Here is a 113,760-nt window from a genome sequence, read left to right on the forward strand (position 1 = left end):
GCCGGGCGCGCCGCAGGCCCCGGCCAAGCCGAGCGTCGGCGCGGTCACCACCACCTCCGTCGCGCTGTCCTGGCCCGCCGTCACGGGCGCGACGGGCTACAAGGTCTACGACGGCAGCGCGCTCAAGGCGACGGTCACCGGCACCTCGACCACGGTCTCGGGCCTGGCGGCCTGCTCGTCGCACACCTTCACGGTGACCGCGACCAACGCCGCGGGCGAGTCCCCGCGCAGCGCCGAGTCCCCGGCGACGACGACCGGCTGCGTGGACACCGGCCTGCCCAAGCACGCGCTGATCGGCTACCTGCACTCCAGCTTCGCCAACGGCTCCGGCTACGTCCGCATGGCCGATGTCCCCGACGCCTGGGACATCGTCAACCTGGCCTTCGGCGAGCCGACCACGGTGACCTCGGGCGACATCCGCTTCGCGCTGTGCCCGGCCGCCGAGTGCCCGAACGTGGAGAGCGAGGCCGACTTCACCGCCGCGATCCGCGCGAAGCAGGCCAAGGGCAAGAAGGTGCTGATCTCGATCGGCGGCCAGAACGGCCAGGTCCAGCTGACCACGACCGCCGCGCGGGACAGGTTCGTCAGCTCGGTGTCGGCGATCATCGACAAGTACGGCCTGGACGGCCTCGACATCGACTTCGAGGGCCACTCGCTCTACCTCAACCCCGGCGACACCGACTTCCGCAACCCGACCACCCCGGTGATCGTCAACCTGATCTCGGCGCTGAAGAGCCTGAAAGCCCGCTACGGGGCCAAGTTCGTCCTCACGATGGCCCCGGAGACCTTCTTCGTCCAGGTCGGCTACCAGTTCTACGGCGGCGCGGGCGGCGGCGACAACCGCACCGGCTCCTACATCCCCGTCATCCACGCCATGCGGGACGCGCTCACCGTCCTGCACGTGCAGGACTACAACTCCGGCCCGGTGATGGGCCTGGACAACCAGTACCACAACATGGGCGGCGCGGACTTCCACATCGCGATGACCGACATGATCAAGGCCGGGTTCACGGTGGCCAACACCGGCCACCGCTTCCCGGGCCTGCGCGAGGACCAGATCGCCTTCGGCCTGCCCGCCGCGGTGAGCGCGGGCAACGGCTACACCCAGCCCGCCGCCGTCCACCAGGCCCTGAACTGCCTGGCCCGCAACCAGAACTGCGGCGGCTACACCCTGCGCGGCGGCCCGTCCCCGGCCATCCGCGGCCTGATGACCTGGTCCATCAACTGGGACCGCTACTACGGCTGGGAGTTCCAGAACAGCCACGAGCCATTCCTCAACGCCCTGCCCTGACCGCCCGCGCCCGCCCGACCAGAACGGCGCCGAGCACCCCGACCACGACCCCGCCGATCCCCCACTCCCAGCGGACGTCGCCCTCCAGCGGCGTCCGCTGGGCAGCGGGCACCACCCCGTCCCCCGCCGACCCGTCCCCCGCCGACCCGTCCCCGGCCGCCCTGTCCGGAGATCCCGCGTTCTCCGCTCCCGTCGCGCCGCCCTGCCCGGCTCCCGCACCCTCCTGAGCCCCGATGGCCCCCACCAGCGCGGTGAGCTGCGCGGGCTTGGCCAGCTTCCGCCGGACCACCGACTCCACGCCCGACTCGGTCATCAGCGTCGTCGTCTCCACCACCGGCCCGCCCGCCGCGTCGAGCAGCACCCGGTCGGTCCGCCAGATGTGGACGTCGTGCACCAGCCAGGTCACAGTGAGGTGGTCCCCCTCCCATGCCACCTCCCCGGCGATCTCCTCCCCGGCGTCCAGAAGCGCCTGGAGCTGCGTGTACTCGGTGTCGTCGTAGTACAGCCCCACCGCCCACCCCTCCCCCGGCGAGGTGACCAGCGCGCTGGTGGGCCCACCCGCCGCCGCCACCCCCGCCCCGAACCCCATCCCGCCGACCACCAGAACCGCCCCGACAACCCACCGCACGACTGACCGCATGACGACCTCCCGGCTGTCCCCACCCCCCGAAACCGCCCTGGATTCCCCACTCCCGCCCCGGATAACCTGGCGGCGGGGGGCCGGACGTTTCGGCTGTCAGCGGGGATACACCGCCCAGCCGCCTGAGGTTCCCGCGGTCGGGGGAGCGCCAGCTCAGGCCCTCCCGTGGCCGACGTCCGTCCCGTGTTCGGCGAATGCCTTGAAGTCCAGCATGTGCTGCCGCGACTGCTTGCGGAAGGAGCCGGGCATCAGGAGCCCCACCAGCCGCATCAGCGGCCCGTCGAACCGGAACTCGCTCTCGCTCTCCCACAGCGTCGTGCCCGGACCGGCTTCGGACAGCCGGTCGCGCTGGGCCTGCCACATGCCCTTGGCGGCGATCTCGCGTTCGTAGTGCACGACCACCGAGCTGGGCACCGCGCGCGGGTCCGCGGGCTCCAGGCGGGTGATGGTCTCGGTGGCCTCCATCCGACGCCCGCCCGTCTGGAACACGACGCGCGAGGTGGTGCCGACCTGGCCGTGCACGCCGTCCACCGGCTCGTGCAGCACCAGGCCCCGCAGCCACTTCGGCGTCTGCGCGGGGTCGGCGATCAGCCGGACCACCTCGGCGCGGGGCCGTGCGATCTCGATCGAGACCGTGTACTTCACCGCGCGTCCCCGGCGGACAGGTAGAACGCGGTGGTGGCCTCGACGGCGGCCGCGACGTGGTCCGGGTCGCCGCCGCCCGCCAGGTGCGCCTCGCCCCAGGCGGCGGCGCTGCGCCCGCTGAACTCGCGTCCGGCGGGCGATGCCGCGAACTCCTCGTGGTCGAGGACCTCGCCGTCGCCGAGGAACCGGGCGAGGGTGAGCAGGTGCAGGTCCCAGCCGACGCCGCCCGCGCCGGGGCCGTAGGTGGGGAACATGGGCTCGCCGACGGCCGCGGCGTGGACCAGCTCGAACTCGGTGTCCCCGGCCGGGCCGGGAGACAGGCGCACCTCGACCTCGCTCGTGCCCGGCCACTCGTCGGCCCCGGGGCCGAACATCCAGGACACCCGCAGCAGGCGCGGCGGCTCGCAGCGGAGGATCTCGCCGTGCTCGCCGCCGTCCAGCTGGAACGCCCCGCCGAGGCGCAGCTCGCCGGTGACCGGCTTCATCCAGCGGCTCAGCCGCTCGGGGCTGGTGATGGCGTCCCACACGTCATCGGGGTGCGCGTTGTAGCGACGCCGCAGCTCCATGGTGTAGGCCTCCCCGGCGGGCAGGGTCGCCGTGCCCATCGTGCGGCGGGCGGCGGCCAGTTCGTCGAGTACGTCCTTCATCCCCATGCTCCGTCCGGTAGGCACACGGCCAGACCATACCAGCTCTCACTTATATAAGTTCCGACTGGAATAACAGTCGCGGAGGTTCGGAGTGCGCTCAGCCCGGGGTAGCCGACTCCGCGATCGCCACCGCTTCCTCCCGCGTGGGCACGCCCTCCAGGCGGAACGTCACCCCCTCCGCCACCCAGATCAGCGTCGACCCCGCCAGCCGGGGCGGCTCCACCCGTTCCCGTCCCCCCGCCCCCACCACTTCCAGCCGATGCGGCCCGGCCAGCCACAGCGCCTCGCCCCCGCGCACGCTCGTGAACACCACCCGGTCGTACACCGTCTTCGCGAAGTACGGCGCCAGCGTCCCCGCCACCTGGTCCAGCCGCACCGACCCGTCCCGCCAGGACATCGACACCCGCTGCCGGTCCCCCGACACCTCCACCGACCGGGGCTCCCCCAGCGCCCCGGGAACCGCCACCGGGAACGACACCGACGACCGGGCCTCGGCCAGCGCCACCCCGCCCGCGACAGGCGGAGCGGGCACACCCCCAGGCGGCGCCCCCGCCACCTCCCACACCGCGACCGCCCCCAGCCACTGCACGACCGCGGCCCGCACCGGCGGCGTCAGCGCCCCGACCAGCACGACCGCCGCGATCCCGCCGACGACCGCCCGCCACCGCCGCGACCACCACGACAGCCGCGGCTCGGCGGCCACCCTGGCCATGACCGCCTCGACCAGCTCCGGTGGCGCGGACGCCTCCAGCGAGCGGCCCAGGGCACGCAGTTCGGTGGCCAGCGGGTCAGCAGACATGGGCGTCCTCCGCCAGTTCGGCCCGCAGGGTCTTCAGTGCCCGGGACAGCCGGGACTTGACGGTGCCGCGGGGCCAGCCGAGGACGGTGGCGGTCTCGCGCTCGTCCAGGTCGAGCAGGTAGCGGCAGGTGACGACCTGCCGGTGGCGCTCGGGCAGGGCCGCGATGGCGCTCAGCAGCTCGGCGCGGCGGGCGCGGTCGGCGGCCGAGGCGGCCGGGTCGATGACGGACTCCGGACGGGCCGCGGCGGCCTCGGTGGCCCCGCGGCGGCCCCGGGAGCGCACGAGGTTGCGGGTCTCGTTGGCGACGATGCGCAGCAGCCAGGGGCGGAACGGGGCGCCCTGGCGGAAGCGGCCGAGCGCCCGGTAGGCCTTGACCAACGATTCCTGGACGACGTCCTCGGCGTCCGCGCCCGCCCCGAAGAGGCGGGCGGCGCGCAGGGCGGGACCGGCGTGGGCGCGCACGAGCTCGGCGTACGCCGCCGCGTCGCCCGTGCGCACCCGCGCCACTATCTCGTCGTCCGGGGTGTCGATCCGTCCTGCTCCTGTCTGGGGTGTCCGCTGCTACTACACCGCCGACAGGGGATCGGTTCCAGTCAGATCAGAACTGCAAGCCCAGGTGCAGCGCCTTGATCAGCTCGCCGCGGGTGGTGTCGCCGTCGAGGGACCAGATCATCGCCCCGCCGAGGCGCCGGTCATCGATGTAGCGGGCCTTGCGGAACATCTCGATCGGGTCGTCGTAGGTCCAGAAGGTGGTGCCGTCGAAGATCCACGCGTGGCCCGCCTTGTGGTCGCGGTAGACGCGGAACTGGTCGCGCTTGGCGGCGAGCACCTTGTAGTCCTCGACACCGTTGGCCCAGAGGCCGGGCGCGGGGCCCGCGGCGGGCTTGAACAGGCCGTTGCCGCCGCCGGTGACGCCGGTCCAGCCCTGGCTGTAGAACGGGACGCCCAGGACGATCTTGTCCTTGGGGGCGCCGCGGGTCAGGTAGGCGTCGACGGCGACCTGCGAGCTGAAGTCCGGGGTCGTCGGGGCGCCCCGGGGCACGCGCAGGGACGACTGCTGGTTGGTGGTGCTCTCCCAGGTGCCGTGGAAGTCGTAGCCCTGCACCGTGGCGAAGGTCAGCTCCTTGAACACCTTCTTGACCTCGAAACCGGCCTCGACCTTGGCCGGGCTGGCGGGCAGGAAGGCGGTCAGGTCGTGGCGCCTGTCCAGCTGCTTGCGGTACTCCTGCACCAGCAGCGTGAAGTTGCGCTTGTCCTCGGGCCGGATGATGTTGCCGACCTCGCCCTCGCTGCCGGGCCACTCCCAGTCGAGGTCGATGCCGTCGAAGACGCCCGCGCCCGCGCCGGGGGCGGCGCCGGGCAGGTTGCCCTTGATCCACAGGTCGATGCAGGAGCGGACGTGCTCGCGGCGGGACTCGGCGGTCAGCGCGGCGTTGGAGAAGTACTTGGAGCCGGTCCAGCCGCCCAGCGAGATGAGCACGCGCAGCGTGGGGTGGCGCTGCTTGAGCAGGCGCAGCTGGTTGAGGTTGCCCGACAGCGGCTGCCCGGCGACGTCGTCCTTGCCGTTGACGCTCTCGGCGGCGGTGAAGGGCTTCTGGTAGTCGGCCCAGGCGTCGGCGCTGACGCACTTGCCCTGCTCGTCCAGGAAGCCGAAGGCGTAGTTGATGTGGGTCAGGCGGGCCGAGGAGCCGTTCTTGACCAGGTCGTTGACGAGGAAGTTCCGCCCGTAGATGCCCCACTGCGTAAAGTATCCGACTACCCTTTTGCTCGCGTGGGAGCCGTGGTCGTGGTGCTTGCCGTGCGCCTGGGCGGGCGCGGCGGCGAAAGCGCTGGCGAGCAGCGCGGCGGCGACCGCCCCGGCCGCCCATCTCCGTCGGGACATGCCACTCCTCTCGTATGGTCTGGACCACAGTAGGAGTTGGTCTAAACCACCGATACCGCCCGAATGGCCTATCTCACACGTTGCGCAGTCACTGCAAATTTGCACAGCGTGCACCTTTTGGCGCTACGCTGATCCGGTGAGCCTCCGCGACCGCAAGAAGCGCCAAACGCGCACGCGCCTCATGCGCGCCGCGCTGGAGCTGGTCACCGCCCGGGGGCTGGAGAACGTCACCGTCGAGGACATCGCCCGCGCCGCCGACGTGGCGCCGCGGACCTTCTTCAACTACTTCCCCACCAAGGAAGACGCCCTGGTCGGCCCGGACCCCGAGTCCGCGGCGCGGCTGCACGTCGCCATCACCGAGGCCGCCGCCGAGCTGGGCCCGCTCGCCGCGGTCGGCGCGGCGCTGCGCGCGGAGATGGCCGAGCTGGCCAGCGACCACAAGCTCTGGAGCCTGCAGGTCGCGGTCATGGAGCGCCACCCCGAGCTGCTGCACAAGGCGTTCGCGGGCGGCGCACAGGCCGAGCGGGCGATCGGCGCCGGGGTCGCCGCGCGCACCGGCGGACTCCCCACCGACCACTACCCCATGCTCGTGGCCGCCGCCGCGGGCGCGGCCGTGCGGGTGGCGCTCACCCGCTGGTCGGCCCTCGACAACGCGCCCGCCCTGCCCGACCTGCTCGACGAGTCGTTCCACCTGCTCGCGGCCGGCCTGCCCGGCCCACGCTGATCCACCCGCACGATCCGCTCGACCCTACGCACCGACCGGGGGAAACCGTGTCCGTCACGCAAGACCCGCCCTTGCCGGAGGAGACGTCCGGAGCGCACTCGCGCAAGGACGTCCGCCAGGCCATGACCGGCCTCATGATCGGCATGTTCATGGCGATCCTGGCCTCCACCATCGTCGCCAACGCCCTGCCGCGCATCGTCGCCGACCTGGAGGGCTCCCAGTCGATCTACACCTGGATCGTCACCTCCGAGCTGCTGGCGATGACGGCGACCGTGCCGCTGTGGGGCAAGCTCGCCGACATCTACAGCCGCAAGCTGCTCATCCAGCTCTCCCTCGGGCTCTTCGTCGTCGGCTCGCTCATCGCCGGGCTCACCCCGAACGTCGAGGTCCTCATCGTCAGCCGCATCGTCCAGGGCCTGGGCGCGGGCGGTCTGACCGCGCTGGCGACCATCGTCATGGCGGCGATGATCCCGCCGCGCGAGCTCGGCCGGTACGCGGGCCTCTTCGGCGCGGTGTTCGGCGTCGGCACCATCGCGGGTCCGCTGATCGGCGGCATCATGGTCGACACGTCGTGGCTGGGCTGGCGCTGGTGCTTCCTCATCGGCGTGCCGTTCACCCTCGCCTCGATCGTGCTGCTCCAGCGCACGCTGCACCTGAAGGTGGTGCGCAAGGAGGTCACGATCGACTACCTGGGCGCGGCGCTGATCGTCAGCGGCGTCTCGACCCTGCTGGTGTGGTCGACCCTGGCGGGCAACACCTTCCCGTGGGCGTCGGGCTGGACGGCCCTGCTGGTCTCGGTGGGCGTGGTCCTGCTGGCGCTCGCGGTCTGGGTGGAGTCGCGCGCCGCGGACCCGATCATCCCGCTGACGATCTTCCGCAACCGCACCGTCACCCTGACCACGCTCGCCAGCGCGCTCGTCGGCCTGGCGATGTTCGGCGGCACGGTGTTCCTGTCGCAGTACTTCCAGATCTCGCTGGGCAAGACGCCGACGCAGGCGGGCCTGATGAGCCTGCCGATGATCCTCGGCCTGCTCGTCTCCTCCACCATCGCCGGGCAGATGATCACCAAGTTCGGCAGGTGGAAGGTCTACCTCGTCTCCGGCGGCGCGGTGATGGTCGCGGGCATGGTGCTGCTGTCGACCATCGACGCGCGGACCAGCGTTGCCCTGGTGTCGGTGTACATGCTGGTGCTGGGCACCGGCGTCGGCCTGCTGATGCAGAACCTCGTCGTCGCCGCGCAGAACGACGTGCCCGCCAAGGACCTCGGCGCCACGACCTCGACGCTCACCTTCTTCCGCAGCCTCGGCGGCGCGATCGGCGTGAGCGCGCTGGGCGCGGTGCTGGCGAACTCGGTCACCAGCCAGATGACCGACCGCTTCGGGCCCATGCCCGGCGGTGGCGGCGGCACCAGCGAGGTCCCGGACATCTCGACACTGCCGGAGCCTGTGCGCGCGGTCGTCGCCGACATCTACGGCACGGCCACCGCCGAGCTGTTCCTCATCGGCGCGCCCATCGCGCTGCTCGCGTTCATCGCGGTGCTGTTCATCAAGGAGAAGCCGCTCAAGACCGAGAGCGGCGACGAGCGCCTCGCCCAGGAGATGTCCGGGCACTGACCCGATCGCGGCGACCTCCACATCGGACGCAACGCCGGTTCCGCGCTTCGCCGGAACCGGCGTTGCTCTCATCGTCCCAGCGGCAATACTGGCAATGGCCATTCACCGAATACCCGGTCCAGCGTGCGAATCACTGCCAGGCCGACCAGACACCAAGGAACCCCGGCCGACAACCAGAAGACACCGACGAACCAGACCGACAGCAGATCGACCTACACCGGCACCCCACCCACCAGATCCCGAACCACATCAGCCTGCGCCCCCCGCAACACCGGCAACAGACTCCGCACCTCAGCCACCTGCCGCCGGGCAACCTCCCGCTCCCCCACCTCCCAACTCACCCACGCCCACCGCGCCAACGCCCGAGCCACCCCAGCCGTGTCCCGCACCTTCCGGTACCCGGCAACCGCCCCAGCCAACTCATCCCCAGCCTCCACATACCTCCCAAGCGCCACCTGCAACACCCCAGCCAACTCCCGCAACTCGGCCACCTCAACGTCACGGCGCCCAGCACGGGCATCCGCCCCCGCCTCAGCCACCAGCCGAACCATGTCCGCCAACGGTCCACGATCCGCCCCCGCGGTCCGGACCACCCCGCGCACCGCCTCAACCATCGCCTCGGTATCACCAGCCGCGCGCGCAGCGAGCACAGTGGACTGCCACACGGCAACAGCCTGGCCGTCTCCCCGCTGCTCCAGCAACCCCGCCAGATGCTGCCCCGCGACAACCCGCGCACCCGGCGAGCCCGAAGCCTCGAACACCGTCACCAGCAGCTCCCGCGCCGCGCTGACCCTGCCGTGCCGCTGCTGCAACACCGCGAGGTCCACGGCGACCTCGGCCCACACGTCACCGCCGGTCGGCACCAGGTCGAACACCGCGCGCAGGTGGCGTTCGGCGGCGTCATAGTCGCCGAGTTCGGCGTGCACGGCGGCCAGTTCGCGGTGCAGCTCCTCGGCCGCGCCCCCCGACGAGCGCTCCAGCGCCCCGCTCAGCGCCAGCACGCCCGAGGCGACGTCGCCGAGGGCCAGGTGCGCGCGGCCCAGCAGCCGCAGTTCCTGTCCGTCGAGTCCGCCGCCGTGGCCCAGGACGGTGATCACCTCGGCCAGGTCGCCCTCGTCGGAGGCGATGCGCGCCCGCAGCGCGCGGATGCCCCTGGTGCCGGGGGCCAGCGCGGTGAGCTGGCCGAGCACCTGGCGCGCGTCGTCGGTCCGGCGCTCGGCGAGGTACCACTCGCCGACGCGGACCACGGCGGCGGCGAGGGTGCCGCCGGTCTGCCCGTTGATCTCCCTGACCATGTCGGCGGCCTCGGCCTTCGGGTCCTCCTGCCGTGGCCGCCAGGTGACCGCCGGCACGCGCGCGGCCTTGAGCTGGTCGAGCAGCGCGGCGTCGCGGCCGTGGGAGTCGGGGACGACCACCGCGCAGCGCACCCGCCCGGCCAGCAGCGACGGCGGCTGCTCCGGCGCGACCCGGACGCCGAAGGAGGCCAGCGCCTCGCGCAGCTCGGCGGCCTGCGCGGCCCGGCCGTAGACGGCGATGTCGGCCTGCCCGTCGACCACCGACCTCGGCGCGCGGGACCTGGCGGCGCTGACGTAGGCGTCGCGGCTGGCCACGAGGACGTCGGCCTCGGTGAGGCCGTTGCACAGCAGGGCGGCGACGTTCTCCAGGTAGTAGGTCACCATCTCCGGGTTGCTGCTGTTCTCGGTGATCGCGGGCAGCTCCTCGCCGAAGCTCCAGTACGGCAGGTACGGGATCGTGGTGCGCTCCACCACGTGCACGCGGCTGACCTGGTCGGGGACCCAGTTGGAGTACAGGTGCGCGCAGCCCGCGGTGATGCGCTCGCGCCAGCTCCTGGCCCGCTCGTACTCCTCGCGGCCGTCGAAGCGCGACACGATCGGCAGCACCAGCAGCCCGGCCTTGTCGTAGGGCAGGTCGACGCGGGCGCGCCGCGCGCGCCGGGCGACGTCGATGGCGCCGGTGAGGTTCTGCTGGTTCGGGGTCAGGCACAGCACCAGCACGTCGGGCAGCTGCGCGGTGCAGATGCCGCCGATGTCGGTGATCCCGGTTCGGCTGTCGATGAGCACGAAGTCGTACTCGGCGCGCAGTTCGGCGGCGAGGGTCTCGAAGCGCCACCCGAGGTCGTGCTCGGAGTACATCCGCGGCCACGAGATGGACTGCACCCGGTCGACGTAGCCCTCGTCCATCCGCCCGGCGGCGAGCAGGTGCAGGCAGCCGTCGCCCAGGCCGTCGATGGCGGCGGGCAGCACCGCGTCGCGCCACTCGACCTCGCCGTCGGCGGCGGCCGTCACCAGCTCCACCACCCCGATTCCCGGTTCGTCGATCCACGGTCGGAAGTACTCGTGCAGGCCGGGGGCTTCCAGGTCCCAGTCCACGCACAGCACGCGGTTGCCCCACCTGGCGAGCTGGATGGCGACGTTGGCCAAGGCGAACGAGCGCCCGACCCCGCCCTTGTAGGAGTAGAAGGTGACGATCACGGCGTGCTCACAGCCTCGGGAGGGGGCCGACGGGCCGGGCGGGGGCGGTGGGGCGCAGGCGCGGCCATCCCGCGTCCCACGGCGGGACGTGGTCGACGCGGGCGGCGATGTCGCGGGCGAGATTGCGCACCTCCGCGTAGAAGTGCGGGTAGTCGGGGGTGCGGGTGTAGGCGTCGTACGGCATCGGGACCGTCCAGTCGCTGAAGTCGCGCATCTGCAGGTTCGCCGCCTCGTCGGGGAAGTGCTCGCCGTCGGCGTAGCGCACGCCGTGGACGAGGTGGCGCGGGCTGTCCGGTGAGCCGAAGCCGAGCAGCCGGTTGCGGGCGCACATGCTCTCCCACTCGGCCGCGCACCAGTTCGAGCGGAAGTACGGCGGGGACAGCACGGCCACCATCAGCCGCGAGTGCATCAGGGCGTGTTCGATGTACTGCGGCCACGCCACGCCGGTCTCGTGCTCCCAGTCCACGTAGAAAACCGGCTCGCGGGCCATCTCGTTGTCCAGCGCCTCGCGCAGCGCGGGGAAGAAGTTGTCCTTCACCCAGCGCCCGGCGCCCGCGCGCCGGGTGTAGCTGACGAACACGTCGTACTGGTAGTCCACCCGTGCCCCTCGCGTCCCGTGCGGTGATCGACAAGCTTGGCACACCTGCCCCGGTTCCCGGCCCAAGCAACCGCATCGGGGGTTTCCTCCGTCCTCGGTGCATGAAGACACTTGTCGGCGCCGGGGTTCTCCTGGTGGTGCTCACGGCCTGCGGGCAACCCGTGGGCGCCGGTGGGTCCGCCGGTGCGGCACCCTCGGGCGTGTACACCAGCGAGTCCGGCCGCGACCTGGTCACCGGGACGACGGTTCGCCTCGACTTCACCGACGACGGCAGGCTCGTGGCGAACGCGGGCTGCAACACCATCAGCGGCGCCGTGGACACCGCCGACGGCGCGCTGGCGGTCGCGGACCTGACGACCACGGAGATGGGCTGCGCCGGGCCGCTGCACTCGCAGGACGAGTGGCTGGCGGCGTTCCTGGGCGGCTCGCCCGCCTGGCGGGTCGACGGGGAGCGGCTGGTGCTCAGCGGCGAGGGCGCCGAGCTGGTGTTCGGCCGGGAGAAGACCCCGCCGCTGCAAGGCACCGTATGGGTGGTTGACAGCATCCGCGAGGGGGACATGGTCAGTTCGGTGACCGAGCGGGCGACGGTGGAGTTCGGCGCGGACACCGTCACCGTCGACACCGGGTGCAACTCCGGCTCGGCGGGGTACCAGGTGAGCGGCGGCACGATCGTGTTCGAGCAGCTCGTGCTGACGAAGATGGCCTGCCCACCGGGCCCGGCCGCGCAGGAGCAGGACCTCGTCGCCGTGCTCGACGGCGAGGCCGAGCTGGCCGTGGACGGCACCACCATCACGATCAACAAGAACGGGAAGGGTGTCTGGCTGAAGGCAGGCTGACAGAGAGCACGCCAGGAGACGCCAAACGGCCCAAGCGGCGCGATTCGCACGTTTGGGCCGTTTCGGCGCGGGTACATTTGCCGGGATGATGTAACTCCGCGAGAGACAGGAGCGTCCCGGGTGGCTGGTGGTGTGGGCGTCATCGACATCGGTTCGGTCTCAGCCTGCCTGCAGCTGGCAGACCACGGCCCGAGGACGTCGGCGTGCAAGTACCCCACCCGCCTGGGCCGGGAGATCCGCCCCGACGGCGCGCTGAGCAGGCGCGGGGTGCGGCGCGTGGTCAGGGCCGCGGGCGCCACCCTGGAGGCGGCGCGCGAACTGGGCGTGCGCGAGCTGTTCTGCTTCGCCACGGCCTCGGTGCGCGACGCGTCGAACCGCGACGAGATCGTCCGCGCGGTGGAGAGATCCGTGGGACTCAGACCCCAGTTCATGACCGGTCGGCAGGAAGGCAAGCTGACCTACCACGCCGCGCGGCACTGGTCGGGGGAGACCGGCAGGCTGCTGCTCCTCGACATCGGCGGCGGCACCAGCGAAGTCGTCCTCGGCGCCAGCGACACCCCTGAGCTGGCCCTCTCACTTCCCCTCGGCGCGGGCACCCTGACCAGGGAGTTCCTCCGCAAGGACCCGCCGTCCGGCAAGGACGTGCGCAGGCTGGAGCGGCACGTGCGCCGCGCCATCGACCGCCTGCCCGACAACCCCTCGGCCGACCGCGTCGTCGCGGCCTCCCGCATCCTCACCCAGCTGGCCAGGCTGGCCGACCGCGGCGACTCGCTGCGGGTGAGCGACCTCGACCGCTGGATTCCCCGGCTGTCCGAGCTGTCCGCCGCCCGTCGGGCCCGGCTGCGCGGCGTCTCCGCCGCCCGTGCCCCCTACGTCCTCGCGGGCGCGATCGTCGCCCGGGCCATGATGACCCGGCTTGAGGTGTCCGAAGTGGATATCTGCCCGTGGACGCTGCGCGAGGGCATCCTGCTGCGCCACCTGCGCGGCGGCCGGGGCGAGCTGCCGCTGCGCCCGCTCAGGCTGCGCTGAGCACCCGCGGCGGCCACCTCCTCCCCCACGGTCTCACCGCTCATACCGGGGAGTAGCCGGCCTCCACCGCCGTCAGCCCCGCCGTGCGGGCCGCGAGCGCGCGTGCGACCGCGGCGGGCCCCTCGGCGGCGGTCCTGCGCTGCAGGTCCGCGCCGGTGCCACGGCGGAAGAGGTCGGCGAGGCCGGTGGTGACCGCCGCCAGCTCGCCGAACTCGGCCAGGGCGGGCCGGACCCGCCGCAGCAGGGCCGCCAGCTGCCCGCGGACCGTCGTGCGGGTCTGGGTGAGCGGGTCGATGGCGGGTCCGCGCAGGCCGTGCCGGGCGGCCGTCCACAGCGCCGAGGAGATCGCCTTGGGGTCCACCCGCGGGGCCGGGACCCCCGCGGCGACGTCGGCGGCGGCGGCGACCGCGATGCCCCGGCACAGCGCGGTGATGACCTGGGCGTCGGCCGCGGTCGCGACGCTGTCGGCCACCCGGATCTCCACCGTCGGCAGGTGCGGGGAGAGCCGCGCCTGCCAGAAGGTGATCCGCTCGTCGAGGAACGCGCCGCTCTCGACCACCCTGGCCAGGTGGCGGTCGTAGTCGGCCGCCGACTCCACCCACGGCGGCGGACCCGCCGCGGGGAACGCCGCCTGGGTGAGGGCGCGCAGGCTGGCGTACCCCTCGTCGCGCCCCTGCCGCAGGGGCGAGTTGGCCGACAGCGCCAGCAGCACGGGCAGCCACGGCGTGAAGTGGTTGAGCACGACCGCGGCGACGTCGCGGTCGGGCACGCCCACGTGGACGTGCAGGCCGCAGCACAGGTAGTCGGAGAACATGGCGCCGTAGTGGTCGGCAATGCGGGCGTAGCGCTCGCCTCGGGCCAGCGTGAGCGGCTTGGAGGCGACCACCGGCGCCCCGGTCGCGACCAGCAGCGCGCCGCGCTCGTCGGCCGCGGCCGAGAGCCGGGCCCTGGCCTCGGCGAGCTGGCCGCCCACCTGCTCGGCGCTCACGCAGACCCCGGTCGCGGTCTCGACCTGGCTCTCGGCGTACTCGGGCTGCACGGTCCACCCGGCATCGGCCTTGCACCCGGCGATGACCTGGGCGGCCCGGTCGACCGGCTCGGCCGTGTAGGGGTCGAGCAGGAGGAACTCCTCTTCGACCCCGAGGGTGGCGCCCGCCTCTTCCCGGATCTCGATGCTCCGCATGCGCTGCTCCGATCGCTGCTCGCCACCCATGGTGCGGCCACGGGGCCGGACCGGCACGCCTGGGGACGAGATTCCCGGGCCGGGCGGGGTCGCGCAGCCACCGAACGGGTCAGGTTTGGGCACTGAGTGACGAAACGTGACCCTTCGTGGTGAGCAGGGCACGCGGGCGCGGACCGCGGGTGTCGCGGTCCGCGCCCCGGGGGGTGGCGGCTAGACGGTCAGGGTCCAGCTGGAGATGTGCCCGGTGTCGGCGCGGTAGCGGTCCTGGACCCGCAGGCTCCAAGTGCCGTCGCGGTCCTCGGCGGCGGCGTTGACGGTGTAGGTGGTGACCACGTTGTCGGAGGAGTCATTGCTGGTGCTCTTCAGGCGGTAGGCGCTGCCGTCGGGGGCGACGAGGTCGATCTGGAGGTCACCGGCGTAGGTGTGGCGGATGTCCACGGCGACCTTGGTGGCGGCCGACGCCTTGCCCGAGCAGCCCGAGACCGTGACCCGGCTGGTGACCGCGGCGCCCGCGTCCGGGATGGACACATCCGCGCCGTTGGTGACCGCGGCGCAGGCCGGGGTGGGCGTGGTGCCGCCACCCGATCCGGTGTAGAGCATGCGGTTGGGGCTGCCCGCGCCCAGGTTCGTGAGGGTGTCCTTGGTCGAGTTGGCCACCAGCGCGTCCCGGACGGTCAGCTGGCCCGCGTTCGGGCTGCCTTGCAGGTACTGGGCCGCCGCGCCCGCGACGTGCGGTGTGGCCATGGAGGTTCCGCTCTTGGTGGCGGTGCCCGTGTTGCTGTTGTACGCGGCGGAGACGATGTTGTCGCCGGGGGCCCAGATGTCCACGCAGGCGCCGTAGTTCGACGTCCAGATGTTGTTGTCCACGCGGCCGTCGTTGGCGTCGGTCGCGCCGACGGTGATGGCGTCGGGCGTGCTGGACGGGGAGTCGTCGCAGGCGTCGTCGCCGTAGTTGCCCGCGGCGACCGCGGTCACCACGCCGGAGTCCATCATCTTCTGGACCGCGTCGTTGGTGGCGGTGGACTTGCCGGTGCGCAGGCTCAGGTTGGCGACCGCGGGCTTGACCGCGTTGCGGGTGACCCAGTCGATGCCTTCCAGGATGTCGGCCGCGGTTCCGCTGGACGAGCAGCCGAACACGCGCACCCCGACCAGGGTCGCCTTCTTCGCCACGCCGTAGGCGGTCCCGCCCGCGGTGCCCGCGACGTGCGTGCCGTGGCCCTGGCAGTCGCTGGTGTCGTTGTCGTTGTCTACGGTGTCGCGCCCGTGCTTGGCGCGTCCGCCGAAGTCCTGGTGGTTGATGTTGATGCCGGTGTCGATGACATAGACGTTCACGCCCTCGCCGGTGGCGCTGTAGCCGTACTTCTTGTCCAGCGGCAGATCACGCTGGTCAACCCGGTCCAGGCCCCAGGTGGGATTGTTCTGGACCTCGGCCAGTTCGACGCGGTGGTTCTGCTCGACGTAGGCGACCCTCGGGTCGGCGGCGAGCCTGCGGGCGTGCTTGTCGGTCATCGCGGCGCTGAACCCGCTCAGCGCGCTGGTGTAGAGCGCGTCGACCCGGCCGCCGTGCTCGCCGGTCAGGTCCGCCGCGGTCTGGGCGGACACGCCGTCCTTCAGCACGACGATGTAGCTGCCGCCGATGGCGTCGGCGGCGGTGAGCACCTCGCCCGCCGCGGCGGCGGGCAGCGCGGCCATGACCGCGCCCGCCACGGCTGTGGCCGTGCAGGCGCCGACGAGCGCGAGTTTCTTCCGAACACGGGTCATCGCAGGTCTCCCTCGCGTGGTCCGTGCCGGGCCGGTTGCAGGGACGGCCCGGCACGGAGTGGGTTCACCCGCCGGTGCAGGGGTGGCGGGCACCGCGAACGCTAGGGGCGGCGGCCTGCCGCGGCCAACCGACGATCGTCGGTGCGCGGCGGACCACCGCCCCGTGACCTGCTGCTTCCCCGCCGTACCGGCAAACGGTGATCGCGCGATGGGGGAATTCCTCCCGCCCGGCGTGTCATCCGGGCCCGCACGCCCTCCACCCGGGCACGGGGGTGTCGGTCAGGCGGCCGCGGCCAACCCGATCCCGTGTCCACATCGGACGATACCGGTCCTGGCGCCCGGGGCGAAGGTGCCCCGGTCGTCGGAAAAGGTCCCCGGCGGGCGGGTGTTGCTCAGGATGTGGAACTCCCAGCCCGCCGCCCGCGCCTGGTCGAGGACCCGCCTCGGCAGGGTGGAGAGCAGGAAGTCGAACCCGATGTGCTCGGCCAGGCGCGGCAGGTTGCGCAGCAGGAACAGCTCGCACTCGGGCTTGTCGGCCACGAGCGGGCCCAGCTCGGCGACCTGGCCGCGCTGGGTGCCCGGCCAGCCGAGCGCCGCGCAGGCGCGCTCGACCGGCACGTCGAGGAACTGCTCCGAGCGCAGCCGCCCGCCGCTGGGCGCGGTCAGCCCGGCGACGCCGAGGGTCCGCCCGTAGGTGGGGGATTCCCGCGTGTTGTCCCAGGCGATCGCGAACACGTCCGGCCGCGGCTCGACCACGACCTGGTGCCGCTCCAGATACCACCGCCGTACCAGGTCGGCGCAGTACTGGAAGTGCAGCGTGCCCGGTCGCGCCAGCCCGATGCGGAACCGGAGCGCGGTTGGCCTTGCGCTGTCAATGGGCATCGTGGCGCTCACCCCACTTCCTCGTTGGACCAGTTCACGGTCGCATTCGGCCCGGGGACCGCTCACCTTCACCGTTGCTCACCCATGACGGCGTCACATGCGGACCGGGGACCGCGTCCCCTCCCCGCGGTGACGCGTCCATCCAGGTGACATCCGGGACGCGGTGACAACGGGGCAGGGATGCCGAAGCGTCTTGAACGGGGTGAGGCTCATCTGACTTCTGGGGAGAACACATGGGTATCCGCAGGCGAACACGCCTGGGCATCGGCGCTGGGGTCATCGCGGTCGTCGCCGCGACGGTCGCCCCCGCCGGGGCATCGGGGGAACACACCGCGGCGGACCGGCCGCGCGGCACCGCCGTCACCCTGCTGACCGGCGACGTCGTCACGGTCGCGGGCGCTCGGGCGCACGTGCGGCCGGGACCGGGGCGCGAGGGCGTCCGGTTCCTGCAGCGGCTGGACGAGGAGGGCGACGTGCACGTCGTGCCCTCCGACGTGGCCGTCGACGTGGCCGCGGGCCGCGTCGACGGCAGGCTGTTCGACATCGGAGGGCTGGTCAGGGCCGGGCTGGACGACGCGCGCAGCCCGTCGACGCCGCTGATCGTCACCCACGACGGCCCGAGCATCGCGGGCGCCGCCGACGAGCTGGCCCTGCCCAGCATCGGCGGCGTCGCGCTCAAGGCGGACAAGGGGACGCCGTTGCTGGCCAACGCGCGCACGGCCGGGGTCGGCAGGATCTGGCTCGACGGGCCGGTGCGCGCCACCCTCGACAAGAGCGTGCCGCAGGTCGGCGCGCCCGCGGCGTGGGCGGCCGGGCACACCGGGGCGGGCGCGACGGTGGCGGTGCTCGACACCGGCATCGATGAGACCCATCCCGACCTGGCGGGCGCGGTGGTCGGCGCGCGCGACTTCAGCGACAGCGACTCCACCGACGACCGCTTCGGCCACGGCACCCACGTGGCCGCCACGGTGACCGGCGACGGCCAGTACAAGGGTGTGGCCCCGGACGCGAAGCTGCTCAACGGCAAGGTGCTCGACGACTTCGGCGGCGGCAGCGAGTCGGGGATCATCGCGGGCATGGAGTGGGCGGCCGCCGAGGGCGCCGACGTCATCAACATGAGCCTGGGCTCGCCGTTCCCGTCCGACGGCACGGACCCGATGTCGCTGGCGGTCAACCGGATCACCGCCGACACCGGCGCGCTGTTCGTCATCTCGGCGGGCAACTCGGGCCCGTCGGAGGGCAGCATCGGCAGCCCGGCGGCGGCCGACGCGGCACTCACCGTCGGCGCGGTCGACCGCGCCGACGCCATCGCCGACTTCTCCTCGCGCGGTCCGCGCACCGGCGATAACGGCATCAAGCCCGAGATCACCGCGCCGGGCGTGGACATCGTCGCGGCGAAGGCGGCCCAGGGCGTCATCGGCGACCCGGTGGGCGACAAGCACGTCGCGCTGTCGGGCACCTCGATGTCGGCCCCGCACGTCGCGGGCGCGGCGGCGATCCTGGCCGCCCAGCACCCCGACTGGACACCGGAGCAGGTCAAGTCCGCGCTGGTGGGCACCGCCAAGCCCACCGCGGGCCTGTCGGTCTACGAGCAGGGCGCCGGCCGCGTCGACGTCGCCAAGGCCTCCGCGCAGACCCTCACCTCGTCGCCGGCGACGCTGGGCCTGGGCGTGGCGCGCTGGCCGCACCACGACGACGAGCCCATCACCAGCAAGCTGACCTACCGCAACAGCGGAGCCGAGCCGCTGACCCTGCGGGTGGCCGCCGACCTGCGCGGCCCCGGCGGCGCGCCCGCCCCGGCGGGCATGCTCGCGGTCTCCCCGGCCGAGGTCACCGTGCCCGCGGGAGGCCAGGCCGAGGTCACCGTCACGGCCGTGACCTCGCTGAACACTCCCGACGGCCGCTACGGCGGCACCGTCACCGCGACCGGCGGGGCCACTGTGCTGCGCACGCCGCTCGGCGTCACCAAGGAGGTCGAGAGCTACGACGTCACCTTGGACTTCATCAACCACGACGGCGAGCCGACCGCCGACTACGGGTTCCGCTTCGTCGACACCGCCAACCCGAAGGCGTACTGGGGCTACGACGAGTCCGGCTCGCTGACCACGCGGCTGCCCAAGGGCGTGTTCTACCTCGACGCGTACGTGCAGAAGATCGTCTCCGAGGACTCCTTCCTGATGGCGATGTTCTACGAGCCCGCGTTCCGCGTCGACGGCGACACGCGGGTGGTGATCGACGCCCGCGAGACCAACCCGGTGGCCATCACCGTCGACCAGCCGGGGGCCAGGCCCAACTACGCCTACTCGCTCTTCAGCCTGGACACCGAATGGGGCGACACCGGCAACGGCGTCTTCGCCAACGACTTCGAGGGCATGTCGTTCGCGGAGTCGGCGACCTCGGCGCCGGGCAAGGCCACCTTCGAGCTGCAGACGCGCATGGCCGAGCCGAGCGGCGAGCGGGAGTTCATCGGCAGCCCGTACCAGTACAGCGTCGGCTGGAAGGTCCACGGCGGCGTGCCGGCCTCGCTGGCCAAGCGGTTCCGCGACCGCGATCTGGTGAAGGTGACCACGGGCGCCAACGGCCCCGGCACCGGCTTCTTCGACGGGATGACCGGGGGTCCGCTGCCGCGCACCTTCGCGGCCTATTACTCCAAGGACATCGAGTGGGCGAGTTCGTTCGACCAGATGGACTCGCCGAGCGCCTTCCCGCCGGAGGCGATCCAGTACACCGCGATGGCGGGTGAGGTGACCAAGCCGGGCGCCAAGCGCTGGAACGTCGCCGTCTTCGGCCCGGCGTTCCCCACCTCCTACCGGGTGGACGACTTCGCGGGCCGCACCGGCGACGACCTGTACGTCAACGTCCCGATGTTCACCGACCAGGGCCCGGGCCACGTGGGCTTCTCGCGGATCGACACAGCGAGGACGACGCTGCACCGGGGTGAGCGGCTGATCGGGGAGACCGAGTACGACGGCTACGTCAACGGCGTGGACCCGGGCGGCTCCGGGGTCTACCGCCTGCACACCGAGGCGACGCGCTCGTCGTCGCCGCTGTCCACGAGGATCACCGCCGACTGGACGTTCCGCTCGGCCTCCGACGAGGACACCAAGGCGCTGCCGATGATGGCCGTGCGCTTCGCGCCGAAGCTGGACGAGAGCAACAAGGCCGCCGCGGGCAGGCTGTTCACCGTGCCGGTCTACGTCCAGCACAACTCCGGCGGCAAGGTCCGCACGCCGTCGGTGCGGGTCTCCTACGACGACGGCGCGACCTGGAAGCCGACCGCGCTGGTCAAGGTGGGCGAGCGCTGGCACGCCGTGCTGGCCCACCCGAAGAAGGCGAAGTTCGTCTCCTTCAAGGCCTCCGCCAAGGACGCGCAGGGCAACGCGGTCGAGCAGACGATCATCCGCGCGTACGCGTTGAAGTAGTCCGCGCCTGAGCAGGGCCGGGGGGGCGTCGTCCGGGTCTCGGACGGCGCCCCTCGTGTCATGACCGTCGATTGGGGGTAGTAACCGGGCATGGCGGTCTACGGCTTCCACGCCTCCCACGAGCAGATCCACCCGGCCCGGCTGCTGGACGCGGTCCGCAGGGCCGAGGGCGCGGGCTTCGGCGCGGCCATGTCCTCCGACCACTTCGCGCCGTGGACGTCGGCCCAGGGCCAGTCCGGCTACGCGTGGTCCTGGCTGGGCGCGGCGCTGCAGGCGACCTCGCTGGGGTTCGGGGTGGTGACGGCGCCGGGCCAGCGCTACCACCCGGCCATCCTCGCCCAGGCCATGTCCACGCTCAGCGCCATGTACCCCGGCAGGCTGTGGGCGGCGCTGGGCACCGGTGAGGCGTCCAACGAGCACATCACCGGCGACGTGTGGCCGCGCAAGGACGTGCGCACCGCGCGGCTGCGCGAGTGCGTCGACATCATCAGGGCGCTGCTGGCGGGCGAGGAGGTCTCCCACGACGGCCTCGTCACCGTCGACCGGGCGCGCCTGTGGACGCGGCCGGAGACACCGCCCGCGCTGTTCGGCGCGGCGGTGAGCGTGCGGACGGCGCGCTGGTGCGCCGAGTGGGCCGACGGGCTGATCACCGTCAACGCCCCCGACGAGCACCTGCGGTCCATGGTGGAGGCCTACCGCGACGCGGGCGGTCGCGGACCGCTGGCGCTGCAGGTGCACCTGAGCTGGGCGCCCACCGAGGACGAGGCGCTGGCCACCGCGCACGAGCAGTGGCGGGGCAACGTGTTCCCGCCGCCGGTGTGCTGGGACCTGCGGCCGCCGCACTTCGACGAGATCGCCAAGTCCGTCACCCCCGACCAGGTGCGCGGGGTCGTCAACGTCTCCGCCGACCTCGGCTGGCACGCCCAGCGGCTGCGGGAGTACGCCGACCTCGGCTTCGAGCTGATCCAGCTGCACCACGTCGGCCAGGAGCAGGACGCCTTCATCGACGCGTTCGGTGACAAGGTGCTGGGGGAACTGTGCGGCTGACCAAGACTTCGGACCTGTGGTGGAAGAACGCGGTCGTCTACTGCCTGGACGTGGAGACCTTCCAGGACGGCAACGGCGACGGCTGCGGCGACTTCCGCGGGCTGACGCAGCGGATCGGCCACTTCGAGCGGCTGGGCGTCACGTGCCTGTGGCTGATGCCGTTCCTGCCGACACCGGACCGCGATGACGGCTACGACATCACCGACTACTACTCCGTCGACCCGAGGCTGGGCACGCTCGGCGACTTCGTGGAGTTCGTGCGCACGGCGCGCGACCGCGGCATGCGCGTGATCGCCGATCTGGTCGTCAACCACACCTCCGACAAGCACCCCTGGTTCAGATCGGCGCGCGAGAGCAGGGACTCGCCTTATCGGGACTGGTATGTCTGGCGCGACGAGCCCCCGGCCGACGGGCCCGAGGGTGTGGTGTTCCCCGACCAGGAAACCAGCCTCTGGGAGTACGACGAGAGGACCGAGCAGTACTACCTGCACCGCTTCTACAAGCACCAGCCGGACCTCAACGTCGCCAATCCCGCCGTGCGCGAGGAGATGGCGAAGGTGATGGGCTTCTGGCTGGAGCTGGGCCTGTCCGGCTTCCGGGTGGACGCGGTCCCGTTCTTCCTGGAGACCGCGGGCAGCCTCGACGCCCCCGACCTGCCCGACCCGCACGAGTACCTGGCCGACCTGCGCGCGTTCATGGCCCGCCGCTGCGGCGACGCCGTGTTGCTCGGCGAGGTCAACCTGCCCTATGAGGACACCCTGCGCTACTTCGGCGACGGGGTGGGCGACGAGCTGACGATGTGCTTCGACTTCGTCGGCATGCAGGCGATGTACCTCGGCCTCGCCCGTGGCTCGGCCGCCCCGCTGGTCGACGCCCTCGCCAAGCGCCCGGAGCCCCCGCGCGACGCGCACTGGGCGACATTCGTGCGCAACCACGATGAGCTGACCCTGGACAAGCTGTCCGAGGACGAGCGCGCGGAGGTCTTCGCGGCCTTCGGCCCGTCGCCGGACATGCAGCTCTACGGCCGAGGCCTGCGCCGGCGCCTGCCCCCGATGCTCGACGGCGACCCGCGGTGGATCAGGATGGTCTACAGCCTGCTGTTCTCCCTGCCCGGCACCCCGGTGCTGTACTACGGCGAAGAGATCGGCATGGGCGAGAACCTGGCCGTCGAAGGCCGCTTCTCCGTCCGCACCCCCATGCAGTGGCAGCCCGACCCCGTCGGCGCGGGCTTCTCCCCCGCCGACCCCAAGACCTTTCCAGCACCCCCGCCCTCCGGCCCCTACGCCCCCACCGCGGTCAACGTCCAGTCCCAACGCCACGACCCCGACTCACTGCTGTCCTGGATCACACTGCTGATCTCCCGCTACCGCGAGCACCCGGAACTCCCCTGGGGCGACCTCACCCTCCTCCCCTCCCCCGACGCCGCCGTCCTCATCCACCGCTGCTCGACCGACGACACCTCCATCACCGCCATCCACAACTTCAGCGACCGCGAAACCACCACCACCCCCGGCCTCCCCGACGGCCCCCACACCGATCTGCTGACCCGCGAGACAGTCGAGGTGACCACCGGCCACCTCACCGTCCCGCCCTACGGCTGCCTCTGGTTCCACCAGTCCACCTAGCTAACTGGGAGCGCTCCCAGTACGCTACCCCCGCGCCCCGGGCACCCCGCGCCGTTCACCGCCCGGGGCGCTTCGACCAGGTGGGCCACTGCGACGCGGGTGCGGCTCCAGCGGAACTCGCCGACCGTCAGCTCAGCTCGCCAGGTCCATGGGCAGCCTGAACTCGTGCACCTTCTCGAACCGCTTGCCCGTAGTCAGAGTGACCTCGCCCGAGCGCTGCCCGTACACGATCGACCACTGCGTATGCCCCTGCTGAACATCAGCCAGCAGCCGCATGGCAGCCGTCGTGTCGAGCTTGCCGCCCGTGCCATTCAAGGTCTCCGACAGCGCGCGGTAGCGGTAGTCGGCCTGCTGTTGTTCGGGTGTCGAGCCGAACCAGCGGTAGTTCACCATCGCCTGCCACGGGCTGGAGTCGCGGGAGACCTGGAGTTCGCCGTCCACGAACTCCAGGATCGCGGAGTCGCCCGAGGCGTCGGCGATCATGTAGTGCAGCGGTGGGCTGTCGGAGAAGTCGACGGCGTACTCGCCGAAGACCTTGATCGCCTCGTCGACCGTGGCGGCGCGGTCGAGCATCATGCGCTGGATGCGGACGCTGCCGACGACCGGCCTGCCCGCGACCGGGGTCGCCTCGGCGTTGGGGACGGTGGCCATGCCGACGACGAGGCCCTTGTCGTTCATGCCGTCGAAGGGCAGCAGCGGCGCGTCGAGGAGCAGGCGTCTGCCTTCCTCGGTCTCGAAGTCCTCGCCCGAGGTCAGGCCCAGGTAGGACACGTCGACCATCGACACCGAGGCGTGGCTGTCGGGGGCGTCGGTGAACAGCAGGAGCGCGGGCTGGTGGTCGAAGTCGAAGTTGCGGCCGAACAGCGGGTCGGCGGGGTTGCCGCGCGCGGCGAAGAGGGAGCAGCCGAAGGTGGTGGGCGTCAGGGTGGGGCCCGCGACGTCCATCGGGTCGTAGTCGCCGTGGAAGGTCATGGTCCACAGCGGGTGGTCGTCCACCTTGCGCAGCGACTCCACCGTGCGGGTCTCGTCGCTGGACAGCGCGGGCGCGGCGGGTGGCCGCGCCGTCTCCTGCGCGGCGCAGCCGACGACACCGCTGGTGAGCAGCGCGAGGGCGGCGATGGCGATCCGGGTGCGGTTCACCCGGCCATTCTGCAATCCGCGCACCCCGCGACGCCACGGATCGGCCGAACTCAGAGCCCGCTCACCGTCGGCGTCTCCCCGAGCCTGACCCGGTACACCGCGGGCATCGGCATGTCCCGCGAGAACGGCCGGTCGACCGCCACCCCGAGCCCGGCCAAGCTGGCGGCGCAGTCCAGGGTCGGCGCAACACCGGAGTCCCGTTCGCGCAGGCCCCAGCGGGTCTGGGCGGGCACGCCCGCGGCCGCCGCGATCGGCTCCACGGTCCGGACCGCGCGGCGGTACGGGCTGGAGAAGACCGCATCGGGTGCCGCGATCTGCCCCACTGGCGCGGCGGCGACCAGAACCCCCACCGCCGAGAGCGGACGCGGCAGGTCGCCGGGCCCGCCCGGAACGGGCGGCACCGAATCGGCGTGGCGGACGAGCACGATCTCCCCAGAAGTGCGGGCGGCCGTCGCACGCCGGTGCGGGAGCGGCCCCCGATGCCGCTCCCGCACCCGCCCCCTACTTGGTGGTCGTCGGTGCTGCCGTGGTGGTCGGCGCTGTGGTCGCCGACGGTGACGTGGTCGGCGCCGTGGTCGTCGGGGCCGGGGTGGCGGGCGGGTCGATCAGGCCGGGGGGCAGCGGGACGAACGTCGGGGCGGGGCGTTCGACGCAGCCGTTGGGTCCGTGCTCGGCGACCGGCGCCGGGTAGCGGTTGGAGACCTCGCGGTCGCCGTAGCCGTCGAGGCAGCCGTACCTGGGGGTGCTCAGCGGGTTCCCGTGCTGGTCGTAGAGGTAGAAGTCCGAGATCGGCTTGCCGTCCTTGTCGACGGCGTACACGTTCTCCACGGTGTTGCCGTAGTAGGCGAACCCTTCCGGGTTCGACACCGGGTAGTAGTAGCCGCCGCTGTCGTGCTCCGGCTGGACCGCCGAGGCGGCCAGGGCGATGCCCAGGCCCACCACGAGCGCGTTGGCGGGCACGACGAGCAGCAGCAGCCGCCGGTCGGTGTCGACCCGCGGTCCCAGCCACACCAGGACGACGGCGGCGGCGAGGATGGCGACCATCCAGAACCCGCCGTCGGCCCCGAGCGCGCCGAGGAAGGCCAGCGCGAGCACGACCAGCCGCACCAGCCGCCACGCGCCCCGCATGCCGCGCACGCGCTCGGCCCACGGCGTGGCCGCGACCAGGCGCAGGCCCTTCTCGCGGCCCCACCGGTACTCCGGCACCGCTTCGACGTCCGAGCGGCGCACGGTCCCGGCGAACACCAGCCACGCGGCCGGAAGGGCGATCAGTCCGCCCACCAGCGCCAGGCCGAGGTACTCCTCCTGGTAGCGGTCCATCGCCAGCACTCCGGCGAGTCCGGCCAGCGCGGTCGCGGCCACCGCCGCCCACACGACGAGCCTGCCGAGCCACACCCTGGCCCGCTCCCCCGACGGCGTGTTCCCCGTCGGGTAGCCGCCCGCGGCGCGCAGCTCGGCCGCGTACTCCTCCGGGGTGCCGAGCCTGCGCTCGACCTCCTCGGCCGAGCCCGCCTCGGCGAAGACCTCGGCGACGTGTGCCTCCAGGTCCTCCATGACCTCGGCGACCTCGTCGGCGGGCAAGTCGGCCAGCGCGGCCTTGACCCGCCGCAGGTAGTCATCGGCGCGGGTGTCGATGCCGTTCACGCCGCGGCCCCCTTCCGCAAGATCCCGTCCAACGTCTCGGCGAACTCCCGCCAGGCGAGTTCAGACTCCGCGAGCTTCACCCGGCCCGCTTCGTTCACCCCGTAGTACTTCCGGTGCGGCCCCTCGTCACTGGGCACCACATAGGACGTCAGGTACCCGGCCCGGTACAGCCGCCGCAGCGTCCCGTACACCGACGCGTCCCCGACCTCGCCCATCCCGCCCGACCGCAGCCGCCGCAGCACGTCGTAGCCGTAGCCGTCGTCGTCCTTGAGCACGGCCAGGACCGCCAGATCCAGCACTCCCTTGAGCAACTGGCTCGTGTCCACAGCACCCCTCCCACTATCGCGCTACGGACACTATTACGCATTGCGCGGTAGTGCGCAAGGTGGAGGTCCTCGGTGCGTAAGCTCGGTCGGGTGCGGACGCGACCCACTCTGACCTGGACGCCGACCGGGCCGCCGCTGCCGACCACCGCGCGGGTTGACGAGGTGGTCGAGCTGGTGGCCGGTGGGGGTGTCGTCGTGCTCAGCGGGGCGGGGCTGTCCACGGAGTCGGGCATCCCGGACTACCGCGGTGCGTCGGGCAGTCTGCGCAAGCACACGCCGATGACCTACCAGGAGTTCACCGGGGCGGCGGAGTCGCGGCGGCGGTACTGGGCGCGCAGCCACGTCGGATGGCGGCTGATGGCCCGGGCGGAGCCGAACGCGGGGCACCGGGCGGTGGCCGCGCTGCGGGCGCTCGGCAGGGTGGACGCGGTCATCACGCAGAACGTGGACGGGCTGCACCAGGCGGCGGGGGTGACCGACACCGTCGACCTGCACGGGTGTCTCGACCGGGTCGTGTGCCTGGACTGCGGGGACATCTCCGACCGACTGGCGCTCGACGCGCGGCTGAGAGAGGCCAACCCGGGTTTCGCCGTCCGCGCCGATGGGGTCAACCCCGATGGTGACGTGGCCATCCCGGAATCGGCGGTGGCGGGGTTCCGGGTCCTCGGGTGCGCGGTGTGCGGCGGCGTGCTGAAGCCCGACGTGGTGTTCTTCGGCGAGAACGTGCCGCGCGAGCGGGTCGAGCGCTGCGCCGAGCTGGTCGACGGCGCCCGCGCGCTGCTGGTCCTGGGGTCGTCCCTGACGGTGATGTCCGGGCTGCGCTTCGTGCGCAGGGCCGCAGCGGCGGGCGTCCCGGTGGCCATCGTCAACAGGGGCCGCACCCGCGGCGACGAGTACGCCGCCGTCCGCGTCGACCTGCCGCTCGGGCGGGCGCTGGGCGAGCTGCTGGCGCGGGTGTCGAGGCACTAGCGAGGCACCAGCGCACCTCGGCGGGCCGGAGCGGCCCGCCGAGGTGCACCGGGTCAGCCTGCCGCGGAGGCCCAGCGCGGCGACCAGATGTCGCCGGTGCTCTTGGCCGTGCGCGCCACGACGGTGAACACGCCCGACGCCTCCTCCGAGGTGTTGCCCGCCGCGTCGGTGGCCCGCCAGCGCAGGGTGTAGCGCCCCGGCTCGGTCACCATGACCGGCTCGCCGTAGGCGAGCCACTCCGCGCCGAGGGCGTACTCGACCGACTCGACCTCGGACTCCTCGTCCTCCGCCGTCAGCGTGACCTTGGCGCCGCCGACGAACTCCCAGCGCGCGTTCTGGTCACCGGTCACCAGCGCCGCCACCGTCGGCGGCGTGCGGTCCGCCGCCTCCACGACCGTGAACGCCACCGATCCCTCCTCCGAGACATTGCCCGCCTCGTCGGTCGCGCGGAAGCGGACGGTGTGCTCCCCGGGCGCGGACACCACGACGGGCTCGTCGTAGGCGGACCACTCCCCGCCGTCCACCGCGGTCTCGACGGTGTCCACACCGGACCCCGCGTCCTCGGCGGTCACGGTCACCGTCGCGGTTCCCTCATAAGCGCCGTCCTCATCGCGCTGTCCGGTCACCTCGGCGGTGACCGTCGGCGGCGTGGTGTCCGGCGGAGCGGCGACGACGGTCAGCGACACCATGCCCATGTCCGAGGTGTTGCCCGCCCCATCGGTGGCCCGGTGGTGCAGCATGTGCTCGCCGGGCGTCGTGAACGCCACCGGCGCGGTGTACTCGGTCCACTCGCCGTCGTGCAGCTGGTACTCGACGGACTCGACGCCGGAGGCGTCGTCGGTGGCCGTCAGGGTCACCTCGGCCCGGCCGACGTAGGCGCCGTCCTCGTTCTGCTCCCCCGCGACATCGGCGGTGACCGTCGGCGGCGTGGTGTCGTCGGGCTCGCCCTCGACCACGGTGAACGCCTCGGAGCCGACCTCGGAGGTGTTGCCCGCGGTGTCGGTGGCGCGGTACTGCACGGTGTGGTCGCCGACCGCGGTGACCTGCACCGGGGCCGTGTACTCCTGGAAGCCGGTGTCGTCGATCTGGTACTCGACCGACTCGATGTCGGATTGGGTGTCCTCGGCCGCCACCGCCACCGTCGCCGCCCCGACGTAGTCGCCGTCGCCGTTCTGGCTGCCGGTGATCTCCACCGTCACCGTCGGCGGGGTCGTGTCGTCGCCGCCCCCGCCCTCGGTGACGGTGAACTCGCCGAACATCTGGCCGTGGCCGGGGATCGCGCAGAAGTAGCGGTACTTGCCGGGGGTCAGGGTGACCGTGGCCTCGTGCCTGCCGCCGTTGGAGTCCAGGGGGCTGGCGACGATGTTGAGGTTGACGTCGTGGTTGTACCCGGCGGTGGAGGTGTCGAAGGTCAGGGTGTGGGACATGCCGGTGGTGTTGCCCGTCGCCTCGCTGTTCTCGAAGACGATGGTGGTCTCCCCCGGCGCCGCGGTGGAGGGGGCGGTTTTGTAGCGGTTGATGTCGTTGTCGGCCGTCCAGGTCAGCGTCTGGGCCGCGGCCGCGCCGGGCGCGGCGGGGGTGGCCGAGGCGGGGACCGCGACCAGGCCCAGCACCACCGCCGTGGTGGCGAGCAGGGATCGGATCATGGCGAGCCTTTCGAGGGGGGCGGGGCGGGCGCTCGCGCGCCCGCCCCGGCCGAGAGGGGCTACAGCTGCCGCACGCGGATGTCGCGGAACTCGATCACGTCGGCGTCGCCGTGGTTCTGCAGGCCGACGTAGCCGCTGGTGAACTGCCGCAGGTCGGTCGGCGGGTCACCTGGGCGCGATGACTGCCCGCCGGGCGAGTTGTCGAACTCGTTGATCACCGTGCCGTTGCGGATGATCGTGTACCGCTGCCCGACGACCCTGACCTCGTAGAGGTTCCAGTCGCCCTTCGGGGTGGTTCCGGCCTGCTCGATGGGAACCGGGTCGAAGTTGTAGACCGACCCGGTCTTCTGCGTCTCGCCGGTGGTGCCGTCGTAGATCTGGATCTCCTGGCCGCAGAAGATCGCCACCCAGGCCTGCGACGTGCGCGCCGATCCCTGCGTGCCGCAGCTGCCCGGCGGGCGCTCGGCCAGCGGCGTCCTCGGGTCGGGGAAGCGCACGAACACGCCGCTGTTGGCGCGGGTGTTCTCCGGGGCGATGTCCCGGAAGCGCATCGTCATCGAGAAGTCGCCGTAGGCCTGCTGGGCGTACCAGAGCATGCCCAGGCCGCCCGCGGAGCGCAGCGAGCCGTCCGGCTGGATCGCGAACGAACCGCCCGGCGCCTGGGTCCAGCCGCGTGTGGTCGTGCCGTCGAAGATCGGCTCGTAGCCGGTGTGCCCGGCCTTGCCGATCGGCGACTGCCGGGCGTGCTGGACCAGGGCGTCGCGCTGGGCGACGGTGATGATGCCGCGCTGGCGCAGCGGCTTCACCGCCTCGCGGACGTGGTCCACGAACGCGGCGTTGCTCGGCCAGGTGCTCTCGTCGTCGAACAGGTCGTCGATGCGGCAGCCGCCGCCGACCTGGCCGTTGGGCACCTTGGTGTCGCGGGTGTCGAAGGTGACCGTCGCCCCGGTGTCCGGGGTGAGGCAGCCGACGTTCGCCGTGACGCGGGTCGTCAGCTTCTCGCCGTCGGCGTAGGTGACGGTCAGCCGCGCGGTGTACGGACCCACCCACGGGAAGGTGTGGCGCGGGTTGGCCTCGGTGGAGGTGGTGCCGTCGCCGAAGTCCCACAGGTAGGACACGCCGCCGGACTTCTCGCCGGTGAACGCCACCGTCAGCGGCTTGCTCTGCACGGCCACCGATGACGCGGTGACCGCCGGGGTGGGCGGGCCGCCCTTGTAGACGACCCTGATCAGCTTCTGGTTGGCGTGCAGGCTGAAGAAGCCGCCCGCGTAGTCCAGCAGGTACAGCGCGCCGTCCGGGCCGAACTTGGCGTCCATCCAGCTCTGCAGCTGGTTGGCGGCGCTGCCCGCGGGCACGATGTGGCGCAGGGTCTCGGCGAACAGCGGCGGCTGGGCGCTCGGCACGCCCGCCGGGTCCACGGTGACCGCGATCCGGTTCTGGGAGTTGGACTGGTCGCCGATGAACCACTTGCCGTCCCAGTGCTCCGGCCAGGCCACGCCGCTGGCGGTGTTCACCAGGTCGCGGTGGTAGGTCGGGCCGGACATGACGGCCTGGCCGCCGCCGCGCAGATAGGGCTGGGTGTAGGTGGCCTCGGCCGCCTTGTAGCTGGGGATGCCGTTGCCGCGGTCGGGGAAGACCGGGCCGCCGCCGTCGGGGGCGTACCAGATCATGTTGTCCTTGACCGGCGGCAGGTCGACCAGCCCGGTGTTGCGCGGCGACTCGTTCTTCGGGGCGTCGCAGTCATACCAGCCGGTCAGCACCGCGGAGTCGACGTTGCTGCGGTCGCGGTAGGGCTGGCGGTTGCCCATGCAGTAGGGCCAGCCGTGGTTGCCCGCCTCGGTGATGATCGTGGCGGTCTCGTACTTGGCCGGGCCCAGCTCCGGGCTCGGCGAGGACGCGTCCGGGCCGACCCAGCCCGCGGTGACCCAGTCGTGCTTGGGGTCCACGGCCAGGCGCGAGATGTTGCGCACGCCCATCACGTAGATCTCCGGGCGGGTCTTGCCCCTGTCGTCGGCCTCCTCGTCGAAGAGGTTGCCTTCGGGGATGGTGTAGCGGCCGTCCGCCTCGGGGTGGATGCGCAGGATCTTGCCGTTGAGGTCGTTGGTGTTGCCCGAGGTGCGCCGCGCGTCCTGGAAGGACAGACCCTTGAAGTGCTCCTTCCAGTTGTTGCCGGAGTAGCCCTCCGAGCCCTGCGAGGAGTTGCTGTCGCCGGAGCCGATGTAGAGGTTGCCGTCGGAGTCGAAGGCCATGCCGCCGCCCGCGTGGCAGCAGCTGTGGATCTGCACGTGCCACTTGAGCATGTCGATGCGGGTGGCCTGGTCCAGGGTCTGGGTCTCGTGGTCGTAGGTGAAGCGCGAGACCGTGCGCTCGCCGATGCGGTTGGTGCGGTCGATGGAGGCGTGCGGCATCCAGTAGACGTAGATCCAGCCGTTGTCGGCGAAGTCCGGGTCCACCACCAGGCCGAGCAGGCCCTCCTCGTTCTTGACCAGTTCGGTGCCGCTGCCGCGGTTGCCCATGACCGGCAGCGTGGTCAGCAGCTTGACCTTCTTGTCGCCGGGCTTCCACTGGTGGATGGTGCCGCAGCCGAGGCCGACCTTCGGGTTCTCCCACTCCACGACCGGGCCGCTGGGGCAGGCCGCCTTGCCGACGTAGAACACCGTGCCGTCGGGCGCGATCTCCAGCCCGTGCGGCTCGCCGATCTGGTCCAGCTCACCCTGCTTGTTGGCCGCGGTGAGCTTCTCGACCTGGTAGTTGGCCGCGATGGTGGCCTGGCAGTCCGCGCGCTGCTGCCCGGTGGTCCACTTGAGGGCCCCGGTCAGGTGCTTGCGGAAGTTGGCGTCGCCGTAGCTGGCGTCGGTGGCGCCCATGCCGGTGTAGAAGGAGCGGCCGCCCTCGTAGTCGCGGCACCAGGAGATCGGGTGGAACGGTCCGTTGCCCGCCGTGCCCGCGTTGTACTTGCTCTCATCGACCTGGGCCACGGTGTGCACGGTGCCGATGGGGTTCGGCGACCAGTTGAGCCAGCGGTCGGTCCTGGTCAGGGTGGCCGGGATGCCCTCGGTCGCCGGGTGGGAGCGGTCGACCATGTGGACGACGGACTCCTGCGGCTCGGGGTCGGGCACCGGCTCGGAGTCGGCGCGGTAGAGCAGGAAGTCGGCGAGCTGGATGCTCGTCGCGCCCGCGTTCTTGGTGATGTCGAGCCGGTAGTGCTTGTACGCGGTGGTGTTGGCGAACTCGAACTCCTTGCGCTGGAAGCGCTCGGGGAAGCTCTCGTTCGTCCGCTTGTCCAGCTCGACCCAGGTCGTGCCGTCGGTGGAGCCCTTGAGGGTCCAGTCCTTCAGGTCGCGGGTCGGGAAGTCGTTGGCCGAGGTGAGCGAGTAGCGCGACAGCGCGGCGGGCTGGGCCAGCTCCATCGACACCCAGCCGGTGGTGGCGAAGGCGAGCCACTTGGTGTTCTGGTCGCCGTCGGTCAGGTTCTCCTTGGTCTCCCGCGGCGGGTTGTCCGCGTTGGCGGTCACCTTGGAGACCGGCTCGGGGGTCGGCCGCGCGCCCACCGGGCGGGTGCCGATCAGCCCGGTGAACCAGGACGAGTCGGGCTGGGCCTTGGCCGCGTCGGCGATGCCGAGGAAGCCGCCGCCGCCGGTGACGTAGCCCTTGAGCGCGGCTTCCTGCTCGGCGGTGAGCGTGACGCCGTTCGCCGAGAGGAAGACGACGCTGCGGAAGCGGTCGAGGTTGTCCTTGGAGAAGACCGCCGGGTCCGAGGAGGAGTCGACGGCGAGGCCGTTGTCGCCGCCGATGCGCACCAGGGCGTCGGTGGCGCGCTGCACGGGGTCGCGCTGATCGGCGGCGGGGCCGTGGAAGACCAGCACTCTGGGCCGGTCGTCGGCCTTCGTGGTGGGCTGGGCCGCCGCCGTGGTGGCGGGGGTGGTGATGAGCGAGGCGGCCAGGAGAACCCCGGCCGACATCGCGAACGCGCGTCGGGTCATGTCCGCTTCCCCTCAGTGCCCGCCGTGGCCGGGCGTGCCCTGGCCGGTGGGCTGGTGGTCGATGCGCTTGCCCGCGCGCGGGCCGACCGCGTGGGGCTCGGCGGGCGGGAGCTTCTGCACTGGCTTGGCCAGCGGCGGGACCTGCGTCGGCACCGAGGTCTGCGGCGGTGTCGAGGAGTGGGCGTGCGGCTCGTGGCCGTGGAAGCGGTCGATGGCCTCCTGCGCGCCGGGCGGCATGGTGCCGTCGGCGTTGCGCACGAGGAAGACGCCGACCATGCCGCCGTCGGAGTGGAACTGGACGTGGCAGTGGTACATCCACGCGCCCGCCCCGACGCCCTGCCCGGCGATCACCTGGAAGCCGAAGGAGCAGCCCGGGTTGAGGTCCTTGTTGTCGATGACCGCGGTGCGGTCGCCTGCGCCGGAGAGCATGCCGGTGCGGTTGTCGGCCCAGCGGTGCGCGTGCACGTGGAAGGTGTGCGGCTGGTTGCCGTGCCCGATGGCGATCCACTCGACGCGCTCGCCGAGGCGGGCCTCGTACATCGGGGTGTTCGGCGCCATCTGGTTGTTGATGGTCATCTCGTTGAACACGCAGACGAACTGCCGGTCCGGCAGCAGGTCGCCGCGCTTGCGCACGACCAGCGCGCCGTAGAGGCCCTTGGCGACGCCGGTGGTGCCGTGGTCGGTCCCGAGCGCGTGGTCGTGGTAGTGCCAGTAGCCCGCGCTGCCGGGTATCCAGTTGCTGTCGTTGAGCTTCGACGCGGTCCGGGATCGCCACGTGTAGGTGCGGGTCTCGCCGGGGGCGCAGGCCGAGTCGTTCATCGGGCTGCCGTCGGAGTCGGTGCTGTAGTCCACGCCGTGCGGGTGGATGGACAGCCGCTGGTCGGTGCTGTTGACCAGCTCGATCTCCAGGGTGTCCCCTTCCCACATCTCCAGGGTGGGGCCGGGGATCGTGGCCTCGCCAGGGGCGAGTCCGTAGCCGAACAGGCCGCCTTCCACGGCCTCGGCGTAGACGGTGACCCGCCTGGTCACCGCCGCCGCGGGGCTCGGCTGGGCGAGCGCGGCGGTGGCGAGGATGGGCGGGGCGAGGGCAGCGGGCACCACGACGCCCGCGGTGGCGCCCGCGATGAGCTTGCGCCGGGATAGGGGTCGCGGGAAGCGCTGGTCGACCATCGAGGGCACTCCGTTTCGCCTGGCCGGTCGGGCCAGGGACGCAGGGGGAGGTGGCCCGCGGACGGGCGCCTGCGCAGGAGCGCCCACCGTCGGGCTGATGGCGCGCGACGGTTCTGCCGGCCGCCCCGGCATCTTTCGTCGCGATATCCACTTGGAGCCGATCATGACGACCGGCAGGGTTGGAACTTTCGCAGGAAAGTGCGGTCGTTTAGAGATTCACACACCGAACTTATGCCCGGTCTAGACAAAAGTGAAGGTCCAAATGGAGTAACGCCGAGATGCGGGTCACTTGCTGATGATCAGTCAGCTTGTCGGCCCGCACCTCCGCCCTGGACCAGACCGGCCCGCACGGCGACTGTCGCGTCGATGCTGACCCGCAGGAAGCGGGCGACGACGGCACGGTCCTCTTCGGACATGTCCCGCCAGGCGTCGACGTAGCGGGCGCGCAGCGGGGCGAAGAACGCGCCACCGACCTCCCTGGCCCGCTCGCGCATGCCCAGCTCGACCTTGCGGCGGTCCACGGCGCTGCGCCCGCGCTCGACGTGGCCCGCGCGCTCCAGCCTGTCCACGACGGAGGTGGTGGCCGAGTAGCTCAGGTGCAGGGCGTCGGCGAGGGCGGTGGGGGTCATCGGGCGGCCTGCCCGCGCCGCGTCCATGATCACCGCGAGCGCGTTCAGGTCCGTGCGGTGCAGGCCGTGCACCTCGCCGAACATCTCCGCGAAGCGGTCGGACTCGACGGTCAGCGCGCGCAGCAACGTGATCAGCTCGTCGTCGCCACCCGGCTCGCGCACCCGAATCCTCCCCCGTGTTGCCGCCACTTTAGCGCCAGCATATCCTTCGGTCGCCGAAATATCCTGCCGACGAATGACTGAGGGTGAACACCGATGGCCCCCACCCAGCGGCTGCGCTGGCTGCTCCCGGCGCTGATCGCGGTCGCGTGGCTCGCGCTGGGCGCGTTCTCCGGCCCGTTCGCGGGCAAGCTTTCCGAGGTCGCCGAGAACGACGGCAGCGCGTTCCTGCCCGCCACCGCCGAGTCCACCGAAGTGGGCGCGCTGCAGCGGCGGTTCGACCCGACCGCGACCATCCCGGCGATCGTCGTGGCCGAGCGCGCGGGCGGGCTGACCGACGCCGACCGAGGCCACCTCGCCGAGCGCACCAGGGGGCTGGGCGAGGCGTCCCCGGTCATCCCGTCCGAGGACGGCGACGCCGCACAGGTCGTCGTGGGCCTGCCGCCCGGCGACCCGGCCGAGGGAGTCACCGCGCTGCGCGACGCGCTGGCCCAGGGCACCCCGGACGGGCTCACCGTGCTGGTCACCGGCCCGGCCGCGCAGGCGGCCGACCTCGGCGAGGCGTTCGGCGGGATCGACGGCCTGCTGCTGCTCGTGGCGGGCGCGGTGGTGGCGCTGATCCTGATCGTGGTCTACCGCAGTCCGCTGCTGCCGTTCGTCGTGCTGCTCTCGGCGGTGTTCGCGCTCGGCCTGGCGAGCCTGGTCGTGTACCTGCTGGCCGACAACGACGTGCTCAAGCTCAACGGGCAGAGCCAGGGCATCCTGTTCATCCTCGTCTTCGGCGCGGCCACCGACTACGCGCTGCTGCTGGTGTCGCGCTTCCGCGAGGAGCTGCGCGACACCGACGACAAGTACCGCGCCGTGCGCTCGGCCTGGCGGGCCACCATCGAGCCGATCGTCGCCTCCGCGGGCACGGTGGTGCTGGGCGTGCTGTGCCTGCTGCTCAGCGACCTGGAGTCCAACCGCGGCCTCGGCCCGGTCGCCGCGATCGGCATCGCCGCGGCTGTGCTGTCGGCGACGACGTTCCTGCCCGCGGTGCTCGTGCTCACCGGCCGCGCCGCGTTCTGGCCGTTCCGGCCGACGTTCGGCTCGCCGCACCCGGAGGAGTCCGGACTGTGGGGCCGGGTCGCGGGCTGGGTCTCCCGTGCGCCGCGCGCCATCTGGATCACCACGACCGTCGTGCTGCTCGCCTTCGCCGCGTTCCTCCCGCAGCTCAAGGCCTCCGGCACCGCGCAGGAGGACGTCTTCCTCACCGCGGTCGACTCCGCGGCGGGCCAGGAGGCCCTCTCCCGGCATTTCGACGCCGGGTCCGGGGCTCCGTCGGTCGTCATCGCCAGGGCCGAGACCGTCGACCAGGTGGCCGCCGCCGCGGCCGTGCCGGGCACGGCGGACGTGCGCGTAGACCCCACCCGGGTCGACGGCCTGGCCAAGGTCGACGTCGTCCTGAGCGACCCGTCGGGCTCGGCCGCCGCCCTCGACACCGTCCAGCGCCTGCGCGAGGCCGTGCACGCGGTGCCGGGAGCCGAGGCGAAGGTCGGCGGGCCGACCGCGCAGCTGCTGGACACCAGGGACACCTCCGAACGCGACCGCACGGTGATCATCCCCGTGGTGCTGCTGGTGGTCTTCCTCGTGCTCGCGCTGCTGCTGCGCTCGCTGCTGGCCCCGCTGCTGCTGATCACCACCGTCGTGCTGTCCTTCGCCGCGACGATGGGCGTCTCGGCGCTGGTGTTCAACCACATCCTGGACTTCCCGGGCGCCGACCCGGTGGTGCCGCTGTTCGGGTTCGTGTTCCTCGTCGCCCTCGGCATCGACTACAACATCTTCCTGATGACCCGGGTGCGCGAGGAGGCCAAGGACATCGGCACCCGGAAGGGGACGCTGCGCGGACTCACCCTGACCGGCGGCGTGATCACCTCAGCGGGCGTGGTGCTGGCGGCGACCTTCGCCGCCCTGGCGGTGCTGCCGATCCTGTTCATGGCCCAACTCGCCTTCATCGTGGCGTTCGGCGTGCTGCTGGACACCCTGATCGTGCGCTCCCTGCTCGTCCCGGCGCTGTCGGTCGACATCGGACGGCGGATCTGGTGGCCGTCGAAGCTCGGAAAGGCCGAACAGCCCCAGACGGCCGACTGACGCCGGCCGCGCCGAAGACGAGGATCACTCACGCCCGGTAACGCTCGTGCTCCACCGACGACTCACCCTGCAGTTCGAGGAGAAGGGGACGATCGTGGAGATCGCCGAGCGCGCACAAGCCCTGGCGCTGAAGATCCGCAAGCACAAGGCGGCCATCGAGACGGAGGAGGCCACGAAGAACGCCTTCGTGATGCCCTTCATCAGCATGGTCCTGGGCTACGACGTCTTCAACCCGGCAGAGGTGATTCCCGAGTTCACCGCCGACGTCGGCACCAAGAAGGGCGAGAAGATCGACTACGCGATCGCCCACAACGGTCAGGTGCAGGTGCTGGTCGAGGCCAAGAAGGTCAACGACCCGCTGCGGATCGAGCACGCCTCGCAGCTGTTCCGGTACTTCGCCGTCACCAACGCGCGTATCGCGATTCTGACCAACGGCGAGGTGTATCAGTTCTACACCGACCTGGACGCGCCCAACCGGATGGACGCCAAGCCGTTCCTGGTGCTCGACTTCGCCGACATCGACGACACCCTCCTGCCCGAGCTCGCCAAGCTGACCAAGGAGTCCTTCGACCTGGACTCTGTCATCAGCGCGGCGGGAGAGCTGAAGTACATCGGGCAGATCAAGCGCGTGCTGGCCGCGCAGTTCAAGGAGCCCGAGGACGACTGGGTCCGCTTCCTCACCACCCGCGTCTACGACGGGTCGTTCACCCAGAAGGTGCGCGACCAGTTCATCCCGCTGGTGGCGAAGGCGACGCAGCAGTTCCTCAACGAGCAGGTCAACGACCGGCTCAAGAACGCGCTCGGCGGGCCCGGCGCGTACGTCAGCGTCTCCAGCGATCGGCCGGAGGTGGAGCGGGCGGTCGAGGAGGCCGTGGTGGTGGAGTCCGATGTGGAGACCACCGAGGAGGAGCTGGAGGGGTTCCGGATCGTCCGGGCGATCGTGTGTGGGGAGGTGGCTTCGGCGCGGGTGGTGGCCCGTGACGCCAAGACCTACTTCGGCGTCCTGCTGGACGACAACAACCGCAAGCCCATCGCCCGGCTGTGGTTCAACCGCTCCAAGAAGTACCTCGGCGTCTTCGATGAGCAGAAGGTCGAGACCCGCGTCCCGCTGGAGTGCGTCGAGGACATCTACGCGCACGCGGAGGTGCTGCGGCGGACGGTGAACCGGTACCTCACGATGCGGGGCGGAGCGGTGCAGGCTGGCCCGGTGCGGGCCGATGCCGGATTGGTGGCCTCGCCCTAGCGGGGGCGGCGGGTCGGGCTCCCGCGGGATGGACTCGTGGTAACAGTGGCGATGGGCGCGCGGCGTTTAGTAGTCCCACAACCAGCCCTCGCGTTGGGCGGGCAGGTTGTCCGGGCTGTACGACAGCGTTCCGCTCTCGTCGGCGGTGTCCACGAGGATGATCCCCTGGTAGCCCGACCCGGCCATGTAGGCCTCGTCGCGCAGGAAGTCCGCTGGTGGCAGGCATGAGGTCTGCAGCCCGCGGCCGGTCTCCTCGCCGTCGGCGTCGACGGTGCTGAAGTCCTGCGCGCTGACCCACCAGCCCCAGTGCGGCTCGTACTGCGGGCTGGCCTTGAGCACGATCGTGACCGCGAGGTAGTGCCCGCGACTCGGCGGCAGGCTTCCCGGTTCCGTGCAGGTCACCGGCCGGATGCTCTCGACCCACAGCGTCGCCAGCACCGGGCTGGTCGCCACGCTCACCTCCACCGGCTGCCCGATCCGCTCGCGCGGCCCCGCCGCCGCGTCCGCCCCGCAGGACCCCACCAGCGCCATCCCGAACAGGAGCGCCCCCAGACGAACCCAGCCCATGCCGATCTCCTCCGCTGCTCGCGAATCGATCACGCCTCCCCCTGCCTAACGGCTTTCCAGCGGCGGCGGACCCGAAACGGTCGAGCGGGCGCCGGCGATCACCCGATCGGCGCAGCAGTCAGTCCTTAGAGGACCTAACAGCTCCATGCAGGGGTGATGGCAGCTCAAAGCGTCTTGGTGATCAACCCTCGCGTTCTGCCTGACGGGCGGGGACATCGTTCGGGCGCGGTTCCAGGAACACTGGATCGTGACGCTCGGCTACGTCGTTTACCCGACAACGCGGCAACGGAAATCGGGCCGGGATGATGGGGTGACCATCATCCCGGCCCGATCAGCCGAGCCGAGCTGTCAGCCGCGAACGGTGAACGGGATCTCCACCGTTGACTGCGAGCCCTCCGCGGCGGTGGCGCTGGTGCGGAGGTTGGTGGTGCCGTTGCCGATGGCGCTCCACACCTCCACCTTGACGCATCCGCGGTTCAGGTTGGCGAAGCCGCCGGTCTGCGAGCGCAGACCCGCTGCCTGCGTGTAGTTCTCCCACCCGCTCACCGGGTCGGTCGCGAAGTACCGGTAGGTCTCGGTCCGGGAGTAGCTGCCTGAGCCGGTGGTGTCGTAGGAAACCCTGACCTGCACGCCGTTGGCGACGCTGGTTCCCGAGTCCACGTGCAGCGCGAACCGGGTGGACTTGCTCGCGTCGTAGGTGCCGGTGATGCCGCAGGCGGTGTAGACGCGGGCGTTGGTCGGGGTTCCGTCGCGGTTGACACCGCCGGCGGAGGCGATGGTGTCCTGCCGGGCCCCGGTTCCGTTGGTGGCGCTCAGGGTGCCGGGACTGATCAGCTTCAGCACCGACGTGGTCACCGGGGGCTGGGTGGTCGTCGTCGTGGTGGTCGGGGGCCTCGTGGTCGTGGTGGTCGTCGTGGTGGTGGGCGGGTTCCCGGGGACGGCGTTGCCGCCCGACCAGGTGTGGGCGCCGGTGGTCGCCGTCTTGCCGGGGGCGACCACCAGGGTTCGGCCGTCGGAGAAGCGGACGGTCAGGTCGGTGCGGCCGAGGTTGGTGGCCACGTAGGTCTTGGCGCCGTTCTTGGTGAAGACCGCGTGCAGCGGGGTGTTGGCCGTGACGCTGGTGTCGACCCGGCCGAGGCTGGCGAGGTTGCGCAGCCAGTGGAACGTGTGGGCCTTGCTCTCGCCTTCCTCGGGGACGTAGTTGGTCGAGCGGAAGGCGGCCAGTGCCGCGTCAGCGTTGGACAGCGCCTGGAAGGACCAGATGATGTCCGCCCACGACCTCGGTGTCGTGCTGCCGGAGTTGCGCTGGATCTCCTGCACGTTGCGGTCGATGTAGGCCGGGTTGTGGCCCATGTAGAGCGAGCCGCCGGTGATGGGCAGCATGTTGATGCCGTGGATCTTCTCCGGGTCGGCGGTGAACCAGGTGGCGTACGCGCCGCCGTCACCCCACACCATGCCGACCGTGGAGTGCTCGAAGCCCGCCGGGAACACCTGGTCGTTCGGGTCGAACCAGTAGTTCTGGATGGCGCTGGCCTGCGTGGTGTACAGGTACAGGCCCGCGTCGCGGATGGTGGTGTTGCCGGTCGCCTGGCCCCACTGGATGAGGGCGTTGGCGAAGTTCTGGCCCTCCGAGGAGGACTCCTGGTTGTTGCCCGCGAAGAACGCGCCGTGGCCGGAGGCCCAGTCGTGCCCGGCGAAGATGTCGAAGTCGCGCAGGAACGGGAACCGGTTGTCGCCGCGGTCGTAGTTGTTGGCGTCGCGGATCAGCAGGTCCACCATGCCGCCGTACTGCGCGTTGCTGGCCCACGTGGGGTCGAACTTGGCGAGGGTGGCGGCGGCGGCGATGTAGTAGCCGTAGTGGAAGTGGTGGTCGTTGAGGTCGGTGTCGGACCCGTAGGAGGCGGGGTAGCCGATCAGCGTGCCCCAGTTGCGGTCGTAGTAGAACAGCTTCTGCGACTTGCCCTGGCTGGCGGTGAACCAGTCGGTGAGCCGGGACTTGATCGCGGCGAGCATCTTGTCGCGCACGTCGGTGCGGTTGATCTGGTCGGCGATCTCGGCGATGCGCGCGGCGCGGCCGAGACCCTTGCCGGTCCAGTAGGTGTCGTTGTTGAACCCGGCCAGCGGGTCGCCCTGGGCGGCCTGGTCGAGGAAGCCGTTCAGGGTGGTCAGGTCGCCACCGGTGATGCCGACGGCGGGCACCTCGGGAAGGACGCCGTTGTAGCGCATGTTCGTGGTGAACGACGAGGTCCCGACCAGGATCTTCATCGGTCCGCGCGGGGAGATGTAGGTCTGGGCGATGGGGCTGCCGCCGCCGAGGGCCTGCCACTGGTGCGGGTAGAGCGCCACGACCGTGCCCGAGCCGGAGCCCTCCATCGCCTGCGTGGTGAAGGCGTAGGTGGAACGCACCATGCTGGCGGACTCGTCGTAGTTCCAGGTCACCTTGGTGCCGGTGATGTGGTTGTGCGCGACCTGCCCGTAGGAGTCGGCGAGCGAGGCGCGCGCGGAGTCCGAGGAGGTCCCGGGCAGGACGGCGACGGTGAAGTAGCCGCGGCCCGCGAGGGTGGACGTGATCGCCGAACCGGACACCGACCAGCTCGCGCCGGAGGGGGCGTAGGCGACGTAGTCGTGCCCGTCGACGCGGAAGCCGACCCGGCTGCCGCTGTTGAGCCACACCGACGGCGCGGAGCCGAAGCTCAGCCGCGCGTCGCCGCCGGTCACCCGCGCGTAGACGAAGGGCGAGCCGTGGCCGATGGTCGTGCGCAGGGTGCGCGACCCGTCGTTCCAGTAGGGGCTGACGGTCCAGTCGGTCCAGCCGTCGACCTGGGAAGTCGCCGCGTTGAGGCCGGTCACGCCGAGGGTGAAGTCGGCGCCGTACTGGAAGTGGTACTCGCCGACGGTCGTCGGGGTGCCGGTGATGGTGGGGGTGGTCGAGTAGTCGACGCCGAGGCCGCCCGCGACGGTGTCGAAGGAGAAGGGGTGCGCCATCAGGTTGTCGGAGAAGGAGCAGTCGAGCCGCTTGTAGACCAGCGAGGACCACCAGTCGTTGGTCGGCACCGGCCCGGCGGGGGCGTTGGCGGTCATGTGCCTGCGGGGGTTGGTCGCCAGGTCGCCGCAGGCGGAGGGCAGCGCCGCGCCCGCGGGCAGGGTCTCGGTGTAGCTGCCCGCGCCGACGTTGGCCGCGCCCGCCGGGGCGGCCATCACGAGCAGGGGCACGAGCGTGCCCACGACGGCGGCGGCCGAGAAGGCGGCGATCGTGCGCGAGCGGCGTAACCGGCTGGGCGGGTGCGTTCCGGAGCGGTGTCGCATGGCTCTCCTTTGAGCAGGGCAGATCGGGACAGCGCGCGGAGAGCCCGGTCGGAGGAAGTTCTCCGGGGCCCATGTAAGCGCTCTCACACTGTGTAGCAGGCAGTCTCGACAAGGGTCAACGATCGACTTCGCCTCTTGACCGTCAAGGAAAGAGAGGTTCGTTGCGCGTCATCACCGATCGACAAGTGAATCGTTTCGCCATGATCGGAAACGGCGAGTCAAGTCGATTGTTCAGCCGGGCGGAGATGGACGTTACCGACACTCACTTTCCCTTTGTCCGATTCGACGGGTTGGCGGAGGTTCCCTCAGGAACTGTCCGGATGGGCTGCGAGCATGGACGCATGCGCCACGTCACCGACGAAGAACGCCGCGCCCGGCTCGCGGTCCGGCACGCGATCGCGCCGGGCTTCCGGGTCGACGGGCCCGAGGCGGCCACCCGCGCGGTGACGGCGCTGCACGCGACCGAGCCCGCGACGGTGTTCCTGTCCTGCTGGGCCCGGGTCGACGACCTGCGGCCCGCCGACGTCGAGCGGGCTCTCTACACCGACAAGGCGCTGGTCAAGCAGCTGGCGATGCGCCGGACCCTGTTCACCTTCCCGCGCGACCTTCTGCCCGCGGTCTGGCCGAGCGCCTCGGCCAGGGTGGCGGGCACGGAGCGGGCGAGGATGGCCAAGGACCTCGTCGCGCTGGGCGTCACCGACGACGGCCACGGCTGGCTGGACAAGGCCTGCGCCGAGGTGCTCGCCCTGCTGGCCGAGCACCCCGATGGCCGCACCGCCGCCGAGATCCGCACCGCCATCCCGATGATGGGCGTCAAGGTCGCCCCGTCGGCCACCGCCGCCTGGTCGTCGTCGCGGGTGCTGACGCTCCTGGGCGCCAGGGCCGACATCGTGCGCGGGAGCAACACCGGCACCTGGGTCAGCTCGCGCCCGAGGTGGACCCTCACGGCGAACTGGCTGGGCTCCGTGCCCGAGCCGCTGAGCAGCGCCGACGGCTACCGCGAGCTGGTCGGCCGCTGGCTGCGCTCCTTCGGCCCCGGCACCGAGGACGACATCGTCTGGTGGCTGGGCTCGACCAAGTCCGCCGTGCGCGCCGCCCTCGCCGCGCTGGAGGCGGTCCCGGTGTCCCTGGACGGCGGCGACACCGGCTGGCTGCTGCCCGACGACCTCGCCGAAGCACCCGACCCAGGCCCGTGGGTCGCCCTGCTGCCGGTGCTCGACCCCACGACCATGGGCTGGAAGTCCCGCGCCTTCTACCTCGACGGGCGCCGCGACCAGCTCTTCGACCGCAACGGCAACGCGGGCACCACGGCGTGGGTCGACGGCCGCGCCGTGGGCTGCTGGACGCAGGACGCGTCGGGCACGGTGGCCGTCCAGCTCGTGGAAGCGGTCTCACGCTCCGCCCGGCGCGCCCTGGACGACGAGGCCGCCCGGCTGACCGCCTGGGCGGGCCGCCGCGTCGAGACCGTCTACCCCTCCCCCGCCGTCCGCGCGGCCACGACTCGCTAACGATAACGACAGTCACTATCGTTTGCGGCATGCTCAGCTCGCCGCCGCAGCACGGCACCGGCCCGTCGACCGACGACCCGGCCGCCGCCGAGGCCGTGTTCCTGGACTCCACTCTGCGCCTGCTGCACCCGCTGGCCGCCGGGCCCGGCGGCGTCGTCGCCGACATCGGCCCCGGCGCGGGCTCCGCCACGCTCGCCCTGGCGGCCGCGGTCGGTCCGACCGGCCGCGTCTACGCCGTCGACCACGCCCCGGCGATGCTGGACACCGTCGCCGCGGCGGCGGAGTCCGCGGGGGTGGCGGATCGGGTGGTTCTGGTCGAGCACGACCTGGACGACGGTCCACCGCCGCTGCCCGAGCGCGTGGACGGCGTGTGGTCGTCGGCTTGCGTGCACCACACCCGCGACTGGGCCGCCGCGGTGGCCGGGTTGGCGGGCCTGCTGCGACCGGGCGGCGTGCTGTGCCTGGTCGAAGGCGGCCTGCCGACCCGCTGCCTGCCCGTCGACGTCGGCATGGGCCTGGAGGTCCGCCTGGACGAGGCGCACGCGCGCTGGTTCGCCGACTGGGCGGCGGGCAGGCGCCAGACGCGGCAGCGGGGCTGGGCGGAGCTGCTCACCGCGGCGGGCCTGGTCGGGGTGCGGACCCGCAGCGCACTGGTCGAGTCCCCCGCTCCCCTGCCCGCCGACGTGCGCGCCGTCGTCCTGGCCGAGCTGACCGCCCGCGTCCGCCGGGCACACCCGTTCCTGTCCGCCGACGACGCCGCGACGTGGGCGCGCCTGCTCGACCCCGCCGCCCCGTCGTGGCTCGGCCTGCGCGACGACGTGGCGCTGCTGAGCGCGCGCACGTCCTACTGGGGCAGCTCAGCGCACTGACGCGGCCAGGCTGGGCATCTCCTGAAGCCGGGGGATGCCGGAGAGCAGGATCGGCAGGGCGGCGACGAGGAAGCCGACCGCGGCGACCCACAGCCCCGCGCGCAGGCCGAGCCAGCCGCCGACGAGGCCGCCCGCGATCGCGCCCGTCGTGCCGATTCCCCACATGATCGTGCGCATCCCGGCGGTCATGCGGCCCATCAGCTCGCGCGGGGTCACCGCCTGCCGCAGGCTAGTACCGGCCACATTGGACACCGCAAGCCCGGCGCGCATCAGGAAGAAGCCCGCGGTGACCCCGATCGCGGCGAGCACGGCCGGGCCGCTCAGCAGCGGGATCAGCAGCGGCCCGCTGTAGCCGACCACCACCGCCAGCGCGTACACCCGGCCGAACCGGAACTGCCGCACCAGGCTCGCGGCGAACGCCGCCCCCAGCACGCCGCCGACGGCGCTCAGCGCGATCACCAGCCCGATGAGCCCTGGCCCGAACTTCAGCTCGCGCACGGCGTAGATGACGAACAGCGCTTCCACGAACATGTAGCAGAAGTTGAACGCCGCGCCCGCCACGGCGAGCACCCGGAGGTAGGGCTGCCGGACGATGAACCCGACGCCCTCGGCGATCTCCTTGCCGATGTGGCGCTTCGGCGAGGGCGTGACCTCTTCCGGCACCCGGATCAGCCACAGCGACACCACCGATGCCAGGTAGGACACCGAGTTGACGACCAGCGCGAACGGCGCGGTGAGCACCTGCACGAGGGCGCCGCCGACACCGGGCCCGGCGAACTCCGCCGCCGAGGAGCTGGCGCTGACGCGGCCGTTCGCCGCGACGAGGTGGTCCTGGCTGACGATCACCGGCACGTAGGACAGCCAGCAGACCTCGAAGAGGACGGTGCACACGCCGATGCAGAGCACGATGACGGCCAGCGCGGGCATGGTCAGCGCGTCCAGGAAGGCCAGCACGGGCACCAGTCCGACGAGACCGGCGCGCAGCAGGTTGGCGGTGATCATGAGCGGCCGCTTGGCCGTGCGGTCCACGAGCACGCCGAAAGGCAGTGCCAGGAACAGGAAGGGCAGAAAGGCGAACGAGCGCAGGAGGCCGAGTTCCTCGGGCGTCACCTGCAGGACCAGGACCGCGGTCAGCGGGAGGGCGAGGTTGGTGACCTGCACCCCGAACAGCGAGACGGTCTCGCCGAACCAGAACTTCGAGAAGTTCCCGTTATGACGTAAGGACTTCACGGCACCATCGCCCATTCGGACGCCCCCTCCTCCGGTCGAGGCAGGGTAGCATGCAAATGAAAACGGTTACCATAGTCTCAATGGCCGAACATCGCCGCCCAGCTTATTGAACATGATTACCCCTTGCGTTACGGTCTGCCCGCAGCGGACACACTCAGCCCCTCCCGGGGCGGACAGGGGCACTCATGCGGTTGCGGGGCAAAGCATCGGCGCTGGTCGGCTTATCGCTTGTCACGGCGATGCTGTCCGGCTGCGGCGGGTCCGCGCCCGCGGGCAGGGACCCGGGACCCGACGCCGCGACCAGCGGACCGGACATCAACCCGAGGGACCGCGCGGACCTGCGCGAGGGCGGCGACCTGCGCGTGCCCATCGACGCGCTGCCGTCGAACTTCAACCCCAAGCAGGTCAACGGCGCCCGCGTGGTGAGCTACCAGTTGGCCGACGCGATCCTGCCCAGCGCCTTCCTCGACGGCGCCGACGGCGTCCCCACCGTGAACAAGGGCTTCTTCGACGACATCCAGCTGGTGTCGACGGACCCGCAGGTCGTGCGCTACACCATCGCCGCCGACGCGGTGTGGAGCAACGGACGGCCGCTGGACTGGACGGATCTGCGCGGCCACTGGGCGGCGCTCAACGGCGCGGACGCGGGCTTCGAGGTGAGCAACAGCGTCGGCTACCAGGACGTGGCGAAGGTCGAGCGCGGCGCGAGCGACAAGGAAGCCGTCCTGACCTTCAGCACGCCGTTCGCCGACTGGCCGGGCCTCTTCCGCCCGCTGGTGCCCGCCGAGGTGACCGCGACGCCGGAGGCGTTCAACAAGGCGTGGCTCACCGGTCCCCAGGTGACCTCCGGCCCCTTCGAGGTCGCCGACGTCGACACGACCGGCGGCGTGGTCACGCTGCGCCGCAACGAGTCCTGGTGGGGCGAGCGGCCCGCGCTCGACCGGGTCATCTTCCGGGTGCTCGCCCCGGCGGCGCGCGCCGACGAGCTGGCCAACGGCGGCATCGACCTGTACCCGATCGGCGGCGACATCGATCTGTTCACCCGGGCCTCGTCCATGTCCGGCGTGGAGATCCGGCGGGCCACGGAGCGGCGGGCAGGCCAGCTCACCTTCAACGGCGGGGAAGGCGCGCTGCTCTCCGACGAGAAGCTGCGCGTCGCGGTGGCGCAGGCCGTCAACCCGCAGGCGGTGACCGATGTCGTCGTCGGACCGATCTCGCCGGGGGCGAAGGCGGTTGGCAACCACATCGTGCCGCCGGACTACGCTGGCTACAAGGACAACTCCGGTGTCCTGCCGCACGATCCGGCCGCCGCGCGGGCCGCGCTCGACGCGCTCGGCTGGACGCTCGACGGCGACGTCCGGGCCAAGGACGGCAAGCGGCTGAGCCTGCGGTTCGTCGTGCAGGCCACGCCGACCGGGCGCACGGTCGCCGGCGTCATCACCGAGCAGCTGGCGGCCGTCGGGGTGGAAGCCAAGGTCGAGTCGGTGGCGGTCGAGCGGTTCCAGGACACCTACCTGCTGCCCGGCAACTTCGACCTCATCGCCTTCGAGTGGACCAAGTCGCCCTACCCGATCTCGCACGACCAGCCGGTGTTCCAGAAGCCGGTGGGCGACAGCGCGGGCAACAACTTCGGGCGCGTGCACATCCCCGGCATCGAGGAGCTGTACGAGCGGGCGAACGCCGAGTTCGACCAGGCCAAGCGGGACGCGCTCGCCGACGAGATCGACGTGCTGGCCTGGAAGCACGCCCACCACCTGCCGCTCTACCCCGAGTCGGGCGCGTACGCGGTGCGCTCCACTCTGGCCAACTACGGCGCGCGCGGCCTGGGCGCGTACGGCTTCGCCGCGGCCGGGTTCATGAAGTGACCACGGCCGGGCTCCGCCTGGTCGGCAGGCTGGCGGGCTGGTCCGGGCTCTGCCTCGCCGCGGTGCTGCTCACCTACACCCTGGCGTCGCTGAGCTTCGACCCGCTCGCCGACCTGCGCGCCACCCAACCGCCCACACCCCAGGCAGTGCTCGACGCGCGGGCAGCCGAACTGGGCCTGGACCAGCCGATCCCGCTGCGGTTCCTCGGCTGGCTGTCGGGTGTGGTGTCGGGGGACTTCGGGGTGACCGCCGACGGGCACGCGATCGCCGCGCAGGTGTGGGAGCGCGCGGGCACCAGCCTGCGGCTGTTCCTGCCGGGCAGCGTCTTGGCCGTGGTCCTGGGGATCGCGCTCGGCATCTGGGGCGCGCTGCGCGCCCGCGGCGCGGCGGACCGCCTGTCGATGGCCGCCGCGCTGGTGCTGCTGGCGATCCCGGTGTTCGTGCTCGGCACGCTGCTGAAGATCCTGTGGCTGCCGGTCAACCAGGCCGCCGGGACAGACCTGCTGCCCTTCAGCGGCGAGACGACCCCGGGCGCGGACCTGAGCGGCTGGGCCGAGGCGGGCGACCGCCTGCGGCATCTGGTGCTGCCGACGATCGCCATCGCCCTGCCGCAGATCGCGTTCTACAGCCGCTACCAGCGCGCGGCGATGCTGGAGGTCCTGCACAGCGAGTTCCTGCGCGCGGCCCGCTCCCGCGGGCTGACCTGGGGGCGGGCCATCCGCGGCCACGGCCTGCGGATGGCGCTGATCCCGATGACGGCGCTGGTGGCGTTCAGCTTCGGACTGCACATGGCGGGCGGGGTGTTCACCGAGCGCATCTTCGGGTGGCACGGGCTCGGCGACTGGATGATGTCGGCGGTGGAGCGGCAGGACGCGATGGTGGTGGCGACGGCGACGCTGTTGATGGCGGTGCTGGTGGTGGTAGTCGGGTGGCTGGCCGACGTGGCGCTGGTGGCGCTGGACCCGAGGACCCGGGGCGAGCGCCGATGAGCGGGCGCGGGGTCGCCGAGCGCGGTCGGCGTGGGAGCTGGGGGCTCGGATCGGGCGACGGGCACGCGGAGGCGGTCGTGAAGCGGGGAGCGGTGCTGCGGCGACCGGGTGTCCTGGCCGGAGGCGGGTCGCTGGTGCTCCTCGGACTGGCGGCGGTGCTGGGGCCGCTGGTGGTGCCGTACGGGCACGCCGAGCAGGACCTGCTGGCGGTGCTGTCGCCGCCGTCGGCGAGTCATCCACTGGGGACGGCGCGCCTGGGCGAGGACGTGCTGGCGCAGTGCCTGCGCGGATTGCAGAAGTCGCTGGTGATCGGCCTGTTGGCGGCGGTGCTCACGACGGTGGTGTCGGCGGTCGTCGGGACGCTCGCCGGCTATCTCGGCGGCATGGCCGACCGGGTGCTGATGGGCGTGGTGGACGTGTTGTTGGTGCTGCCGCCGATCCTGGTGGTCGCCGTGGTGTCGCCCGCGCTGCGCGAGCAGTCGTGGCTGGTGCTGGTGCTGCTGATCGCCGGGTTCCAGTGGATGCTCACGGCGCGGGTGGTGCGGGCGCGGGCGCGCAGCCTGCGGGCGTCGGGGTACGTGGTGGCCGCCGAGGACATGGGCGCGTCGGTGGGGCGGGTCGTCACGCGGCACCTGATGCCGCAGATGGCGCCGCTGCTGGTCATCGACTGCACGATGAACGTGGCCACGGCCGTGCTGGCCGAGGCCGGGCTGAGCTACTTCGGTTTCGGTGTGCAGCCGCCGGATGTCTCCCTCGGCACGCTCGTCGCCGCGGGCAGCGGGTCGGCGCTGACGTTTCCCTGGGTCTTCCTCGCCCCGGTCGGGTTCCTCGCGGTGACGGTCATCGCCGCCGGGATGCTCGGCGAGGGCCTGCGCGATGACGAGGTGCCGCGATGAACCGCCTGCTGGAGATCCGCGACCTGCGCGTCGTCTACCGCCACCGCGGCGCGGAGGTGACGGCGGTGCGGGGGCTGAGCCTGGACCTCGACCGGGGCGAGTCCCTGGCGCTGGTGGGCGAGTCGGGATCGGGCAAGTCCGCGACGGCGCTCGCGGTGCTGGGGCTGCTGCCCGCCACCGCGGGGGTGCGGGGCTCGGTGCGGCTGGATGGGCGGGAACTGGTCGGCATGTCCGACCGCGACCTGTCGGCCGTGCGCGGGGCGCGGATCGGGTTCGTGCACCAGGACCCGCTGGGGGCGCTGACGCCGGTGATCCCGGTCGGCGCGCAGATCGCCGAGGCGGTGGCGGTCCACCGGCCGGGGATCGGGCGGCGGGCGGCGACCGCGCGGGCGGTCGCGCTGCTGGATTCGGTGGGCATCGCGGCGAAGCGGGCGGGGGCGCTGCCGCACGAGTTCTCCGGGGGCATGCGCCAGCGGGTGGCGATCGCCGCGGCGATCGCCTGCGACCCGGACCTGATCATCGCCGACGAGCCGACCAGCGCCCTGGACGTCACCGTCCAGGCGCAGATCCTCGACCTGCTCGACGACGTCCGCGCGCGCACCGGGGCCGCTCTGCTGCTCATCACCCACGACCTCGGCGTCGTGGCCCGCTCCTGCGACCGCGTCGCCGTGCTGCACCGGGGCGAGATGGTGGAGGAGGGGCCGGTGGGCCCGCTGTTCGCCAGCCCTGGCAGCGACCGGCTTCGGGAGCTGGTGTCCGCGGTGGACCTCCCGGTGCGACCTGACGCGCCCGCTGGGGAGACCGTGCTGCGGATCACCGGTCTGCGCAGGCACTTCCGCCAGGGCCGCGCCACCGTCCGCGCCGTCGACGGCGTCGACCTGGACCTGGCGGCGGGGCAGGCGCTGGCGCTGCTCGGCGAGTCCGGCTGCGGCAAGACCACCGTGCTGCGCCAGGTCATCGGTCTCCGCGCGCCCCAGTCCGGCTCCGTGGAGCTGTTCGGCCGCGACCTCTCCGCGCTGCGCCGCCGCGACCGGGCCGACCTGCGCGCCCGCGTGCAGGTGGTCACCCAGGACCCGACGTCCTCGCTCAACCCGGTGATGGACGTCGCCGACCTGATCGCCGAGCCGCTGCGCATCCAGGGCCGAGGCCGTGCCGAGAGCCGATCCCGCGCCCGCGAGCTGGTCGAGCTGGTCGGCCTCCCCGCCGACTGCGCCGCCCGCCGCCCCGGTCAGCTCTCCGGCGGCCAGCGGCAGCGGGTCGCCATCGCCAGGGCGCTGGCCCCCGGACCGCGCCTGGTCCTGCTGGACGAGCCGGTCTCCGCGCTCGACATGTCGCTGCGCGCCGGGATCATGGACCTGCTGACCGACCTGCGCCACCGGCTCGGCCTGGCGTTCCTGGTCGTCTCCCACGACCTGCCCCTCACCCGCCGCTCGGTGGAGCGCGTCGCGGTGATGTACTCGGGGAAGGTGGTGGAAGCGGGTCCCGTCGCCGATGTCCTGGACACCCCGTCGCACCCCTACACCCGGGCCCTGGTCGCCGCGACGCCGACGCTGTCCCCCTCGGCCCGCCCCGTGCCCCTCGTCGGGGAACCACCGGACCCGCTGACCCGCGAGCGCGGCTGCGCGTTCCGCCCGCGCTGCCCGATCCACCCCGTTCTGTCCGCTGTGGACCGCGCGGTGTGCGCCGAGGTGGCCCCGCGCCCGCAACCGCTGGCGGGCAAGCGGGTCGCCTGCCACCACGCCCGCGCCGCCGGGGCGGCTCAGCCCAGCGCTGTCCCGGTGATGCGGTAGTCGGCGGCGATCTTGGCGACCGCGGCGGTGCTGTCGCCGCGGAAGCGGAAGCGCCCGCCGACGTGCTCGGAGTAGGCCTCCGCCGCGGGCAGCACCGCGCCCGCGGGCGGCGCGGGCTCGCCCAGCGCCGTCGTGAACCCGAAGTGGTTGAGGTCGAACCCGTGCAGCTCCCGCCACAGGATCGGGCTCTCGGCCCCGCCCGCGCGGGCGCCGACCTCCAGGGAACCGCAACCGGTCCCCCATGACGAACAGCTCAAGGTGGACACGGTCGGCTGCTCGGTCAGCGCCCGCAGCACGTCCGCGGCGAAGGCTCCGGCCCGTCGACGTGGTGGACGTCGCCCTCGCTGAACGCCTGGACGACGGCGTTGTCCACATCCGCCACGTCCTCGGGACCGGCGAGCACCGACACGCCCGCGCTGGAACTGCCGATCCGGGGTTCGACCACCACCGGCCAGCCGGCTTGTCCCGGAACGGGATGGTCTCGGCCCCTGTCGGCCCCGGGCAGCCCCACTCGGCCCGCAGCGCGGCGGCGGCCGGCAGGTCGTCCTCCTTGAGCGCGACGATCCGCGACGGCGGTCCGTGCCGCGCGGCCGAGACCGCCGCGAGGTCGTCGGTCGCGGGCACGACGACGACCTCGCGGGCGGCGGCGGGCAGTGACTCGGCGCCGACGTCCGTGCTGACGTAGGTCACCGCGTGCGCCGAGTGGTCGACGTAGCGGGAGTACTCGGCCTACGGGGCTCGCCAGCGGTGCAGGACGACGACGTGGGTCACGGGCGCACCCGGTAGAAGCCCAGCCCGTCGAGGTAGTTGACCGCGCGGAAGTCGTCGGCGACGACCTGGGCGACCGGGTGGGCGAGGCCGATCATCAGCGGTTCGGTCGAGTCGTCCACCGTGCGCGGCAGGCGCTCGCCCGGCTGCACGCCGATGTGCTCCTTGTGGAAGCTCGGCAGCGCGCGCACCTGCTCCAGCAGCGGGTAGTCCTCCAGCACGCCCTCCACCGGCGAGGTCAGGTACGCCATGACGACGTGCTGCTCCACCTGGTGCGGCATCCGGTAGCGCTCGGCGAACCGGTCGGGGCGCAGGTAGGCGTCCACCGTCCACTCCAGCTGCGACTCGCCGCCCGCCAGGGTCGCGTAGTACGCGGCTCCGCCGCCGCAGAGGCGGGCTCCCGTCTCGACCATGCGCGGGCCCTGCGCGGTCACCATGATCTCCAGGTGGGCGGGTCCGTGCGCGATGGCGAGCGCGTCGAGCACCTCGTAGGCGTAGGAGACCACGTCGGGAACGGCGTCGACCGGGGTGGAGAACACCCCCGCGTGGCGGTCGACGACCCCGTTGACGGTCATCTTGGCGTACTGCCAGATGTCGGTGACCCGGTGTCGGCCCATCGAGCTGACGGTGTTGACCGCGTACTCGGTGCCCACCAGGTACTCCTGGGCCACCACGCCCTCGTTGCGCTCGGCGAAGAGGTTGAGGCTGCCGAGGATCTCCCGGTAGGCGCGGACCGACTCCTCCGGGGTGGCGCAGAAGGTGACCCCGTTGTTGCCCGCCGCGCGCAGCGGCTTGACCACCACCCGGCCGCCGATCTCGGCGTGCCAGGCACGCAGCTTGTCCTCGTCGGTCACCAGGAGCTGCCGGGCGGCGGGCACCCCGGCGGCGCGCAGCGCCTCGTTCTGCAGGAACTTGTCGCGCCGCGCGGGGCTCAGCGGGGTGCCGTTGGTCGGCAGGCCGAGTGACTCGCTGAGCTGGTCGGCGAGTTCGACCCCGGTCTCGCTGGCGGTGATGACCAGGGCGGGCGCGTGCGCCGCCACGGCGTCGCGCGTGGTGGCCAGGTCGCTGTGGAGGATGTTGTCGGCGAACAGGCCCAGGTCCGGATGGGTGCGGTAGATCGGGGGCACCTGCGCCGCGCTCTGCACCCGGACGACGCGCACACCGTCGTCCAGGAAGGCCTGGGCCAGCGCCAGCGACGACGGGTACACGTCGACCATCGCGATCGTCCTGCTCAACTTGCCATCCCTTCGCAGCGGGCGACGACCGCGAGGAGCCGGTCGACCTCCTCGGGTGTGTTGTAGACGTGCACGCTCGCCCGGACCGCGCGGTCATCGGCGCCGCGCCCGGCCTGGCAGTGGCTGTCGGCGCGCACCATGATCCCCTCGTCGGCGAGCACGAAGCCAAGATCGTCGGAGCGGACGTGCTCGTGGCGGAAGGTGACGATGCCCTCCCTGCGCTGCACGGTCGAGCCCGCGGCGAGGCTGTCCTGGCAGCCGAGGACGCGCACTCCGCGCAGCGCGCTGAGCCCGTCGGAGAGCCGCACGCACAGCGCGGTCGTCCACTCGCGGATCCGCTCAAGGCCCGCGCGGTCGAGCCAGTCCAGCGCGGCGACCAGGCTGACCACGCCCGCGGTGTTCGGGGTGCCCGCCCAGCCGCGCGGGGCCAGCCGTGGCCCTCTGCGGTTGCGCGCCCACACCGCGCCGACCCCGGGCAGCGCCAGCGCCTTGTGCCCGGAGAAGACGACGAAGTCGACGTCCAGCTCGGCCACCGACACCGGCCGGTGTCCGACGCTCTGCGCGGCGTCGAGGCAGATCGGCACGTGTGGGCCGACGGCCTCGCGCAGGCGGTGCACGTTCATGTCCGCGCCGAACACGTGGTGCACGTGCGTCGCGGCGACGAACCGCGTCCGCTCGGTCACCAGCGAGGGCAGCGCGCGGTGGTCGTAGTCGCCGGAGGCGGGGTCCACCGGCATCGCGACCACCTCGACGCGCGTCCCGCGTCGGGCCAGCGCGTCGCGGACGTCCAGCCAGGACAGCAGGTTGGCCTTGTGGTCGCCGAACGGGACGATGATCTCGTCGCCGTCGGCGAGCTGGTCGGCGAGCCAGTCCTCGGCGACCATCCGCAGGCCGTGGCTGGCCCCGGAGACGAACTCGACCGACGAGTCGTCCCCGACATCGCCGAGGGCGGCCTTCACCCGCTCGCGGGCCGACTCCACCCGCGCGGTCGCCGCCGTCGCCCACGGGTAGGAGCCGCGGCCGACGTTGGCGTTGCCGCTGGTGAGGAACGCGCTGACGGCGTCGAGCACGGCGGCGGGCTTCTGCGCCGTCGCCGCGCTGTCCAGGTAGGCCAGGCCCGGGTTGGCCGCGATGATCGGGAACTCGGCCCTGAGGTCGCGCTGCCACCCGGCGAGGCGTTCCAGCGCGTCGGTGCCGGTCATGGTGATCGCCACCGCGTCACTCCCTGACCAGCGGGGCGCCGGCGTCGCGCCAGGCGACCACCCCGCCGCGCAGGCTGCGGACCTCGCGGTGGCCCATCTTGGCCAGCAGCGCGGTGTAGCGGGCGGACTTCTCCCCCACCGGGCAGACCAGCAGCACCGGCTTGCCCGGCCCGAACGGCAGCCCGCCGCGCACCAGTTCGTCGAACAGCTCGTCCACGACGTTGATCGAGCCGCCGATGTGCGAGGCGGAGTAGGCGAAGGGGCCGCGCAGGTCGACCACCAGTGGCGCGGCGGTGTCGATCCACGCGCGCGCCTCGGCCACGTCGACCGACGCCGCCGCGGCGATCTCGGTGTCGGTGAGGGCGTCCACCGAGTTGGCCCGGGGCGGCTGCCTGAGCAGCTCGGGCCTGCGCTCGCGGACGTAGCTCATGTAGCTCTCGACGCGATCGCACACGATGAACACCGCCGTGCGGCGCTCGGTCAGCCGCTCGTCGATGGTCTTGAGGTGGCGCACCGCGCCGTAGTAGGCGGCTCCGCCGGTGGGGCCGCCGAGCATGCCGCAGCGGCGGTTGAGGGTGAGCATCCCGTCGATGGCCTCCTGCGCGGTGACCGCCTCGATGGTGTCGTAGTTGGCCGGGTCGAAGAGGCCGACCTCGTTGACCTCATCGATGTTGCGGATGCCGGGGATGAAGTCGGACTTGGTCGCGACCAGCCCCACCACCGAGACGTCCGGGTTGTGCTCGCGCAGCACGCCCGCCACGCCGGTGGAGGACCCTGCGGTGCCGACGCAGGCGATGAAGATGTCCGGGCCGCGGCCGTCGAGGTCCTTGATGATCTCCGGCGCGGTGCCGCCCCGGTGGGCCTCCAGGTTGCGGGGGTTGAAGTACTGGTCGGTGTGCAGGTAGCCGCTGCCCTCCTCGGACAGCATCCGGTACATGCGGGTGAGCGGGTCCTCGGTGTCGGTCGGGTCGAGGCACTCGGTCTGGCCGGGCAGTTCCTCGATCTGCGCGCCGAGCAGCAGGAGCAGGTCCTTGATCTCGGGGACCTTCATGCGGTTGGTCACGCTCTTGAACGGCAGGCCGTGCATCGCGGCGATGACGGCCAGCGCCTTGGCGGTGTTGCCGCTGGACAGCTCCACGATCGAATCGCCCCGTTCGACGGCGTCGGCCAGACCGGCGCGCGCCATGTTCCAGGCCGGGCGGTCTTTGACGGAACCGAACGGGTTGAGCATCTCCAGCTTGGCGTAGAGATCAATGTTGCGCAGCCCGTGCACCTCGGCCGGGATTCGCACCAGCGGCGTGTCGCCGATGGTGTCGAGAATGCTTTCGTACCTCATGCTTCAGTGCCTTTCGTGGGCCAGTACAGATCGTCGAGGCACCATTTCCACGTATTGCCGGAGCGGAATACGGCCACTTTCCGGGCAGTGGGTTGCATCAGCGCGCTGCCCGCGGCGAAGTCCATGAAGTAGCCTGCGGTGTTGGCGAAGGCGAGCAGGTCGCCGGGGGCGGGCTCGTGCGGCAGCACCACCTGCCTGCGCGTGATCAGGTCGTCCTCCAGGCACAGGTTGCCGGAGAGGTAGACGCCGGTCGGGCCGCCCGTCGGGGGGCGCGCGCTCAGCAGGATCGGGTCCATCAGGACCGCGTGGTCCTCGGCGCTGATGTCGCGGGAGTTCGCCGCGAGCCGGACCAGGGTGTCGCCGGAGTGCGTGGTCCTGACCTCCTCGACCCTGGCGAGGGTGAGGCCGCACTGGTCGAGCAGGGCGCGGCCGGGTTCGACGTGCAGGTCGTAGAGGTTCTCCAGCAGCAGCGTCGCCAGCGGCCTGCGCAGCGACGGCGCTTCCCGGCGCAGCAGCGCGTCGAGGTAGCGGGCGCCCGCGACCGGGCGGTGCGCCGGGTAGACGCCGAGGGCGCCGCGCAGGGTGCCCGCCTCGGCGCGCAGTCCGTAGCCGTGGTTCTGCCAGGTCATCGGCGGCCGCGAGCCGAGCACCGCGGCGCTCAGCTCGCTGGTGTAACGCTCCCATTCGCCTTGGTCGGCCAGGTAGTTGACGCCGTAGCCGCCGCCGATGTCGACCGCGGTCGGGGAGAATCCCCGGCCGACGGCCTCGCGCATGGCGAGCAGGCAGCCCTCCAGGGCGAGCGCCTTCTCGGCCAGGCCGTTGGTGTCGAGGTGGTAGGCGACACCCAGCAGGCTCAGCTCGGCCTTGTGCCGGTCGAGCAGGTCGAAGACGCCGGGCAGCTCGCGGGCGTGCACGCCGAAGCGGCTCGGCCTGCTCAGCACGGTGACCCCGGGTGAGTCGAACGCCGAGAGGCGCACCATGACCCGGACCGCGGGCAGGCCGTGCCTGGCCACGATGGCGGCCAGCGCGGCCAGCTCCTCGGGTGAGTCGGCGTTGACCACCGCGCCCACCCTGGCGGCCAGCCACAGGAACTCGGTGTCCTTCGGGCCGGTCGCCATCACCCGGCTCCCGGAGAACCCCGCCGCGAGCGCGTGCCGCAGCTCCCCCAGGGAGGCGACGTCGATGCCGGCCCGGCCTGCGGCCAGTTCCCGGACCAGCGCGCTCGACCTGTTGGCCTTGTGCGCGAAATAGACCTCGCCGCTCAGGTGGTGCTCGCGAAAGGCGGTGAAGTATTCACCGACATTCTCGGCGATCTTCTCCGGCACGACGAGGTTGAGCGGCGACCCCACCGCGGCAACCATGTCGAACAACGCATCCGGAGCGTCGATCACATCCTTGAGCAGGCCACTGACAAGCGGCCGCAGCAAAAGAGCGCCACTCACTGTTCCCCCTAATTCCCAAGCTCGGCGACCGTGCGCGAATCTAGCACGAGCACCGCCCGGGCAAAGCGGTAATTCAGGAGTTGCTCCAAATGCCGCAGAGCCTGCGCCGATCGCCGCGATTCACATACAAATAGAGAAACATTGGCACATGACCATACATTCCTTTGTCCACTGCTCCCCACCGGAATCATGAATCCGATTCGCCCGGGTCGACAGACCCCGCCCCCGGGTCGCTGCGGCACAATCGACCCTCCACGGCGGACCGCGAGGAGGGCCCGTGAAGTACCTGATGCTGATCTACGGCAACGACGAGGTGTGGAACAGCGCCGACGCCGACGCCTTCGCCAAGCTGGTGTCCGAAGTGGACGCCTTCACCGCGGGCCTGCGCGACTCCGGCGAACTGGTGGACGCCCAGGGGCTGGTCGACCGGCCGAAGGCGGTGCGGGTCGTCGGCGGCGCGCCGGTCGTCACCGACGGGCCGTACCTGGAGGCCAAGGAGTACGTGGGGTCGTACTTCATGGTCGATGTCGACAGCGAGGAGCGCGCGATGGAGATCGCCGCGGCCTACCCGGCGCTGCGCCACAGCCGGGGGCTCGGCGGCGGGCTGGAGGTGTGGCCGTTGATGCGCGAGGGGGACGAGGCGGTGTGACTGGCATCGACGGGCTGCTGCGCACGCTCACCCCCCAGGTGCTGGGCATCCTGGTGCGGCGCAACGGCGACTTCGGACGCTGCGAGGACGCCGTGCAGGAGGCGCTGGCCGACGCGGCGCGGGCGTGGCCGCACGAGCTGCCCGAGCAGCCGCTCGGCTGGCTGACCACCGTCGCCCAGCGCCGCTACATCGACCAACTGCGCTCCGACGCCGCCCGCGAGCGCCGCGAGCGCGCCCTGGCCGACGCCGCGCCCCGCGACGCCCTGCTCGCCCCGCCGCCGGACGCCGAGCCGGTCCGCGACGACCTGCTGGAGCTGCTGTTCCTGTGCTGCCACCCGGCACTGCCGCCATCGGCGCAGCTGGCGCTGACGCTGCGGGCCGTCGCCGGTCTGAGCACCGCCGAGATCGCCGCGGCGTTCCTGGTGCCGGAGAAGACGATGGGCCAGCGGATCTCCCGGGCCAAGCAGCGCCTGCGCGACGTCGGCGCCCGCTTCGAGCTGCCCCCCGACCCGCCGGTCGCGGTCGTGCTGCACGTGCTGTACCTGCTGTTCAACGAGGGCTACAGCGCCAGCGCGGGCGAGGACCTGCGCCGCACCGACCTCACCGCCGAGGCCGTCCGCCTGACCAGGGAGCTGCACAGCAGGCTGCCCGGCTCCGGGGAGGCCGCCGGGCTGCTCGCTCTCATGCTCCTCACCGAGGCCCGCGGCGCCGCCCGGGTCGACCGGGACGGCGCACTGGTCCCGCTGCCCGAGCAGGACCGCTCGCTGTGGGACGGGGCCGCGATCGCCGAGGCGACGGCGCTGGTGACCGACAGCCTGGCCACCCACCCCGTCGGCCCGTACCAGGTGCAGGCGGCCATCGCGGCCGTGCACGCCGAGGCCGCCTCCGCCGAGGAGACGGACTGGCCGCAGATCCTGGCCCTCTACGACGTGCTGGAGCGCCTCGCCCCCAGCGCGGTCACCGCGCTCAACCGCGCCGTCGCGCTCGGCGAGGTCCACGGCCCGCGCGCGGGCCTGGCCGCCCTGGCCGAACTGGAGGACGGAGTCCTGGCCCGCCACCACCGCCTGCATGCCGTCCGCGCTCACCTGCTGGAGCGCGCGGGGGAGCACGCCGCGGCCTCGGCCGCCTTCCGCGAGGCCGCCCGCCTGGCGGGCAGCGTCCCGGAACAGCGGTTCCTGGCGATGCGCGCGGCCCGCGGCGGCGACCGCGGGTCAGACCCGGCGCACCACCAGCAGCGCCACATCATCGCCCGCGGGCCTGGGCCCGAGCATGCCCGCCATCACCCGTGAGCACACCATCTCGGCCCGCTCCGCCCGCACCAGTCCGGCAAGCCGCTCCAGGCCCTCGTCGATCACCGCGTCGCGGCGCTCGACCAACCCGTCGGTGTAGAAGGCCACGACCGACTCCGGAGTCAGCTCCATCCTGGTCACCTGCCGGGGAATCGGGCTCTCCCTCGGCCCGATCGGCGGGTCGACGGGCAGGAACCGGATCCTGCCGCGCCCGCCGTCGGCCACCACCGGCGGCAGGTGGCCCGCCAGCGACACGTCGATCCAGTCCCGACCAGGACCCACCACTGCGTAGCTGACGGTGGCCATGGTCCCGGTCTCGAAGTGGCCAGCCTTGTGGTCCAGCTTCGCGAGCACCTCGGCCGGGTCGTCGTAGTCCAGGGCGTAGGCGCGCAGAGCGCTGCGCAGGCGGCCCATCACCACGGCCGCGCCGAGGCCGCGGCCGGTCACGTCGCCGATCACCACGCCCAAGCGGTCGCCGGGCAGGGAGAACACGTCGTACCAGTCGCCGCCGACGCCGGTCAGGGAGTCGGGGACGTAGCGGCTGGCCAGTTCCACGCCGGGGACCGAGGGGAGCCGGGCGGGCAGCAGGCTGCGCTGCAGGGCCTCGGCGGCCGAGCGCTCGGCCGCGAGCAGCTCCATGCGCACCGCGAGGGCGAGCCGGTCCGCGGCGACCTTCAGCAGGCGGATGTCATCGTCGGTGAAGTCCCGCGCGCCGACCGAGCCGATGTGCAGCACGCCGACGAGGTGGCCGCGGGCGAGCATCGGGACGCCGAGCAGGGTGCTCAGGCCGCGCTCCCACAGCAGCGGGTTCACCACGGTCGTGGCGTCGACGGCGGAGAGGACGACGGGCTCGCGCAGTGCCGCGATCCGGCCCGCGAATCCCGCGCCCACGCTGACCCGCACGCCCTGCACGACCTCTTCCTCCAGGCCCGCCGCCGCCGTGGCGATGAGCGTGCCGCTGGCGGGCTCGTGGAGCAGGACGGTGGTCGTGTCGGCCTCGAAGAGGGCGCGCAGCCGCCCCACGGCCGTGCGGAGCACGGAGTCGAGGTCCATGTGGCCGAGCGCTGATTCCGAGAGGGCCTCCAGTACGCGGAGGCGGTCATCGGCGCTCGGGACGGTCACCAGCGAAGCCTAGCGAACCGACCCCGGCCACTCGCTCGACTCCAACCGTCAGCTGCGGTTGAGCACGTTAACCGAGGCCTCCGCTCTCTCGGCCCTGGCCTATCGACGCTGCGAATGTTAACGATAACACTCCATGATTGGCGCCGACACGGCGACGGGAGCGTGCGATGAGGGTGTTCCGGGCCGCGGCGGGGGCGGTGGTCGGGGTGACGATGCCGACGCGACGAGGTACACGGTGAACCTGGTCGCCAGGGACAATGCGGGCCGGGTGGGCTGGTCCTCGCCGCCGCTGAGCTTCACCACCGGCACGCCCACGGCATCCTCGTGCGCGGTGACCTACCGGGAGACGGCGAACTGGGGCAACGGCTTCGTCGCCGAACTGGAGATCGCCAACACCGGGACCGCGCCGGTGAGCACCTGGAGCCTGGCCTACACGTGGCCGACCGGCCGTCAGCAGGTCGGCAGCGGCTGGAACGCGACCCCGCTCGCCTACCGCCTCAACGGGGTCCCCTGCACCACCCGCTGACCCCGATGCCCTGCGCCGCAAGCGATTGCGGCGCAGGGCACCCGTGGCGGGATTACCGTCGGATGATGACCCAGCCGAGGCTGCGCGCCACGTCCATGTCGTTGTCGGCCCCCGACCCCCGCGCCCTGGCGGCCTTCTACAGCACGCTCCTGGGCGCGGAGATCACCGCTTCGGAGCCACCCTCCGCGGGCGCGCCGCCGGAGGACGGCTGGGCCCAGCTGCGCCTGCCGGAGGGCCTGACGCTGAACTTCGAGTACGAGCGCGGACACGTGCCGCCGGTCTGGCCGTCGGAACCCGGCTCCCAGCAGACACAGGCGCACCTGGACGTCCAGGTCGACGATCTGGCGGGCGCGGTGGCGTGGGCAGAAGGGGTGGGCGCGAGGCTGGCCGAGCACCAGCCCCAGGACGACGTCCGGGTCATGCTCGACCCCGCGGGCCACCCCTTCTGCCTGTTCACCTGACCTGCCCGCTCACCTGACGTCGAGGACCAGCTTGCCGACGTTCTCGCCGCGGAAGAGCATGCCCAGGGTCGCCGGGAAGTCATCGATCGAGCCGGGGACCACGTGCTCCTTGAGCACGATCCGACCCTCGGAGATCCACCCGGCCAGTTCGGCGGCGGCCTCCGGGTAGCGCTTGGCGTAGTCGAAGACGATGAAGCCCTCCATGCGGCCGCGGCGGACCAGCAGGCTCAGGTAGTTCGACGGGCCGGGGGTGGGCTGGTCGGCGTTGTACTGGCTGATCGCGCCGCAGATCACCACTCGGCCGTGCATGGCGAGGTTGGCCAGGGCCGCGTCGAGGATCGTGCCGCCGACGTTGTCGAAGTAGACGTCGACGCCGTCGGGGGCGGCGGTGCGGATGGCCTTGCGGACGCCGTCGGGACCGTCGGCGCGGTAGTCGATGCCGACGTCGAAGCCCAGTTCCTCGGTGAGCAGGGCCGTCTTCTCCGGCCCGCCCGCGATGCCGATGACCCGGCAGCCCTTGACCTTGGCGATCTGGCCGACGACGCTGCCGACCGCGCCCGCCGCGCCGGAGACGACGACGGTCTCGCCTTCCTTGAGCGCGCCGACCTCCAGCAGGCCGAAGTAGGCCGTCATGCCGGGCATGCCCAGCGCGCCGAGGTAGGTCGCGGCAGGCTTGTCGACCTTGAGGGCGCCCTTGCCGTCGCTGACGGCGTACTCCTGCACGCCGAAGGTGCCGACCACGTGATCGCCGACGGCGTAGTCGGGGTGGCGCGACTCCACGACCTCGACCAGGGTCCCCGCCCGCATCACCTCATCGATGCCCACCGGCGGCAGGTAGGAGGGGCGGTCGTCCAGCCAGCCGCGCATGGCCGGGTCCAGCGACACCAGCTGGGTCCTGCCGACGAACTGCCCGTCGCCTGCCCGCGGGACGTCCACGCTGACGTGGGACCAGTCCTCGGGCTTGATCTCCCCGACGGGGCGGGCGGCGAGCCTGATCTGACGATTGTTACCCATGAGTACACCCTACTGCTCCCGCCGTGCGACGGCGTTCCCACGCGCGGGCCCACGCGGGGGCAGCCGTCCCACGGGGTGGGAGGGGCGTCCGCTTGGCGCCACCCGCGTGCCGGGGGTCCCGCGCGCGCTCCCTACCATTGCCCGCATGTCGAAGGTCCTCAGTGAACTCCCGGTCGGCGAGCGCGTGGGAATCGCGTTCTCCGGCGGACTGGACACCTCCGTCGCCGTCGCCTGGATGCGCGAGCGCGGAGCCGTCCCCTACGCCTACACCGCCGACGTGGGCCAGTACGACGAACCGGACCTCGACGACGTCCCGGGCCGAGCGGTCGCCTACGGCGCCGAGAAAGCGCGGCTCATCGATTGCCGCTCCGCGCTGGTCGAGGAGGGGCTCGCGGCGCTGACCTGCGGGGCGTTCCACATCCGCACGGCGGGCAACACCTACTTCAACACCACCCCGCTCGGCCGCGCCGTCGTCGGCACGCTGCTGGTGCGGGCGATGCGCGACGACGACGTCTTCATCTGGGGCGACGGGTCGACCTTCAAGGGCAACGACATCGAGCGCTTCTACCGCTACGGCCTGCTCGCCAACCCGAGCCTGCGCATCTACAAGCCCTGGCTGGACCGCGCGTTCGTGGAGGAGCTGGGCGGGCGGCAGGAGATGTCGGTCTGGCTGGAGCAGCACGACCTGCCCTACCGCGACTCCGCCGAGAAGGCGTACTCCACCGACGCCAACATCTGGGGCGCCACCCACGAGGCCAAGCGCCTGGAGCACCTGGACACGTCCATGGAGATCGTCACCCCGATCATGGGCGTGGCGTTCTGGGACCCGGCGGTGGAGATCGCGGCCGAGGACGTCGCCGTCACCTTCGAGCACGGCAGGCCGGTCGCGATCAACGGCACCCGGTTCGACTCCCCCGTCGACCTCGTGCACGAGGCGAACACCGTCGGCGGGCGCCACGGCCTCGGCATGTCCGACCAGATCGAGAACCGCATCATCGAGGCCAAGAGCCGCGGCATCTACGAGGCCCCCGGCATGGCCCTGCTGCACATCGCCTACGAGCGCCTGGTCAACGCGATCCACAACGAGGACACGATCGCGATGTACCACAACGAGGGCCGCAAGCTGGGCAGGCTCCTGTACGAGGGCCGCTGGTTCGACCCGCAGGCGCTGATGCTGCGCGAGAGCATGCAGCGCTGGATCGGCTACCCGGTCAGCGGCACCGTGACCCTGCGCCTGCGCCGCGGCCAGGACTTCTCGCTGCTCGACACCCAGGGCCCGCACCTGAGCTACCACCCCGAGAAGCTGTCGATGGAGCGCAGCCAGGACCCCGCGTTCAGCCCGGACGACCGCATCGGCCAGCTCACCATGCGCAACCTGGACATCGCCGACTCGCGCGCCAAGCTGGAGCAGTACGGCGGCCACGGCCAGCTCAGCGCCTGGGACAACCTCATCGGCGAACTGGCCCCCGGCGGCGCCGCCGCCATCGCCACCGGCGACGTCGACCCGGACGGCCTGGTCGAGGCCGACTCGCTGGACCTCGCGGCGATGGAGTTCGGCACGGACTAGGGAGTTGCGCACCCCTCTCGGCCTGGGCAGGCGAGGGGGGTGCGGCCCGCCGGGACGGCCAGGCCTGCCGGGTGGCTCAGGCGGGCTCGCCGCGGTCCTTGGCCGTCTTCGTCAGGTGGCAGCCGGTGCTGAGGCTGAGGGTGGTGTTGGCGGCGGTGCCGAAGAGGAGTTCCGCGCCGAACCCGTCCTTGAGGGAGACCTCGTGGTCGCCGGGCCGGTCGACCACCACCGAGGGCGTCCCGAAGCCCTGCGCGCCCGCGGTCGCCGCCACGCGGGAGACGGCGGCCTGCCACGTGGCGTCCGGCAGGTTGCCCGGGGAGATGCCCGAGGTGAAGCGGCGGATCTCGCCGTCGGCGCCCAGGTCGGGGAACTCCGCGCCGCAGGCCGATCCCGGCGGGGTCGAGGAGGCGGGCTGCCACGGGGCTATGCCGAACTCGGCGACCAGCTCGCCGCGGAGGGTCTCCAGCAGCGCCAGGTAGGTGCTCTGCGCCTCGTCGATGTCCGGGCGCTGGGCCAGGGTGGCGTACTGCTCGCTGCGGTCCACGGACCCCTCTTTCGGTTCGGCGCCCGACCCGCAGGCGGCGCACAGGACGGCGGTCAGGCCGGCGACCAGGATGGCGCCGACGGCGGCACGGGCGCGCATCAGTACGTGCCCGGCACCGGCCACGACAGGATGTCGCCGAAGCCGCGGCCGTCGTCGGCCACCACCCGGTCGGGCATGCCGCCCACGATGACGCTCAGGTTGTACTGGCTGGTGCTGGAGTCGTCCATGTAGGCACTATGCCCTGTGGACTCGGTGAGCTGCCTGCCGTCGGGCAGCGTGGTCTCGCGCGCGGAGGCGTGGCCCATGCCGTCCATGTGGCTGGGGTCGATGCCGAAGTAGCCGAAGTCGCCGACGGCGTCGTTGCGGGCCTCGATGTAGTAGGAGTTCCCCGTCGGCACGTTGATGTTCTGGACGTCGCTGGTGCCCAGGCCCGGCGAGCCGAAGAACACCGCGCTGTCGACGCCGGTGTTCTGCTGCAGGGCGATCCCGGTCGTGGTGGAGCCGTAGGAGTGGCCCAGCGCGGTCAAGTTCGGGTCGACGTCGCGGCTGGCGTCGATGCCGTTGAGGAACGGCGCCAGCGACTCCGCGCCGCGCTGGGCGGCGTTGTCGCTCAGGACCGTGGTGGAGTCGAACAGCACGCCGCCGACGCTGAGCTGCGGGGCCTGGTAGCCGATCCAGGTCACCGTCGCCACGGACCCGCCGTCGCCGTAGCGGCGCAGCTCCTCCTCGGTGCGGAACTGGAGCTGGGCCATGCTGTTGTCGTAGCCGCCCATGCTGCCGTTGACGGTGGAGGTCAGGCCGGGGGTGAACACGGCCACGTGGTCTGCGGTGTCGACGTTGCCCACGGCGATGGCGGCCTCGGCGCGCTCGCTGCCCATGTCGAGCAGCAGCAGCTGCCGCTCACCGGGGCGGGCCAGCGTCTCCTCGATGCGGTCGAGGGACTCCAGCTTGGCGTTGACGGCGTCGAGTTCGGCGTCGGCGCTGGTGAACAGCCCGCCGAACCAGTTGTCGTCCAGATCCGCCTGCAACTCGTCGCGGCGGGCTTCCAGGGCGGCGCGCTCGATGTCGATGCGGGCGCGGTTGGCCTCGTCGCGGGCCGCGCCGGGCACGCCGTCGAGGTTGCCGATCCACTCCGGGTTCTGGTCGATGATCTGCTGGCGCTCGGCTTCCGACAGCGAGTCCCACCAGCCCGCGTTGTCGAACGGGGAGCCGCCCTCCGGCGGGCCGATGGTGGACAGCCCGCCCTGGCGCGCGCCCGCGTCGAGCGCGGCCTGCAGCGAGGTCGCGCCCTCGTCGCCGATCTCGCCGCGCTCGGCGGCGCGCAGCACGGCGGCCAGGTCGGCGTCGATGTCGGCGCCGCGGCGCACGGCCTGCTCGACGCGGTCCACCAGCTCGCGCATGACGCGCTCGCGCTCGCGGAAATAGTCATCGATGTGGTTGGGGTCGTGGACGGTGGTCGGCGCGTTGTCCACCACCGTGCCGTCCGGGCGGATGACGAAGTGGTGGCGCTGGGCGATGTCGTCGGTCTCGCGCACGGCGTGCAGCAGCGCCTCGACGGCGTCGGAGGCCTCGGCGACGCCGCGGCGCACCGCGCCCGCCGAGGCGACCAGCAGTTCCATCCGGTTCTGCAGGCGGTCGCGCTCCCCGCGCGCGGAGTCCGCGGCCGAGCCGGTCCAGCCCGCGGGCACGCCCGCGGCGGCCAGCTCGTCGCTGAGGCCGACAAGTTCCTCGCAGCGGCGGTTGAGGTCGGTGACGGCTCCGTCGAGCGGGGCGAACTGCCAGGTGCGGATGTCGCCGTAGGTGGGCACCGCTACCTCACCGCCTGGAAGTCGGTGACGGCGTCGGACTCGGCTCCGGCGTAATCGTCGGCGGCGCCGGAGACGTCGGCGGCGTAGGCCGCGGCGTCCTCGCTCCAGGAGCGCACCGTGCGCGCCCACACGCCCGCCAGCGCGGTCGCCGCCGCCCCGGCCTGCCCGCCGGGCATGGCGGCGGGGATGTCGTCGACCTCCGTGCCCAGCTCGACCCGGCCCGCGGCCTCGGCCGCCTCGCCCGCGGCCCGCGCCGCCGCCCGCAGCGCCTCGATCTCCACCTCGTAGCCCACGCGGCCGAGCGTAGTGCGGCGGTTCGTCAATGATCCACCGATTCGGATGATTCCTCGCCAAAGTGCCGGGGTCACGGAGAGTAGTCGGTTTACTCGTCCACTGAGGACTCGTTTCAGCAGGTCAGCGCCGTGGTACGTGACTCGGCACACGCACCCCGTCCCCCCGTGGAGCCAGCCATGACCACGCAGCAGCACGAGGCCCGCATCCTTCGGATCACCGCGACCGCCCGCCACGCCACCCTGCCCATCGATGACGTCGAGTACGAGGACTTCTGCGAGTGCCGCTGCCACCTGCTGCGCGGAACCCACACCGCGGGCCAGTGCGTCACGCTTTCCGCTGCGTCCTGATCTCGATTCGGACTACTACCAGTTGATCCTGTTTGCCCCGGTTAGGCTGCGTCCTGCTCACAGTATGACCAGGCAATCGGGAGGATCTTGACGTGACCCGCGGTAGTGCACGACCCCAAGCACAGCCCCCAGAGCAATCCCCAGAGCGGTCCCCAACGCGCAAATCAGTCCACGGCCGGGTGTTCTACCCCGCAGCCGCGATCGCACTGGCGTTCGTGGTCATCACCGTCGCCTCGCCATCGTCCATGGACGGTGGCGTGGCGGCGGTGTCGTCCTGGATCGTCAGCAATTTCGGCTGGTACTACACCGTCCTGGTCAGTCTGTTCGTCCTCTTCGCGGTGTGGATGGGCGTCAGCCACTTCGGAGACATCAAGCTCGGCGCCGACGACGACGAGCCGGAGTTCAGCCGGGGATCGTGGTTCTCGATGCTGTTCGCCGCGGGCATGGGCATCGGCCTGGTGTTCTGGGGAGTCGCCGAGCCGCTGAACCACTTCGCGGGCATCCCCAACCGCGCGACGGGGATCGAGGCGGCCGACGGGCAGGGCGCGCAGGGTGCGCTGGTGCAAACGTTCCTGCACTGGGGCCTGCACCCGTGGGCGATCTACGTGGTGGTCGGTCTGGCGGTGGCGTACGCGGTGCACCGGCGCAAGCGGCCGGTGTCGATCCGGTGGGCGCTGGAGCCCATCCTCGGCCGCCGGGTGCACGGCTGGCTCGGCGACCTGATCGACATCACCGCCGTGATCGGCACCCTCTTCGGCGTGGCGACCTCGCTGGGTCTCGGTGTGGCGCAGATCGCCGCGGGCCTGGACTTCATCGACGTGGTCAGCGATCCCGGCAACGTCACCATGGTCATCCTCATCGGTGTGATCACCCTGATCGCGATGGGGTCGGTGGTCTCCGGGGTGAAGAAGGGCATCAAGTGGCTCTCCAACGCCAACATCGGGTTGGCCGCGGCGTTGATGATCTTCGTGCTGGTGACGGGTCCGACGCTGTTCATCCTGCGTGACTTCATCCAGTCGATCGGCCTCTACCTGCAGAGCTTCCTGCAGATGAGCTTCAGCACCACGGCCTTCCAGGGTGCTGACGGCGAGGCGTGGCAGGGCTACTGGACGGCGTTCTACTGGGGATGGTGGATCTCCTGGGCGCCGTTCGTCGGCGTGTTCATCGCCCGCATCTCCAAGGGCCGCACGGTGCGCGAGTTCGTCGCCGCCGTGCTGCTGGTGCCGACGCTGGTGAGTTTCCTGTGGTTCTCGGTGTTCGGCGGCGCGGGCCTGTTCCGGCAGCTGTTCGGCGGGGGCGGCCTGGTCGGCGCCGACGCCGAGGGCAACGCCACCGTCGACTCCAACGCGGCGCTGTTCACCCTGCTCGACGGGCTGCCCGGCGGCTCGATCATCGTCGGCGTGGCGATCGTGCTGGTGGTGCTGTTCTTCGTCACCTCATCGGACTCCGGGTCGCTCGTGGTGGACATGCTCGCCTCCGGCGGCGACGAGAACCCACCGGTGTGGAGCCGCATCTTCTGGTCGTCGGCCGAAGGGCTGGTGGCCATCGCCCTCGTCCTCGCGGGCGGCTTGAGCGCGCTGCAGGGCGTGGCGATCGCCATCGCGCTGCCGTTCAGCCTGGTGATGATCGGAATGTGCGTGGCGACGATCAAGGTGTTCGCCCGGGAGCGCAAGACCATGGTTCGCGCGCAGCGCAAGATCCAGCGCGAGGAGCTGACCGCGCAAGTCACGAAGTCGCTGGTGGACGACGGGCTCGTGGAACCGGCCAAGCGGCCCTAGGCAGCGGGGTGGCCCGCGCCCGCGCGGGCCACCCTGTGCCCCCGCTGTGAATCCTGTGCGCCCGGTGCGAATACCGGGCCCGCTCGGCGGAGCCGACCTACGGTGGACGCGGGGACAGGAGGAACACATGGGACGCACGTTCGAGGGCAGGCCGCTGCCCCGCCCCGGCGACGAGGTCGTCGACCAGGGGCTGGCGTTCGACATCGGCACGCTGATGAGCAGGCGCCGCACACTGCGACTGCTCGGCATCGGGGCCGCCGCGGGCCTGGCCGCGTGCTCGACCGCGGGCACCGGCCAGACCAGCACACCGACGAGCGCGCCCGCGCGGGCGGCCGGTGAGATCCCGGAGGAGACCGCGGGGCCCTACCCCGGCGACGGCTCCAATGGCCCGGACGTGCTGGAGCAGAGCGGGGTCGTGCGCCGTGACATCAGGACCAGCTTCGGCGACGCGTCCGGGACGGCGGAGGGCGTCGCACTGACGCTGACCCTCACGGTCACCGACCTGGCAGCGGGCACGGCGTTCGCCGGCGCCGCCGTCTACGTGTGGCACTGCACGCGCGAGGGCGGCTACTCCCTCTACAGCGAGGGGATCGAGTCGGAGAACTACCTGCGCGGCGTGCAGGTGGCCGACGCGGCGGGCCGGGTCACCTTCACCACGGTCTTCCCCGGCTGCTACGACGGCCGGTGGCCGCACATCCACTTCGAGGTCTACCCCGACGAGTCCTCGATCACCGACTCGGCCAATGCCATCGCCACCTCGCAGGTGGCGCTGCCCCAGGAGACCTGCGCGCAGGTCTACGCCGAGCCCGGCTACGAGTCCTCGGTGTCCAACCTCGCCAGGGTCAGCCTCGACGGCGACAACGTCTTCGGCGACGACGGCGGCGCGCTGCAACTGGCCACCATGACCGGAGACCCCGCCGCGGGCTTCACCGCCACGCTTGCGGTCGGCGTCGACACCACGACCGCACCGGGCGGGAGCGGACCCGTCGGTGGGCCCGGCGGAGGTGGGCCCGGCGGACCTGGTGGAAGTGGGCCGGGCGGGCCGCCGCCCTCACGCTGAGCAGCCGCTACCGCGCGGCGAGCAGCGTGGCCATCCGGTCCTGGGTGACGGGCACGCCCGCGGCGCGGCCCGCGACCAGGTCGGCGCCGCCGCGGTGCCACCAGGCGGCGTGGGCCGGGGTGTGCACGCCGTCGGCGACGACGGTGATCCCCTGCTCGCGCAGTGCGGCGCCGAGAGTCGTCAGCGCGGTGAGGACCGGGGAGGCGTGATCGGCCTCCGCGCGCTGGCGCACGAGGGTCGGCGAGAGCCAGGCGGCGTCAACGCTGAGGTCGATGAGCGCGGCGACGTCGCCCGCGGCCATGCCGAAGCCGCGCACCGCGGTGCGCGCGCCGCGGTCGGCGAGCACCCGCAGGCTCTCGCGGGCGGCGCGGGCGTCGGTGAGGGCGCGGGCGGGGAAGCCCACCTCCAGGGCGTCGGCGGGCAGGCCGCTCTCGGTCAGCGCGGCGACGACGCGCAGCACCAGGTCGGCGTCGCGGGCCTGGTCGGCGTCCAGCTCGACGGCCAGGCGCAGGTCGCGGCCGAGCTGCCTGCGCCACCAGTGCACCTGGGCGCAGCCGCGGGCGAGCAGCCACTGGCCGAGGCGGTGCACGAGGCCGGTGTCCTCGGCCAGCTCCACGCAGCGGCGGTGGTCGAGCCTGCCGTGCTCGGGGTGCTCCCAGCGCAGCTGCGCCTCCACGGCGACTATCCCGCCGACGCCGGTCTCCAGGCCGTTGCCTCCCGGACCGTCCGCCCGCGCGGCGCCCAGCAAGGCGGCGACCGGCCGGTAGACGACCTCGATCTCGCCGTCCTCCCACGCGCCGGGCATGGCCGCGGCCAGGGCGAAGCGGCGGCGGTCGGACTCGGCGGCCTCCGGATGCCACAGCTCCCACTGGCCGTGGCCGCCCGCCTTCGCGCGGCGCAGCGCGAGGTCGGCGGCGCCCAGCAGGGACACCGGGTCGCTGCCGCGGGCCGGGCGGTGGACGATGCCGGTGCTCACCGACAGGCCGATCCCGTGCCCGTCGACGAAGTGCGGTTCGGCCATCGTCTCGCCGATGGCCGCGACGGCGGCGACCGGCTCCGGGGTGGCGGGCGAGTTGACCACCAGGACGGCGAACTCGACGGTGCCGAGGCGGGCGACCGTCGCCTGTTCGTCGGAGAACAGCGCGGTCAGGCGGTCGGCGACCGCGCGCAGGACGTTCTCGGCGACGCTGTGGCCCAGCCCGTCGCGCACGACGGCGAACGCGTCGATGTCTACGCGGTAGAGGGTGACGCCCAGGTCGGGGTCGGCGCGGCGCAGGCTCGTCTCCACCTGCGTGGTGAAGAACTGCCGGTTGGGCAGGCCGGTGAGCACGTCGTGCAGCGCCTGACGGCTCAACTCGCTCTGCAGCAGCATGACCTCGGTGCTGTCCTCGACCACGGTGACGAAGTGCGCCGTGCGCTCGTCCTCGCCAGGCATGTTGCCCGGCAGCACGTTCGCGGTCAGCGTGATCCACGCGGTGTCCTCGTCGGCGCGGGACAGGCGCAGGACCTGCTTGACCCGCTCCACCTCGCCTGCGGCCAGCGCGGTGTACTCGGCGCGCAGCTGCTCGGCGGTGTCGGGCTGGACGAACTCGAAGAGCGCGCGGCCCGCGAGCTCGGCCTCGCCGAGGCCGACGATCGCGGCGAAGGCGGCGTTGACGCGCTCGAAGCGGCCGTCCAGGTCGGTGACCGCGATGCCGCTGGGCGAGCTGCCCGCCACGGTCTCGAAGCGCGCCTCGCTGAGCGCCAGGCTGCCCTTGGCATCGCGGAAAGCCTTGAGCAGCGCGAGCTTGGTGCGCTCCTGCTGCTCGAAGACCGCGGTGCGGGCGGCGTCGAGGTAGCCGCCGCACAGCGCGGCGAGCGCGGTCGCCACGCGCTCGGCCGGGCGGTCCGCGGCGCGCACGGCGGCAAGGCCCGCGACGCCACGGCCCAGGGCTTCCAGCGACAGGCGCAGCGCCTCGGCGCTGGTGCAGTTGAGGTCGAGCAGGCGCTTGCCCGCCCGCGCGGCCCGGTCGAGGTCGGCATCGCCGGTGAGCACCACCGCCACGACGTCGTCGGCGACTCCGGCGAGCTGCTGCACCAGTTCCTCCGGCGTCGTCGGCACGTACACGGTGCCCGCGAGCCGGTAGGCCCAGGCCCGGGTCATGGCCCGCAGTCGCGCGGCGTCGTCCCCCGGGGCCGGATCGACCGGCTCCGGGTTCCTGCCCGCGGACGAGGACGGCATCAGCCCGTCTTGCGTCCCACGCCCGCGTAGATCACGGTGTTCGCCTCGGGGTCGTCGGCGACGGCGCCGGGGCCGTCGGGCCGCCACAGCCCGGCGCCCACGACACCGGGCTCGACGAGGTCCAGTCCGGCGAACAGGCCGACAACCTCGTCGTAGCCGCGATAGGTGAGCGAGTCTCGGGCCTGGCTGCGCTTCACCAGACCGCGCATCTCCTCGACCGTGCCGGTGCTCTCGTCGGTCTCGGTGACGTGGGAGATGGCGACCATGCTGCCCGGCGCGAGCCGGTCGATGTAGCCGGCCAGCAGGCGGTGCGGGTCGGCGTCGTCGGGAACCCAGTGCAGCACCAGCAACATCAGCACGCCGATGGGCTCCTCGAAGTCGAGCAGCCCTCGCACAGCGGGGGCGTCCAGCACCGACGCCACATCGCGCAGGTCGGCCTGCGCGGCGACTGCGCGGTCGTCGCCCATCAGCAGCAGTTCGCTGTGGGCCACGGCGATCGGGTCCTTGTCGACGTAGGCGACCCGGCACTCGGGCACGGCCGCCTGCGCGATCTCGTGGACGTTGCCCACGGTCGGGATGCCCGCGCCGACGTCGAGGAACTGGCGCACGCCGTCGGCGACCATCGCGCGCACCGCCCTGGCCATGAACGCCCGGTTGACCCTGGCCATGTGGCGGGAACCGGGGAGCGCCTTCTCCACCTGCTCGGCGAAGGCGCGGTCGACGGCGAAGTTGTGCGCGCCGCCGAGGAGGAAGTCGTAGGTGCGGGCGACGTTGGGCACGGAGGTGTCCACGTCCTGGGGAACCCAGTCTTGCTGCTGAGTCACGAGACCCACCTCATCGCGGGGGAACGGCAGAGGGGAGGACGGCAGACATGCTACCGATCCATTCACGCCGCCCATTGGACCATCAGGGTGACTCACTCACTCGACCGGGTGTAATCCGATCTTGGTCACTCGATCGGCACTACTGTGGTTATCCCCCACCACCGAGGAGTTCTCCGATGCCGACCGTCCCGGTCGTGCCCGGCCGCTGGCCACTGCTAGGCCACACCCCCTCCCTGCTGTGGCAGCGATTACGCTTCACCGCCGGGCTCGCCGGCCGCGGCCGCGTCGTCAAAGTCTACATAGGACATCTCCCGGTCTACGCCGTCACAACCGCTGACCTGGCACAACAGGTCATGACCGAACTGAGCGGCAAGTTCGAGAAGGGAGCGATGTTCGACAAGTTCCGACCGTACTTCGGCAACGGGCTGGTCATGTCCAACGGCGCCGTCCACCTGCGCCAGCGCAGGCTCGTGCAGCCCGCCTTCCACCGCGAGCGGATCAGCGGGTACGCCGAGGTCATGCGCCGCGTCGCCGAGGACGCCATCGGCCGGTGGCGGCCCGGCGAGGTGCGCGCGACCGATGACGACATGCAGGCCGTGGCCACCGCCGTCGTCGCGGGCACGCTGTTCTCCTCCGGCCTGTCGCCGGAGCGCGCCGACCAGCTGCGCCGCTGGATACCGGTGGTGATCCAGCAGGGACTCGTGCGCGCGATGGTGCCGCAAGCGTTGCAGCGCCTGCCCATTGCCGCCAACCGCCGCTTCGACGAGGCGGTGCGGTCACTGCGCTCGCTCGTGCAGGACCTCGTCGCCACCCGCCGCGCCGACGGCGCCGACCACGGCGACCTGCTGTCGATGCTGGTCATGGCCCGCGACGAGGACACCGGCGAGGGCATGACCGACGAACAGGTCTACGACGAGGTGGTCAACCTCCTCACCGCGGGCATCGAGACCACGGCGCTGGCGATGGCCTGGCTCTTCCACGAACTCGGGGCCAACCCGGCGGTCGAGGAGCGCGTGCTCGCCGAGATCGATGAGGTTCTCTCAGACAAACCCGCCACGCTGCAAGGAATCCAGCAACTCGGCTACACCGGGCAGGTCGTGGATGAGGTGCTGCGGCGCTACCCGGTGTGGCTGCTCATGCGCCGCACCACCGAGGAAGTCGAACTCGACGGCGTGCGGCTGCCCGCGGGCACCGAGGTCGCCTTCAGCCCGCACGCCATCCACCACGATCCGCGCTACCACCCCGATCCCCACCGCTTCGACCCCGACCGCTTCTCCCCCGAGCGCGTCGCCGCCATGCCCCGCGAGGCCTACCTGCCCTTCGCGGGCGGCACCCGCCGCTGCGTCGGCGCCGCGTTCGCGCGCACCGAGGTGCTCGTCGTGACGGCGACGGTGCTGCGCCGGTACCGGCTCGCGCCGGTGCCGGGCAAGCCGGTCGGCCAGCGCGTCACCGGGGCGCCCTACCCCACCAGGCTCCCCATGACGGTCGTTCCCCGCTGATCCCAGGAAGGAAAGCCTTGTCCATCCGCCCCCGTCCTCGGCTGGCCGCGCTCGCCCTCACCCTGCTCGGGGTGGGGCTGGTCATCGCCCCGATGCAGGCCCAGGCCGCCGAGATCACCTGCCGGTCGGTGTTCACTCCCGTCACCCTCGCAGGCGCCCGCCACTCGCTGCACGGCACGCTGTGCGTCCCCGACGGCGCGACCACCGTCCAGATCCTCATCCCCGGCTCGTCCTACAACAGCTCCTACTGGGACTTCCCCTACTCCCCCGGCACCCGCTCGTTCCGGCTCGCCATGAACGAGGCGGGCATCGCCACCATGGCCGTCGACCGGCTGGGCACCGGCCGCAGCAGCAGGCCGCCGAGCCTGGCGGTGACCGCCTTCACCCAGGCGGGCACCATCCACCAGCTGGTCACCGCGCTGCGCGCGGGCCAGGGCACGCCCCAGTTCGAGAAGGTCCTGCTCGGCGGGCACTCGCTCGGCTCGGCGATCGCCATCATCGAGGCGGGCACCTACCGCGACGTCGACGGCGTCCTGGTCACCGGGCTGACCCACCTGCCCAACGCGACCGGGCTGCTGCCGGTGCTCTCGTCGCTGATCCCCGCCGCCCTCGACCCGAAGTTCGCGGGCAAGGTCACCGACCTCGGCTACCTGACGACGCGGTCGGACACCCGCTACCGCGCGTTCCACTTCCCCGGGGCCCGGCTGGCCCCCGTGGTCGCCGCCGACGAGGCCACCAAGGACGTCTTCAGCGCGGGCGAGATCGTCGACGGCGCGCTGATCGGCTCGGTCAGCCCGTACTCGCTGCTGATCGACGCGCCGGTCATGCTCGCCATGGGCCAGGACCCGACCGGCTGCGGGCTGCTCTCGGCCGACTGCTCCACCGCCGAGCGCCTGCGCCTGAGCGAAGCGCCGTACTACTCCCGGGCGGCACGGCTGCACACCTTCGTGCTGACCGACTTCGGCCACTCGATCAACCTCGCCCCGAACGCGCCGCGCTACCAGCAGGCGGTGGTGGACTGGGTCGACAAGGTCGCCTAAATCGGTGGACAGGTCCCCCGGCCGCGCAGGATGGTCGGGGGATGCGCCAAGACGAGATCTGGGACGCCGACACCGCACAGCGCTACGACACCCCGGGCATCGGCATGTTCGCCCCCGAGGTGCTCGGCCCGACCGTGGACCGCCTGGTCGAGCTGGCGGGGGGCGGCCCGGTGCTGGAGTTCGCCGTCGGCACCGGCCGGGTCGCCGTCCCCCTCGCCGAGCGCGGTGTCCCGGTGACCGGTCTGGAGCTGTCGCGGCCGATGGTCGAGCGGCTGCGCGAGAAGGCCGACGAGTCGGCCGTCCCCGTGGTCATCGGCGACATGGCCACGGCCACGGTGCCCGGCGAGTTCTCCCTGGTGTACCTGGTCTTCAACACAATCTCGAACCTGCTCACCCAGGACGAGCAGGTCGCCTGCTTCGGCAACGCTGCCCGCCACCTCGCCCCCGGCGGCCGGTTCGTGGTCGAGCTGGGCGTGCCCGACCTGCGCGTCCTGCCGCCGGGGCAGCGGGCGGCGGTCTTCGCCGCCGAGGCGGGCTACCTCGGCGTCGACACCTACGACCCGGTGCGCCAGCACCTGGTGTCGCACCACTTCACCTACGGCGAGGGCCGCGAGGCCCGGCTCGGCCGCAGCCCGCACCGCTACGTCTGGCCCGCCGAGCTGGACCTGATGGGCAGGCTCGCGGGCTTCGAGCTGGAGTCCCGGCACGCCGACTGGAGCGGCGCGGAGTTCACCGCCGAGTCCACCTCGCATGTGTCCGTCTATCGGATGCCCGCGGCCGGGTAGCTGCGCCGCCGGTTGTAACGGCTCTAGGCCGACCGGCCCTTTCACCTGCGGGAACCATGACCTTCCTGGCATCGGATGGCACACTCCGGCCGTGCGGAACCGGGTGCGTGCGGAGCTGTGGCGGCGGGGCTACCTGCGGGTGGTGCGCTCGTCGTTCGCCACTGTGCCCCTGTACCGCGAGCTGTGGGCGCTGAGCGGGCGCACCGACCCCGTCCTGGTGCCCGGACGCACCGGCGTCGACGGGGGCGCGGTCCGGCCGCGGGACCTGGCCGGGCGGGCGGGCGACCTGGTGCCGCTGGCGGGCGGGTCCGCCGAGATCGACCCGCTGCGCGGGCTCGGTCCGGTGCTCGCCGAGCACGTCGGGCTCGGCTGCGGGGCGCTGGTCGTGGTGGTCGACCCCGCCGTGCCGAGAGCGCCGCTGGACCTGTGCGAGGGCGTTCGCTCCTGCGTGCTCGACCCGAACGGCCTGGCCGGGCCCTACGCGGGCGTGCTCGACGAGGTGGCCAACCACCTGCGCCGCGCCGACCGGGTCGTCGTGGTGGGCGGCGACAAGGCGCTGGAGCAGTTCACCGCCGCACTGCCCGAGGCCCTGGCGCACCGGGCGGTCCGCGTCCCCGTTCGCGGGCCGGAGGACCTGGCCGCGCCGGTCGGGGCGCACGCGCTCATCGCGCACCCCCTGCTCGGCGTGCTGGGCGCGCTCGGCAGCTGCGGGCGCTGGCACGTCGACCACCAGCGGGTCCACCTGCGCACGACACCCGCGGGCCCGGCTTGGACGCTGCTGCGGCAGCGCTCGCCGCGGCTGGTGGACGTCCTGGCGGGCCAGGGACGGCTGGAGTGGTGCCCGCGGCACGGGACACCGGTGGTCGAACCGTGGCGCTGACCGCCCTGGTCCACGACCCGAGGACCGACGGCGAGCCCGACGGCTGGGCCGCGTTCACCGCCCGGCGCGGGCTGCACTCGGTGTGGGACTACGGGCTCATGCGGCTGGAGGCGTGGCTGGCCCGCAACCCGGCCGTGCTCGGCGTCGTGCGCGACGGCGACCGGATCGCCGCGGCGGCGACGGTGCTGATCTGTCGCCCGCGCTGGACCCGCCGCTTCGCCGACGCGCCCGGCGGTCGCAGGCCCGGCTGGGCCGAGGTCTACATGCCGTGGCTCTCCGGCTACCCGGCGATCGTGTTCGACCCCGACCTGACCGCGGAGGGCAGGCGCGCCGCCGTGCGCGCCTTCGAGAGGGCCGTGCTGCGCCACGTCGGCCCCGGGCTGCTCGGCATCGCCTACCGGTCGGTCGACGCCGAGACCGCGGCCGCGGTGAGCAGGCCGCTGGGCCGCACCTGGCGCACCGACCCGACCACGGTCCTGGCGAACGCGTGGCCCTCGGAGGACGGCTGGCTGGCCGGGCTGAGCAAGGAGCGGCGCACCAGCATCCGCCGCTACGCCCGCAAGATCGACCGCGACCCGACCCTGGAGGTCCGCGAGGGCTGGGGCCGCGCCGACGCCGACCCGCACGAGCTGGCCGCGCTGATCAACCGCCACCGCGCCCGGCTGGGCATCGCCCGCAGCGATCCCCGGACCGAGGTGGCGGGCGCCTTCCTCGCCGAGTTCGTGCGCAGGCCCGACGTCCGCCTGCTCACCTACCGCGACGCCGACGGCGCCCTGCTGGCCGCCAACACCCTGCTCGACCACCCGAGCAGCACCGTCCTCCAGCACTGGGCGGCCCGCCCGCCCGCCGAGGGCGGCAGGCACAACCTGTACTTCGACTGCTACCTGCGCTGCGTCCGCCACCTGGTCTCGGCTGGGCGCGCGGAGCTGACCTCGGGCCGGGGGCTGCTTGAGGTGAAGACGTCTTTGGGGTTCAGCACGCGCGAGCTGCACACCGTCGCGGTTCCCCGGCCCGCTGTCGGCAGCCTCGGAAGGAGCCCCAGATGATCGACGCCGGGCCCGTCACCGCGGAGGTGCTCGACCCGCGCACCGACCCTGAGCCGTCGTACTGGGGCGACCTGCGCTCGCGGGCCGGTCTGCGTGCGGACTGGGCGTGGTCGGTGCTGCGGGTCCAGTCGTGGAGCGACCGCTGTCCGCACCTGGTGACGGTGCTGCACGGTGATGACGGGCCCGTTGGTGTGGTGAACGCGGGCTGGTTGGGGCTGCCCGGGCGCTGGCGCGGGTTCCTGCCGGTGGGCGCGAAGCCCCGTCTGGGTGCTCTGCACGTGCGGGGGCCGGGTAGCAGCGCGGTTCCCGGCTGGTGGGTGCCGGGTGGTGTGCGCACGCTGCTGGACTACCAGCGCACCATGCGGGCTGAACTGGGCGCGGGTTGCCTGGGGGCGGTCCTGCGCCAGGTGACGCCCGCCGAGCTGTCCGAACTGGATGATCGGGTGCTGCTTTCCCGCCTGACCGAGCCGATCTGGCGGGTCGACACGGCCGAGATGTCCGATGTCGACGATTGGCTGCGAACGCTGGACAAGAAGCGGCGCAGCAACCTGCGGGTGATCGGCCGCAAGCTCGCCGACCGGGTCGCGGTGACGATCGGTCCCGCCGACTCCTCCACCCCGGCCGAGATCACCGAGCTGCTGCGCGGCAACAACGCCAAGTACCAGGGTGTGCTGCACAATCCGGTTCCGCAGTTGACGGGGTATGTCGAGGAGTTGACGTCTCAGGCGGATGTGGTGACGTTCCGGTACACCGATCCTGACAGCGGGCGGCTGTTGGGCATCGGGATTCTCATGGACCATCCTGAGCTGCCGGTGTGGCGGACTTGGGCGATGGTTCCGGTGGAGGAGGGCGGGGTGCGGGACCTGTACTTCCTGCACATCACCCGGCTGATCGAGTGGGTGACCGCGCACCGGCGGCCCGCGCTGCTGCTGGGCAAGGGGAAGGGCAGGCTGAAGTCGTCGGTGGGGGCGACCTCGATCGAGCAGTACGCCGCGCTGGTGCGGTGAGGGTGGCCCGGCCGGGGATCGCTGGGCGGGTGGGCGGGTCCGATGGGGTGGAGTCGTTTCGGCGGGACCCCTACGACGAATCGCCGCGGCGTGAGACGAGGCGTGCGGCCGGCAAGCCGGTCTCACGCACGCCAGTTCAGCGGCGGTTCTTCTCCCCCACTGAAACGACTCCACCCCATCGGACGGTTGGCAGCGGGGCGTCGCGTTGGGTGGGTGGCGGTGGGGTGCGGGAGAGGTGGGTGCGTAGCCAGGTCGCCTTGGCGGCCAGGCCGACCACGAGGGCCGTCATCGCGCCGACCGCGCCGAGCACCGGAATCGCGACCACGGCCGCGGCGGCGGTCGCGACGAGCCCGGCCGCCGCCGCGGAGCCGGTCGTGCGCAGGGCCGCTCCGGTGGTGTTCTCCAGGAGGTACACCGCGTAGACGATCGCGGCGAAGGCGGTCATCTCGACCAGGGTCACCGCGGCGAGGGCCACGAGGTTCGCGCCGAGGGAGTGGACCGCGGGTGGGCCGCCGTTGGTCCAGGCGATGAGGGCGGTGGTCGCAACGGCAAGTACGGCGGAGGTGGTCACGGCGACCGCGATGCCGCTGATGGTGCGAGCGGTGGCGCGGCCGGAGCGGCCCGCGGTGCCGCGTAGGCGCAGGGAAGTGGCGGGTTGGGCGATGCGCAGGAGGAGCACGACCAGGCCGCCGAGAGTCGCCGAGGCCAGCAGGGCCAGGTAGACCATGGCGACGTCTTCGGGGACGACCAAGGCGGCCAGCAGCACGTAGAGCACCGAGATCGATGCGGAGTCGGCGACGTCGGTCACCGCGGCCAAGGCGGCGCGGCGGGTCAGGGAGTGACCGAGGCCCGCTCTGGCGCGTGCGGGCCTGGTGCGCAGGGCGGGCAGCAGCGCCGCCAGCACCGCGCACGCGGTGGCGACTCCGCCGACGAGGACCAACAGGTACGCGTAGGGCTCGAAGACCCCGACGACCGCGAGCCCCGTCGCGGCGACCACGTGCAGGGCCAGTGCGCCGAACGCGGCGGTGTCACGGACGGGGTGGCCGTTCATGCGGTGGGTTGAGGCCAGCGCGGACAGCAGGCCCTGGCCGGACAGGTAGACCGCGCCCAGCCCGTACATCGCGGGCTGGCCGCCGACCGGCGCGAGTGCGGCGGCGGCCAGCGCGGCGACGGCCACCGGGGCCGCCGCGCGGGCCAGGAGCGCGCGGGTCGACTGGTGGGCCAGTCGCCTGGTCCTGGGGACCGAGGTGAGGATCGTCTTCTCCGCGCCCATCGCCACGAACAGCAGGACCGCGAAGGGGGCGGTGGCCGCGACGTACTCGCCGAAGCGCTCGGCGCCCCACGCGGGCAGCAGCACCACCGCCGAGAGCGCGATGCAGGCCCGCGCCGTGCCGCGCCCCGCGATCACCCGCAGGACGTCGGCGCGGCGGGGCCACCGCCCGCCGGGGCAGGGCTCAGCCACCCGCCCGGACGTTCTCCGGCTCGCGCTCGGCCCGCGTGTCGGCGGGCTCGGCGGGCTTCGGGGACTTGCGGCCGACGAGCCTGCGCCAGAAGCGGTCCGGCAGGGTCAGCACCAGGACGGCGAGCACGACGTGCACCCCGATGAAGACGAACGCCTCGTTCTTGGTCAGCTCGTGCCCGACCCGGACGGTCATGTGGTCGGCCCAGGACCAGACCTCGGGAATCGGCGTCCACTTCGGGTCGGTGTGCGGGTTGATCGTCAGGTACGCCAGGTCCTCGAGGCCGGACAGCTGCAGCAGGATGCAGGCGTAGCCCAGGCGCCGCGCCATGCCGCCGGAGCCGCCGCCGAGCCGCCAGGCCAGCACGAAGGCCAGGATGAGGAACGGCGTCAGCATCAGGACCAGGTAGTAGACACCCTCGCCGAAGAAGATCTTCGGGACGAAGTAGGTGAAGTACACCAGGAAGCAGATCGGGATCGCCGCGAGCGCGATGACCCGCCGCACCCCGGCGGACAGGTTCGCCGCGGCGATCGCCTCGACGGCGAGCACGAACGGCACGAGCTTGGCGAGGAACACCCAGATGTTGGGCAGCTCCTTCTCGTGCGGGAACCCGAAGTACACACCGGCCGCCGCGGCGAACGCCGCCACGGCGAGGATGATAAATGTCCGGTGTGTTCGGAATGCGGACTGCTCGACGGCCATGAACGCTCCAGGAAATCTCTCTCTTTACCCACCCGTCCGGGCATCGTAGCCACCCAGGGGCCACAGGGAAGCCGGTTCGGCGGAGTGGAGCAGCGCGTCAGGTCCATTCGGCCGCTGTTCCCAGATTTCGGCGCATAACCGGGATTATTTGCCCGAGGTGAACTATTGGTCACACAAGATCGGAGGCGTATGGTCACCCGCCGACCGGCGACAGGTAATTCTGAAACGGTGAAGGAAGGTCCTTGAACTCCGAAACGGACCCGCAGGCGGCCATCGACGCGCACCTGGCCGCCGTCGTCGGGCGCGACCTCGCCGCCTACGCGGCCTCGCTGCACCCCGACGTCACGGTGGTGATCCCCAGCGGCCGGGTGATGACCGGCGCCGCCGAGGTCATCGCCTTCCACGAGACGTGGTTCACCGAGGTGGAGTGGACATACGAGGTCGAACACCGGCGCAGCGTCACCGCGGCGGGCTCGGCGGTGCGGGTGGTCGACGTGACCTACACCGACGCGCCCGGGGCCGCCCCGTCGAGGTTCACGATGGGGCTGACATTCGTCCAGGAGGGCAGTCGATGGCTGCTCATCCACGACCAGTGCACCCTGCTCCGTTCGGAGTAGTTCCCAATAACGGGCATTTGAGTTGTTCAACGCTCTTTCCCGACACCTTCCCGATTGTTACAGTCCGGGCACTTCGCGCCGTTGGGGAAAGGGCGACGCAACGATGGATAGCGTTCTCATCACGGGGATTGCCGGGTTCCTGGGCAGTCACGTAGCGGATTGGTTGCTTACCCACGGCTACCACGTCCGCGGTATCGACAACATGATCGATGGATTCAAGGAAAACGTTCCCGACGGAGTCGACTTCCGCGTGGCGGACTGCCGCGACGCGAGCGAGTACGAGGACATGCTCGACGGGGTCGAGATCGTTTTCCACTGCGCGGCCGCGCCCTATGAGGGCCTGTCCGTGTTCGCGCCGTACCTGGTGAACGAGCACACCACCGGGGCCACGGTCGCGATGCTGTCCGCATCGGTGCGCAACGGCGTGCGGCGCTTCGTGCACTGCTCGTCCATGTCGCGCTACGGCGCGCTCGTCCCACCGTTCACCGAAGACATGCGCCCGGAACCCCTGACGCCGTACGGAATCGCGAAGTACGCGGCGGACTTGCAGGTCCAGGCCATCGCCGGGGTGCACGGCATGGAGCACAACATCGCGGTGCCGCACAACATCATCGGCCCGCGCCAGCGCTTTGACGACCCGTACCGCAACGTCGCCGCCATCATGATCAACCGGGTGCTGCGCGGGCTGCCGCCGGTGATCTACGGCGACGGCAGCCAGCTGCGCTGCTTCAGCTTCGTCTCCGACGTGGTGTCCTGCCTGACCAAGCTGGCCACCGACCCGGACATCACCGGGGAGATCGTCAACGTCGGCCCGGACGAGGGCACGGTCAGCGTGCTGGAGCTGGCGCAGACCATCTGCGACATCGTCGGCGTCGACTGCGACCCGGTCTTCATGCCCGCGCGGCCGCTGGAGGTGCACCACGCCACGTGCAGCTCCGACAAGGCGCGCAAGCTGCTCGGCTATCGCACCGAGGTCGGGTTGCGGCAGGGCCTCTCGGAGATGGTCGAGTGGATCTCGCTCAAGGGTCCCCGGGAGTTCGAGTACAACCTGGACCTGGAGATCGTCAACCACCTGACGCCGACAACGTGGTCCCAGAGGCTGATGTGAGCGGGTTGACCGCGATCGTCCCCTGCTACAACGAGGGCGCCCAGGTCGACCTCGCCTACCGCGAGGTGTGCGAGGCGCTCGGGACGGTCGAGGACCTGGAGCTGCTGTTCATCGATGACGGCAGCCGCGACGACACCCTGGAGCGGATCAGGCGCATCGCCGCGGCCGACCCCCGGGTGCACTACGTGTCCTTCGCCCGCAACTTCGGCCTGCCCGCCGCGGTCACCGCGGGCTTCCGGTACGCGGCGCGGCCGTGGGCGGTGCAGCTCGACGCGGACATGCAGTTCCCGGCGGGCGAGACCTGGAAGCTGCTGGACACCGCCGCCGAGGGCTACGACGTGGTGTTCGGCGTGCGCGCCGACCGCAAGGACTCGGCCCTGCGGCGCCTCGGCGCGGCAGGTGCGCACTGGGTCGCGCGCAAGGTGCTGAAGGTGGAGGTGCCGCAGGGCGCGACATCGTTTCGGGTCGTGCGCACCGAGGTCGGGCGCACGGTCGTCAACCTGCCGACCGGCAACTCGCACTTCGTCGCCAAGGCCCCGCACGTCGGGGCCCGGTGCGCGACGGTGCCGGTGGCCCACCGCGAGCGCTCGGCGGGCACGTCGAAGTTCCGGCTCGGGCGGCTGGCCGGGGACGCCTTCGAGCTGTGGTTCGGGTTCTCGTGGCGGCCGCTGAACGCGGTGTACCTGCTCGCCGCGCTGGCCGCCTTCGCCGCGGTGCTGCTCTCGGTGCTGGGCATCGTCGGCGCGGTGGGCGCGACCGCGCTGCTGGTGACCGCGCTGCTGGTCTCGGCGTCGGCCGTGGTCGGCGTGGCCGTTGTCGGGCGGTACCTGTTCCGGCGCATGATGGACGTGCGGCCCCGGCGGATCTACTACGTGCGGGAGGCGAACATCCCGGTGTCCGATGAGGACATGCTCGACCACGGCGTGCCCGCTCCCCCGCCGCCGAGGCGGACGACGGGCGCGACGGCGGTGCTCCGGTGAGCGCCGGGGAGCTGCTCGTCCTCGGCGCGGGCGAGGAGCAGGTGGTCCTCTACCAGGAGGCCCGCCGCCGCGGCCTGCGGACCGTGGCGGTGGACATGCGCGCCGACCGGCCGGGCATCCCGCTGGCCGACGAGTTCCTGCCGATCTCCACCACCGACCACGCGGGGATCGCGCAAGCGCTTGCCGGCAGGCCGATCGCGGGCGTGGTGTCCACCGCCGCCGACACCTGCCTGGAGTCCTGGCACCGCCTGTCCGTCCATTTCGGAACTCCGTGGCCGTATCCAGCGGCCGCGGCGGCGGCATCGATGGACAAGGCGGCCTTCCACCGGGTCGCGGCGGCCGCGGGCGTGCCGTCCTACCGGTGGGCGCAGTCCGAGGACCTGGCCTCGCTGGCCGACGCGGTGCGCGGCTTCCGGTTCCCGGTGGTGGTCAAGCCGACCGACGCCTCCGGTGGCCGCGGCGTCACGGGCGTGCCGGACGAGGCGGGCCTCGACGCCGCGCTGCGCCACGCCGCCCAGCTCTCCCCGAGCGGTCAGGTGATCGTGGAGGAGTTCGTCGAGGGCGTGAACTACACGGTCAACGTGTTCATGTCCGGCGGCGAGGTCGCGCTCAGCGTGATCACGGTCAAGGACGTCCTGCCGGGGCCGGGCTTCCTCATCGGCGGGCACACCGCGCCCGCGCCGCTGGCCCCGGAGGCCACCGAGGAGATGACCCGCGAGGCGCGCGAGCTGTGCCGGGCCTTCGACCTGCACGACGGTCCCGCCAACTTCGACGTCGTGGTCGCCCCGGACGGCACCCGCTACGTGCTCGAAGTCGGCGCCCGCATGTCCGGCAACGGCTTCCCGCGCCTGGTGTCCGCCCTGGCCGGGGTCGACGTGGTGGCCGCGCTGGTCGGCCTGGCGATCGGCGAGCCCGTCGCCATCGCCCCCCGGCACTGGCGGCCGACGCGGCTGCACGTGCTCACCTCCCCGCTGCACGGACCGGGCGAGTTCGTCGGCGCGCCGGGGCTCGACGCGGTGGCCGCCCTGCCGGACGTGACGTCGGTGGAGCTGTTCGTCAAACCCGGCGACCCCGTCCAGCCGTTCACCGAGGCCGGTCGCAAGCTCGGCTGGGTGGTCGTCAGCGCCGAGGACGCGAGCGGCCTCGACGCGCGCGTCGCCGAGGTCGTCGCCGCGCTCGGCCTGGACGTCAAGGCGCCGATGACGGTCGCGTAGCCAGTCGCTTCACCGCGGTCCCGCCCATCCCGGCGACGGGTGGGCGGGACCGCTTGCCGTTCCAGCACGCCCCACCGCCCGCCTGATCTACGCCGTCGGGGTGTGGTCCGCGACGAGCCCGCGCGCCGCCACCGCGACCGCGAGGGCCGCCAGCACCAGCAGGGCGCTCACCCACAGCGGGCCGAGGTCGCCGAGGCGGGCGTGCGCCACGGCCCCGGCGAGAGGGCCTGCCGTCGCGCCGGCGTTGAGCGCGGCCGTGGCGTAGGCGCCGGCCATCGTCGGGGCCGCCGACGCCGCGTACAGCACGCGGGTGATCAGCGTGCTGCCCACGGCGAACGACAGCGCGCCCAGGGCGAACACGGCGGCGAGCAGCGCGGCCGGGTTCCCGGCCAGCGCCGCCGCCGCGCACCAGGCCGCGACCAGCAGCGGCCCGCCGACCGCGACGACCCGCCACGGCCGCTGGTCGGCGAGTCGACCGGCCAGCGCGACGCCGAGGAACGAGCCTGCGCCGAAGAGCACCATCGCCACGGGCACCCACAGCTCGCCCAGCCCGGCCGGCCCGGTGACCACGGGGGCGAGGAAGGTGAAGCCCGCGAAGGTCCCCGCGTTCACCAGCGCGCCCAGCAGCATCGCGACCAGCAGGCCGGGCCGCCCGAGCGGGGCGAGTTCCGCGCGCAGGCCGGGATTCCCCCGCCCGCCCGTGGAGCGGACCCCGGCGACGACACCGATGGCGGCGGGCACGCACAAGGCGGCCACGGCCCAGAACGCCGCGCGCCAGCCGAAGACCGCGCCGAGCAGCGATCCGCCGGGGACACCGGCGATCATCGCCGCCGTCGTCCCCGCCAGCAGCACGGCGAGGGCGCGTCCCCTGCGCTCGGGGACCATCGCCGCCGCCGCGGTGAGACCGACGGCGAGGAAGCCCGCGTAGGCGAGCGCGGCCACGACCCGGGTGCCCACCAGCACCCCGAAGCCGGTCGTCACCGCGCCGACGACGTGGGCGGCGGCGAACACGAGCAGGAAGCCGAGCAGGCAGCGGCGTTCGGACCGGCCGCGGGCGAAGGCGGCCACCAGCGGCGCGCCGACGACCATCCCGACGGCGAACGCCGAGGTGAGCAGACCGGCCGACGCCACCGTCACCGCCAGGTCGGCGGCGATGTCCGGCAGCAGACCGGCGAGCATGAACTCCGAGGTGCCCATCGCGAAGACGGCGACGGCGAGCAGGTAGAGCGGGAAAGGCATGTGAGTCGCTCCGAGGCGAGGAGAGGCGGGGAAGGCGTCTCGTCACCGCGGTCAGCCCACGGGCGCGCTCGACCGGCCGCGGGAGCGCGGCGGGAGGTCAGGGGTGCTGGGGGCTGACGGCGTGACCGAAAGCCCCCGACTCGTCCGCCTCGGGGCTCGACATGCGCCCACCCTATCCCCGGATACCGAGCACGGTCACGGGGATTAACCGGACACCCGAGCGGGCACAAGAAGGGCACGCCGCACCGCCGATCCCCAGGAGCCCACCATGCGACCCCGCACCGACGCCCCGATGGCCCCCCTGCTGTCCGGCATCGCCGAGAACACCCGCACCGAGCGCGCCCGCGCCGCGCGCACCATCGCCGTCCACGCCCGCGACGCCGACGAACTCCGCGACCTCCTCGCCATGCTCGGCCTCACCCCGCACGACGCCGCGGCCGTCCGGGGCGAATCGGCCGCATAGCCCAGTTTCGCCCGATCACCGCAGAGGTACGTCGCAGGAAGACGAGAAACCGAGGAGGAAACACCATGCCGTGGGTGGAGAGCCATCGCCGCCGGGTCCCGGGCAGCTTTTTCCGCAGGACCACCGTCCGCAGGCACTACCGCCTGCCCGCCGGACTCCCGATCATCCCCATCGTCGCCGTCGCCGTCGTGCTGATCGTGATCCTCGCGCTGGTCTTCTAGCCCGGAGCCAAAGCGGCCGGAGTCCACTTGGAACGGTGGACTCCCACGGCCGGACCCGAGCGCTCCGGCTACCACACCTTTTCGGCGTCCCCCGGCAGCCACACGGCGCCCGGGTCGTCGCCGTCGCGCGGAGCGGGTGGCCCGGGGATGAACCCGTCACCGGCCAGCCACGCCTCCAGTTCGAGTTCCCCCTCCGCGACGAGCGCCATCGCGTCCCCGTCCTCCGCCGACTCGGCGCTGCCCCTGGCGCGCACCAGCGCCCTGCGCGCCTCGGCCGCCTCGCCCGCCAGCGCGCGGGCGAAGGCGAGCCGCACCCACGCCCGCGCCTCCTCTTCCCCGTCCCCGAGGTTCATGGCGGCGCGGACCGCCTTGCGCTGCACCCGCGCCGCCGCGTCATGGTGTCCACGCGAGCGCTGAAGCGGCCACAGCGCGTGGCAGAACTCCAGGACCCGCTCGTCGTTCCTGCGCTCGGCCGCGACCAGCAGCGCCAGGAGCGCGCCGCGCTCGGCCTCGTACCAGCGGGCGGCTTCCTGCGGGGAGGACCAGTCCCGCCTGCGCGCGGGCCCGCTCGGCCAGACGAGCCGGGACCGGTGCTCCTCGCGCAGCGCGCGGCCCGCGGCCAGCGCGGCGCCGAGGTACCAGTCCTCCACTCTGTCCCGTGCCCGGTCGGCTTCCTCGCGCGCGGCGGAAAGGCCGCGCGCGTGCAGGCGGACCAAGGCGTGCAGGCGGAAGCGGTCCATCGCTCCGGTGGCCAGGTTGGCGTCGCAGAGCCGGTGCAGGATGTGGCGGGCGTGCTCCACCCACTCCTCCAGCCCCTTGGCGATGGCCTCGGTGCTGAACTCGGCGGCGGGCAGAGCGCCCAGCAGCGCGTACGCGCGCCTGCCGTCGGCGTCGAGGGTGTGCACGACCTCGTCGAGGTCCGCGCCGATCTCGCAGTCCTCCGCGGCCAGGCGGGCGAGGCGGTGGCCGTCGTCGGCGAGGTGGGCGGCCAGCACCCCGGGCGGCCATCGGTCCGGGTCCTCCAGCAGCGAGGCCACGATCCGCACCGCTTTCGGCAGTCCCGCGCAGATCCCGGCGAGCCGCTCGGCGACGTCGGCGGCGAGGTCCGAGCGGATGTCCTCGTCCAGCATCGAGAGCAGCAGCGCCGCGGTGTCGGCCTCGTCCAGCGGCTTGAGGCGCAGCACGCGCGCCGCGTCGAGCGCGGGCCTGCCCAGGCGGTATCTGCTGGCCACCACCAGCGCGCTGCCCGGCGCGCCGGGCACGAGCAGCCGCACCTGCGCCGAGCGCTCGGCGTTGTCGACCAGCACCAGCACCGGCCGGTCCGCGGTGAGGCTGCGAAAGAGCGAGGCGCACTCGTTGAGCCCGATGGGCGGCTGGGTCACCTCGTAGTGGGCCAGCAGGGCGGCGAGAACCCGATGGACGGCGTCGTCACCGCGATAGCGGTGATCGGTGTAGTCGACGTAGAGCTGGCCGCCGGGGAAACGGTGACGGTTCGCGTCCGCCCAGTGCCGCACCAGCGCGGACTTGCCGACCCCGACCATCCCGGTCACGACGATCACGGCCTGGTGCCCCGGTTCCAGCCGGTCCATGACGGAGTCCATCTGCCGCAGCTCCACCGCCCGGTCCACGAAGCCCACGGGCTTGGGCGGCAGCTGACGCGCGATCGCCAGGTCACTGTCGGGAGACTCGCGCCCGAGCGTGATCTCCATGCGATGGGCCTGGAAGACCCCGCCGCGGTGCGCCCCGGCCTCGGCCCGGTTCACCACACCGCCGGCGCCGTCGCCTGCCCCCTTCGTCGCCATGACGCCCACCGCCTCCCCGCCAACTACCGGATAGCACGGTGGCTGCTAGCATGCATCCGGACCGACAGTACGCGATCTGCTACGTGTCATGTTGACACACGAAACCGATAATCGGGAGGGCTGCGCAGTGGCCAAGAAACCCGAGAAGGCGGGCCCGGTCGTCCCCAGGGTTCGGCTGTCGATGGAACTGCGGCAGGCCAGAGACCACGCGGGCCTGACCCAACAGCAAGTCGCCGAGGCCCTTGAGTGGTCCCTGAGCAAGGTGATCAGGATCGAGAACGGCGCGGTCCGCGTCTCCATCACCGACCTGCGCGCCGCGCTGGCCCTGTTCGGCATCTCCGAGCCCGCGCGCGTCGACGAGCTGCTGGAGCTGTCCCGCCAGGCCCGCGAGAAGGAGTGGTGGGACAAGTACCGCAAGGACGCCCAGCAGGGGATCATCGACCTCGCCGCCTACGAGGCCAGCGCGTCGGTGATCCACCAGTACCAGTCCATGGTCGTCCCCGGCCTGCTCCAGACCACCGCCTACGCCCGCGCCGTGATCGGCAACTTCGATGACGAGGCCACGACCGAGGGCCTGCTCGCCCTGCGCCGCGACCGCCAGCGGGCCGCGCTGCGCGGGGACGGCCGCGAGCGTGTGTTCATCCTGGACGAGGCGGTCCTGCTCAGGACGGTGGTCGGCCCCGACGACATGCTTGAGCAGCTGGCGCACCTGGTGGAGGTGAACCGGATGGACGGTGTCTCGATCCACGTCCTCCCGCTGTCCTCCGGACCGCACCGGGCCATCGGCGGGTCGTTCCAGGTGCTGGGCATCGGGTCGACGCGGGGGGCCTCCTACATCGCGTACACGCCCGCGGGCTGGTTCGAGCAGCTCATCAAGAACGAGTCGGCAGTCGCCGAGTACCGAGTGATCTTCGATGAACTCCTGGCGCTGTCCAGCACTTCCGACCAGCTAGAGGGTCTCCTCGACCAGGTCGGGAGCACTATCCACCAGCAGAAAGAACGAGGATGACGCAGGACGATCGCCAGTCGCGCGCCAGGCGCGACGCAAGCCCCGCAGTGTGGTTCAAGAGCTCGTTCAGCGCCGATGGCGCAGGCAACTGCGTCGAGGTCGCGTGGCGGCCGAGCGCGGTGCTGGTGCGGGACTCGAAGGTCCCCGACCTGGGCTCGCTGTCGGTCCCGACCGACGGCTGGGTGAGGTTCGCCCGAACCGCCAAGGGCTCCTGAGTTCGCAGGCACCGCTGAGGCCGCCCGGAGACCATCCGGGCGGCCTCAGCCGTTCGGCCTAGATGTCCAGGACCAGGCGGGCGGAGACGGCGCGGGAGACACAGATCATCATGGCCTGGCCCTCCTCGCGCTCGGTCGGGCCGAGGATGGAGTCGCGGTGGTCGGGGGTGCCGGAGAGGACGCCGACCTCGCAGGTGCCGCAGGTGCCCTCCTGGCAGGAGGAGTAGACGTCCACGCCCGCGGCCGAGACGACCTCGAGGATCGAGCGGTGCTCCGGGACGGTGAGGGTGAGGCCGGATTGAGCGAGTTCCACCTCGAAGGAGCGACTGGGGCCCTCGGCGGCGCCGGGCTTGGCGACGAAGCGCTCCAGGTGCAGGGCGCCCTGGGGCCACCGGGCGCACTCGGCCTCGACCGCGGCGAGCAGCGGCTCGGGGCCGCAGCAGTAGACGGCGACGTCGGGGGCCGGGTCGGCGAGGATCTCCAGGAGGTCGAGGATGCCCGCCTCGTCCTGGGGCTGGATGCTGACGTTGTCGGGGTGGCGGTCTTCGAGCACGTCGGCGAAGGCCATGGAGGTGCGGGTCCGGCCGCCGTAGAACAGGTGCCACTCGGCTCCGGCCGCGGCGGCCGCGGCGATCATCGGCACGATCGGGGTGATCCCGATGCCGCCCGCGATGAAGATGTAGCGGCGCGCGCCCGCGAGGGCGAAGTGGTTGCGCGGTCCGCGGACCTCGACCGCGTCGCCGATGGCGAGGCGCTCGTGCACGTAGGCCGAGCCGCCGCGGCTCGCGGGCTCGCGCAGGACCGCGACCTGCAGCACCGACCGTTCGGCCGGGTCGCCGCAGAGGGAGTACTGCCGGACCAGGCCGTCGCCGAGCACGATGTCGATGTGCGCACCCGGCGCCCACGGCGGCAGGTCACGCCCGTCGGGGCTGCGCAGCGTCAGCTCGACGACGCCGTCGGCCAGCGCTTCCTTCTTCTCCAGCACCAGGTCGAGCGCGGGTTCGGTCGGCATCGGGTTTCCCTCTCTGTTGAGGTCGCTGTAGCAGTACCACGGCGACCTGACACGTCGCCGACAGCCGAACCCGGCCGGCAGCGGAACCCATAGGCGACCGCGTCGACCCCGCGGCCGAGAACACCGGCGGCTGCCTCGTCATGGTCGGCTCCGTCGCGGCGTACCACGCGGCGATCACCGAGGCCATGCGCGGAGTACGGGAAGGCGCTGTCCACGGGTGGCCCAGGGCCACCCGGTTCCGCTGGAGTTCAAGACCGACCCCAGGCCGCCTGCCGCGCCCTCAACTCGGTCCTGCGCAACACGGTGAGACAGCGTCGAACCTGGAGAAGGCCAAGGCACTGGCCGTCCTCATCGAACTGGCAGGGTCAGTATCCGAAGAGGACCGTCTGCCGGAGTGCGGCGCCCACCTCGCCTTCCTGCCCCTCACCGACGACGAGCGCGGCGAGGTCACCTCCTCCGTCGCCGATCCCGCCGTTCTGGCGAAGTGGATGGCCTAGGCCGTCCTCGCGGGACGGCCGCTGCAAGGCCGCCACCACCTCGGCGAGGACGACGCGTGGAACATCGCGGCGCTGGTGCTGCGCCTCGCCGAGCGCGACGCCTGGCCGAGCGGGTGGGCGCAGCGGCCTCAGCCGGGCACCCCCAGCGCGGGCAGCCCCGTCAGCGTCGTCCGCCCCGCCCTCGCCAGCGCGCAGGCGATCGCCGCCGTGGCGGGCGGATAGGCCAGTTCACCGAGACCGCCCACGGGGTGGTCGGTCTCCACGATGTGCACATCGATCGGCGGCACGTCATCGATGCGCGCCCAGCCGTAGTCCGCGAAGCTGGACTGCGCCACCCGCCCTTCCCGCACCGTGATCTGCGCGCCCAGGACCGTCGAGAGGGCGTCCACCACGCCGCCTTCCACCTGTGCCCGGACGCCCGACGGGTGCAGTGCCGCGCCGACGTCCACCGCCGCGGTGACCCGGCGCAGGCGCGGGCCCGTGCGGGTGCGCTCCGCGTGGGCGATCACCGCGATGGCCGAGCCGTAGTCCAGGTGGCAGGCGACGCCCTCGTGCAGGCGGCCCGAGCGGGGCCGGGACCGCGCGGCGGCGACGTCCAGCACTCGGCGCAGTCTGCCGCCGGTGGGCAGGAGCCTGCGGCGCAGGGCGACCTGGCCGATGCGGGCGGTGTCGGCCAGGCTGCTGAGGAACGCCTCCTCGGCGAAGACGAACGGGCCCGCGTAGACCGAGCGCCAGAAGCCGGTGCGCAGCGGGGAGGGCGACAGCGCGACGCGGGCCCGGCCCTCGACGGTGTAGGGGAAGTGGTCGCCGCTGGCGAGGACGAGGTCGGGGTTGTTGAAGAACGGCGCGACCGACAGCGGCCAGGTCGCCACGTCGTGGGCGCGGCGCACCGGTATCCCGTCCCGGCCGACGACGGCGCGCATGCGGTGCACCGACAGCGGGCGGTACGAGTCGTGCTGGGTGTCCTCCGCGCGCGTCCAGAGCACCTTCACCGGCCTGCCCGCCACCCGCGAGCACTCCACTGCCTCGCTGACGAAGTCGGGCTCGATGCGTCTGCCGAACGCGCCGCCGGAGAGCGTCGCGTGCACCGCCACCGTGGACTCGGGGACCGCGAACAGCCGCGACAGCAGGGTCCGCAGGCCGCCGGGGTCCTGGGTGGGGGCCCACACGTCCAGGCCGTCGGGACGCCAGTGGGCGGTGGCGTTCATCGGCTCCATGGGCGCGTGGGCGAGCATCGGAAGGCGGTACTCGGCCTGCACGACCGACGGGCCCAGGTCCTCCGGCTCGGGCAGCCGGGCGGCGAGGTCGTCCAGCCAGCGCCTGCTGTCGGCGGTCGGGGCGCCCCCGGTCCACTGGACGGTGAGCGCCTCGCGCCCGCGCAGCGCCGCGCCCGTGGCGGTGGCGATGACGGCGACGCCGCCCTGCGCGCCGGTCCGCGGCCCGATGGCGGCGACCGCGACGACACCGGGGACCGCCGTGGCGGCCGTGTCGTCGAAGGAGGCGACCGTGGCGCCGATCCACGGCGGGCGGGCCAGGACGGCGGTCAGCACGCCGGGCGGGGCGGTGTCGATGCCGTAGCGGGCGCGGCCGGTGACGATGTCGCGGGCGTCGACGCGGCCCGCGCCGCCGCCGAGCACCCGCCACCGCGCGCGCGGCGTCAGCTCGACCTCGACGGTGCCCGGGTCGATCGCGGCGGCCTCGCCGACCAGCGCCGCGTACGGCAGCCTGCCGCGCCGGGGGTGGCGCACCTCGCCGTCGCGGGCACGGCACTGCGCGGCCGGGACGCCCCAGCGGCGCGCGGCGGCGGCCACGAGCAGCGCCCGCGCGGTGGCGGCGGCCTGGCGCACCGGGTTCTCCAGCGCCCGCACCGACAGCGAGTTGGCGACCATCTGCTGGCCGTACTTCGCGGTGTCGCCCTCGGCCTGCTCGACGTCGATGGCGGTCAGGTCGACGGCCAGTTCCTCGGCGACCAGCATGGCCACGACGGTGCGCACGCCCTGGCCGGTGTCCGGCCTGGGCACGGTGACGGTGACCGCGCCGCCGGAGTCCAGGCGCAGGTACACCGACGGAACCCATTCGGCGCTCCGGGCGCCCGCGAGGGCGGGAACGGGCACGGCGACGACCAGGGTCCCGGCGCCGAGGGCGGTGAGGAAGGTGCGGCGGTCCATCACCCGGCCTCCCCTCGGGCGAGCCTGGCGGCGAGGCGGACGGCCTCGCGCACCCGTCGGTAGGTGCCGCACCGGCAGACGTTGTCGCGCAGCGCCTCATCGATGTCGCGGTCGTCGGGGTCGGGGTTCTCGGCGAGGAGGGCGACGGTGGACATGATCTGGCCGGGCTGGCAGTAGCCGCACTGGGCGACGTCCAGGCGCAGCCAGGCCCGCTGCACCGGGTGCCCGGCGTCCTCGGAGAGGCCCTCGACGGTGGTCACCCGCCGCCCGGCCGCCTGCTCGACGGCGGTGACGCACGGCCGCACGGCACGTCCGTCCATCAGGGACACACAGGCGCCGCACACCCCCACACCGCAGCCGTACTTCGGCCCGGTGAGGCCGAGTTCCTCGCGGAGCACCCAGAGCAGCGCCTCGCCGTCCGGGGCGTCGACCTCGTGGTCCTCGCCGTTGACCGTCAGGCGGTGTCGCCGCACGCTTTCCTCCTCGGGGAAGCCCTGGTTAGATGTTCAGCATGCTGAACATTACCCGGTCCCCCGGCTCCCGGGCCATAGTCCTCGGCCTGACCGCGAGCGCCGTGCTGACCGGGGTCGTGTGGCTGCTGGGACAGCGGCTGCACGACGTGGCCCTGCTTCCCGACCAAGGGGCCGCTTGGTACTACTGGCAGCTGCCTGAACCGACCGCGGTGACTCGGGCGTCAGCGTGGCTGGGCTACGCAGCCCACCAGATCGTGTCCTGGGGGCTGATCTACTACGCGCAGACCCGAGTACGTCAATACACGTCCGGACTGCACAAGGTCAACGTCGTGGCGCTGGCCGCGAACTTCGGCTTCATCGTGCTGCACCTGGTGCAGACGCAGCTGTTCTACGACGGCCTGGCCCAGGACGTCTCCATCTTCAGCTCCCAGGCCTCGGTCGTCATGCTGCTCGTCGCGGTCCTGCTGATGGAGAACCGCAGGCGGGGCCTGCTGCTCGGCAAGCCCGCCCCGCTGGGCCAGGAGGTCGTGCGGTTCGTGCGCCGCTACCACGGCTACCTGTTCAGCTGGGCCATCATCTACACCTTCTGGTACCACCCCATGGAGTCCACCAGCGGGCACCTGATCGGCTTCTTCTACATGTTCCTGCTGATGGCGCAGGGCAGCCTGTTCTTCACCAGGGCCCACACGAACCGCTGGTGGACGCTGCTGCTGGAGGTGATGGTGGCCGTGCACGGCACCCTGGTCGCCGTCATGAACTCCGGCGCCGAGGGCATGTGGCCGATGTTCCTCTTCGGCTTCCTCGCCATCTTCGTGCTCACCCAGATGCACGGCGTCGGCCTGTCCCGGCGCACCCGGTGGGTGCTGGGCTGGGCATTCATCGCTGCCGTGCTGGGGGTGTACCTGTGGCGGGGGATCGGCAGGATCGATGAGGTCGTGCGCATCCCGGTGATCGAGTACGCGCTGGTCGGGGTGCTCGCCGCCCTGGTGTGGCTGGGCCTGCGGATCGCCGCGCTCCTGCGGCCGCGCGAGGCCGAGCCGGACTATCCGCCCCCGGAGGACGGCGGCTCCGCCATCCCGATCAGCGCGATGAGGTCGTCGCGGAAGCGGCCGTAGTCGGGCAGCGCGCCGAAGAACTGCTCGGACTTGCGCTCCTCGACCCGCGCGCCGTCGAGCGCGACCTGCCCGCTCTCGGTGATCTCCACGAGCAGCCGCCGCCGGTCGCCGACGTCGGCGCCGCGGCGGACGTGCCCGTAGCGGGTCAGCTTCTCGACGGTGCGGCTCATCGTCTGGTCGGTCACCCGGCACAGCAGCGACAGCTCGCGCTGCGAGCGGGGGCCCTCCTCGACGTGGTGCAGCACGACCAGGCCAGCCTGGGTGAGGTCGTAGCCCGCCAGGAACCGCTCGAACCGGACCTCCAGCACCCGCGCGGCCACCGACAGCAGCCGCCCGGTCGGCCACGACCGGGCGTCACCGCGCACCTGCTCGGCGCCGGGGAACTCCGCGCGCCCGCTTGTCTCGGCCACACCCCATTCTCGCAGAGGTGGACTCAGTCCAGCCGCAGGACCGTCTCCTCGATCTCCGCGCCGCGGGCGGGGGCGAAGGCGATCTCGGTGCCGGTCCTGCGGAAGCCGGCCTTCTCCAGCACCCGCAGCGACCCGGCGTTGTCGCTGGCCGCCCGCGCGTGCAGCGGCCGGACGGTCACCTCGGCGAGCAGCAGCCGCACCGCCTCCGTCGCGACCCCGCGGCCCCAGTGCGCCCGGTCGACCCAGTAGGTGATCTCGGTGTCGCCCTCGACCGCGAAACACGAGGCCGTTCCCGCCAGCGCGCCGTCGACGGTGATCGCCCGGAGGATGACCGTCGGCAGCGCGCGGATCCTGGCCATGTGCGCGTCGAAGGCCGCCCGGTCGTCGGGGTCGTGCGAGGTGAAGGCGGCCATGCGCACGGCCTCCGGGTCGCGCTCGACCTCGAACAGCGCGTCGAGGTCGGCGTCGGTGAACGCCCGCAGCGCCACGACCGGCACGGCGGCCTCCCCCTGGGTCCGGCGGGCCGCCTCCGAGGACGGCCCGGCGAGAACGCGAATGCGCGAATATAGCACCACACCGATCGCGACAGCGTACGACCTATTCCGTTCCCACGGAACTGCCAATAGACGCTGATCACGTTCGGTGATGGCAGTGCCACCTCAGCGACTTCGTTCCCGGTATACGGGAACAATGGGAAAGGCACAATAACCCCCGAGGTATAGCTCGAACGGCTCAACGGGGCGGTTCATTCGCCGAGTACAGCCCACGGACCGCAGCGGGAATGCCCGGCAAGCACACCGCAGAATCCCACGAAGCGACGCAGAACTACTCCATCCGGGTCGGAGCAATGTGTTTAGGCTAAATGGAGGGTTTGTTTCCTGGCATTCCATGAGTGATCATTGTGGCCATCCGCTGGCTCGGCGATCTTCAACAGGGATTTGACCGGCCATGCCCACTGCGCGCGGCCCCGTTTCGACCACCCTCGGAACCGGTTCGCGGGAAAGGTGACCGAAATTGCGTGATCTCACCGCACTGGTCGACGAGGTTACCTCGTTGCTGCACACTCCCGCCGACGAGGTCGACGCCCGCGTGGTCGGGTCGCACGCCGAGCGGGTGACCGCGGGGGTCGCCGAGCTCAACGCGGCCGCCGCCGCGGGTGACCAGGGGGCGTTCCGGCTTCAGCAGCTGCTCCTCTCGCGCATCTACAACCTGACGATGCGCATCCCCGACCAGCCGACCGCCGAGGGCTCGGTCCTCGTCAACGGCGTGCTGACCGCGCTGGAGCGGGCCACCATCGCCGCCGAGGACGCCAAGGTGGACTGGGCGGCGGTCGAGGCCGCGCCCAGCGACCCGGCCGCGTACCTGTCCTGGCTGAAGAAGAGCGCCCGCGGTCACCGGGTCTTCAAGCACCCCTACTACACCGACTTCATCCGCCACCACGCCACCGCCGACGACCTGCGCAAGTACGTCATCCAGGAATCGGTGGTGGACGGGCGCTTCGACGACCTGCTGGCGCTCATGCAGGTGGGCACCGCGGGCGCGAGCAAGATGGAGATCGCCAGCAACTTCTGGGACGAGATGGGCAACGGCAAGCCCGACGAGGTCCACACGACGCTGTTCAACCAGCTCTACGAGGTCTTCGACATCACCGAGCAGGAGCTGGAGGACTCGCTCACCGCGACCGCGCTGCTGTCGGGGAACCTGGCCGTCCTGCTGTGCCGCTACCGCCGGTTCTACCCCGAGGCCGTGGGCTTCCTCGGCATGACCGAGTGGCTGGTGCCCGACCGCTTCGTGCAGGTCGTCTCCGCGTGGGAGCGCCTCGGCCTGCCCGACGTCGGCATCGTCTACCACCGGCTGCACATCACCGTGGACTCCCAGCACGCCGCCGGGTGGTTCCACAACATCGTGCTGCCCTCGGCAGGCTCGGCCTACATGCGCCGCGGCATCGCCCGCGGCACCCTCTGGCGGCTGAACTCCTCGGCGCGCTACCTCGACGAGCGCATCGGCGAGGTCGCCGATCTCGCCCCGGCCCACTAGCCGCTCCCGGAAGGACCCACGCCAGTCATGCCACTGAACGATCAGCGCTTCGCCATCGTGGACCTGCCGGAGATCCCGCAGGACATCCTCGACAGCTACGACCGCTGCCCGGTTGACGAGTACATGGGCAACGGCACCCGGTTCAAGCGGTTCAGCCAGTACCGGCTGCACCACGACGAGACCGAGGGCTGGCAGTTCGCCAAGCTGGAGCACCGCGACTACACCACCTTCACCAAGTTCAACTCGGTCGCGGGCGGCATCCGCCGCGTCTACCTGCCGATCGAGGTCGACTTCACCCCGATCATCCGCGCGGGCATGGCGCAGTTCGACCTCGACCCGTCCGAGGACTGGCAGATCAACGTCCACCAGAACCGGACCAAGGCCGACGGCGACAAGCCCGGCCCGCTGACCCCGGAGGGCGTGCACCACGACGGGCACGAGTTCGTCATGATCGCGATCCTGCGGCGCAACAATGTCGGCGGGGGTACCACGCGGCTGTGGCTGCCCGGCGCCGACGAGCCGTTCTGGGTCGGCACGCTCGACCCCGGCCAGGCCGTCCTGCTCGACGACCGGGCCCTGCAGCACGACGTCACCGACGTGACCTCCGCCGACGGCGGGCCCGGCCACCGCGACATCGTCATCGTGGCGTTCTCGCGGTGGAAGGAGAAGTGGTACGGCGACGAGCACGACGCGGCCGCCCTGGCCACGTCGACCATGTGACGGTCGTGGACTTCACCAAGTACCAGGCGCTCGGCAACGACTACCTGCTGCTCGACCCCGGACCGCCGCTCACCCCCGCGGCCGTGCGGCTGCTGTGCGACCGGCGGCTCGGGGTCGGCGCGGACGGGGTCCTGCTGCTGGACGGGCCGGTCGACGTCGACCGGCCCGTCGCCGTGCGCACGGTCAACGCCGACGGCAGCCCGTGCGCGCGCAGCGCCAACGGCGTGCGGATGGTCGGCCTGCACCTGGCGGGCCTGCACCCGGGTACGGCCCGGTTCACCGTGGCCACCCCGGCAGGCGAGTCCGCGGTGGAGGTCACCGACGCCGCGGCCGGGCTGGTCTCCGTCGGCCTCGGCCCCGCGGCGGTGTCCCCGCCGCGACCGCTGGCCGTGGCGGGCGCCGGCTTCGACATGTCCTTTGTGGATAACGGGAACCCGCACGCCGTGCTCTTCCTGCCCGAGGTCGGCGCGGGAGTCGCCCACGAGCACGGCGAGGCCGTGGCCGCGTCGTTCCCCGGGCGCGCCAACGTGCAGTTCGTCCACGTGCTCGGCCCCGACCGGCTGCGCGTCGAGGTCTACGAGCGCGGCGCGGGCTACACCCCGGCGTCCGGGGCGAGCGCGTGCGCGGCGGCGAGCGCGGCGCACGCGCGCGGGCTCACCGGCGGCCGGGTGGCGGTGCTGATGCCGGGCGGGTCGGTCGCCGTCGAGGTCGGCGGGGACGGCGTCCGGATGGCGGGCGAGGTGCGCAAGGTGTTCGAGGGGCGGATCTCGGCGGCGCTGCGGCGCGCGCTGGAGGAGGTGCGATGACGGCGGCGATCTACCCGATGCGGCGGTGGGCGTTCGAGGACACCCCCGGGCGCTACGAGGTCGACCTGGGCAACAGCTACGTCCCGGTCGGCGATCTCGCCGACCTCGGCGTGCCCGGCCAGCTGCCGCTGGGCTACGGCAGCGACGCGGGCACCCCGCGGCTGCGCGCCGCCGTCGCCGCCCGCTACGGCGGCTCCCCCGACCGCGTGCTGGTCACCCACGGGGCGGCCGAGGCGCTGTACCTGCTGTTCACCACGCTGCTGCGGCCCGGCGACCAGGTGATCACCTTCCTGCCGGGGTGGCTGCCGTCCCTCGACGTGCCCGCGCACCGGGGCGCGCGGGTGGACGCGGTTCCCCGCACCGACGACATGGCTGTCGACCTGGCCGCCGTGCGCGCCCTGGCCGGTCCCGACCTGCGGATGATCTACCTGGACTCCCCCGGCAACCCGGGCGGGCGGCGCACCGACAGCCAGGACGTCCTCGCCTTGGCCGACCTGCTCGCCGCCACCGACGGCTACCTCGTCCTGGACGAGGAGTACGCCCTCGACCTCGCGGGCTCCCCCGCCCTGACTCACCCCCGGGTGGTCTCGGTGTCCGGCCTCGCCAAGGTCTACGGCCTGCCGGGCCTGCGGATCGGCTGGCTCTACGGCCCCGACGAGGTGGTCGAGGCGTGCGTGCGCCACAAGCACTACACCTCCATCGCCAACTCGGTCCTGTGCGAGGAGTTGGCGGCCCGCGCGCTGGAGCGGCACGCCCGCTACGCCGCCGCCTACGCCGCGGCCGTCGAGCCGGGGTGGGCGGTGGTGGCGGCCTGGGCCGAGGCGAATGCCGACGCCGTCCGGGTCGTCCCGCCGGACGGGACCCCGTTCGCCTGGGCCGTCCCGCTGTCCGGGGAGCCGTCGCTGGCGCTGTGCAGGCGCGCGCTGGAGGCCAAGGTGCTGCTGATGCCCGGCGAGACCCTCGGCAGCGACCGCGGGTTCCGGCTGGGCTTCGCCAGGGACCCCTTGGTCGTCGCCGAGGGCCTGCACCGGATCACTCCTTTGCTGCGCCGCTGACCTGGCCGTCCGCCCGGGGCTGCTGGTCAAGTGGCTTGTCGACGTCGTCGAGCAGCACGACCGGCTCGGGCTTGGGCGGGCGGATCAGCAGCACCCCGCCGATAATCAGCAGCGCGCCGACCACGGTGTTCCAGTTCAGGATCTCGGCCATGAACAGCACGCCGATGATCGCCGCCCACATCGGGGTCAGGAACGCCACGGTGGAGGCGACGGTGGAGCCGACCGCGCGGATGACGGTCAGGTTCCACATGTAGGCGATGCCGGTGCCGATCGCGCCGAGCACGACCATCGCCAGCATCGGCCCCATCCCAGGCCAGGTCGGGGCGCCCGACATGAACGGGGCGACGATGGCCAGCTGCACCGTGGCCAGGCCGATCTGGATGGCGGTCAGGGTCAGCGCCGGGACGTCCACATCGGACAGGTACTTGCGGGTGTAGGTGTAGCCGAGCCCGTAGGAGGCGACCGCGATGATGCACGCCGTGCTGCCCGCCAGCATCGCGTCGTCGACCCCGTCCCAGACGCCGAGCACGACCAGCGCCCCGGCGAAGCCGGTGGCCAGGCCAAGCAGCCTGCGCGGCGTCGGCTTCTCCTGCGGCAGCATGACCAGCACCCACACCAGGGTGAACAGCGGGATCATCGCGTTCCACACCCCGGCCTGCAGGGAGCTGATGTTCTTCTCCCCCAGGGCGAAGAGGGTGAACGGCAGCGCGTTGAGCACCGTCCCCACGACGAAGGCGTGCCACCACACCTTCGCCTGGCGGGGCACCGTCAGCCTGCGGCCCGCCACCAGCAGCCACAGCACCAGCGCGCCGAAGAAGCAGCGCCAGAAGGCCACCCAGCCGGGCGCGATCCCGGCGTCCACCCCGATCTTGATCAGCGCGAACCCGGAGCCCCAGATCAGCGAGCAGGCCAGGAAGTGCGGCAGCCAGACCGGGGTCTGCGCACGGGATTCGGTGGTCATGGACATCCTCCGCTGGGGGACTGGGAGCGCTGCGGTGTAGCCGGCCTGAAGGTGGCTGGCCCGAGTGTGGCCGGGCCCGCTGACGCGGGAACCGCTCACGCGGCGGCGGCGCGGGCGAACGCGGTGACGACCGGGTGCGGGTCCGGGGTCAGCTCCGGCTGGAAGGCCGCGGCCAGGAAGAACCGGTGGCCGGGCAGCTCGGCGATCCTGGCGACGCCGTCGTCGTCGTGGCCGCTCAACCGCAGGCCGCCCTCCTCCAGCAGCGGGCCGTACCCGGGGTCGAGTTCGTAGCCGCTGTGGTGGCGCTCGGTGGTCGCCCGCGCGCCGAAGACCCGCTCGGCCAGCGATCCGGGGCGCAGGCTGACCCGCCGCTCGTGCCCGGCCAGGGCCTTGCGGGCGGGCACGATCAGCACGCGGTCGGCGTCGGGGGCGGTCTCGGCGTGGGCGGCGTCGGCCATGCCGCACACCGAGCGGGCGTACTCCAGCAGGGCGTGGGAGAAGCCGCCGCAGGTCGCCAGGAACGGCAGGTCGCGCTCGCGGGCCGTGCGCACGGCGGCCAGCGCGCCCGCCTCGCTGAGGTACGGGCTGCCCGGGACGAGCCAGACCCCATCGAACCCCTCGAACCCCTCGAACCCGTCGAGGCGGGGGTCGGCGGTGGAGGTCCAGTAGGCGTCCACGGCGATGCCCGCCCGCCGCCACAGGGCGTCGAACAGGTCGGCGTACCGGGCGTGCGCCCGCACCGCCGCCGACCGCTCGCCCACCAGGGCCACCCGCGCTATCCGCCGCATTCGACCATGGTCGAGCCCACCCGAGTTCAGCACAAGCGATCGTTTCGCATCGCGGTATCAGTTATGCTTATCAGCCGTGGACACGCGCCTGCTGCGGACGTTCTGCGCGGTGACGCGCCTCGGCTCCTTCTCGGCGGCGGCCCGAGAGCTGGGCTACACCCAGTCGGCGGTCTCCCAGCACATCGTCGCCCTGGAGTCCGACCTGGGCGTGCCGCTGCTGACCCGCCGCCCGGTCGGCCCGACCGACGCGGGCGCCCGGCTGCTCGACCACGCCGTGCCCCTGCTGCTGCGGCTGGACGCGGCGCGGGCGGACGTGGCCAGGGCGGCGGCCGAACCGGCCGCCCGGCTGGCGGTCGGGGTGGCTCCGCTGGCGGCGGCCCACCTGCCCGCGATCGCCCGGCACGCGCGGGCCGCGGGCGTGCGCGAGCTGTCGGTGCGGGTGGCGGCCCCCGGCGCGCTGCCCGGCGCGCTCGCCTCGGGGGAACTCGACCTGGCCGTCGTGGTCTCCCCCGCCGTGCGCGGCGACCCGCCACCGCTGCCCGCCCTGGCGTCGCTGCGCTCGGTGCCGCTGGCCGAGGCCCCGGCGCTGGTGGCCGTCCCGCAGGGGCACCCGCTCACCGGGGAGGCGGCCCTGGCCGACCTGACCGAGGCGCGCTGGCTGGCCGCCCCGGACGCCGTCGGCTCCCTGGACGACCTGTGCGCGGGTCTCGGCCTGCCGCCGCTGCGCACCGCCGTGCGGTGCGCGGGCACCGACCTCGACGCCCCGCGGCTGCTCGCCGCCGCGGGCGAGGGCCTGGTGCTGCTGCCCGCCTCGGCGCTGACCCCCGACCTGCGCGGGGTGCCGGTGCGCACCCCGGAGCTGGTCTACCGCACGGACCTGCTGCACCCCCGTTCGGCGGACCGGGCCGTCGTCGCGGTCGTGGCGGCGCTGGGCGCGGGGTGACCGCGGTCAGCGCCGGGCCAGGAGCCGTTCCCCGTGGCTGGTGTAGGGGATCTCGTAGTGGGCGAACACCGCCGGCTCGTCGCGGGCGAGCAGCTCACCGTCGGTGTCGATGGACGGCGCGTCCTTCACCAGCGACTTGGCGTACTGCACCCGGACCGCCTTCGGGCTGACGACAGCGCCGCCTGCGGGCACGAACGCCAGGCGCTTGCGGCCGATGAAGCCGACCGACACGGTGAAGAAGCTCGGCTGGTCGGTGGTGGTGTCGACGTACACCGACTCCAGGGTGCCGATGGTGTCCCCGGCCGGATCGATGACGTCCTTGCCGATCCAGTCGCGGATGTTCTCTGCGGGAAACATGCCGGTCGTGTACCCCCGCGGAGGGCGCGCGTACCAGGGTTTCACCCGCGGGTGGCGGCCCGTCGGCGACCTCGCCCGCTTCCAGGACGGCGATCTGGTCGGCGGCCACCACGGTCGGCAGGCGGTGGGCGACCAGCGGCGGGGTCGAGCGGTCCGCAGGGTGCCCGTTTGTCACCTCCGACGCTCGGGCTTGTGCTTAGGTAGCGGCCATGTCGTCTGGACCTCCCCAGTACCCGCACGGCCCCACCCCAGGTCAGCAGCCCTGGACCCGCTACCCGGCCGGCCCCGGCTACGGCATGGCACCGCCCCCGCCGCCGCCGCCGAAGAAGAGCGGCGGACTGGTGTGGGCCGTGCTGGGCGTCGTGCTCGTCCTCGTCGCGGCCGGGGTGACGACGTACTTCCTGGCGTTCCACGAGTCCGACGGCGACACCGGCGCACGCGGCGGCTCGGGTGGCTCCGGCGGCTCAGGGCAGGCCGAGTGCGAGGGCGACTACTGCATCGGCGAGTACCCCTACGCCAACGCCTGCGGTGTGTTCCCGCCCTCCAGCGTGGCCGCGCACCTCGGCACCGTGGGCACCCAGGGCCTGCGCGTGCAGGAGACCTACGCCGACCCGCTCCCCCCGATCGACGGCGAACAGCGGCCGTCGTGGACCTACGGGCTCAACTCCGTGTGCTACATCTCCCCCGCCGACACCGAGCGCGCCCAGTTCCGCTCGGTCAGCGTGGGACTCAAGCAGACCTCCACCGACGAGGTGAAGAAGCCGACCAAGGGCCGCCCGCTGCCCGGCTTCGACGGCGCGCTGATCGAGGACCTCGAAGGCCGGGGCACGGTGACCTGGGCCCGCGGCAACGTCGAGGCGACCTTCGACGTCACCTGGACCAACCGCAAGCCCGCCATCCCCGACGGCAAGCTGGCCGCCGCGGCCAAGGCGATCGACGACGCCCTGGCCTCCCCGCCCGGCCCGCCAAGCGACCTCGGCGACCTCTCCCGGGGCGGCCAGAAGATCGTCAACGACGCCTGCGAGGTCTACACCGGTGCCGATTTCCAGGCGGCGACGAAGTTCACCGTCAGCCCGTTCGACATCAAACGCACCTACGTCGTCGGCGGGGGCCCGGAAGAGACCTCGTGCAGGCGCACGACGGCCTCGCGCAACACCATCCCCGCCGCCGAGGGCACCACGATCCTGGACGGCTCGATGGCGCCCGTCGTCCGCATCTCCGCGCTGCGCGACGCCGCGGCGGCCAAGTCCCGCCTCGCCGAGGACCGGGAGAACATCGACCTGGCCGAGACGATCTCCGGCATCGGCGACGGCGCGGTCTTCGGCGTCAGGGGAAACCGGTTCACGCTGGTGTTCACCTCGGGGCCGCACTCGGTGGTCATCGACTGCGGCCTGTCCAACGGCAACGCCGACTGGACCCCGGCCGACATGCGCCAGCGCCTGGAACCCCTCGCCAAGGCGATCGCCGAGCGCATGGCCTGACCGGGCGGGCCACCCCGCCACCCGCGCGGAGGCGATCCCGCTCACCGAGCCCGCGGTGACTCACTCGAAGAACTTCAGGCCCCACCCGGTGTCGGTCGTCGGGCCGGGGACGTTGGCCCGGCGGTAGGTGGTGTTGCCCCACCAGGCGAACGAGCCGGTGTACCAGTGGCGGTTGTCCCAGGAGTAGGGCGTGCCCTTGGCGACGGCGTGGAACATCAGTGGGAAGCGCGGCCCGGCGGGCGGGCTGGTGGCGATGTCACCGTTGAGCAGCACGAAGGAGTGGTGGCCAGGGCCGTTGACGTGCAGCGTCGGGTCCCAGCCCGCCATCATCGTGGCGCGGTTGGAGCCGAAGAGGCAGCCGTTGGACTTGTACCAGTCCCAGACGTGCGTGGGGTCGCCGCCCGCGCGCAGGCGCAGGTCGGCCAGGCAGTACTGCTCGCTCCAGCTCCCGTTGGCCGAGTAGACGATGTGCAGCTGGCCGTTGGGGTCGCGGATGGCCTCGGGGCTCTCGTTGATGAACGGGTTGCCGACGACGCGCTCCCAGGGTTCGCGCGGCTGGGAGATGATGAAACGCCCGCCGGTCGGGGTCAGCGGGTCGCGCATCCTGGCGATGTAGAGGTTCTGCTCGACGTTGGTGGTGCCCGCCCATCCCGACCAGACGAACCAGCGCTGCCCGTTGAAGGTGAACAGGGTCCCGTCGATGGCCCACCGGTCCTCGGGCAGGGCGAGCTTCTGGGCGGCGGTGTAGCCGCTGTCCGGACTGGCCGAGCTGATGGCGTACATGCGGTGGGCGGCGCCGCGGCCCATGGTGAAGTAGATGTAGTAGCGACCGGAGTCGGTGACCAGCTCCGGCGCCCACACCTCCCCCAGGTTGGCGGTGTCGGTCCAGACCACCCGGATCGGCGCGGCGGCGAGCCCCTCGGGCGAGGACGCCTTGCGGACACCGATCCCGCCACCCCACACCTGCGCGGAGATGTAGGTCCCGCCGACGCGGATCACGGTGGGGTCGGCGGCCCGCATACCGGTGTTGCCCGCGGCGGCGGGCTCGGCGGTGACGGGTTCGGCGGTGACGGTGGGAGCCACCAGGGCGGCGGCGATCAGGAGGACCGCGGCGGCTATCCACCGCCGGGGCGTGCGGGCAGGGCGCGAGAAGAGAGCGGTCATGGTCGGCTGCTCCGGGGTGATTGGTCGCGTTCAAGCGCCGGGAACGCCCGAAACGACACAGGGATGGACGCAATCACACACTTCTCAACACAGTGCGGACATTCCCGCACGGTGTCAAGACATCGCACCCACCACTGTCTCGATCACCAAGTCATCCACAGAGGACTTCAGCACCCGGGCGGCCGCTCCGAGGCGAGAGTGGCGCAGATCGTGCGCAGCGCCACCTCCGGGTCGACCGGCCAGAAGCCGATGTCACCGTCGGTCCCCGCGCTGAGCACCGTCTTCCCACCGTCGACGAAGCGGACCTGGTTGAGCGAGCCCGCGGCGTGGCCGATGTACTGGACGACCTCGTCGCCAGAGTCCAGCCGCCACAGGCGCACGATGGAATCCTCGGTCGTCGCGGTGGCGATCAGCCCGTCCGGGGACACCGCCAGGCTGCGGACCGCGGACGGGTGCGCGCCGAAATCGCCGCGGACCACCGATCCGGTCGCCAGGTCGATCACGTGCAACGTCGTCGTGGCGACGACGATGCGCCCGCCGTCGGGGGTGGGGGCCATGGCGTAGACATCACCGGGCAGCCGGAGCGTCCGCACCTCGGCGAATGTCGCGGTGTCCCACCCGAGCAGGAGTCCCCCAGGCGCGGCGGCCCGCAGCGTGGAACCGGTGAAGACGAGCGAAGAGGCGCCGGAAACGTTGATCCTGGCACGAACGCTGAGATCGTCGGTGGACCAGACCCTGATCTCGTGGCGCACGTTCGGGCCTCCCATGCTCGGCGCCGTGTTGAGGGCGGCGGCGACCAGTGATCCGTCGGCGGACATGGCAAGCTCGCTGCCCTGGCCCAAGAACTCGTTCCCCTCGCTTCTGCGGCCGTCGTGTTCGAGCACGCCGTCCGAACCGAGGAAGAAGAGGCGGCCGTCGGGGCCGTAGGCGACCTCCGGCGCGGGCGAGCGGGTCTTCCTGCGCTTCTCCGGGAACTGGCTGCCTCGGGTGAAGGTGTGCCACGAGCCGTCGGCGTAGGTGGCGGTGACGGCCCCCCGCTTCGGGTCGGCGTCCACGCCGATGGCGGCGGCGTGCCGGGCCGTGTACCAGGTGCCGCTGCGCCGCATCCGGGTGATCGTGCCGTCCACCGAGCCCACGACGACCGTCCCCGCGTCCGCCGAGACCGCGAGGGCCAGGATGCCCTGGGGGAGCGCGGCGTTTCGGGCGGTGAGAGTTCTGGTTCCGGTGTCCCACCGCGTGACCGTGGCTCCCGACGAGAACACCAGCTCTCCGCCGCCTCGGATGAGGGCGATCAGCCCAGCCTCGTCGGGGCTCACGTCGAGCACCCCTCTGCTCCGGCCGGTGGCCGTGTTCCACAGCGTGATCTCGGCGCTGCCATTGGCGGCGACGGCCAGCAACTCGCCCGCGGCGGCGATGGTGATCATGTCCCCACCGTCGTGGGGCTCGACCACCGTGGCGACCAAGCGGCCCTCGGCGACATCCCACACGCGAACCGCCCCGTCGGCGTAGGACGCGGCGATCCGCTCACCGGAGCCGTCGAAGCGCACATCGCTGATCAGGGTGGTCGAAGAGCCGAAGCGGGTGATCAACTCGCCGCTGGCCGCGTCCCACACCCCGATCTGGAACGCGCCGGTCTCGATGTCGATCGACGCCAGCGCCTTGCCGTCGGGCCGCCAGTCCGCGTGAGCCGTCGCCATCACGGTGGCGACGGGTGCGCCGTCGGAGACCCGCCACACCCGCAGACCGTCGCGCTGGAACGCGCCCGCGGCGACCAGCGTGCCGTCCGGCGAGAACCGCAGATCGCCCACTCCTGAGGACAGACCCGTCAGCGCGCGGCGCTCGCCGGTGTCGATGTCCACCAGCTCGACCCGCCCCTCCTCGGGTGAGACGGCCGCCAGGGTGCCGCTCGGGTCGGTGTCGATGGCGCTGACGATCCCGTCGGAGACGGGGAGCGTCGTGCGGGTGGTGAGCATCGAGGCCGAGACCAGCGCGCCGTGCGCCTGCGGGGTCCGCGCCATGTCCCACGCCCGCGCGGCCGTGGTCATGGCGCCGCGGACGTCGCCGGAGGCCATGGTCAGCGACTCGGCCGCCAACTGCCGCGACCGCGACAGCGTTTCCTCGCGCTCGGCTTTCGTCTGGGCCGAGGTCGCAAGCAGAGACGCGATCACCGCGATGACGGTGACCAGGACGAGCCCGGTGATGAGGCCGCCGGAGACCAGGGAGCGCACCCGCTTCGCCCGGGTGCCCGCGGCCACGAAGTCGCGCTCGTGCTCGGCGGACTCGCCCTCGGCGACCAGCGCGCGGGCCTCGTCCAGGCGTTCGCCCCGCAGCAGCAGGTCGGTGGGTCTGCCGTGGGCCGCCCAGTCGCGGGCGGCGTCCTCCAGGCGCTGGCGGGCGGCCAGCCGGTCGCGGTCGCGCTCGATCCAGGCGGCGAGCCGGGGCCAGGCGCTCAACAGGGCCTCGTGGCTGAACTGGACGGAGTCTCCGTCGACGGTCAGCAGGCGGGCGGCGACCCAGGGCGCGAGCACCGCGTCGGGCAGCGCGCCGCGGTAGACCCGGCGGCGGGCCACACCGCGGTCGTCGACGATGGTGACCATGTGCGGCAGCGTGGATTCCAGCAGCCGCCTGCCGTCGGGTCCCGCGTCGGCGTAGAGCGCTTCCGCGCTGGCGGCGACGGCCGAGCCGATGCCGCCGGTGGCCTGGTAGGCGGCGAGGGTGAGGCCGCCGGAGTCCCAGGTGGCGCGCAGCGCGTGCGCCAGCAGCGGCAGCGCGCCGCCGTCGGCGCGCGCGCCGAGGTCGGCCAGCAGCCGCGCAGGCAGGCCCGCCTCGACGGGGGCGCCGACGCGCTCGGCGGGCTCGGTGATCACCCGGCGCAGGTCGGCCTCGGTCATCGGGCCGAGGACGCGGGGCGCGGCCACGGCGTCGGCCAGTTCGGTGAACTCCGCGCAGCGGTCGAAGAAGTCGCCGCGCACCGCGAGCACCACCACAGCCGCCGTGCGGGCCGAGGCCAGCGCCGCGACGAACGCCTCGCGGACCGCGGGCTCGGCGCACTGGGTGAACAGCTCCTCGACCTGGTCGACCACGATGACCAGACGCGAGTCCCACGAACCGCGCAGCGCAGCCTGGCGGGCGAACGCGCCGTAGGAGCCCGGGTCCGCGCGCAGCCGCTCCGCGACGCCGACGGCGGCGACCCTGGCCACCGCCGCGGTGCGCGCGGCCAGCTCGGCCAGCGGGTCCGCCCCCGGCGTGAACACCACCACGGGCCAGGCTGCCGACCCGGGGACGGCGTCCTCGGCGAGGGCGGGGAGCAGCCCGGCCCTCAGCAGTGAGGACTTGCCCACCCCGGAGGCCCCGACGACGAGCAGCGGCGTCCCGTCCCGCTGCCGCTCGGCGATCGCGGCGACGAGGTCGTCCACGGCTTCCTCGCGCCCGAAGAACCACGGCGCGTCCTCGGCCTGGAAGCCGGCCAGCCCCGGGTACGGGCACGGCCCGCCCGCGGCCGGGGACCCGGTCTGGCGCAGCGCGCGCCGCATCCGCGCGAGCCCGACCAGCACCCGCTGGGTGAAGCGGCCGTCGGCACGCTCGCGGGCGCGGCGGTCGACCAGCTCGCGCTGCACGTCGGCGATCGCGTCGTGCGAGCGCTCCACCAGGTCGCGCACCTCGGCCAGCGCCCACCGCACGTCGCCGAACTCCTCGTGCAGCGCGGCGGCGGCGGTCAGCAGCTCCAGGTGCAGGCCCGCGGCGTGCTCGGCGGACTCGGCCAGCGCGCACTCGACCGCGTCCACCGCCCGCAGGACCGCGCGGACCTCGGCGACCAGCTCGGCGTGCTTGCCGCTGTCGGGTTCGCCGTCCAGCCGCTGGGCGAGGGCCTCGGCGAGGAGTTCGCGCCACTGCTCGTCGCCGACCTGCCCGCCCTTGGCCCGCACGTCCCCCGCCACGTTCGCCATGACGGTCGCGAGGTGGTTGGTGCCCATCCCGCCGAGCTGGTTGAGCGCGATCTCGAACTCACCCGCCGCGCCGAGGGCGGGCCCGGCCAGCGGCGCGACCGCGGCGGCGGTGAGGAACGCGTAGATCCCGTACGGGCTGGCTTTGCGCAGGCCCCGCCCGGTCGAGGCGCCCACCGAGCGCACCCAGGCACCCAGCCCCCGACGTGATCGAGCGATGGCGTCCTCGGACACTGATCCCTCCCAGCGCGGCGGCCTGCGCCGCAAACGCTAGGGCGGGCCCAGGCGCCCCCACCACGGAATCGCCGACGATCACCCCAACAGCCCAACAGCGGTCAGGACCGCTCGCGGTCGTAGCGGTGGTCGGGCGGCTCCGGGGGCCAGGCGACTCCCCCGCCGTCCCAGATCCGCTCGCAGTCGCCGTGCCTGCCGCAGTCGCGGGCCTGGTCGCGCCACCCGGCGATGGCCAGCAGCCCGGCCTTGTCGCCGCGGGCGAGAACGCTGCCCCACCCGTCGACGTCATCGATCTGGCGCCGCGATGACATCAGGCCGAACTCGCCGTGGAACTTGGCGCCGTAGTGGTTGAGGCCGAGCATGTGGCCCAGTTCGTGCATGACGAGCAGCGCCACCTGGTGCATCGCCTCGCGGTCGCCGTCGTTGGTGTCCTCGAACAGCTCCTGCCAGGCGTCGGTGTGCAGCAGGGCCACCCGGCCGCCGGTGAACACCATGCCCCGCTGGTCCAGCCGGGTGCCCGGGTACGCCCGGCCCTTGGCCCCGGTGAGGTTCGGGTCGAAGGTGATCGCGATCTCCCCGTCGGGGTGCTCGGCGTCGAGGTAGTCCTGGCCGTCGTAGTCGTCGTGGCGCAGCCTGCCGCCGGACCACTTGTTCAGCTCCTCCAGCATCTTCGGCAGGAACCGGTCCATCGCCTTGAGCCAGTAGTCCTCTTTGCGCACCTTCGGATTGCTGTCGGGGAGTCCGCGCAGGTTGCGGTAGAGCTTGACGTGGTAGCGGTCGAGCAGCTCGTAGTAGGCGGGATTCTCCAGGCCGCGGTATTCCGAGAGGTTGAAACCGAAGCGGTTCTCCTCCCCCGTCGCGTCGCCGGGGATCGGGTCGATCAGCATCTTGTCGGGCTGGTACGGAGTTCGCCCCAGATCCTCGTCGTAGGGCGGCCTGTCGGCGGCCGCGCTCGGCGCGACCACGACCGCCGAGGCCATCATCAGCACGGCGACCAGGAACCTTCGCATCTCATCCCCCTGTCGGACAACGGGTCTGTGACGAGTGTGCCCGCGGTGTGCGGGCCGCGACCAGGCACGGCAAGGGGAATCGACCGGGAAGTGTGACGCCTGCCCGTCAGACCCGCTCGGTGAACGCCCCCGTCCCGTCGTTGTGGAAGTGGCGCACGGTGACAGTCCCGCCCGCGCGCTCGATCACGCCCACGTCGGGCACCTGGTCGTTGTCCAGGTCGGTGACGAACACCTCGTAGGTGGTGGAGGTGTGCGGCGTGCGCCCGAAGACGACCGGCGCGCCGCCGCCGCCGAAGTGCAGTTCCGCGGTGGTGTAGGAGAACTCGCAGCGCCGGGACAGCAGCATGTCCTGTCCCCCGTCCCCGTCGAAGTCGGCGAAGGCGTGCTGCGGGATGGGCGCTGAGCTGCATACGTCGATCGGACCGGGCACCAGCGTCCCGGCGGGGGTGTTGAGCCACGACTTCAGCTGGACGACCTGGTCACTGGACTGCCAGATGTCCTCCAGCCCGTCGCCGTTGAAGTCCACCTTGCGCAGCGTGCTGGGGAAGCTGATCCCTTCGAGCTGCGCCACCGGCTGGAACCGGCGCAGCACCAGCAGGTCCCGTCCCGGCGAGTAGCTGCTGAAGTTCGCCGCGACGATCTCGGCCACCCGGTTGCCGCCGAGGTTCACCACCTCGCCCATGTTCGGGCAGTAGGGGGCGTGGGTCACCGGCGAGGTGTACGTGTGGGTGACCGCCGGTCGGAAAGCCCCGTTCGCCCGCCGGTACTCCACCGTCAGCGTGCACGTCGGACTGCTCCCCACCGGCCCCAGCGTGACGCGGTCCGCCCTCCCGTCGTTGTTCAGGTCCCCCAGGAACGCCTGCCCCGAGTTCCCCGCCACCGCGCTGCCCGGCACTCCCGCCGCGAGGACCACCGCGACCAGGGCGACTCCGAGTTTCCGCATGATGTCTCCTCCCCTGCCATCACTCTGGACATCTTCAAGATCGTCATTCGGGCGCCCGTCGTTAGCGGCGATCGAGAACCGGAAACGTGAGCGATCATCCAGAATCCACAGGGGACGGGTGGCGCCCCGTTCGCGGCACACCCCGTTACACAACAACACGATCACGGAAAGAATGTGGCGCTGACACCGATGCCGTCATGCCTATCCCCAGAACGGGTGACACGACAAGTGGTCGGTAACAGCCGGTGGCCCATCTCCGACACCCCCGCTGAACCAACACCGTGAGAGGAACACCTTGATGCGCACAAGGGCCGCCGCCATCACCGTCGCCGCCATGTCCGCCGTTCTCGGTCTCGCCAGCGCGCCCACCGCGGCGGCCGCGGGCGGCGTCGTGGTCTGGAACGCCCAGTACGACTCGCCGGGGGCTGACAAGGGCGGCAACGCCAGCCTGAACGGCGAGTACATCACGCTGAAGAACACCTCGACCAGCGCCAAGACCATCACCGGCTGGACGCTGCGCGACAAGGCGAACCACATTTACAAGTTCCCGGCGACCACGATCGGCGCGGGCAAGTACCTCTACGTCCGCACCGGCAAGGGCACCAACAACGCGACGACGCGCTACTGGAACAAGACCTGGTACGTCTGGAACAACTCCGGCGACACCGCGTACCTGCGCAACGCCTCGGGGGCCAGCGTCTCCACCTGCAGCTGGGGCTCGGGCAAGACGGTCAAGCACTGCCGCTGACGGGACGAGGCCGCCTCGGCAGGGGCGGCCTCACCGGAAGACGCGCTGGTCGAGGTAGTCGTTGCCGAACTTGCCGCCCGGGTCGAGGCTCTCCGCCAGCGCGCGGAAGCGCGGCAGCTCCGGATACAGCTCCGCGAAGGGCAGCGCGGCCGTGGCGAGCTTGCCCCAGTGCGCCCGTGCGCCGAACGGCGCGAGCCGGGCCTCGATCTCCGGCAGCAGGGCCGCGACGGCCTCCGGCTTGGGCTGCCAGGTGAAGTGCAGGCACAGGCGGTCTCCGCCGTGGGCCGGGCTCAGCCACAGGTCGTCCCCGGCGACGGCCCGGATCTCCGAGACGAACAGGGCGTCGGCCAGCTTCGGGCCTATCTCGCGCAGGGCTGTCAGGGCGGGCACCGCGTCGGCCCAGGGGACGAAGTACTCGCTCTGCAGCTCCTCCCCCACGCTCGGGGTCGCCTCCAGGCGGAAGTGGGGCAGGCGGGTGTGCCACGGGCCGGGTGTGCCCCAGTCGGTGAAGTGCGGCCCCGGCGGCTCGGCGATCGCGGTGGCGGGCGCGAGCACAGCGGGCACGGCGAACTCCGCGCCCGGCTCCACCCGCGTCTTCACCATGATCATGCCCGGGTCGTCCTCGACCCACCGGGTGAACAGGCTGACGCTGTACCCGCAGCCCTGCACCTCGTCCCACGCCTCCAGCAGCGCGCCCCACCCAAGGCCGTAGTAGGCGTCCTGGCGCAGGTCGTAGGGCCGCACCAGATCGAGGGTCACCCTGGTGACCACCCCCAGTGCCCCCAGGCCCACCGCCGCACCGCGCAGGGCGTCGTCGGCGCGGGTGAAGCGGCGCAGGTCGCCGTCGGCGGTCACCAGCTCCACCCCGGACACCGCCGCCGACAGCGTCGGGTTGGCCCGGCCGGACCCGTGCGTCGCCGTGGCCACCGTGCCCGCCACCGAGC

Annotated in this window: 101 protein-coding genes (2 of these 101 cut by a window edge); 49 read left to right on the forward strand and 52 right to left on the reverse strand. The window is 72.3% G+C overall.

Annotation, left to right across the window (positions count from 1 at the left end; all coding sequences use genetic code 11):
• Positions 1-1,291 carry the 3' portion of a chitinase gene (locus ACFPM7_RS20705; RefSeq protein ID WP_378249325.1) on the forward strand. Its footprint begins 500 nt before the window's first position, so only the last 1,291 of its 1,791 coding nucleotides appear in the window; the start codon falls outside the window, past its left edge; it ends in the stop codon at positions 1,289-1,291.
• Here the strand turns inward: ACFPM7_RS20705 and ACFPM7_RS20710 are convergent.
• The 6 genes from ACFPM7_RS20710 to ACFPM7_RS20735 all read right to left on the reverse strand — a co-directional run bounded on the left by ACFPM7_RS20710 (position 1,275) and on the right by ACFPM7_RS20735 (position 5,905).
• A complete protein-coding gene (locus ACFPM7_RS20710; RefSeq protein WP_378249326.1) occupies positions 1,275-1,931 on the reverse strand; it encodes a hypothetical protein in 657 nt (218 codons plus the stop codon). The genes ACFPM7_RS20705 and ACFPM7_RS20710 overlap by 17 nt on opposite strands.
• Before the next feature lie 153 nt (positions 1,932-2,084).
• Positions 2,085-2,576, reverse strand: coding sequence for an SRPBCC family protein (locus ACFPM7_RS20715; protein ID WP_378249327.1), 492 nt, complete (start codon positions 2,574-2,576; stop codon positions 2,085-2,087).
• A complete protein-coding gene (locus ACFPM7_RS20720; RefSeq protein ID WP_378249328.1) occupies positions 2,573-3,223 on the reverse strand; it encodes an SRPBCC domain-containing protein in 651 nt (216 codons plus the stop codon). Before ACFPM7_RS20720 ends, ACFPM7_RS20715 begins: the two co-directional genes overlap by 4 nt.
• Before the next feature lie 97 nt (positions 3,224-3,320).
• On the reverse strand, positions 3,321-4,022 hold the full coding sequence (locus ACFPM7_RS20725; RefSeq protein WP_378249329.1) for a hypothetical protein: 702 nt from the start codon (positions 4,020-4,022) through the stop codon (positions 3,321-3,323).
• Positions 4,012-4,521 carry an RNA polymerase sigma factor gene (locus ACFPM7_RS20730; protein WP_378249330.1) on the reverse strand — a complete coding sequence of 170 codons (510 nt, stop codon included), beginning with the start codon at positions 4,519-4,521 and terminating at the stop codon, positions 4,012-4,014. Before ACFPM7_RS20730 ends, ACFPM7_RS20725 begins: the two co-directional genes overlap by 11 nt.
• Positions 4,522-4,621: 100 nt before the next feature.
• A complete protein-coding gene (locus tag ACFPM7_RS20735; RefSeq protein WP_378249331.1) occupies positions 4,622-5,905 on the reverse strand; it encodes a glycoside hydrolase family 18 protein in 1,284 nt (427 codons plus the stop codon).
• A 136-nt stretch (positions 5,906-6,041) separates the two neighbouring features.
• On the opposite strand from ACFPM7_RS20735, the gene ACFPM7_RS20740 reads away from it, so the two are divergent.
• Together ACFPM7_RS20740 and ACFPM7_RS20745 are read left to right on the forward strand one after the other, a co-directional pair.
• Positions 6,042-6,629, forward strand: a complete 588-nt coding sequence (locus tag ACFPM7_RS20740) for an acyl-CoA-like ligand-binding transcription factor (RefSeq protein WP_378249332.1) — start codon at positions 6,042-6,044, stop codon at positions 6,627-6,629.
• Positions 6,630-6,751: 122 nt separating this feature from the next.
• Positions 6,752-8,242, forward strand: a complete 1,491-nt coding sequence (locus ACFPM7_RS20745; protein WP_378249447.1) for an MDR family MFS transporter — start codon at positions 6,752-6,754, stop codon at positions 8,240-8,242.
• 212 nt (positions 8,243-8,454) lie between these two features.
• Here the strand turns inward: ACFPM7_RS20745 and ACFPM7_RS20750 are convergent, their stop codons facing one another.
• Both ACFPM7_RS20750 and ACFPM7_RS20755 read right to left on the reverse strand, forming a co-directional pair.
• Complete coding sequence (locus tag ACFPM7_RS20750; protein WP_378249333.1) at positions 8,455-10,734, reverse strand: KGGVGR-motif variant AAA ATPase; 2,280 nt, start codon at positions 10,732-10,734, stop codon at positions 8,455-8,457.
• Positions 10,735-10,741: 7 nt separating this feature from the next.
• Positions 10,742-11,332 (reverse strand): TIR domain-containing protein, encoded by a 591-nt coding sequence (locus ACFPM7_RS20755; protein WP_378249334.1) that lies wholly within the window; start codon positions 11,330-11,332, stop codon positions 10,742-10,744.
• A gap of 101 nt (positions 11,333-11,433) precedes the next feature.
• Between ACFPM7_RS20755 and ACFPM7_RS20760 the strand changes: the two genes are divergently transcribed.
• Positions 11,434-12,168 carry an META domain-containing protein gene (locus ACFPM7_RS20760; protein WP_378249335.1) on the forward strand — a complete coding sequence of 245 codons (735 nt, stop codon included), beginning with the start codon at positions 11,434-11,436 and terminating at the stop codon, positions 12,166-12,168.
• Positions 12,169-12,288: 120 nt separating this feature from the next.
• Positions 12,289-13,197 carry a Ppx/GppA phosphatase family protein gene (locus ACFPM7_RS20765; protein ID WP_378249336.1) on the forward strand — a complete coding sequence of 303 codons (909 nt, stop codon included), beginning with the start codon at positions 12,289-12,291 and terminating at the stop codon, positions 13,195-13,197.
• A 40-nt stretch (positions 13,198-13,237) separates the two neighbouring features.
• Here the strand turns inward: ACFPM7_RS20765 and ACFPM7_RS20770 are convergent, their stop codons facing one another.
• From ACFPM7_RS20770 to ACFPM7_RS20780, 3 genes are all read right to left on the reverse strand, one after another.
• Positions 13,238-14,380 (reverse strand): carboxylate-amine ligase, encoded by a 1,143-nt coding sequence (locus ACFPM7_RS20770; RefSeq protein WP_378249337.1) that lies wholly within the window; start codon positions 14,378-14,380, stop codon positions 13,238-13,240.
• A 210-nt stretch (positions 14,381-14,590) separates the two neighbouring features.
• A complete protein-coding gene (locus ACFPM7_RS20775) occupies positions 14,591-16,141 on the reverse strand; it encodes a S8 family peptidase (RefSeq protein WP_378249338.1) in 1,551 nt (516 codons plus the stop codon).
• 279 nt (positions 16,142-16,420) lie between these two features.
• Positions 16,421-17,023: a thermostable hemolysin gene (locus tag ACFPM7_RS20780; RefSeq protein ID WP_378249339.1), complete on the reverse strand. Its 603-nt coding sequence runs from the start codon at positions 17,021-17,023 to the stop codon at positions 16,421-16,423.
• Between the two features lie 233 nt (positions 17,024-17,256).
• Here ACFPM7_RS20780 and ACFPM7_RS20785 point away from each other — a divergent pair, with 233 nt between their 5' ends.
• From ACFPM7_RS20785 to ACFPM7_RS20795, 3 genes are all read left to right on the forward strand, one after another.
• Positions 17,257-20,445, forward strand: a complete 3,189-nt coding sequence (locus ACFPM7_RS20785; RefSeq protein ID WP_378249340.1) for a S8 family serine peptidase — start codon at positions 17,257-17,259, stop codon at positions 20,443-20,445.
• Between the two features lie 90 nt (positions 20,446-20,535).
• Complete coding sequence (locus ACFPM7_RS20790) at positions 20,536-21,492, forward strand: TIGR03885 family FMN-dependent LLM class oxidoreductase (protein WP_378249341.1); 957 nt, start codon at positions 20,536-20,538, stop codon at positions 21,490-21,492.
• Entirely contained in the window at positions 21,483-23,117 is a 1,635-nt protein-coding gene (locus tag ACFPM7_RS20795) for an alpha-amylase family protein (protein WP_378249342.1), read from the forward strand. The genes ACFPM7_RS20790 and ACFPM7_RS20795 overlap by 10 nt, the downstream gene beginning before the upstream one ends.
• 132 nt (positions 23,118-23,249) lie before the next feature.
• Here the strand turns inward: ACFPM7_RS20795 and ACFPM7_RS20800 are convergent, their stop codons facing one another.
• Genes ACFPM7_RS20800 through ACFPM7_RS20815 form a run of 4 tightly spaced genes read right to left on the reverse strand, consistent with a single transcriptional unit; the run spans position 23,250 to position 26,227 of the window.
• The gene (locus tag ACFPM7_RS20800) at positions 23,250-24,257 is read right to left on the reverse strand and encodes a linear amide C-N hydrolase (RefSeq protein ID WP_378249343.1); all 1,008 of its coding nucleotides are present in this window, start codon (positions 24,255-24,257) and stop codon (positions 23,250-23,252) included.
• Between the two features lie 50 nt (positions 24,258-24,307).
• Entirely contained in the window at positions 24,308-24,751 is a 444-nt protein-coding gene (locus ACFPM7_RS20805) for a phosphoglycerate mutase family protein (RefSeq protein ID WP_378249344.1), read from the reverse strand.
• A 7-nt stretch (positions 24,752-24,758) separates the two neighbouring features.
• On the reverse strand, positions 24,759-25,901 hold the full coding sequence (locus tag ACFPM7_RS20810; protein ID WP_378249345.1) for a DUF1700 domain-containing protein: 1,143 nt from the start codon (positions 25,899-25,901) through the stop codon (positions 24,759-24,761).
• Complete coding sequence (locus ACFPM7_RS20815; protein ID WP_378249346.1) at positions 25,898-26,227, reverse strand: PadR family transcriptional regulator; 330 nt, start codon at positions 26,225-26,227, stop codon at positions 25,898-25,900. Before ACFPM7_RS20815 ends, ACFPM7_RS20810 begins: the two co-directional genes overlap by 4 nt.
• A gap of 90 nt (positions 26,228-26,317) precedes the next feature.
• On the opposite strand from ACFPM7_RS20815, the gene ACFPM7_RS20820 reads away from it, so the two are divergent.
• A complete protein-coding gene (locus ACFPM7_RS20820) occupies positions 26,318-27,196 on the forward strand; it encodes an NAD-dependent protein deacetylase (protein WP_378249347.1) in 879 nt (292 codons plus the stop codon).
• Positions 27,197-27,249: 53 nt separating this feature from the next.
• On the opposite strand, the gene ACFPM7_RS20825 is transcribed toward ACFPM7_RS20820, so the two are convergent.
• From ACFPM7_RS20825 to ACFPM7_RS20840, 4 genes are all read right to left on the reverse strand, one after another.
• On the reverse strand, positions 27,250-28,842 hold the full coding sequence (locus tag ACFPM7_RS20825; protein WP_378249348.1) for an OmpL47-type beta-barrel domain-containing protein: 1,593 nt from the start codon (positions 28,840-28,842) through the stop codon (positions 27,250-27,252).
• Between the two features lie 59 nt (positions 28,843-28,901).
• Positions 28,902-32,825, reverse strand: coding sequence for a ThuA domain-containing protein (locus tag ACFPM7_RS20830; protein ID WP_378249349.1), 3,924 nt, complete (start codon positions 32,823-32,825; stop codon positions 28,902-28,904).
• Between the two features lie 12 nt (positions 32,826-32,837).
• The gene (locus tag ACFPM7_RS20835; RefSeq protein ID WP_378249350.1) at positions 32,838-33,995 is read right to left on the reverse strand and encodes a multicopper oxidase domain-containing protein; all 1,158 of its coding nucleotides are present in this window, start codon (positions 33,993-33,995) and stop codon (positions 32,838-32,840) included.
• Positions 33,996-34,294: 299 nt separating this feature from the next.
• Positions 34,295-34,786: a MarR family winged helix-turn-helix transcriptional regulator gene (locus tag ACFPM7_RS20840; RefSeq protein WP_378249351.1), complete on the reverse strand. Its 492-nt coding sequence runs from the start codon at positions 34,784-34,786 to the stop codon at positions 34,295-34,297.
• A gap of 93 nt (positions 34,787-34,879) precedes the next feature.
• On the opposite strand from ACFPM7_RS20840, the gene ACFPM7_RS20845 reads away from it, so the two are divergent.
• Together ACFPM7_RS20845 and ACFPM7_RS20850 are read left to right on the forward strand one after the other, a co-directional pair.
• A complete protein-coding gene (locus ACFPM7_RS20845; RefSeq protein WP_378249352.1) occupies positions 34,880-36,913 on the forward strand; it encodes an MMPL family transporter in 2,034 nt (677 codons plus the stop codon).
• 94 nt (positions 36,914-37,007) lie between these two features.
• Complete coding sequence (locus tag ACFPM7_RS20850; RefSeq protein ID WP_378249448.1) at positions 37,008-38,156, forward strand: type I restriction endonuclease; 1,149 nt, start codon at positions 37,008-37,010, stop codon at positions 38,154-38,156.
• 66 nt (positions 38,157-38,222) lie between these two features.
• On the opposite strand, the gene ACFPM7_RS20855 is transcribed toward ACFPM7_RS20850, so the two are convergent.
• A complete protein-coding gene (locus tag ACFPM7_RS20855) occupies positions 38,223-38,723 on the reverse strand; it encodes a hypothetical protein (RefSeq protein ID WP_378249353.1) in 501 nt (166 codons plus the stop codon).
• 348 nt (positions 38,724-39,071) lie between these two features.
• Complete coding sequence (locus tag ACFPM7_RS20860) at positions 39,072-42,029, reverse strand: glycosyl hydrolase (protein ID WP_378249354.1); 2,958 nt, start codon at positions 42,027-42,029, stop codon at positions 39,072-39,074.
• Between the two features lie 341 nt (positions 42,030-42,370).
• On the opposite strand from ACFPM7_RS20860, the gene ACFPM7_RS20865 reads away from it, so the two are divergent.
• The gene (locus ACFPM7_RS20865) at positions 42,371-43,537 is read left to right on the forward strand and encodes a winged helix DNA-binding domain-containing protein (RefSeq protein WP_378249355.1); all 1,167 of its coding nucleotides are present in this window, start codon (positions 42,371-42,373) and stop codon (positions 43,535-43,537) included.
• Positions 43,538-43,566: 29 nt separating this feature from the next.
• Positions 43,567-44,406: a class I SAM-dependent methyltransferase gene (locus tag ACFPM7_RS20870; protein ID WP_378249356.1), complete on the forward strand. Its 840-nt coding sequence runs from the start codon at positions 43,567-43,569 to the stop codon at positions 44,404-44,406.
• Here ACFPM7_RS20870 and ACFPM7_RS20875 read toward each other — a convergent pair.
• Positions 44,395-45,651, reverse strand: a complete 1,257-nt coding sequence (locus ACFPM7_RS20875; protein WP_378249357.1) for an MFS transporter — start codon at positions 45,649-45,651, stop codon at positions 44,395-44,397. The two genes, ACFPM7_RS20870 and ACFPM7_RS20875, sit on opposite strands and share 12 nt — an antisense overlap.
• Before the next feature lie 170 nt (positions 45,652-45,821).
• Between ACFPM7_RS20875 and ACFPM7_RS20880 the strand changes: the two genes are divergently transcribed.
• The 4 genes from ACFPM7_RS20880 (at position 45,822) to ACFPM7_RS20895 (ending at position 51,176) form a co-directional block, all read left to right on the forward strand.
• Positions 45,822-47,501, forward strand: coding sequence for an ABC transporter family substrate-binding protein (locus ACFPM7_RS20880; RefSeq protein ID WP_378249358.1), 1,680 nt, complete (start codon positions 45,822-45,824; stop codon positions 47,499-47,501).
• The gene (locus ACFPM7_RS20885) at positions 47,498-48,490 is read left to right on the forward strand and encodes an ABC transporter permease (RefSeq protein WP_378249359.1); all 993 of its coding nucleotides are present in this window, start codon (positions 47,498-47,500) and stop codon (positions 48,488-48,490) included. Before ACFPM7_RS20880 ends, ACFPM7_RS20885 begins: the two co-directional genes overlap by 4 nt.
• A gap of 77 nt (positions 48,491-48,567) precedes the next feature.
• The gene (locus tag ACFPM7_RS20890) at positions 48,568-49,386 is read left to right on the forward strand and encodes an ABC transporter permease (RefSeq protein WP_378249360.1); all 819 of its coding nucleotides are present in this window, start codon (positions 48,568-48,570) and stop codon (positions 49,384-49,386) included.
• Entirely contained in the window at positions 49,383-51,176 is a 1,794-nt protein-coding gene (locus ACFPM7_RS20895) for a dipeptide ABC transporter ATP-binding protein (RefSeq protein WP_378249361.1), read from the forward strand. The genes ACFPM7_RS20890 and ACFPM7_RS20895 overlap by 4 nt, the downstream gene beginning before the upstream one ends.
• Here the strand turns inward: ACFPM7_RS20895 and ACFPM7_RS20900 are convergent.
• Both ACFPM7_RS20900 and ACFPM7_RS20905 read right to left on the reverse strand, forming a co-directional pair.
• Positions 51,146-51,433 (reverse strand): hypothetical protein, encoded by a 288-nt coding sequence (locus ACFPM7_RS20900; protein WP_378249362.1) that lies wholly within the window; start codon positions 51,431-51,433, stop codon positions 51,146-51,148. The genes ACFPM7_RS20895 and ACFPM7_RS20900 overlap by 31 nt on opposite strands.
• A 23-nt stretch (positions 51,434-51,456) precedes the next feature.
• Positions 51,457-51,624, reverse strand: coding sequence for a hypothetical protein (locus ACFPM7_RS20905; protein ID WP_378249363.1), 168 nt, complete (start codon positions 51,622-51,624; stop codon positions 51,457-51,459).
• Positions 51,625-51,726: 102 nt separating this feature from the next.
• On the opposite strand from ACFPM7_RS20905, the gene ACFPM7_RS20910 reads away from it, so the two are divergent.
• Positions 51,727-51,861, forward strand: a complete 135-nt coding sequence (locus ACFPM7_RS20910) for a hypothetical protein (protein ID WP_378249364.1) — start codon at positions 51,727-51,729, stop codon at positions 51,859-51,861.
• An 82-nt stretch (positions 51,862-51,943) separates the two neighbouring features.
• Here the strand turns inward: ACFPM7_RS20910 and ACFPM7_RS20915 are convergent, their stop codons facing one another.
• Genes ACFPM7_RS20915 through ACFPM7_RS20930 form a run of 4 tightly spaced genes read right to left on the reverse strand, consistent with a single transcriptional unit; the run spans position 51,944 to position 57,078 of the window.
• The gene (locus ACFPM7_RS20915; RefSeq protein ID WP_378249365.1) at positions 51,944-53,179 is read right to left on the reverse strand and encodes an ATP-grasp domain-containing protein; all 1,236 of its coding nucleotides are present in this window, start codon (positions 53,177-53,179) and stop codon (positions 51,944-51,946) included.
• Positions 53,176-54,393, reverse strand: a complete 1,218-nt coding sequence (locus ACFPM7_RS20920) for an aminotransferase class V-fold PLP-dependent enzyme (RefSeq protein ID WP_378249366.1) — start codon at positions 54,391-54,393, stop codon at positions 53,176-53,178. Before ACFPM7_RS20920 ends, ACFPM7_RS20915 begins: the two co-directional genes overlap by 4 nt.
• A 4-nt stretch (positions 54,394-54,397) precedes the next feature.
• A complete protein-coding gene (locus ACFPM7_RS20925) occupies positions 54,398-55,717 on the reverse strand; it encodes a pyridoxal-phosphate dependent enzyme (RefSeq protein ID WP_378249367.1) in 1,320 nt (439 codons plus the stop codon).
• Positions 55,714-57,078 (reverse strand): type III PLP-dependent enzyme domain-containing protein, encoded by a 1,365-nt coding sequence (locus tag ACFPM7_RS20930; protein WP_378249368.1) that lies wholly within the window; start codon positions 57,076-57,078, stop codon positions 55,714-55,716. Before ACFPM7_RS20930 ends, ACFPM7_RS20925 begins: the two co-directional genes overlap by 4 nt.
• 358 nt (positions 57,079-57,436) lie before the next feature.
• Here ACFPM7_RS20930 and ACFPM7_RS20935 point away from each other — a divergent pair, with 358 nt between their 5' ends.
• Both ACFPM7_RS20935 and ACFPM7_RS20940 read left to right on the forward strand, forming a co-directional pair.
• Positions 57,437-57,808 (forward strand): YciI family protein, encoded by a 372-nt coding sequence (locus tag ACFPM7_RS20935; RefSeq protein WP_378249369.1) that lies wholly within the window; start codon positions 57,437-57,439, stop codon positions 57,806-57,808.
• Complete coding sequence (locus tag ACFPM7_RS20940; protein WP_378249370.1) at positions 57,805-59,097, forward strand: RNA polymerase sigma factor; 1,293 nt, start codon at positions 57,805-57,807, stop codon at positions 59,095-59,097. Before ACFPM7_RS20935 ends, ACFPM7_RS20940 begins: the two co-directional genes overlap by 4 nt.
• On the opposite strand, the gene ACFPM7_RS20945 is transcribed toward ACFPM7_RS20940, so the two are convergent.
• Positions 59,020-60,222 (reverse strand): PP2C family protein-serine/threonine phosphatase, encoded by a 1,203-nt coding sequence (locus ACFPM7_RS20945; protein WP_378249449.1) that lies wholly within the window; start codon positions 60,220-60,222, stop codon positions 59,020-59,022. The genes ACFPM7_RS20940 and ACFPM7_RS20945 overlap by 78 nt on opposite strands.
• Before the next feature lie 232 nt (positions 60,223-60,454).
• On the opposite strand from ACFPM7_RS20945, the gene ACFPM7_RS20950 reads away from it, so the two are divergent.
• Together ACFPM7_RS20950 and ACFPM7_RS20955 are read left to right on the forward strand one after the other, a co-directional pair.
• Positions 60,455-60,745 carry a cellulose binding domain-containing protein gene (locus ACFPM7_RS20950; RefSeq protein ID WP_378249371.1) on the forward strand — a complete coding sequence of 97 codons (291 nt, stop codon included), beginning with the start codon at positions 60,455-60,457 and terminating at the stop codon, positions 60,743-60,745.
• Positions 60,746-60,810: 65 nt separating this feature from the next.
• A complete protein-coding gene (locus ACFPM7_RS20955) occupies positions 60,811-61,206 on the forward strand; it encodes a VOC family protein (protein ID WP_378249372.1) in 396 nt (131 codons plus the stop codon).
• A 9-nt stretch (positions 61,207-61,215) separates the two neighbouring features.
• On the opposite strand, the gene ACFPM7_RS20960 is transcribed toward ACFPM7_RS20955, so the two are convergent.
• On the reverse strand, positions 61,216-62,220 hold the full coding sequence (locus ACFPM7_RS20960; protein ID WP_378249373.1) for an NADP-dependent oxidoreductase: 1,005 nt from the start codon (positions 62,218-62,220) through the stop codon (positions 61,216-61,218).
• 145 nt (positions 62,221-62,365) lie between these two features.
• Here ACFPM7_RS20960 and argG point away from each other — a divergent pair, with 145 nt between their 5' ends.
• Positions 62,366-63,787 carry an argininosuccinate synthase gene (gene argG / locus ACFPM7_RS20965; RefSeq protein WP_378249374.1) on the forward strand — a complete coding sequence of 474 codons (1,422 nt, stop codon included), beginning with the start codon at positions 62,366-62,368 and terminating at the stop codon, positions 63,785-63,787.
• A gap of 76 nt (positions 63,788-63,863) precedes the next feature.
• Here the strand turns inward: argG and ACFPM7_RS20970 are convergent, their stop codons facing one another.
• Genes ACFPM7_RS20970 through ACFPM7_RS20980 form a run of 3 tightly spaced genes read right to left on the reverse strand, consistent with a single transcriptional unit; the run spans position 63,864 to position 66,432 of the window.
• Positions 63,864-64,430: an LppA family lipoprotein gene (locus ACFPM7_RS20970; protein WP_378249375.1), complete on the reverse strand. Its 567-nt coding sequence runs from the start codon at positions 64,428-64,430 to the stop codon at positions 63,864-63,866.
• Positions 64,430-66,139: an alpha/beta hydrolase gene (locus ACFPM7_RS20975; protein ID WP_378249376.1), complete on the reverse strand. Its 1,710-nt coding sequence runs from the start codon at positions 66,137-66,139 to the stop codon at positions 64,430-64,432. The genes ACFPM7_RS20970 and ACFPM7_RS20975 overlap by 1 nt, the downstream gene beginning before the upstream one ends.
• 2 nt (positions 66,140-66,141) lie before the next feature.
• Complete coding sequence (locus ACFPM7_RS20980) at positions 66,142-66,432, reverse strand: hypothetical protein (protein WP_378249377.1); 291 nt, start codon at positions 66,430-66,432, stop codon at positions 66,142-66,144.
• Between the two features lie 177 nt (positions 66,433-66,609).
• On the opposite strand from ACFPM7_RS20980, the gene ACFPM7_RS20985 reads away from it, so the two are divergent.
• The 3 genes from ACFPM7_RS20985 to ACFPM7_RS20995 all read left to right on the forward strand — a co-directional run bounded on the left by ACFPM7_RS20985 (position 66,610) and on the right by ACFPM7_RS20995 (position 69,618).
• Positions 66,610-66,780: a hypothetical protein gene (locus tag ACFPM7_RS20985; protein WP_378249378.1), complete on the forward strand. Its 171-nt coding sequence runs from the start codon at positions 66,610-66,612 to the stop codon at positions 66,778-66,780.
• Positions 66,781-66,872: 92 nt separating this feature from the next.
• The gene (locus ACFPM7_RS20990; RefSeq protein ID WP_378249379.1) at positions 66,873-68,558 is read left to right on the forward strand and encodes a BCCT family transporter; all 1,686 of its coding nucleotides are present in this window, start codon (positions 66,873-66,875) and stop codon (positions 68,556-68,558) included.
• A gap of 127 nt (positions 68,559-68,685) precedes the next feature.
• A complete protein-coding gene (locus ACFPM7_RS20995) occupies positions 68,686-69,618 on the forward strand; it encodes a dioxygenase family protein (protein WP_378249380.1) in 933 nt (310 codons plus the stop codon).
• Between the two features lie 7 nt (positions 69,619-69,625).
• On the opposite strand, the gene ACFPM7_RS21000 is transcribed toward ACFPM7_RS20995, so the two are convergent.
• Positions 69,626-71,839, reverse strand: coding sequence for a putative bifunctional diguanylate cyclase/phosphodiesterase (locus tag ACFPM7_RS21000; RefSeq protein WP_378249381.1), 2,214 nt, complete (start codon positions 71,837-71,839; stop codon positions 69,626-69,628).
• On the reverse strand, positions 71,839-72,663 hold the full coding sequence (locus tag ACFPM7_RS21005; protein ID WP_378249382.1) for an SAM-dependent methyltransferase: 825 nt from the start codon (positions 72,661-72,663) through the stop codon (positions 71,839-71,841). Before ACFPM7_RS21005 ends, ACFPM7_RS21000 begins: the two co-directional genes overlap by 1 nt.
• A gap of 176 nt (positions 72,664-72,839) precedes the next feature.
• On the opposite strand from ACFPM7_RS21005, the gene ACFPM7_RS21010 reads away from it, so the two are divergent.
• The 6 genes from ACFPM7_RS21010 (at position 72,840) to ACFPM7_RS21035 (ending at position 78,920) form a co-directional block, all read left to right on the forward strand.
• Positions 72,840-74,162, forward strand: a complete 1,323-nt coding sequence (locus ACFPM7_RS21010) for a cytochrome P450 (protein WP_378249383.1) — start codon at positions 72,840-72,842, stop codon at positions 74,160-74,162.
• A gap of 17 nt (positions 74,163-74,179) precedes the next feature.
• Positions 74,180-75,202: an alpha/beta hydrolase gene (locus ACFPM7_RS21015; RefSeq protein WP_378249384.1), complete on the forward strand. Its 1,023-nt coding sequence runs from the start codon at positions 74,180-74,182 to the stop codon at positions 75,200-75,202.
• Positions 75,203-75,243: 41 nt separating this feature from the next.
• On the forward strand, positions 75,244-75,987 hold the full coding sequence (locus tag ACFPM7_RS21020) for a class I SAM-dependent methyltransferase (protein WP_378249385.1): 744 nt from the start codon (positions 75,244-75,246) through the stop codon (positions 75,985-75,987).
• A 91-nt stretch (positions 75,988-76,078) separates the two neighbouring features.
• Positions 76,079-76,867 carry a hypothetical protein gene (locus ACFPM7_RS21025; RefSeq protein ID WP_378249386.1) on the forward strand — a complete coding sequence of 263 codons (789 nt, stop codon included), beginning with the start codon at positions 76,079-76,081 and terminating at the stop codon, positions 76,865-76,867.
• Positions 76,858-77,913, forward strand: coding sequence for a GNAT family N-acetyltransferase (locus ACFPM7_RS21030; protein WP_378249387.1), 1,056 nt, complete (start codon positions 76,858-76,860; stop codon positions 77,911-77,913). The genes ACFPM7_RS21025 and ACFPM7_RS21030 overlap by 10 nt, the downstream gene beginning before the upstream one ends.
• On the forward strand, positions 77,910-78,920 hold the full coding sequence (locus ACFPM7_RS21035; RefSeq protein WP_378249388.1) for a GNAT family N-acetyltransferase: 1,011 nt from the start codon (positions 77,910-77,912) through the stop codon (positions 78,918-78,920). The genes ACFPM7_RS21030 and ACFPM7_RS21035 overlap by 4 nt, the downstream gene beginning before the upstream one ends.
• Before the next feature lie 136 nt (positions 78,921-79,056).
• Here the strand turns inward: ACFPM7_RS21035 and ACFPM7_RS21040 are convergent, their stop codons facing one another.
• Both ACFPM7_RS21040 and ACFPM7_RS21045 read right to left on the reverse strand, forming a co-directional pair.
• Positions 79,057-80,382 carry a hypothetical protein gene (locus ACFPM7_RS21040; protein ID WP_378249389.1) on the reverse strand — a complete coding sequence of 442 codons (1,326 nt, stop codon included), beginning with the start codon at positions 80,380-80,382 and terminating at the stop codon, positions 79,057-79,059.
• Positions 80,375-81,028 carry a hypothetical protein gene (locus tag ACFPM7_RS21045; RefSeq protein ID WP_378249390.1) on the reverse strand — a complete coding sequence of 218 codons (654 nt, stop codon included), beginning with the start codon at positions 81,026-81,028 and terminating at the stop codon, positions 80,375-80,377. The genes ACFPM7_RS21040 and ACFPM7_RS21045 overlap by 8 nt, the downstream gene beginning before the upstream one ends.
• A gap of 296 nt (positions 81,029-81,324) precedes the next feature.
• Between ACFPM7_RS21045 and ACFPM7_RS21050 the strand changes: the two genes are divergently transcribed.
• The 4 genes from ACFPM7_RS21050 to ACFPM7_RS21065 all read left to right on the forward strand — a co-directional run bounded on the left by ACFPM7_RS21050 (position 81,325) and on the right by ACFPM7_RS21065 (position 85,001).
• Entirely contained in the window at positions 81,325-81,699 is a 375-nt protein-coding gene (locus tag ACFPM7_RS21050) for a YybH family protein (protein WP_378249391.1), read from the forward strand.
• Positions 81,700-81,802: 103 nt separating this feature from the next.
• Positions 81,803-82,807, forward strand: coding sequence for an NAD-dependent epimerase/dehydratase family protein (locus ACFPM7_RS21055; protein WP_378249392.1), 1,005 nt, complete (start codon positions 81,803-81,805; stop codon positions 82,805-82,807).
• A complete protein-coding gene (locus tag ACFPM7_RS21060; RefSeq protein ID WP_378249393.1) occupies positions 82,804-83,787 on the forward strand; it encodes a glycosyltransferase family 2 protein in 984 nt (327 codons plus the stop codon). The genes ACFPM7_RS21055 and ACFPM7_RS21060 overlap by 4 nt, the downstream gene beginning before the upstream one ends.
• Positions 83,784-85,001, forward strand: coding sequence for an ATP-binding protein (locus tag ACFPM7_RS21065; RefSeq protein WP_378249394.1), 1,218 nt, complete (start codon positions 83,784-83,786; stop codon positions 84,999-85,001). Before ACFPM7_RS21060 ends, ACFPM7_RS21065 begins: the two co-directional genes overlap by 4 nt.
• A gap of 87 nt (positions 85,002-85,088) precedes the next feature.
• On the opposite strand, the gene ACFPM7_RS21070 is transcribed toward ACFPM7_RS21065, so the two are convergent.
• Entirely contained in the window at positions 85,089-86,240 is a 1,152-nt protein-coding gene (locus ACFPM7_RS21070) for a Cmx/CmrA family chloramphenicol efflux MFS transporter (protein ID WP_378249395.1), read from the reverse strand.
• A 268-nt stretch (positions 86,241-86,508) separates the two neighbouring features.
• Here ACFPM7_RS21070 and ACFPM7_RS21075 point away from each other — a divergent pair, with 268 nt between their 5' ends.
• Entirely contained in the window at positions 86,509-86,703 is a 195-nt protein-coding gene (locus ACFPM7_RS21075) for a hypothetical protein (RefSeq protein WP_378249396.1), read from the forward strand.
• A 74-nt stretch (positions 86,704-86,777) separates the two neighbouring features.
• Entirely contained in the window at positions 86,778-86,924 is a 147-nt protein-coding gene (locus ACFPM7_RS21080; RefSeq protein ID WP_378249451.1) for a hypothetical protein, read from the forward strand.
• 68 nt (positions 86,925-86,992) lie between these two features.
• Here ACFPM7_RS21080 and ACFPM7_RS21085 read toward each other — a convergent pair whose 3' ends face one another.
• Complete coding sequence (locus ACFPM7_RS21085; protein ID WP_378249397.1) at positions 86,993-88,726, reverse strand: hypothetical protein; 1,734 nt, start codon at positions 88,724-88,726, stop codon at positions 86,993-86,995.
• 127 nt (positions 88,727-88,853) lie between these two features.
• Here ACFPM7_RS21085 and ACFPM7_RS21090 point away from each other — a divergent pair, with 127 nt between their 5' ends.
• Both ACFPM7_RS21090 and ACFPM7_RS21095 read left to right on the forward strand, forming a co-directional pair.
• Positions 88,854-89,735, forward strand: a complete 882-nt coding sequence (locus ACFPM7_RS21090) for a helix-turn-helix domain-containing protein (protein WP_378249398.1) — start codon at positions 88,854-88,856, stop codon at positions 89,733-89,735.
• Positions 89,732-89,950: a DUF397 domain-containing protein gene (locus ACFPM7_RS21095; RefSeq protein ID WP_378249399.1), complete on the forward strand. Its 219-nt coding sequence runs from the start codon at positions 89,732-89,734 to the stop codon at positions 89,948-89,950. The genes ACFPM7_RS21090 and ACFPM7_RS21095 overlap by 4 nt, the downstream gene beginning before the upstream one ends.
• A 58-nt stretch (positions 89,951-90,008) precedes the next feature.
• Here ACFPM7_RS21095 and ACFPM7_RS21100 read toward each other — a convergent pair whose 3' ends face one another.
• Positions 90,009-90,962: a PDR/VanB family oxidoreductase gene (locus ACFPM7_RS21100; protein WP_378249400.1), complete on the reverse strand. Its 954-nt coding sequence runs from the start codon at positions 90,960-90,962 to the stop codon at positions 90,009-90,011.
• A 140-nt stretch (positions 90,963-91,102) separates the two neighbouring features.
• Here ACFPM7_RS21100 and ACFPM7_RS21105 point away from each other — a divergent pair, with 140 nt between their 5' ends.
• The gene (locus tag ACFPM7_RS21105) at positions 91,103-91,459 is read left to right on the forward strand and encodes a hypothetical protein (protein WP_378249401.1); all 357 of its coding nucleotides are present in this window, start codon (positions 91,103-91,105) and stop codon (positions 91,457-91,459) included.
• A gap of 128 nt (positions 91,460-91,587) precedes the next feature.
• Here ACFPM7_RS21105 and ACFPM7_RS21110 read toward each other — a convergent pair whose 3' ends face one another.
• Together ACFPM7_RS21110 and ACFPM7_RS21115 are read right to left on the reverse strand one after the other, a co-directional pair.
• Positions 91,588-93,627, reverse strand: a complete 2,040-nt coding sequence (locus tag ACFPM7_RS21110) for a xanthine dehydrogenase family protein molybdopterin-binding subunit (protein WP_378249402.1) — start codon at positions 93,625-93,627, stop codon at positions 91,588-91,590.
• Positions 93,627-94,100 carry a (2Fe-2S)-binding protein gene (locus ACFPM7_RS21115; protein ID WP_378249403.1) on the reverse strand — a complete coding sequence of 158 codons (474 nt, stop codon included), beginning with the start codon at positions 94,098-94,100 and terminating at the stop codon, positions 93,627-93,629. The genes ACFPM7_RS21110 and ACFPM7_RS21115 overlap by 1 nt, the downstream gene beginning before the upstream one ends.
• 29 nt (positions 94,101-94,129) lie before the next feature.
• Between ACFPM7_RS21115 and ACFPM7_RS21120 the strand changes: the two genes are divergently transcribed.
• Positions 94,130-95,215: a hypothetical protein gene (locus ACFPM7_RS21120; protein ID WP_378249404.1), complete on the forward strand. Its 1,086-nt coding sequence runs from the start codon at positions 94,130-94,132 to the stop codon at positions 95,213-95,215.
• Here the strand turns inward: ACFPM7_RS21120 and ACFPM7_RS21125 are convergent.
• Positions 95,143-95,625, reverse strand: coding sequence for a MarR family winged helix-turn-helix transcriptional regulator (locus ACFPM7_RS21125; protein WP_378249405.1), 483 nt, complete (start codon positions 95,623-95,625; stop codon positions 95,143-95,145). The genes ACFPM7_RS21120 and ACFPM7_RS21125 overlap by 73 nt on opposite strands.
• 23 nt (positions 95,626-95,648) lie before the next feature.
• The gene (locus ACFPM7_RS21130) at positions 95,649-96,122 is read right to left on the reverse strand and encodes a GNAT family N-acetyltransferase (protein ID WP_378249406.1); all 474 of its coding nucleotides are present in this window, start codon (positions 96,120-96,122) and stop codon (positions 95,649-95,651) included.
• A gap of 556 nt (positions 96,123-96,678) precedes the next feature.
• On the opposite strand from ACFPM7_RS21130, the gene ACFPM7_RS21135 reads away from it, so the two are divergent.
• The 4 genes from ACFPM7_RS21135 to ACFPM7_RS21150 are packed head-to-tail and all read left to right on the forward strand — an operon-like array spanning position 96,679 to position 100,243.
• Positions 96,679-97,662 (forward strand): iron-containing redox enzyme family protein, encoded by a 984-nt coding sequence (locus ACFPM7_RS21135; protein WP_378249407.1) that lies wholly within the window; start codon positions 96,679-96,681, stop codon positions 97,660-97,662.
• A 27-nt stretch (positions 97,663-97,689) separates the two neighbouring features.
• Positions 97,690-98,382, forward strand: coding sequence for a 2OG-Fe dioxygenase family protein (locus ACFPM7_RS21140; protein WP_378249408.1), 693 nt, complete (start codon positions 97,690-97,692; stop codon positions 98,380-98,382).
• A gap of 5 nt (positions 98,383-98,387) precedes the next feature.
• Positions 98,388-99,188 (forward strand): diaminopimelate epimerase, encoded by an 801-nt coding sequence (gene dapF / locus ACFPM7_RS21145; RefSeq protein ID WP_378249409.1) that lies wholly within the window; start codon positions 98,388-98,390, stop codon positions 99,186-99,188.
• On the forward strand, positions 99,185-100,243 hold the full coding sequence (locus ACFPM7_RS21150; RefSeq protein WP_378249410.1) for a pyridoxal phosphate-dependent aminotransferase: 1,059 nt from the start codon (positions 99,185-99,187) through the stop codon (positions 100,241-100,243). Before dapF ends, ACFPM7_RS21150 begins: the two co-directional genes overlap by 4 nt.
• On the opposite strand, the gene ACFPM7_RS21155 is transcribed toward ACFPM7_RS21150, so the two are convergent.
• Both ACFPM7_RS21155 and ACFPM7_RS21160 read right to left on the reverse strand, forming a co-directional pair.
• Positions 100,221-101,204, reverse strand: coding sequence for a DMT family transporter (locus tag ACFPM7_RS21155; protein WP_378249411.1), 984 nt, complete (start codon positions 101,202-101,204; stop codon positions 100,221-100,223). The two genes, ACFPM7_RS21150 and ACFPM7_RS21155, sit on opposite strands and share 23 nt — an antisense overlap.
• A gap of 95 nt (positions 101,205-101,299) precedes the next feature.
• On the reverse strand, positions 101,300-101,992 hold the full coding sequence (locus ACFPM7_RS21160; RefSeq protein WP_378249412.1) for a glutamine amidotransferase-related protein: 693 nt from the start codon (positions 101,990-101,992) through the stop codon (positions 101,300-101,302).
• A gap of 76 nt (positions 101,993-102,068) precedes the next feature.
• Here ACFPM7_RS21160 and ACFPM7_RS21165 point away from each other — a divergent pair, with 76 nt between their 5' ends.
• Positions 102,069-102,935 carry a LysR family transcriptional regulator gene (locus ACFPM7_RS21165; protein ID WP_378249413.1) on the forward strand — a complete coding sequence of 289 codons (867 nt, stop codon included), beginning with the start codon at positions 102,069-102,071 and terminating at the stop codon, positions 102,933-102,935.
• A gap of 6 nt (positions 102,936-102,941) precedes the next feature.
• Here the strand turns inward: ACFPM7_RS21165 and ACFPM7_RS21170 are convergent, their stop codons facing one another.
• On the reverse strand, positions 102,942-103,292 hold the full coding sequence (locus ACFPM7_RS21170; RefSeq protein ID WP_378249414.1) for a PRC-barrel domain-containing protein: 351 nt from the start codon (positions 103,290-103,292) through the stop codon (positions 102,942-102,944).
• A gap of 209 nt (positions 103,293-103,501) precedes the next feature.
• On the opposite strand from ACFPM7_RS21170, the gene ACFPM7_RS21175 reads away from it, so the two are divergent.
• Positions 103,502-104,773 (forward strand): hypothetical protein, encoded by a 1,272-nt coding sequence (locus tag ACFPM7_RS21175; protein ID WP_378249415.1) that lies wholly within the window; start codon positions 103,502-103,504, stop codon positions 104,771-104,773.
• A 60-nt stretch (positions 104,774-104,833) separates the two neighbouring features.
• Here ACFPM7_RS21175 and ACFPM7_RS21180 read toward each other — a convergent pair whose 3' ends face one another.
• From ACFPM7_RS21180 to ACFPM7_RS21195, 4 genes are all read right to left on the reverse strand, one after another.
• Positions 104,834-105,937, reverse strand: coding sequence for a glycoside hydrolase family 43 protein (locus ACFPM7_RS21180; RefSeq protein WP_378249416.1), 1,104 nt, complete (start codon positions 105,935-105,937; stop codon positions 104,834-104,836).
• A gap of 167 nt (positions 105,938-106,104) precedes the next feature.
• Positions 106,105-110,058 (reverse strand): nSTAND1 domain-containing NTPase, encoded by a 3,954-nt coding sequence (locus ACFPM7_RS21185; RefSeq protein ID WP_378249417.1) that lies wholly within the window; start codon positions 110,056-110,058, stop codon positions 106,105-106,107.
• Between the two features lie 158 nt (positions 110,059-110,216).
• A complete protein-coding gene (locus ACFPM7_RS21190) occupies positions 110,217-111,125 on the reverse strand; it encodes a zinc metalloprotease (RefSeq protein WP_378249418.1) in 909 nt (302 codons plus the stop codon).
• 106 nt (positions 111,126-111,231) lie between these two features.
• Complete coding sequence (locus ACFPM7_RS21195) at positions 111,232-112,068, reverse strand: FG-GAP repeat domain-containing protein (protein WP_378249419.1); 837 nt, start codon at positions 112,066-112,068, stop codon at positions 111,232-111,234.
• Between the two features lie 298 nt (positions 112,069-112,366).
• Here ACFPM7_RS21195 and ACFPM7_RS21200 point away from each other — a divergent pair, with 298 nt between their 5' ends.
• A complete protein-coding gene (locus ACFPM7_RS21200) occupies positions 112,367-112,816 on the forward strand; it encodes a lamin tail domain-containing protein (RefSeq protein ID WP_378249420.1) in 450 nt (149 codons plus the stop codon).
• Between the two features lie 30 nt (positions 112,817-112,846).
• Here the strand turns inward: ACFPM7_RS21200 and ACFPM7_RS21205 are convergent, their stop codons facing one another.
• Positions 112,847-113,760: the 3' portion of an FAD-binding protein gene (locus tag ACFPM7_RS21205; RefSeq protein WP_378249421.1), read on the reverse strand. The gene runs 313 nt beyond the window's last position; only the last 914 of its 1,227 coding nucleotides appear in the window; its start codon lies beyond the right edge, outside the window; its stop codon occupies positions 112,847-112,849.

This window comes from Actinokineospora guangxiensis (assembly GCF_042657845.1).
Taxonomy (GTDB): Bacteria; Actinomycetota; Actinomycetes; order Mycobacteriales; family Pseudonocardiaceae; genus Actinokineospora; species Actinokineospora guangxiensis.

What these genes read in the sequence shown, in the direction of transcription:
- ACFPM7_RS20745 (WP_378249447.1), top strand. Translation starts at nt 6,752, where the DNA reads ATGACCGGCCTCATGATCGGCATGTTCATGGCGATCCTGGCCTCCACC.
- ACFPM7_RS21120 (WP_378249404.1), top strand. Translation starts at nt 94,130, where the DNA reads ATGTTCAGCATGCTGAACATTACCCGGTCCCCCGGCTCCCGGGCCATA.
- ACFPM7_RS20970 (WP_378249375.1), bottom strand. Translation starts at nt 64,430, where the DNA reads ATGCGCGCCCGTGCCGCCGTCGGCGCCATCCTGGTCGCCGGCCTGACC.
- ACFPM7_RS21085 (WP_378249397.1), bottom strand. Translation starts at nt 88,726, where the DNA reads ATGGCGACGAAGGGGGCAGGCGACGGCGCCGGCGGTGTGGTGAACCGG.
- ACFPM7_RS21105 (WP_378249401.1), top strand. Translation starts at nt 91,103, where the DNA reads ATGGTCGGCTCCGTCGCGGCGTACCACGCGGCGATCACCGAGGCCATG.
- ACFPM7_RS21200 (WP_378249420.1), top strand. Translation starts at nt 112,367, where the DNA reads ATGCGCACAAGGGCCGCCGCCATCACCGTCGCCGCCATGTCCGCCGTT.
- ACFPM7_RS20760 (WP_378249335.1), top strand. Translation starts at nt 11,434, where the DNA reads ATGAAGACACTTGTCGGCGCCGGGGTTCTCCTGGTGGTGCTCACGGCC.
- ACFPM7_RS20845 (WP_378249352.1), top strand. Translation starts at nt 34,880, where the DNA reads ATGGCCCCCACCCAGCGGCTGCGCTGGCTGCTCCCGGCGCTGATCGCG.
- ACFPM7_RS20930 (WP_378249368.1), bottom strand. Translation starts at nt 57,078, where the DNA reads ATGGTTGCCGCGGTGGGGTCGCCGCTCAACCTCGTCGTGCCGGAGAAG.
- ACFPM7_RS21100 (WP_378249400.1), bottom strand. Translation starts at nt 90,962, where the DNA reads ATGCCGACCGAACCCGCGCTCGACCTGGTGCTGGAGAAGAAGGAAGCG.
- ACFPM7_RS21140 (WP_378249408.1), top strand. Translation starts at nt 97,690, where the DNA reads ATGCCACTGAACGATCAGCGCTTCGCCATCGTGGACCTGCCGGAGATC.
- ACFPM7_RS21035 (WP_378249388.1), top strand. Translation starts at nt 77,910, where the DNA reads ATGATCGACGCCGGGCCCGTCACCGCGGAGGTGCTCGACCCGCGCACC.
- ACFPM7_RS20790 (WP_378249341.1), top strand. Translation starts at nt 20,536, where the DNA reads ATGGCGGTCTACGGCTTCCACGCCTCCCACGAGCAGATCCACCCGGCC.
- ACFPM7_RS21180 (WP_378249416.1), bottom strand. Translation starts at nt 105,937, where the DNA reads ATGACCGCTCTCTTCTCGCGCCCTGCCCGCACGCCCCGGCGGTGGATA.
- ACFPM7_RS20710 (WP_378249326.1), bottom strand. Translation starts at nt 1,931, where the DNA reads ATGCGGTCAGTCGTGCGGTGGGTTGTCGGGGCGGTTCTGGTGGTCGGC.
- ACFPM7_RS21070 (WP_378249395.1), bottom strand. Translation starts at nt 86,240, where the DNA reads ATGCCTTTCCCGCTCTACCTGCTCGCCGTCGCCGTCTTCGCGATGGGC.
- ACFPM7_RS20985 (WP_378249378.1), top strand. Translation starts at nt 66,610, where the DNA reads ATGACCACGCAGCAGCACGAGGCCCGCATCCTTCGGATCACCGCGACC.
- ACFPM7_RS21195 (WP_378249419.1), bottom strand. Translation starts at nt 112,068, where the DNA reads ATGCGGAAACTCGGAGTCGCCCTGGTCGCGGTGGTCCTCGCGGCGGGA.
- ACFPM7_RS20865 (WP_378249355.1), top strand. Translation starts at nt 42,371, where the DNA reads ATGCGCCACGTCACCGACGAAGAACGCCGCGCCCGGCTCGCGGTCCGG.
- ACFPM7_RS21190 (WP_378249418.1), bottom strand. Translation starts at nt 111,125, where the DNA reads ATGCGAAGGTTCCTGGTCGCCGTGCTGATGATGGCCTCGGCGGTCGTG.
- ACFPM7_RS20880 (WP_378249358.1), top strand. Translation starts at nt 45,822, where the DNA reads ATGCGGTTGCGGGGCAAAGCATCGGCGCTGGTCGGCTTATCGCTTGTC.
- ACFPM7_RS21155 (WP_378249411.1), bottom strand. Translation starts at nt 101,204, where the DNA reads ATGACCACCGAATCCCGTGCGCAGACCCCGGTCTGGCTGCCGCACTTC.
- ACFPM7_RS21095 (WP_378249399.1), top strand. Translation starts at nt 89,732, where the DNA reads ATGACGCAGGACGATCGCCAGTCGCGCGCCAGGCGCGACGCAAGCCCC.
- ACFPM7_RS20855 (WP_378249353.1), bottom strand. Translation starts at nt 38,723, where the DNA reads ATGGGCTGGGTTCGTCTGGGGGCGCTCCTGTTCGGGATGGCGCTGGTG.
- ACFPM7_RS21175 (WP_378249415.1), top strand. Translation starts at nt 103,502, where the DNA reads ATGTCGTCTGGACCTCCCCAGTACCCGCACGGCCCCACCCCAGGTCAG.
- ACFPM7_RS20860 (WP_378249354.1), bottom strand. Translation starts at nt 42,029, where the DNA reads ATGCGACACCGCTCCGGAACGCACCCGCCCAGCCGGTTACGCCGCTCG.
- ACFPM7_RS20870 (WP_378249356.1), top strand. Translation starts at nt 43,567, where the DNA reads ATGCTCAGCTCGCCGCCGCAGCACGGCACCGGCCCGTCGACCGACGAC.
- ACFPM7_RS20735 (WP_378249331.1), bottom strand. Translation starts at nt 5,905, where the DNA reads ATGTCCCGACGGAGATGGGCGGCCGGGGCGGTCGCCGCCGCGCTGCTC.
- ACFPM7_RS20995 (WP_378249380.1), top strand. Translation starts at nt 68,686, where the DNA reads ATGGGACGCACGTTCGAGGGCAGGCCGCTGCCCCGCCCCGGCGACGAG.
- ACFPM7_RS20775 (WP_378249338.1), bottom strand. Translation starts at nt 16,141, where the DNA reads ATGACCCGTGTTCGGAAGAAACTCGCGCTCGTCGGCGCCTGCACGGCC.
- ACFPM7_RS20825 (WP_378249348.1), bottom strand. Translation starts at nt 28,842, where the DNA reads ATGATCCGATCCCTGCTCGCCACCACGGCGGTGGTGCTGGGCCTGGTC.
- ACFPM7_RS21150 (WP_378249410.1), top strand. Translation starts at nt 99,185, where the DNA reads ATGACGGCGGCGATCTACCCGATGCGGCGGTGGGCGTTCGAGGACACC.
- ACFPM7_RS20770 (WP_378249337.1), bottom strand. Translation starts at nt 14,380, where the DNA reads ATGCGGAGCATCGAGATCCGGGAAGAGGCGGGCGCCACCCTCGGGGTC.
- argG (WP_378249374.1), top strand. Translation starts at nt 62,366, where the DNA reads ATGTCGAAGGTCCTCAGTGAACTCCCGGTCGGCGAGCGCGTGGGAATC.
- ACFPM7_RS20955 (WP_378249372.1), top strand. Translation starts at nt 60,811, where the DNA reads ATGACCCAGCCGAGGCTGCGCGCCACGTCCATGTCGTTGTCGGCCCCC.
- ACFPM7_RS21170 (WP_378249414.1), bottom strand. Translation starts at nt 103,292, where the DNA reads ATGTTTCCCGCAGAGAACATCCGCGACTGGATCGGCAAGGACGTCATC.
- ACFPM7_RS20785 (WP_378249340.1), top strand. Translation starts at nt 17,257, where the DNA reads ATGGGTATCCGCAGGCGAACACGCCTGGGCATCGGCGCTGGGGTCATC.
- ACFPM7_RS20725 (WP_378249329.1), bottom strand. Translation starts at nt 4,022, where the DNA reads ATGTCTGCTGACCCGCTGGCCACCGAACTGCGTGCCCTGGGCCGCTCG.
- ACFPM7_RS20780 (WP_378249339.1), bottom strand. Translation starts at nt 17,023, where the DNA reads ATGCCCATTGACAGCGCAAGGCCAACCGCGCTCCGGTTCCGCATCGGG.
- ACFPM7_RS21055 (WP_378249392.1), top strand. Translation starts at nt 81,803, where the DNA reads ATGGATAGCGTTCTCATCACGGGGATTGCCGGGTTCCTGGGCAGTCAC.
- ACFPM7_RS20835 (WP_378249350.1), bottom strand. Translation starts at nt 33,995, where the DNA reads ATGGTCGACCAGCGCTTCCCGCGACCCCTATCCCGGCGCAAGCTCATC.
- ACFPM7_RS21010 (WP_378249383.1), top strand. Translation starts at nt 72,840, where the DNA reads ATGCCGACCGTCCCGGTCGTGCCCGGCCGCTGGCCACTGCTAGGCCAC.
- ACFPM7_RS20875 (WP_378249357.1), bottom strand. Translation starts at nt 45,651, where the DNA reads ATGGGCGATGGTGCCGTGAAGTCCTTACGTCATAACGGGAACTTCTCG.
- ACFPM7_RS20925 (WP_378249367.1), bottom strand. Translation starts at nt 55,717, where the DNA reads ATGAGGTACGAAAGCATTCTCGACACCATCGGCGACACGCCGCTGGTG.
- ACFPM7_RS20720 (WP_378249328.1), bottom strand. Translation starts at nt 3,223, where the DNA reads ATGAAGGACGTACTCGACGAACTGGCCGCCGCCCGCCGCACGATGGGC.
- ACFPM7_RS20830 (WP_378249349.1), bottom strand. Translation starts at nt 32,825, where the DNA reads ATGACCCGACGCGCGTTCGCGATGTCGGCCGGGGTTCTCCTGGCCGCC.
- ACFPM7_RS21160 (WP_378249412.1), bottom strand. Translation starts at nt 101,992, where the DNA reads ATGCGGCGGATAGCGCGGGTGGCCCTGGTGGGCGAGCGGTCGGCGGCG.
- ACFPM7_RS20895 (WP_378249361.1), top strand. Translation starts at nt 49,383, where the DNA reads ATGAACCGCCTGCTGGAGATCCGCGACCTGCGCGTCGTCTACCGCCAC.
- ACFPM7_RS21110 (WP_378249402.1), bottom strand. Translation starts at nt 93,627, where the DNA reads ATGGACCGCCGCACCTTCCTCACCGCCCTCGGCGCCGGGACCCTGGTC.
- ACFPM7_RS21075 (WP_378249396.1), top strand. Translation starts at nt 86,509, where the DNA reads ATGCGACCCCGCACCGACGCCCCGATGGCCCCCCTGCTGTCCGGCATC.
- ACFPM7_RS20960 (WP_378249373.1), bottom strand. Translation starts at nt 62,220, where the DNA reads ATGGGTAACAATCGTCAGATCAGGCTCGCCGCCCGCCCCGTCGGGGAG.
- ACFPM7_RS21020 (WP_378249385.1), top strand. Translation starts at nt 75,244, where the DNA reads ATGCGCCAAGACGAGATCTGGGACGCCGACACCGCACAGCGCTACGAC.
- ACFPM7_RS21000 (WP_378249381.1), bottom strand. Translation starts at nt 71,839, where the DNA reads ATGCCGTCCTCGTCCGCGGGCAGGAACCCGGAGCCGGTCGATCCGGCC.